Annotated in this window: 105 protein-coding genes and 1 pseudogene (2 of these 106 cut by a window edge); 75 read left to right on the plus strand and 31 right to left on the minus strand. The window is 69.7% G+C overall.

The genetic code is table 11. From position 1 onward, the window contains the following. The 6 genes from BXA03_RS18400 to BXA03_RS18425 form a co-directional block, all read left to right on the plus strand. A protein-coding gene (locus tag BXA03_RS18400; protein WP_076510541.1) for a fumarylacetoacetate hydrolase family protein crosses the window boundary here: on the plus strand, positions 1-53 show its end. The gene continues 652 nt to the left of window position 1, outside the view; 53 of the gene's 705 nt are visible here — the last part of the coding sequence; the start codon falls outside the window, past its left edge; its stop codon occupies positions 51-53. A gap of 25 nt (positions 54-78) precedes the next feature. After that, positions 79-627: an NUDIX hydrolase gene (locus tag BXA03_RS18405; RefSeq protein WP_076510543.1), complete on the plus strand. Its 549-nt coding sequence runs from the start codon at positions 79-81 to the stop codon at positions 625-627. Then, positions 627-1,097, plus strand: a complete 471-nt coding sequence (locus BXA03_RS18410) for a CreA family protein (protein ID WP_076510545.1) — start codon at positions 627-629, stop codon at positions 1,095-1,097. Before BXA03_RS18405 ends, BXA03_RS18410 begins: the two co-directional genes overlap by 1 nt. Before the next feature lie 12 nt (positions 1,098-1,109). Beyond that, complete coding sequence (locus BXA03_RS18415; RefSeq protein ID WP_076510547.1) at positions 1,110-2,858, plus strand: ATP-binding cassette domain-containing protein; 1,749 nt, start codon at positions 1,110-1,112, stop codon at positions 2,856-2,858. 94 nt (positions 2,859-2,952) lie between these two features. Beyond that, on the plus strand, positions 2,953-3,690 hold the full coding sequence (locus BXA03_RS18420; RefSeq protein WP_076510549.1) for a murein hydrolase activator EnvC family protein: 738 nt from the start codon (positions 2,953-2,955) through the stop codon (positions 3,688-3,690). A 103-nt stretch (positions 3,691-3,793) separates the two neighbouring features. Then, positions 3,794-6,964, plus strand: a complete 3,171-nt coding sequence (locus tag BXA03_RS18425) for an EAL domain-containing protein (protein ID WP_076510551.1) — start codon at positions 3,794-3,796, stop codon at positions 6,962-6,964. Positions 6,965-6,993: 29 nt separating this feature from the next. Here the strand turns inward: BXA03_RS18425 and BXA03_RS18430 are convergent, their stop codons facing one another. Genes BXA03_RS18430 through BXA03_RS18445 form a run of 4 tightly spaced genes read right to left on the minus strand, consistent with a single transcriptional unit; the run spans position 6,994 to position 16,623 of the window. Continuing rightward, positions 6,994-8,469, minus strand: a complete 1,476-nt coding sequence (locus BXA03_RS18430) for an efflux transporter outer membrane subunit (protein ID WP_076510553.1) — start codon at positions 8,467-8,469, stop codon at positions 6,994-6,996. Further along, positions 8,466-11,753, minus strand: a complete 3,288-nt coding sequence (locus BXA03_RS18435; RefSeq protein WP_076510555.1) for an efflux RND transporter permease subunit — start codon at positions 11,751-11,753, stop codon at positions 8,466-8,468. Before BXA03_RS18435 ends, BXA03_RS18430 begins: the two co-directional genes overlap by 4 nt. Continuing rightward, positions 11,750-14,920: an efflux RND transporter permease subunit gene (locus BXA03_RS18440; RefSeq protein ID WP_076510557.1), complete on the minus strand. Its 3,171-nt coding sequence runs from the start codon at positions 14,918-14,920 to the stop codon at positions 11,750-11,752. Before BXA03_RS18440 ends, BXA03_RS18435 begins: the two co-directional genes overlap by 4 nt. Beyond that, complete coding sequence (locus BXA03_RS18445) at positions 14,917-16,623, minus strand: efflux RND transporter periplasmic adaptor subunit (protein ID WP_076510558.1); 1,707 nt, start codon at positions 16,621-16,623, stop codon at positions 14,917-14,919. The genes BXA03_RS18440 and BXA03_RS18445 overlap by 4 nt, the downstream gene beginning before the upstream one ends. A gap of 308 nt (positions 16,624-16,931) precedes the next feature. On the opposite strand from BXA03_RS18445, the gene BXA03_RS18450 reads away from it, so the two are divergent. The 6 genes from BXA03_RS18450 to BXA03_RS18475 all read left to right on the plus strand — a co-directional run bounded on the left by BXA03_RS18450 (position 16,932) and on the right by BXA03_RS18475 (position 21,592). Further along, on the plus strand, positions 16,932-17,468 hold the full coding sequence (locus BXA03_RS18450) for a DUF6622 family protein (protein WP_083716172.1): 537 nt from the start codon (positions 16,932-16,934) through the stop codon (positions 17,466-17,468). Between the two features lie 73 nt (positions 17,469-17,541). After that, positions 17,542-17,832 carry a 2TM domain-containing protein gene (locus BXA03_RS18455; RefSeq protein ID WP_076510776.1) on the plus strand — a complete coding sequence of 97 codons (291 nt, stop codon included), beginning with the start codon at positions 17,542-17,544 and terminating at the stop codon, positions 17,830-17,832. Between the two features lie 75 nt (positions 17,833-17,907). Further along, positions 17,908-18,582, plus strand: coding sequence for a glutathione S-transferase family protein (locus BXA03_RS18460; RefSeq protein ID WP_076510560.1), 675 nt, complete (start codon positions 17,908-17,910; stop codon positions 18,580-18,582). A 55-nt stretch (positions 18,583-18,637) separates the two neighbouring features. After that, positions 18,638-19,606: a sterol desaturase family protein gene (locus tag BXA03_RS18465; RefSeq protein ID WP_076510561.1), complete on the plus strand. Its 969-nt coding sequence runs from the start codon at positions 18,638-18,640 to the stop codon at positions 19,604-19,606. Continuing rightward, complete coding sequence (locus tag BXA03_RS18470) at positions 19,603-20,781, plus strand: sensor histidine kinase (protein ID WP_083716173.1); 1,179 nt, start codon at positions 19,603-19,605, stop codon at positions 20,779-20,781. The genes BXA03_RS18465 and BXA03_RS18470 overlap by 4 nt, the downstream gene beginning before the upstream one ends. 13 nt (positions 20,782-20,794) lie before the next feature. After that, positions 20,795-21,592 carry a LytR/AlgR family response regulator transcription factor gene (locus tag BXA03_RS18475; protein WP_076510564.1) on the plus strand — a complete coding sequence of 266 codons (798 nt, stop codon included), beginning with the start codon at positions 20,795-20,797 and terminating at the stop codon, positions 21,590-21,592. Between the two features lie 106 nt (positions 21,593-21,698). Here BXA03_RS18475 and BXA03_RS18480 read toward each other — a convergent pair whose 3' ends face one another. Continuing rightward, positions 21,699-22,022: a hypothetical protein gene (locus BXA03_RS18480; protein ID WP_076510566.1), complete on the minus strand. Its 324-nt coding sequence runs from the start codon at positions 22,020-22,022 to the stop codon at positions 21,699-21,701. Positions 22,023-22,224: 202 nt separating this feature from the next. Here BXA03_RS18480 and BXA03_RS18485 point away from each other — a divergent pair, with 202 nt between their 5' ends. From BXA03_RS18485 to BXA03_RS26605, 6 genes and pseudogenes are all read left to right on the plus strand, one after another. After that, positions 22,225-24,114: a glutamine--tRNA ligase/YqeY domain fusion protein gene (locus tag BXA03_RS18485; RefSeq protein ID WP_076510569.1), complete on the plus strand. Its 1,890-nt coding sequence runs from the start codon at positions 22,225-22,227 to the stop codon at positions 24,112-24,114. Positions 24,115-24,205: 91 nt separating this feature from the next. Continuing rightward, complete coding sequence (locus BXA03_RS18490; RefSeq protein ID WP_076510571.1) at positions 24,206-24,826, plus strand: transcriptional regulator; 621 nt, start codon at positions 24,206-24,208, stop codon at positions 24,824-24,826. Then, on the plus strand, positions 24,819-25,226 hold the full coding sequence (locus BXA03_RS18495; protein WP_076510573.1) for a hypothetical protein: 408 nt from the start codon (positions 24,819-24,821) through the stop codon (positions 25,224-25,226). The genes BXA03_RS18490 and BXA03_RS18495 overlap by 8 nt, the downstream gene beginning before the upstream one ends. Positions 25,227-25,273: 47 nt before the next feature. Continuing rightward, positions 25,274-25,984 carry a uracil-DNA glycosylase family protein gene (locus tag BXA03_RS18500; RefSeq protein WP_076510574.1) on the plus strand — a complete coding sequence of 237 codons (711 nt, stop codon included), beginning with the start codon at positions 25,274-25,276 and terminating at the stop codon, positions 25,982-25,984. A gap of 100 nt (positions 25,985-26,084) precedes the next feature. After that, entirely contained in the window at positions 26,085-26,726 is a 642-nt protein-coding gene (locus BXA03_RS18505) for a pseudouridine synthase (protein ID WP_083716174.1), read from the plus strand. After that, positions 26,699-26,794, plus strand: a pseudogene (locus tag BXA03_RS26605) (CstA-like transporter-associated (seleno)protein); the annotation flags it as partial. The gene BXA03_RS18505 and the pseudogene BXA03_RS26605, both read left to right, overlap by 28 nt. 22 nt (positions 26,795-26,816) lie before the next feature. On the opposite strand, the gene BXA03_RS18515 reads toward BXA03_RS26605, so the two are convergent. Further along, positions 26,817-28,409 (minus strand): tannase/feruloyl esterase family alpha/beta hydrolase, encoded by a 1,593-nt coding sequence (locus tag BXA03_RS18515; RefSeq protein WP_076510576.1) that lies wholly within the window; start codon positions 28,407-28,409, stop codon positions 26,817-26,819. Between the two features lie 103 nt (positions 28,410-28,512). After that, complete coding sequence (pcp, locus tag BXA03_RS18520; protein ID WP_076510578.1) at positions 28,513-29,169, minus strand: pyroglutamyl-peptidase I; 657 nt, start codon at positions 29,167-29,169, stop codon at positions 28,513-28,515. Positions 29,170-29,265: 96 nt separating this feature from the next. Between pcp and BXA03_RS18525 the strand changes: the two genes are divergently transcribed. Both BXA03_RS18525 and BXA03_RS18530 read left to right on the plus strand, forming a co-directional pair. Continuing rightward, positions 29,266-30,189 carry a M23 family metallopeptidase gene (locus BXA03_RS18525; protein WP_083716175.1) on the plus strand — a complete coding sequence of 308 codons (924 nt, stop codon included), beginning with the start codon at positions 29,266-29,268 and terminating at the stop codon, positions 30,187-30,189. A gap of 265 nt (positions 30,190-30,454) precedes the next feature. After that, the gene (locus BXA03_RS18530) at positions 30,455-30,688 is read left to right on the plus strand and encodes a hypothetical protein (protein WP_076510580.1); all 234 of its coding nucleotides are present in this window, start codon (positions 30,455-30,457) and stop codon (positions 30,686-30,688) included. On the opposite strand, the gene BXA03_RS18535 is transcribed toward BXA03_RS18530, so the two are convergent. After that, on the minus strand, positions 30,673-31,668 hold the full coding sequence (locus tag BXA03_RS18535) for a LysR family transcriptional regulator (RefSeq protein WP_076510582.1): 996 nt from the start codon (positions 31,666-31,668) through the stop codon (positions 30,673-30,675). The two genes, BXA03_RS18530 and BXA03_RS18535, sit on opposite strands and share 16 nt — an antisense overlap. Positions 31,669-31,753: 85 nt before the next feature. On the opposite strand from BXA03_RS18535, the gene BXA03_RS18540 reads away from it, so the two are divergent. Both BXA03_RS18540 and BXA03_RS18545 read left to right on the plus strand, forming a co-directional pair. After that, entirely contained in the window at positions 31,754-32,545 is a 792-nt protein-coding gene (locus BXA03_RS18540) for a substrate-binding domain-containing protein (protein WP_076510584.1), read from the plus strand. Between the two features lie 112 nt (positions 32,546-32,657). Further along, the gene (locus BXA03_RS18545; protein WP_076510586.1) at positions 32,658-33,638 is read left to right on the plus strand and encodes a Bug family tripartite tricarboxylate transporter substrate binding protein; all 981 of its coding nucleotides are present in this window, start codon (positions 32,658-32,660) and stop codon (positions 33,636-33,638) included. Between the two features lie 57 nt (positions 33,639-33,695). On the opposite strand, the gene BXA03_RS18550 is transcribed toward BXA03_RS18545, so the two are convergent. Continuing rightward, positions 33,696-34,595: a LysR family transcriptional regulator gene (locus BXA03_RS18550; RefSeq protein WP_076510778.1), complete on the minus strand. Its 900-nt coding sequence runs from the start codon at positions 34,593-34,595 to the stop codon at positions 33,696-33,698. Between the two features lie 227 nt (positions 34,596-34,822). Here BXA03_RS18550 and BXA03_RS18555 point away from each other — a divergent pair, with 227 nt between their 5' ends. Together BXA03_RS18555 and BXA03_RS18560 are read left to right on the plus strand one after the other, a co-directional pair. Next, positions 34,823-36,181 carry an omega-aminotransferase AptA gene (locus BXA03_RS18555; RefSeq protein ID WP_076510588.1) on the plus strand — a complete coding sequence of 453 codons (1,359 nt, stop codon included), beginning with the start codon at positions 34,823-34,825 and terminating at the stop codon, positions 36,179-36,181. A gap of 29 nt (positions 36,182-36,210) precedes the next feature. Next, positions 36,211-36,552: a hypothetical protein gene (locus tag BXA03_RS18560; protein ID WP_076510590.1), complete on the plus strand. Its 342-nt coding sequence runs from the start codon at positions 36,211-36,213 to the stop codon at positions 36,550-36,552. A gap of 45 nt (positions 36,553-36,597) precedes the next feature. Here the strand turns inward: BXA03_RS18560 and BXA03_RS18565 are convergent, their stop codons facing one another. From BXA03_RS18565 to BXA03_RS18575, 3 genes are all read right to left on the minus strand, one after another. Then, positions 36,598-36,828 (minus strand): hypothetical protein, encoded by a 231-nt coding sequence (locus BXA03_RS18565; RefSeq protein ID WP_234983739.1) that lies wholly within the window; start codon positions 36,826-36,828, stop codon positions 36,598-36,600. Positions 36,829-36,969: 141 nt separating this feature from the next. Then, entirely contained in the window at positions 36,970-39,357 is a 2,388-nt protein-coding gene (locus tag BXA03_RS18570; protein ID WP_076510594.1) for a PAS domain S-box protein, read from the minus strand. A gap of 53 nt (positions 39,358-39,410) precedes the next feature. Then, entirely contained in the window at positions 39,411-40,823 is a 1,413-nt protein-coding gene (locus tag BXA03_RS18575; protein ID WP_076510596.1) for a sigma-54-dependent transcriptional regulator, read from the minus strand. A gap of 361 nt (positions 40,824-41,184) precedes the next feature. Between BXA03_RS18575 and BXA03_RS18580 the strand changes: the two genes are divergently transcribed. Continuing rightward, positions 41,185-41,820, plus strand: coding sequence for a response regulator (locus BXA03_RS18580; protein ID WP_076510598.1), 636 nt, complete (start codon positions 41,185-41,187; stop codon positions 41,818-41,820). Positions 41,821-41,834: 14 nt separating this feature from the next. Then, on the plus strand, positions 41,835-42,131 hold the full coding sequence (locus BXA03_RS18585) for a hypothetical protein (protein ID WP_143476364.1): 297 nt from the start codon (positions 41,835-41,837) through the stop codon (positions 42,129-42,131). Between the two features lie 29 nt (positions 42,132-42,160). On the opposite strand, the gene BXA03_RS18590 is transcribed toward BXA03_RS18585, so the two are convergent. Further along, the gene (locus tag BXA03_RS18590) at positions 42,161-42,772 is read right to left on the minus strand and encodes a response regulator (RefSeq protein ID WP_159444731.1); all 612 of its coding nucleotides are present in this window, start codon (positions 42,770-42,772) and stop codon (positions 42,161-42,163) included. 474 nt (positions 42,773-43,246) lie between these two features. Between BXA03_RS18590 and BXA03_RS27040 the strand changes: the two genes are divergently transcribed. The 7 genes from BXA03_RS27040 (at position 43,247) to BXA03_RS18620 (ending at position 49,664) form a co-directional block, all read left to right on the plus strand. Beyond that, the gene (locus BXA03_RS27040; RefSeq protein WP_200803401.1) at positions 43,247-43,420 is read left to right on the plus strand and encodes a hypothetical protein; all 174 of its coding nucleotides are present in this window, start codon (positions 43,247-43,249) and stop codon (positions 43,418-43,420) included. 982 nt (positions 43,421-44,402) lie between these two features. Beyond that, positions 44,403-44,684, plus strand: coding sequence for a hypothetical protein (locus BXA03_RS18595; protein ID WP_076510602.1), 282 nt, complete (start codon positions 44,403-44,405; stop codon positions 44,682-44,684). A gap of 92 nt (positions 44,685-44,776) precedes the next feature. After that, positions 44,777-45,703: a LysR family transcriptional regulator gene (locus BXA03_RS18600; protein ID WP_076510604.1), complete on the plus strand. Its 927-nt coding sequence runs from the start codon at positions 44,777-44,779 to the stop codon at positions 45,701-45,703. A gap of 133 nt (positions 45,704-45,836) precedes the next feature. Further along, positions 45,837-46,799: a Bug family tripartite tricarboxylate transporter substrate binding protein gene (locus BXA03_RS18605; RefSeq protein ID WP_076510605.1), complete on the plus strand. Its 963-nt coding sequence runs from the start codon at positions 45,837-45,839 to the stop codon at positions 46,797-46,799. Between the two features lie 6 nt (positions 46,800-46,805). Continuing rightward, on the plus strand, positions 46,806-47,594 hold the full coding sequence (locus BXA03_RS18610) for an alpha/beta fold hydrolase (protein ID WP_076510607.1): 789 nt from the start codon (positions 46,806-46,808) through the stop codon (positions 47,592-47,594). 46 nt (positions 47,595-47,640) lie between these two features. Then, positions 47,641-49,248: an FAD-dependent monooxygenase gene (locus tag BXA03_RS18615; RefSeq protein ID WP_159444732.1), complete on the plus strand. Its 1,608-nt coding sequence runs from the start codon at positions 47,641-47,643 to the stop codon at positions 49,246-49,248. Continuing rightward, entirely contained in the window at positions 49,245-49,664 is a 420-nt protein-coding gene (locus BXA03_RS18620; protein ID WP_083716178.1) for a VOC family protein, read from the plus strand. The genes BXA03_RS18615 and BXA03_RS18620 overlap by 4 nt, the downstream gene beginning before the upstream one ends. A 24-nt stretch (positions 49,665-49,688) precedes the next feature. Here BXA03_RS18620 and BXA03_RS18625 read toward each other — a convergent pair whose 3' ends face one another. After that, positions 49,689-50,348, minus strand: a complete 660-nt coding sequence (locus tag BXA03_RS18625; RefSeq protein WP_234983740.1) for a ferritin-like domain-containing protein — start codon at positions 50,346-50,348, stop codon at positions 49,689-49,691. A 272-nt stretch (positions 50,349-50,620) separates the two neighbouring features. Between BXA03_RS18625 and BXA03_RS18630 the strand changes: the two genes are divergently transcribed. The 3 genes from BXA03_RS18630 to BXA03_RS18640 are packed head-to-tail and all read left to right on the plus strand — an operon-like array spanning position 50,621 to position 53,002. Next, the gene (locus BXA03_RS18630) at positions 50,621-51,520 is read left to right on the plus strand and encodes a manganese catalase family protein (protein ID WP_076510613.1); all 900 of its coding nucleotides are present in this window, start codon (positions 50,621-50,623) and stop codon (positions 51,518-51,520) included. Next, positions 51,517-52,152 carry a cysteine hydrolase family protein gene (locus tag BXA03_RS18635; RefSeq protein ID WP_076510614.1) on the plus strand — a complete coding sequence of 212 codons (636 nt, stop codon included), beginning with the start codon at positions 51,517-51,519 and terminating at the stop codon, positions 52,150-52,152. Before BXA03_RS18630 ends, BXA03_RS18635 begins: the two co-directional genes overlap by 4 nt. Then, on the plus strand, positions 52,145-53,002 hold the full coding sequence (locus BXA03_RS18640; RefSeq protein WP_076510616.1) for an SDR family oxidoreductase: 858 nt from the start codon (positions 52,145-52,147) through the stop codon (positions 53,000-53,002). Before BXA03_RS18635 ends, BXA03_RS18640 begins: the two co-directional genes overlap by 8 nt. A gap of 59 nt (positions 53,003-53,061) precedes the next feature. Here BXA03_RS18640 and BXA03_RS18645 read toward each other — a convergent pair whose 3' ends face one another. After that, positions 53,062-53,481 carry a BLUF domain-containing protein gene (locus BXA03_RS18645; RefSeq protein ID WP_159444733.1) on the minus strand — a complete coding sequence of 140 codons (420 nt, stop codon included), beginning with the start codon at positions 53,479-53,481 and terminating at the stop codon, positions 53,062-53,064. 169 nt (positions 53,482-53,650) lie between these two features. Between BXA03_RS18645 and BXA03_RS18650 the strand changes: the two genes are divergently transcribed. From BXA03_RS18650 to BXA03_RS18685, 8 genes are read left to right on the plus strand one after another with little or no spacing between them, the layout of a single operon-like run. Further along, positions 53,651-54,322 carry an amino acid ABC transporter permease gene (locus BXA03_RS18650; protein ID WP_076510620.1) on the plus strand — a complete coding sequence of 224 codons (672 nt, stop codon included), beginning with the start codon at positions 53,651-53,653 and terminating at the stop codon, positions 54,320-54,322. 24 nt (positions 54,323-54,346) lie between these two features. Continuing rightward, a complete protein-coding gene (locus BXA03_RS18655; RefSeq protein ID WP_076510621.1) occupies positions 54,347-55,000 on the plus strand; it encodes an amino acid ABC transporter permease in 654 nt (217 codons plus the stop codon). A 56-nt stretch (positions 55,001-55,056) separates the two neighbouring features. Then, positions 55,057-55,854 carry a transporter substrate-binding domain-containing protein gene (locus BXA03_RS18660; RefSeq protein WP_076510623.1) on the plus strand — a complete coding sequence of 266 codons (798 nt, stop codon included), beginning with the start codon at positions 55,057-55,059 and terminating at the stop codon, positions 55,852-55,854. 41 nt (positions 55,855-55,895) lie between these two features. Next, the gene (locus tag BXA03_RS18665) at positions 55,896-56,672 is read left to right on the plus strand and encodes an amino acid ABC transporter ATP-binding protein (RefSeq protein ID WP_076510625.1); all 777 of its coding nucleotides are present in this window, start codon (positions 55,896-55,898) and stop codon (positions 56,670-56,672) included. Positions 56,673-56,676: 4 nt separating this feature from the next. Further along, a complete protein-coding gene (locus BXA03_RS18670) occupies positions 56,677-57,450 on the plus strand; it encodes a sugar phosphate isomerase/epimerase family protein (RefSeq protein WP_076510626.1) in 774 nt (257 codons plus the stop codon). Positions 57,451-57,460: 10 nt separating this feature from the next. Next, entirely contained in the window at positions 57,461-58,414 is a 954-nt protein-coding gene (locus tag BXA03_RS18675) for a sugar kinase (protein ID WP_076510628.1), read from the plus strand. Positions 58,415-58,464: 50 nt separating this feature from the next. Further along, the gene (locus BXA03_RS18680; protein WP_369822452.1) at positions 58,465-59,397 is read left to right on the plus strand and encodes a 2-hydroxyacid dehydrogenase; all 933 of its coding nucleotides are present in this window, start codon (positions 58,465-58,467) and stop codon (positions 59,395-59,397) included. Further along, a complete protein-coding gene (locus BXA03_RS18685) occupies positions 59,394-60,443 on the plus strand; it encodes a LacI family DNA-binding transcriptional regulator (RefSeq protein WP_076510631.1) in 1,050 nt (349 codons plus the stop codon). The genes BXA03_RS18680 and BXA03_RS18685 overlap by 4 nt, the downstream gene beginning before the upstream one ends. A 51-nt stretch (positions 60,444-60,494) precedes the next feature. Here BXA03_RS18685 and BXA03_RS18690 read toward each other — a convergent pair whose 3' ends face one another. Both BXA03_RS18690 and BXA03_RS18695 read right to left on the minus strand, forming a co-directional pair. Continuing rightward, complete coding sequence (locus BXA03_RS18690; protein WP_076510633.1) at positions 60,495-61,469, minus strand: Bug family tripartite tricarboxylate transporter substrate binding protein; 975 nt, start codon at positions 61,467-61,469, stop codon at positions 60,495-60,497. Positions 61,470-61,510: 41 nt separating this feature from the next. Then, on the minus strand, positions 61,511-62,845 hold the full coding sequence (locus tag BXA03_RS18695) for an arylsulfatase (RefSeq protein WP_076510781.1): 1,335 nt from the start codon (positions 62,843-62,845) through the stop codon (positions 61,511-61,513). Positions 62,846-62,936: 91 nt separating this feature from the next. Between BXA03_RS18695 and BXA03_RS18700 the strand changes: the two genes are divergently transcribed. Together BXA03_RS18700 and BXA03_RS26610 are read left to right on the plus strand one after the other, a co-directional pair. Continuing rightward, positions 62,937-63,842, plus strand: coding sequence for a LysR family transcriptional regulator (locus BXA03_RS18700; RefSeq protein WP_076510635.1), 906 nt, complete (start codon positions 62,937-62,939; stop codon positions 63,840-63,842). Between the two features lie 328 nt (positions 63,843-64,170). Next, positions 64,171-65,310: a hypothetical protein gene (locus BXA03_RS26610; protein WP_234983741.1), complete on the plus strand. Its 1,140-nt coding sequence runs from the start codon at positions 64,171-64,173 to the stop codon at positions 65,308-65,310. A gap of 116 nt (positions 65,311-65,426) precedes the next feature. On the opposite strand, the gene lolD is transcribed toward BXA03_RS26610, so the two are convergent. Then, positions 65,427-66,104, minus strand: coding sequence for a lipoprotein-releasing ABC transporter ATP-binding protein LolD (gene lolD, locus BXA03_RS18705; protein ID WP_076510637.1), 678 nt, complete (start codon positions 66,102-66,104; stop codon positions 65,427-65,429). Continuing rightward, positions 66,097-67,353: a lipoprotein-releasing ABC transporter permease subunit gene (locus BXA03_RS18710; protein ID WP_076510639.1), complete on the minus strand. Its 1,257-nt coding sequence runs from the start codon at positions 67,351-67,353 to the stop codon at positions 66,097-66,099. The genes lolD and BXA03_RS18710 overlap by 8 nt, the downstream gene beginning before the upstream one ends. Before the next feature lie 147 nt (positions 67,354-67,500). Here BXA03_RS18710 and BXA03_RS18715 point away from each other — a divergent pair, with 147 nt between their 5' ends. From BXA03_RS18715 to BXA03_RS18740, 6 genes are all read left to right on the plus strand, one after another. Beyond that, positions 67,501-68,436, plus strand: a complete 936-nt coding sequence (locus BXA03_RS18715; RefSeq protein ID WP_234983742.1) for a hypothetical protein — start codon at positions 67,501-67,503, stop codon at positions 68,434-68,436. Next, positions 68,433-70,184 (plus strand): single-stranded-DNA-specific exonuclease RecJ, encoded by a 1,752-nt coding sequence (recJ, locus tag BXA03_RS18720; protein ID WP_076510643.1) that lies wholly within the window; start codon positions 68,433-68,435, stop codon positions 70,182-70,184. Before BXA03_RS18715 ends, recJ begins: the two co-directional genes overlap by 4 nt. After that, the gene (locus BXA03_RS18725; protein WP_143476366.1) at positions 70,181-70,897 is read left to right on the plus strand and encodes a response regulator transcription factor; all 717 of its coding nucleotides are present in this window, start codon (positions 70,181-70,183) and stop codon (positions 70,895-70,897) included. Before recJ ends, BXA03_RS18725 begins: the two co-directional genes overlap by 4 nt. Continuing rightward, a complete protein-coding gene (locus BXA03_RS18730; protein WP_076510645.1) occupies positions 70,897-72,273 on the plus strand; it encodes a sensor histidine kinase in 1,377 nt (458 codons plus the stop codon). Before BXA03_RS18725 ends, BXA03_RS18730 begins: the two co-directional genes overlap by 1 nt. Before the next feature lie 188 nt (positions 72,274-72,461). Next, positions 72,462-72,947: a tripartite tricarboxylate transporter TctB family protein gene (locus BXA03_RS18735; protein ID WP_076510647.1), complete on the plus strand. Its 486-nt coding sequence runs from the start codon at positions 72,462-72,464 to the stop codon at positions 72,945-72,947. 37 nt (positions 72,948-72,984) lie between these two features. Continuing rightward, the gene (locus BXA03_RS18740) at positions 72,985-74,496 is read left to right on the plus strand and encodes a tripartite tricarboxylate transporter permease (RefSeq protein WP_076510649.1); all 1,512 of its coding nucleotides are present in this window, start codon (positions 72,985-72,987) and stop codon (positions 74,494-74,496) included. 92 nt (positions 74,497-74,588) lie between these two features. On the opposite strand, the gene BXA03_RS18745 is transcribed toward BXA03_RS18740, so the two are convergent. The 3 genes from BXA03_RS18745 to BXA03_RS18755 are packed head-to-tail and all read right to left on the minus strand — an operon-like array spanning position 74,589 to position 77,980. After that, positions 74,589-75,479 (minus strand): NAD(P)-dependent oxidoreductase, encoded by an 891-nt coding sequence (locus tag BXA03_RS18745; RefSeq protein ID WP_076510651.1) that lies wholly within the window; start codon positions 75,477-75,479, stop codon positions 74,589-74,591. Between the two features lie 38 nt (positions 75,480-75,517). Further along, positions 75,518-76,984 (minus strand): NAD-dependent succinate-semialdehyde dehydrogenase, encoded by a 1,467-nt coding sequence (locus BXA03_RS18750; protein WP_076510653.1) that lies wholly within the window; start codon positions 76,982-76,984, stop codon positions 75,518-75,520. A gap of 24 nt (positions 76,985-77,008) precedes the next feature. Further along, entirely contained in the window at positions 77,009-77,980 is a 972-nt protein-coding gene (locus BXA03_RS18755; protein WP_076510655.1) for a 2-hydroxyacid dehydrogenase, read from the minus strand. Positions 77,981-78,117: 137 nt separating this feature from the next. Here BXA03_RS18755 and BXA03_RS18760 point away from each other — a divergent pair, with 137 nt between their 5' ends. From BXA03_RS18760 to BXA03_RS26620, 7 genes are all read left to right on the plus strand, one after another. Further along, the gene (locus BXA03_RS18760) at positions 78,118-78,966 is read left to right on the plus strand and encodes a FadR/GntR family transcriptional regulator (protein WP_076510658.1); all 849 of its coding nucleotides are present in this window, start codon (positions 78,118-78,120) and stop codon (positions 78,964-78,966) included. A 126-nt stretch (positions 78,967-79,092) separates the two neighbouring features. Further along, positions 79,093-80,088, plus strand: a complete 996-nt coding sequence (locus tag BXA03_RS18765; protein ID WP_076510659.1) for an NAD(P)-dependent oxidoreductase — start codon at positions 79,093-79,095, stop codon at positions 80,086-80,088. A 39-nt stretch (positions 80,089-80,127) separates the two neighbouring features. Further along, positions 80,128-81,276, plus strand: coding sequence for a mandelate racemase/muconate lactonizing enzyme family protein (locus tag BXA03_RS18770; protein WP_076510661.1), 1,149 nt, complete (start codon positions 80,128-80,130; stop codon positions 81,274-81,276). A gap of 78 nt (positions 81,277-81,354) precedes the next feature. After that, complete coding sequence (locus BXA03_RS18775; RefSeq protein ID WP_076510663.1) at positions 81,355-82,341, plus strand: Bug family tripartite tricarboxylate transporter substrate binding protein; 987 nt, start codon at positions 81,355-81,357, stop codon at positions 82,339-82,341. Between the two features lie 68 nt (positions 82,342-82,409). Beyond that, positions 82,410-83,123: a gamma-glutamylcyclotransferase gene (locus tag BXA03_RS18780; protein ID WP_076510783.1), complete on the plus strand. Its 714-nt coding sequence runs from the start codon at positions 82,410-82,412 to the stop codon at positions 83,121-83,123. A 488-nt stretch (positions 83,124-83,611) separates the two neighbouring features. After that, the gene (locus tag BXA03_RS26615) at positions 83,612-84,433 is read left to right on the plus strand and encodes a DUF7946 domain-containing protein (RefSeq protein ID WP_143476367.1); all 822 of its coding nucleotides are present in this window, start codon (positions 83,612-83,614) and stop codon (positions 84,431-84,433) included. Positions 84,434-84,705: 272 nt separating this feature from the next. After that, complete coding sequence (locus tag BXA03_RS26620; protein ID WP_143476368.1) at positions 84,706-85,005, plus strand: hypothetical protein; 300 nt, start codon at positions 84,706-84,708, stop codon at positions 85,003-85,005. Between the two features lie 34 nt (positions 85,006-85,039). Here the strand turns inward: BXA03_RS26620 and BXA03_RS18790 are convergent, their stop codons facing one another. Together BXA03_RS18790 and BXA03_RS18795 are read right to left on the minus strand one after the other, a co-directional pair. After that, positions 85,040-86,122, minus strand: a complete 1,083-nt coding sequence (locus BXA03_RS18790; protein ID WP_076510668.1) for a response regulator transcription factor — start codon at positions 86,120-86,122, stop codon at positions 85,040-85,042. Between the two features lie 4 nt (positions 86,123-86,126). Beyond that, a complete protein-coding gene (locus tag BXA03_RS18795; protein ID WP_369822450.1) occupies positions 86,127-89,969 on the minus strand; it encodes a hybrid sensor histidine kinase/response regulator in 3,843 nt (1,280 codons plus the stop codon). 72 nt (positions 89,970-90,041) lie between these two features. Here BXA03_RS18795 and BXA03_RS18800 point away from each other — a divergent pair, with 72 nt between their 5' ends. From BXA03_RS18800 to BXA03_RS18820, 5 genes are all read left to right on the plus strand, one after another. Further along, positions 90,042-90,344 carry an urease subunit gamma gene (locus tag BXA03_RS18800; RefSeq protein WP_058644510.1) on the plus strand — a complete coding sequence of 101 codons (303 nt, stop codon included), beginning with the start codon at positions 90,042-90,044 and terminating at the stop codon, positions 90,342-90,344. Positions 90,345-90,412: 68 nt separating this feature from the next. Beyond that, positions 90,413-91,018 carry a HupE/UreJ family protein gene (locus tag BXA03_RS18805; RefSeq protein ID WP_076510670.1) on the plus strand — a complete coding sequence of 202 codons (606 nt, stop codon included), beginning with the start codon at positions 90,413-90,415 and terminating at the stop codon, positions 91,016-91,018. Between the two features lie 16 nt (positions 91,019-91,034). Then, the gene (locus BXA03_RS18810; protein ID WP_076510672.1) at positions 91,035-91,340 is read left to right on the plus strand and encodes an urease subunit beta; all 306 of its coding nucleotides are present in this window, start codon (positions 91,035-91,037) and stop codon (positions 91,338-91,340) included. Further along, the gene (gene ureC / locus BXA03_RS18815; protein ID WP_076510674.1) at positions 91,340-93,058 is read left to right on the plus strand and encodes an urease subunit alpha; all 1,719 of its coding nucleotides are present in this window, start codon (positions 91,340-91,342) and stop codon (positions 93,056-93,058) included. The genes BXA03_RS18810 and ureC overlap by 1 nt, the downstream gene beginning before the upstream one ends. 5 nt (positions 93,059-93,063) lie before the next feature. Further along, a complete protein-coding gene (locus BXA03_RS18820) occupies positions 93,064-93,570 on the plus strand; it encodes a GNAT family N-acetyltransferase (RefSeq protein WP_076510676.1) in 507 nt (168 codons plus the stop codon). A 16-nt stretch (positions 93,571-93,586) separates the two neighbouring features. Here the strand turns inward: BXA03_RS18820 and BXA03_RS18825 are convergent, their stop codons facing one another. Together BXA03_RS18825 and BXA03_RS18830 are read right to left on the minus strand one after the other, a co-directional pair. Then, positions 93,587-93,988 (minus strand): type II toxin-antitoxin system death-on-curing family toxin, encoded by a 402-nt coding sequence (locus tag BXA03_RS18825; protein WP_076510678.1) that lies wholly within the window; start codon positions 93,986-93,988, stop codon positions 93,587-93,589. Further along, entirely contained in the window at positions 93,985-94,212 is a 228-nt protein-coding gene (locus tag BXA03_RS18830) for an AbrB/MazE/SpoVT family DNA-binding domain-containing protein (protein WP_076510680.1), read from the minus strand. The genes BXA03_RS18825 and BXA03_RS18830 overlap by 4 nt, the downstream gene beginning before the upstream one ends. 64 nt (positions 94,213-94,276) lie before the next feature. On the opposite strand from BXA03_RS18830, the gene ureE reads away from it, so the two are divergent. Genes ureE through ureG form a run of 3 tightly spaced genes read left to right on the plus strand, consistent with a single transcriptional unit; the run spans position 94,277 to position 96,300 of the window. Further along, positions 94,277-94,927: an urease accessory protein UreE gene (gene ureE / locus BXA03_RS18835; RefSeq protein WP_076510682.1), complete on the plus strand. Its 651-nt coding sequence runs from the start codon at positions 94,277-94,279 to the stop codon at positions 94,925-94,927. Between the two features lie 12 nt (positions 94,928-94,939). Next, positions 94,940-95,611: an urease accessory protein UreF gene (locus tag BXA03_RS18840; RefSeq protein ID WP_076510684.1), complete on the plus strand. Its 672-nt coding sequence runs from the start codon at positions 94,940-94,942 to the stop codon at positions 95,609-95,611. A gap of 41 nt (positions 95,612-95,652) precedes the next feature. Then, a complete protein-coding gene (gene ureG, locus BXA03_RS18845; RefSeq protein WP_076510686.1) occupies positions 95,653-96,300 on the plus strand; it encodes an urease accessory protein UreG in 648 nt (215 codons plus the stop codon). A 21-nt stretch (positions 96,301-96,321) separates the two neighbouring features. On the opposite strand, the gene BXA03_RS18850 is transcribed toward ureG, so the two are convergent. Next, complete coding sequence (locus BXA03_RS18850; RefSeq protein ID WP_076510688.1) at positions 96,322-98,082, minus strand: hypothetical protein; 1,761 nt, start codon at positions 98,080-98,082, stop codon at positions 96,322-96,324. Positions 98,083-98,098: 16 nt separating this feature from the next. Then, the gene (locus tag BXA03_RS18855; RefSeq protein ID WP_076510690.1) at positions 98,099-98,680 is read right to left on the minus strand and encodes a protein-tyrosine phosphatase family protein; all 582 of its coding nucleotides are present in this window, start codon (positions 98,678-98,680) and stop codon (positions 98,099-98,101) included. A gap of 158 nt (positions 98,681-98,838) precedes the next feature. Here BXA03_RS18855 and BXA03_RS27435 point away from each other — a divergent pair, with 158 nt between their 5' ends. The 7 genes from BXA03_RS27435 to BXA03_RS18890 all read left to right on the plus strand — a co-directional run bounded on the left by BXA03_RS27435 (position 98,839) and on the right by BXA03_RS18890 (position 106,022). Continuing rightward, on the plus strand, positions 98,839-99,135 hold the full coding sequence (locus BXA03_RS27435; RefSeq protein WP_076510692.1) for a hypothetical protein: 297 nt from the start codon (positions 98,839-98,841) through the stop codon (positions 99,133-99,135). Further along, the gene (locus BXA03_RS18865) at positions 99,132-100,196 is read left to right on the plus strand and encodes a Gfo/Idh/MocA family protein (protein WP_234983743.1); all 1,065 of its coding nucleotides are present in this window, start codon (positions 99,132-99,134) and stop codon (positions 100,194-100,196) included. Before BXA03_RS27435 ends, BXA03_RS18865 begins: the two co-directional genes overlap by 4 nt. Further along, on the plus strand, positions 100,183-101,367 hold the full coding sequence (locus BXA03_RS18870) for a glycosyltransferase family 4 protein (RefSeq protein WP_076510694.1): 1,185 nt from the start codon (positions 100,183-100,185) through the stop codon (positions 101,365-101,367). The genes BXA03_RS18865 and BXA03_RS18870 overlap by 14 nt, the downstream gene beginning before the upstream one ends. A 27-nt stretch (positions 101,368-101,394) precedes the next feature. Further along, a complete protein-coding gene (locus BXA03_RS18875) occupies positions 101,395-102,516 on the plus strand; it encodes a CgeB family protein (RefSeq protein WP_076510696.1) in 1,122 nt (373 codons plus the stop codon). After that, positions 102,513-103,622 carry a CgeB family protein gene (locus BXA03_RS18880; RefSeq protein WP_076510698.1) on the plus strand — a complete coding sequence of 370 codons (1,110 nt, stop codon included), beginning with the start codon at positions 102,513-102,515 and terminating at the stop codon, positions 103,620-103,622. The genes BXA03_RS18875 and BXA03_RS18880 overlap by 4 nt, the downstream gene beginning before the upstream one ends. After that, the gene (locus BXA03_RS18885) at positions 103,619-104,758 is read left to right on the plus strand and encodes a CgeB family protein (RefSeq protein ID WP_076510700.1); all 1,140 of its coding nucleotides are present in this window, start codon (positions 103,619-103,621) and stop codon (positions 104,756-104,758) included. Before BXA03_RS18880 ends, BXA03_RS18885 begins: the two co-directional genes overlap by 4 nt. 103 nt (positions 104,759-104,861) lie before the next feature. After that, complete coding sequence (locus tag BXA03_RS18890) at positions 104,862-106,022, plus strand: FAD-binding domain-containing protein (RefSeq protein WP_076510702.1); 1,161 nt, start codon at positions 104,862-104,864, stop codon at positions 106,020-106,022. A gap of 19 nt (positions 106,023-106,041) precedes the next feature. Here BXA03_RS18890 and BXA03_RS18895 read toward each other — a convergent pair whose 3' ends face one another. From BXA03_RS18895 to BXA03_RS18905, 3 genes are read right to left on the minus strand one after another with little or no spacing between them, the layout of a single operon-like run. After that, the gene (locus BXA03_RS18895) at positions 106,042-108,504 is read right to left on the minus strand and encodes a putative bifunctional diguanylate cyclase/phosphodiesterase (RefSeq protein WP_076510704.1); all 2,463 of its coding nucleotides are present in this window, start codon (positions 108,502-108,504) and stop codon (positions 106,042-106,044) included. After that, positions 108,501-109,121, minus strand: coding sequence for a methylamine utilization protein (locus BXA03_RS18900; RefSeq protein ID WP_076510706.1), 621 nt, complete (start codon positions 109,119-109,121; stop codon positions 108,501-108,503). The genes BXA03_RS18895 and BXA03_RS18900 overlap by 4 nt, the downstream gene beginning before the upstream one ends. 19 nt (positions 109,122-109,140) lie before the next feature. Then, entirely contained in the window at positions 109,141-110,103 is a 963-nt protein-coding gene (locus BXA03_RS18905) for a DUF4394 domain-containing protein (RefSeq protein ID WP_234983745.1), read from the minus strand. 237 nt (positions 110,104-110,340) lie between these two features. On the opposite strand from BXA03_RS18905, the gene BXA03_RS18910 reads away from it, so the two are divergent. Further along, positions 110,341-112,259, plus strand: partial view of a putative bifunctional diguanylate cyclase/phosphodiesterase gene (locus BXA03_RS18910; RefSeq protein WP_076510708.1) — the 5' portion only. Its footprint extends 220 nt past the window's final position; the window shows 1,919 of its 2,139 coding nt (coding positions 1-1,919); its start codon is at positions 110,341-110,343; the stop codon falls past the right edge of the window.

The following is a 112,259-nucleotide window of genomic DNA, read 5'->3' on the forward strand; positions in this document are numbered from 1 at the left end:
TGCTCGAAGGCGAGGTGGCCGGCCTGCCGCGCCTGTCCGTGCGCATCGGCTGACCGGCGACCCAGGAGCCGCCACCCCATGTTCGAGCGACCCCGCATCCAGCACTGCAAGGCCTGCGGCACCGCGGTGGTCTACCGCCTGCCCGACGACGGTGACACGCGCGAGCGTGCCGTCTGCCCGGCCTGCGGCACCATCCACTACGAGAACCCGCTGAACGTCGTGGGCACGGTGCCGGTGCTGGGCACGCGCGTGCTGCTGTGCAAGCGCAACATCGAGCCGCGCTGGGGCAAGTGGACGCTGCCGGCCGGCTTCATGGAGCTGGGCGAGACCACCGCCGACGGCGCCGCGCGCGAGACGGTCGAAGAGGCCGGCGCCCAGTTCAAGATGGGCGAGCTCTTCGCCCTCATGAACGTGATGCGCGTCGGGCAGGTCCACCTGTTCTACCTGGCCGAGCTGCAGAGCGACCGCTTCGACCCCGGCCACGAGACCATCGAGGCGCGCCTCTTCGAAGAGGACGAGATCCCCTGGGACGAGATCGCCTTCCGCACCGTGCGCGAGGCGCTGCGCTGCTTCTTCGAGGACCGGCGCGCCGGCCGCTTCCAGTTCCACACCCTGGACATCCAGTGATGCGTCTTCGCCTGATCCTTCCCCTCTTGCTCGCCCTGGTGGCCGGCCTGGCCCACGCGGACAAGGTGGGCGAGGTGAGCACGGCCTTCAAGCTCATCGGCCCGGACCACAAGGTCGTGGTCGAGGCCTATGACGACCCCAAGGTCACGGGCGTGACCTGCTACACCTCGCGCGCCCGCACCGGCGGCTTGTCGGGCGCGGTGGGCCTGGCCGAGGACAAGGCCGAGGCCTCCATCGCCTGCCGCCAGGTCGGCCCCATCGCCATCGCCCAGGCGCTGCCGCAGCAAGAAGAGGTCTACAGCGAGCGGCAGTCGATCCTGTTCAAGCGGCTGCGCGTCGTGCGCATGGTGGATGCCAAGCGCAACACGCTGGTCTACCTCACCTATTCCGACCGGCTGATCGACGGCTCGCCCACCAACGCGGTCACCGCCGTGCCGGTGGACCGGGGCACGCCCATTCCACTCAGGTAAGGCCGCGCGGCGATGGCGACGTCGTCTCCCGCGCGCGCCGTCCGCGAGCTCTACCAGGCGCTCTGGCGCCATGCGGAGGGCGTGCGCACGCATCTGGTGGGCGCGACCACGCTCATCTCGGCCTCGCAGCTCATCCGCCTGACCCTGCCCTGGCTGGCCGGCCGCGCCATCGACACGCTGCAGCGCGGCGACATCGCCGGCTCGGCCCGCTGGATTCTGCTGCTGCTGGGCATCTACCTTGTCTCCTGGATGCTGCACGGGCCCGGCCGCGTGCTGGAGCGCAACGTGGGCCTGCGCGTGCGCGAACGGGTGGCCGACCAGCTCTATGCCCGCATCGCGGCTGCGCCCTTGGTGTGGCGCGACGGCCACCATTCCGGCGAACTGCAGCACCGCGTGCACCAGGCCAGCCGCGCGCTGTCGGACTTCACGCAGAACCAGTTCGTCTACGTGCAGAACGCCTTCAGCTTCATCGGGCCGCTGGTGGCGCTGGCGCTGCTGGCGCCGGCCAGCGGGCTGATCGCGCTGGTGGGCTTCGTCGCCATCGCGTTCGTCATCGTGCGCTTCGACCGCACGCTGATGCAGCTGGCCCGCGCCGAGAACGACGCCGACCGGCGCTATGCCGCGGCCCTGTTCGACTTCATCGGCAATGCCGGCACGGTGATCGGCCTGCGGCTGCAGGCGGCCTCGCGCCGGCTGCTCGGCCGGCGCATGGGCGCGGTGTCGGCGCCGCTCAAGCGGGCGGTGGTGGTGAACGAGGGCAAATGGTTCGCCGTCGACCTGCTGGGCCTTGGCCTGACCTGGGCGCTGGTCATGGAATACGTCTGGCAGAACCGGGTGCCCGGCCAGCCGGTGATGCTGGGCACCGTGTTCATGATCTACCAGTACGCGCAACAGGCCGCGTCGGTGGTGGGCTCGATGGCGGCCAACTTCCAGAGCTTTGCGCGCATGCACACCGACTGGGGCAGCGCCGCGCCGATCTGGGCCGCGCCGGGCGATCCGTCGCAGCCCGTGCCGCCCGTGGACGCCCAGGCCAGCTGGGTCACGCTGGCACTGCAGGACATGCAATGGCGCTATGCGGATGGCAGCCGCGGCCACGGCCTGCAGGGCATCGACCTGCAGTTGCGCCGCGGCAGCCGGGTGGCGCTGGTCGGCCCGAGCGGCGGCGGCAAGAGCACGCTGCTGCGGGTGCTGGCCGGGCTGTACGCGCCCCAGGCCGGCACCCTCCTGCGCGACGGCCGTCCGATCGACTGGGCCGATCTGCGCCAGATGGCCACCCTGATTCCCCAGGAGGCCGAGGTCTTCGAGGCCAGCGTGCGCGAGAACCTGGACTTCGGCGACGCCCGGCCCGAGGCCGAGCTGCACGCCGCTGCCGCGGCCAGCGCCTTCGACGAGGTGCTGGCGCGGCTGCCGCAGGGCCTGGACAGCCCGCTGACCGAGCGCGGCTTCAACCTGTCCGGGGGCCAGCGTCAGCGCCTGGCCCTGGCCCGCGGCGCACTGGCCGCCACAGGCAGTTCGCTGCTGCTATTGGACGAACCGACCAGCGCGCTGGACGGCGCCACCGAGGCCCAGGTGCTCGACCGGCTCTCGGCCGCCTTCCCACAGGCCTGCGTGGTCGCTTCCATCCACCGGCTGGCGCTGCTCGGCCGCTTCGACACCGTCGTGCTGATGGAGGCGGGTCGGGTGGCCGACGCCGGTCCGCGCGAGGTGGTGCTGGCCCGCCATCCAGCGCTGGCGGCCCAGGTGGCCGGCGCGTCGACGTGACGAGCGGGAACGCCGGCGCCGACAGCGGCCCCACTTCGCAAACCCACACAATTCGGCCCTGAACCCTGGCCCTGCCAACTGCTCCAAGCGCCTCATGTTCAATCCCATTTCCCTGCTGCGCCGTCGCCTGCGGCCTGGGCGCCCCGTGTCCGCGGGCTGGGCCGCCTGGGTGGGCGGCAGCCTGATGCTGGCGGCCAGCCTCGCCTTCTCCGCCCCCGCCCACCGGGCGCCGGCCAAGACCAGCAAGCCCACCACGGCCAAGCCGGCCGCCAAACCGGCAGCCACCAAGAACCGGCAGGCCACGCCGACACGCAATGCCTCGCGGGCCCGCCCTGCGCAGGCGGGCCGCCAGGCCAACGTCCGCGGTCGCCAGGCCCCGGCGAAGAAAGGCCGGTCGGTCGCCCGGCATGCGGCGCCCGCGGCCGCCGCTGCAGCCGGCGCGGCGGCCCTCAGCGCCACGCCGGGTGAGATGCCCCGCTTTGCCGCACCGGCGCCGGGCACCGTGCTCCAGGCCTTCGATGGCGAACAGAACAAGGGCATCGACATCGCCGGCCGCGCGGGCGACCCCGTGGCCGCTGCGGCCGATGGCAAGGTGGCCTTCGTCGGGACCGAACTCGCCGGCTATGGGCGGACGGTGATCGTCGAGCATGGCGGCCAGGTCATCAGCGCCTATGCCCACGTGCGCAACATCCGGGTGCGCGAACAGCAGATGGTGCGCAAAGGCGACGTGATCGCCGAGATCGACGAAGGCAATGCCGGAGAGAGCCGTCTGCATTTCGAGATCCGCCGCCAGGGGGTGGCCGTCGATCCCCAGCAGTACATGACTCCGTAGATCCTGCGCGGTGCACTGGTGCGCGAGGACCGCCCGCCCCGCACCAACCTGAGGCGAAGGCTCGGCACGCAATTTGCAAGAAATTGTGTCAAGAGTCTTCTCCATGTCGAATTTCCTCTCGCGCCGCCTCGGCCGCCTCAGCGTCGGCCGCAAGCTGTTGGTCATCTACCTGCTGGACCTCACCGCGGTGATCTTCATCAGCGGCATCCTGATCAACGAGAAGTTCATTGCCATCGACTTCGGCCGCAAGGAGGCAGCCGGCAGTGCCTACATCGCCGGGCTGCGACCCACCCTGATGGCCCTGGCCGGCTGGCAGGGCGCCCGCGCGGCGGACGACGACGCGCTGGCGCAGGTGGAGCGCCAGTGGGGCGACGGGCTGCAGAGCAGCGACGCGAGTGCGCATTTCCGTCGTGACGTCCAGGCCTTCGAGAGTGCTTCCGGACCCGCACGCAATGCAGCCGCGCAGGCCGCACTCGACAGCGGCCGGGCGCTGGTCACGCGCGTGGGCAACCAGTCCAACCTGATCCTCGATCCGGATCTGGACAGCTACTACACCATGTCGCTGCTGCTGCTGCGCTTTCCGGAGCTGATGGAGCTGGGGGCCGCGATGCGCAGCCAGCTCGTGGCCCACCGCGAGACGCTCACCCTGCTGGAGCGCACCGAGTCCAATACGCGCTTCTTCATCCTGGAGGGGCGGCTGGACACCGTCACCGCCGCCATCCGCAGCGACTATGGCGAAGCCTTCGCCGCCGCCCGCGGCCCACTCGCGGGCGCGCTGGACGACTCGCGCCAACGGTTGCTGGCCGCCATCGAGGACTTCCGCCGCGCCGCCCGCGTCGCGCAGGAGCAGGACAACGCCCCGATGGCCGCCTTCGCCGCCGCCCAGCAGACCCTGTTCGCCCGCCTCGATGAAGCCTGGGGCGCCACGACCCAGGAGATGGCCAGCCTGCTGGCCGTGCGCGAGCATGGCTTCTTCACGCGCATGTGGCTGCACCTGGGCACCGCGCTGTTCCTGCTGATGCTGATCCTGACCGCTGTGTTCTACGTGGCGCGCCAGATCTCGCAACCACTGCGCCGCCTCTCGGACGTGGTGGACACGGTGCGCCGCACCGGTGACCACACCCTGCGCGCCAGCTGGGAGAGCGGCGACGAGATCGGCCGGCTGGTGCTCGGCTTCAACGACATGCTGGCCCAGCTCGACCGCGAACGCCGCATTCAGCAGGAGCTGGCGGCCTCGGCGCGGGCGGCCGATGCGCAGCGCGAGCTGGTCGAGGCGATCCCGATCCCGCTGATGGTCACGGCGATTCCCGGCCACGAAGTGCTCAATGCCAATGCGCCGGCCCAGGCCTGGCTGGGCGGCCGCTCGCAGGACCCGTGGGCGCAGGGCCTGGAGCCCAGTGTGCGTGCGCGCTTCTTCCAGCAACTGGCCGACCGCCGCGCGGTGGACGAGTTCGAGGTGCGCTGGCATGGCGGTGGCGCACCGGGCTGGGCCGTGCTGTCGGCCCGGCTCATCCACTACCAGGGCCAGGCGGCGATGCTCACCGCCTTCACGCCCATCAACCAGCTCAAGCACATGGAGCAGCGGCTCAAGCTGTGGGCCAAGGTCTTCGAGGCCTCGTCCGAGGGCATCCTGATCATCAACCCCGAGCACGCCATCATCACGGTGAACAACGCGCTGTGCCGCGGCACGGGGCACGACCTGGCGGACCTGGTGGGTCAGAGCCCCGCCCTGCTGCTGGCCGACGACGGTGCCCAGCTGCGCACGCTCTGGCCGGTGCTGGACAAGCGCGGCGCCTGGCAGGGTGAGGTGCTCATGCGCCGACGTGACGGCCACGCCTATCCGGCGTGGATCGTGGCCAGCGTGGTGCGCGACGGACCGGACCGCATCTCGCACTACATCTTCACCTCCATCGACATCAGCGATCGCAAGCGCAGCGAGGAACGCATCCGCTACCTGGCGCTGCACGACGTGCTCACCGGCCTGCCCAACCGCTCGCTGTGCGCGGAGCGCCTGCGCGAGGCCATCGACCGCGCGCAGGCCGCCGGGCGCGGCGTGGGCGTGCTCTTCATCGATCTGGACCGGTTCAAGAACATCAACGACTCCCTGGGCCACCACGTGGGCGACGCGCTGCTGCGCTCGGTGGCCCAGCGCTTTGCCGACTCGGTGCGGCAGGTGGACACCGTCAGCCGCCTGGGCGGCGACGAGTTCATGGTGATCCTGGACGGCGTGCGTGGCAGCGACGAACTGCAGGCGGTGGTCGAACAGCGCATCCTGCCCGCCGTGCGCGATCCGCACGAGGTGCACGGCTCGCGCCTGTACGTCTCGTGCAGCGTGGGCATGGCCATGTACCCGGAGGACGGCGCCGACATCGACACGCTCATGCGCCATGCGGACATGGCGATGTACGACAGCAAATCCAGCGGCCGTGACACGGCCCGCTTCTTCACGCCGGCCATGAATGCGCGCGCACAGCAGCGCCAGCAGGTCGAGTCCTGCCTTCGCCACGCCATCGAACGCGGCGAGCTGTGGCTGGCCTACCAGCCTCGCATCGAAGCGCAGTCCGGGCGCATCATCGGCGTGGAGGCACTTCTGCGCTGGCACAGCCCCGAGCTGGGCGCCGTGCCGCCGGCCGAGTTCATCCCCATTGCCGAGGAAAGCGGGCAGATCGTGGCGCTGGGCGACTGGGTGATCCAGCAGGCCTGCGCTCAGCACGACGCATGGCGGCGCAGCGGCCTGGGTGAGCTGACGGTCTCGCTCAACATGTCGGCCGTGCAGCTGCGCACCAGCGGCGTGCCCGAGGTGCTGCGCGCCGCACTCGCCGCCCACCAGGTCAATCCGGCGCACCTGGAAGTGGAACTGACCGAATCCACGCTGATGGAGACGGCCGAAGAGACGATGGCCCAGTTGCATGCCCTCAAGGCGCTGGGCCTGACGCTGTCCATCGACGACTTCGGCACGGGCTACTCGAACCTCAACTACCTCAACCGCTTCCCCATCGACAAGCTCAAGATCGACCGCTCCTTCGTGCAGCAGATGCTGGAGGACCCGGCGCAGCTGGCCATCGCGCGGGCCATCATCGGCCTGGGTCACACGCTGGGCCTGCGCGTGGTGGCCGAAGGCGTGGAGCGGCCGGAGCATGTCCAGATGCTTCATGCCGCACGCTGCGACGAACTGCAGGGCTTCCATTTCGGCCGGCCCATGCCGCCGGCGGAACTGGAGCGCTGGCTGCGCAGCCACAAACAACCGTTGGAGTTGGCAGAGGCCTGCGGCTGAGCGCAGCCGCGGCGGTGTCGGCATTGGCCTCAGCTGGTCGAGGGGGGAATCGTGCCCGGAGCTCGCAACCAGTCCGCCTCCCAGCCCCCGCCCAGCGCTTGGATCAGCGCCACGGCCGACGCCTGTCGCGACAGCTGAACGTTCAGCAGACTGCGGCGCGCGCTCAGGGCCGAGGCCTGGGCCGTCACCACCTCGGTGTAGCTCACTTGGCCCGCGCGGTAGCGGTTGAGGATCTGCTGCTCCGTCAGGTCTGCCGCTTCCGAGGCCTGGCGCAGCAGCACCGCCTGTTCGCCCAGCGCCGCGGCGCTGCTGAGCTGGTCTTCCACCGCCTGGAAGGCCGTGAGCACCGACTGTCGGTAGCCGGCCACGGCGCCCTGGTAGGCCGCGCCGGCCGCATCGACCTGGGCGGCGATGGCGCCGCCGTCGAACACCGTCTGGGCGGCCGAGAGGCCCAGCGCCCACAGCAGGTTGGAGGCATTGAACAGGTCCCCCACCCGGCTTGCGCTGCCGGTGACCGAGGCCGTGAGGTTGAGGCTGGGGAAGTACGCGCTGCGGGCGATGCCGATCTGCGCATTGGCCCGCGCCATGGCGCGCTCGGCGGCCGCGATGTCGGGCCGGCGCTGCAGCAGTTCGGCCGGCAGGCTGAGCGGCACGGCGGGCACCACGGGCAGCCAGTCGGCCTGGGGCGCGATGCGGAAGTCGGCCGGCGCCACGCCCACCAGCACGGCGATCGCATGCTCCAGCACGGCCCGGTCGCGCACGAGGCCGGCCCGGTCGGAGCGCGCATTGACCAGTTGCGTTTGGGCCTGCAGCACGTCGGTCTGCGCCGCGATGCCGGCCTGGTAGCGGTTGCGGGTGATGGTGAGCGATCGCTCGTAGCCTTCGAGCGTGCGGTCCAGCAGCGCGATCTCGGCGTCGCTGGCACGCAGTTGCAGGTAGTTGGTGGCCAGCGAGCCCAGGGCTGACAGCCGGGCGGCAGCCAGGTCGGCCTGGCTCACCTGAGCACTGGCGCTGGCACTGTCGACCGACAGGCGCAGCCGGCCCCAGAGGTCCGGCTCCCAGCTGGCCGTGAGGCCCGCCGAGAAGGCGTTGGATGGCCGCGTGCCGTTGTCGCTCTTCACCGGCCCGCTGCGGCGACCGCTGCCGCTGGCGGTGAGCGCCGGCAGCAGCGAGGCCCGCTGCTCGCGCACCAGCGCCTGCGCCTGGCTGTAGGCCGCGACGGCCACCGCGATGTTCTGGTTATTCACCTGCACCCGCTCGGCCAGCGCGTCGAGCTGAGGGTCGTCGAAGCGCTTCCACCAGGGGCCCTTGTCCAACGCGTCGCCGGGCGTGGCGGGCAACCAGCCGGCCGCGGCTGGCGCTTCCTTGAAGGCGGCAGGCATCGCGTCCGTCGGCGGCGCATAGCGCGGCCCCACGGCGCAGCCGGCCAGCAGGACGGCCGCGGGCGCGGCCAGCAGCAGTTGCCGGCGCGCAAGGAAGGCGGAAGGAGCAAGGCGGGTCTTCATCGGGTGGGAACGTGTTCGTGGATGCCGATGCGGGGCACGCGCCCCCCGCCGGGCCGCAGGCGGTCCATCAGCACGTAGATGACGGGCACGGTGAGCAGCGTCAGCAGCTGGCTCGCGACCAGGCCGCCGATGATGGTCACGCCCAGGGGCTGCCGCAGCTCGGAACCCACGCCGAAGCCGATGGCCAGCGGCAGCGCGCCCAGCATGGCGGCCAGCGTGGTCATGAGGATGGGCCGCAGCCGCAGCAGGCTGGCCTCACGCACGGCCTCGGTGGCCGTGAGGCCGCGCTCGCGCTGCGCCTCCAGCGCGAAGTCGATGATCATGATGGCGTTCTTCTTGACGATGCCGATCAGCAGGAAGAGCCCGATCAGCGCCATGATCGACAGGTCCATGCGCAGCATCAGCAGCGCCAGCACCGCGCCCACGCCGGCCGAGGGCAGCGTGGTGAGCACCGTCACCGGATGGATCAGGCTCTCGTACAGGATGCCCAGCACGATGTAGATGACCACGATGGCCGCCACGATCAGCAGCGCTTGCTGGTTGCCGCTCTGCTGCGCCGCACGCGCCGTGCCGCCGAAGCTGCCGCGCACGTTGATCGGCAGGGCCACGTCGTCCTCGGCCTGCTTGATGGCGGCCTGCGCCTGCTGCAGCGTCACGCCTTCGGGCAGGTTGAAGGAGATGGTGCTCGACAGCTCGGTGTCCTCGTGGCTGATGGCACTTGGCACCGCCCGCTCCTTGAGCGTGGCGAAGGCCGACAGCGGCACCAGCGTGGTGTTGCTGGTCGCCAGCGCCTGGCCCGTGGACGCACCGCGCTGCCCCGGGTTGGCCGAGCTGGTGGTCGAGGTGCCGGTGCTGGTGTCGGTGTTGGCCTGAAGCGAGGTGCTGGCCGTGCTGCCATCGGCATTGGTGACGCTATTGAGCGTGGAGGGCACGTACATATCCTTCAGCGCCAGCGGCGAGGTCTGGAAGCGCGGCGCCCATTCCATGATCACCGAGTACTGGTTGAGGTCGTTGTAGATCGTGGCCACCGAACGCTGGCCGTAGGCGTTGTAGAGCGCACTGTTGAGCGCGGTGGTGTTGACCCCCAGGCGCGCAGCGGCGTCGCGGTCCACCGACAGGAAGGTCTCGACGCCGTTGTCGCTCGAGCTTTCTCCATCCACGTCGGCCAGTTGCGGCAGCTCGGCCATGCGCGCGGCCAGCTTGGTCGAGGCGGCACGCAGGTCGGTGATGTTGTCCGCGCGCAGGGTGTACTGATAGGCCGAGTTGCTGGAGCGCCCGCCCATGCGCAGCTCCTGCACCGGTCCGAGGAACACGCGCAGACCCGTGAGCTGGTTGAGCTGTGGCCGCAGCCGGTCGATCACCACCTGCGTCTTCACGCCGCCGCGCTGGGCCAGCGGCTTGAGGTTGACGAACATGAAGCCACCGCCCGCGCGCGTGCCGCCGGTGAAGCCGACCACCGTGTCCACCGCTGGGTCGGCCTTGATGATGTCCACCGCCTGCTTGAGCTTGGCCGACAGCGCCACGGACGAGATGCTCTGATCGGCCCGCAGGCCGGCGTTGATCTGTCCGTTGTCCTGCTGCGGGAAGTAGCCCTTGGGTACGTGGATGAAGAGATACACGTTCAGGCCGATCACGGCCAGCAGCGAGATCACCACGATGGTCTTGCTGGCCAGTGCCCAGTCGAGGCTGCGGGCATAGCCGCGCAGGATGCCGTTCCACAGCCGGTCGCCCTGGCGGCCCAGCCAGGCGCTGATTGGCGCCCAGCGGCGGCCCAGCGGCCCGGGCGGCCGGCGCTGGTACCAGCTCTCCGCCCGCAGCAAGGCTGCGCACATCATGGGCGTGGTGGTGAGCGAGATCACCAGCGAGATCAGCACCGCCACCGACAGCGTCACCGCGAACTCGTGGAACAGCCGGCCGACCTGTCCGCCCATGAACAGCAGGGGGATGAACACCGCCACCAGCGACAGGCTGATGGACAGCACGGTGAAGCCCACCTCGCGCGCGCCCTGCAGCGCCGCCTGCAGGCGACCCATGCCGTTCTCGATGTGGCGCTGCGTGTTCTCCAGCACCACGATGGCATCGTCCACCACGAAGCCGGTGGCCACCGTGAGCGCCATCAGACTCAGGTTGTTGAGCGAGAAGCCCAGCAGGTACATGACGCCGAAGGTGCCCAGCAGCGACACCACCGTGGCGACGGTCGGGATGATGGTGGCCCGCGCCCGGCGCAGGAAGAGCCCCACCACCAGCACCACCAGCGCGACCGAGATCATGAGCGTGAACTCGACCTCGTGCAGCGCCGCGCGGATGGAGGCCGTGCGGTCAGAGGCCACATCCACCTCGATGTCCTGCGGCAACTGCGCCTTGAGCTCGGGAATGAGCGCGCGCACCGAGTCCACCGTCTCGATCACGTTCGCATCGGCCTGGGCGCGCAGAAGCACCACGATGGCGGGCTGGCCGTTGAACAGGCCGAGCGTGCGCGTGTTCTCGACGCTGTCGATGACCTCGGCCACGTCCTTCAGGCGCACCGCCGCGTTGTTGCGCCAGGCGATCACCAGGTCGCGGTAGTCGGCCGCGCGCAACCCGGGGGACGGCGTGTAGATCTGCAGCCGCCGGTCCTCGCTCTCGATCACGCCCTTGGGCCGGTTGGCGTTGTTGGCCTGGATGGCCGCACGAACGTCCTCGGTGCTGATGCCCAGGCGGTTGAGGCTGAAGGGCTCCAGTTCCACCCGCACGGCAGGCAGCGAGCCACCGCCGATTTCCACGTCGCCGATGCCCTCGACCTGCGACAGGCGCTGGCTCACGATGTTGGAGACGGTGTCGTAGATCTGCCCCGGCGTGCGCGTCTTCGAAGTGAGCGCCAGGATGATGACCGGCGCCGAGGCCGGGTTGGCCTTGCGGTAGGTCGGGTTGCTGCGCAGCGTGGACGGCAGGTCGACCCGGGCCGCATTGATGGCGGCCTGCACCTCGCGTGCGGCGGAATCGATGTTGCGGTCCAGGTCGAACTGCAGCGTGATGCGGGTGGAGCCCACCGAACTGGTGGAGGTCAGCTCGTTCACGCCCGGGATCACGCCCAGCCGCCGCTCCAGCGGCGTGGCCACGCTGCTGGCCATGGTGTCAGGGCTGGCCCCCGCGATGCTGGCGCTGACGGTGATGACCGGGAAGTCCACCTTGGGCAGTGGCGACACCGGCAGCTTGAAGAAGGCCAGGATGCCCGCCAGCGCGATGCCGAGCGTGAGCAGCACCGTGGCCACCGGCCGCAGGACGAAAGGCCGGGAAAGGTTCACGCGCGGGCCTCCGTGGGACCGGGCGTAGCGGGGCCGTCCTCGTCATCCTCGCGCCGGCCCTTGCGTGAGAAGCGTCGGCCCAGCCGGTCGAAGGCCAGGTAGATGACCGGCGTGGTGAACAGCGTGAGCAGCTGCGACAGCACCAGCCCGCCGAAGATCGACAGCCCCAGCGGCCGGCGCAGCTCGGCGCCCTCGCCCAGGCCCAGCATCAGCGGCACGGCCGCGAACAGGGCCGCCAGCGTGGTCATCAGGATCGGCCGGAAGCGCAGCAGCGCCGCCTGGCGGATGGCGTCTTCGGGTGCCTTGCCCTCGTTGCGCTCGGCATCGATGGCGAAGTCGATCATCATGATCGCGTTCTTCTTGACGATGCCGATGAGCAGGATGATGCCGATGATGCCGATCACGCCCAGGTCGTGGCCGGTGAGCATCAGCGCCAGCAGCGCGCCCACGCCCGCCGAGGGCAGCGTCGAGAGGATCGTCATCGGGTGCACATAGCTTTCGTACAGCACGCCCAGCACGATGTACACGCACACGACCGCCGCCAGGATCAGCCACAGCTGGCTGGTGAGCGAGTTCTCGTAGGCCCCGGCCGCGCCCAGGAAGCGCAGGTTGATGCCGGCGGGCACGCCGATCTCCTTGGCCGCGGCACGGATCGCCGACACGGACCTGCCCAGCGCCACGCCGTCCGCGGTGTCGAAGCCGACGGTGGCCGACGGGTACTGCGCCACACGCGTGATCTGCAACGGTGCGGGCTGCTCGCGCACGGTGGCGAAGGCGGACAGCGGCGTCGCCGTGCCGCCGCCGGTGCGCAGTTGCAGGCTGCCCAGGCCCTGCGGCGAATCAAGCCCCTCGCGCTGCGCCTCCAGGATCACGCGGTACTGGTTGGTCTCGGTGAAGATGGTGGAGACGATGCGCTGGCCGAAGGCGCTGTAGAGCGCATCGTCCACCGAGCTGGCCGTGACCGACAGGCGCGAGGCCGTGTTGCGGTCGATGTCCACATAGGCGGCCAGGCCCTGCGCGCCGGCGTCGGTGGTGGCATTGCGCACCAGCGGCTCGTTGCCCAGGCGGGCCACCAGCTTCTTCGCCCAGTCGTTGACGGTGGCGGTGTCCGAGCCCTCCAGCGCGACGCGGAATTCGGTCGGGCCGGATTCCGCGTCGATTGTCAGGTCCTGCGTCGGCTGGAGGTAGAGCCGGACGCCTGCCACCTGCGACCGCACGGCCTGTGTCAGGCGGTTCATCACCACGTCCTGCGCGTCGCGGCTGCGGCGCAGGTCGATCAGCATGCTGCCGGTGTTGAGCGCCATGTTGCTGGCGCCGTCCACGCCCACCACCGAGCTCACGCTCTGCACATCGGCATCGGCCAGGATGACGGCGGCCGCCCGCTCCTGGAGCTGGGCCATGCGTTCGTACGACACGTCCTGCGAGGCTTCGATGCGGGCCTTGAGCTGGCCGGTGTCCTGCGTCGGGAAGAGCCCCTTGGGGATCATGATGTACAGCAGCGCCGTGAGGGCCAGCGTGCCCACCGCCACCACCAGCGTCAGACCCTGGTGGCGCAGCACCCAGCCCAGGCCCACGTCGTAGCGGGCGATGACGCGGTCGAAGAAGCGCTGCACCGTGCGGCCCAGCCGGCCGCCACTCTTGGATTCCGTCTCGAGCCAGCGCGCGGCCATCATCGGCACGAGCGTGAGCGAGACCACGGCGGAGATCAGGATGGTGATGGCCAGCGTGACGGCGAACTCGCGGAACAGCCGACCCACCACGTCCTGCATGAACAGCAGCGGGATCAGCACCGCGATCAGCGACACCGTGAGCGAGATGATGGTGAAGCCGATCTGCGAAGCACCCTCGAGCGCGGCCTTGAAGGGCGGCTCGCCCTCCTCCAGCTTGCGGGCGATGTTCTCGATCATCACGATGGCGTCGTCCACCACGAAACCGGTGGCGATGGTCATGGCCATCAGACTCAGGTTGTTCAGCGAATAGCCCAGCAGGTACATCACGCCGGCCGTGCCGATGAGCGAGATGGGCACTGCGATGCTGGCGATGATGGTGGCGCGCAGGCTGTGCAGGAACAGGAAGATGACCAGCACCACCAGCACCACGGCCAGCACCAGTTCCATCTGCACATGCTCGACCGAGGCGCGGATGCCGGAGGTGCGGTCGGACAGCACTTCCACCCGCACGTTGGCCGGCATGGCGGCCTGCAGCTCTGGCAGGCGGGCGCGGATCGCGTCCACGGTCGAGATCACGTTGGCGCCCGGCTGGCGCTGCACGTTGACGATGATCGACTGGCGTAGCGAGCCATCGCCGGCCCCGTTGGCCTGGGGCTTGTCGTCCTTGAGGCCGGCCCAGGCACCCAGCTGCGCGTTCTCGGCGCCGTCGACCACGCGCGCCACATCCGACAGCCGCACCGGCGCGTTGTTCTTCCAGGCGACGATCAGCTTCTTGTAGTCGGCCGCGGTGAGCAGCGCGTCATTGGCGTTGATGGTGTAGGAGCGCTGCGGCCCGTCGAAGCTGCCCTTGGCGCCGTTGGCATTGGCCGCGGCGATGGCGTTGCGCAGCGTGTCCAGCCCGATGCCGGCCGAGGCCAGCGCCTGGGTGTTGGCCTGGATGCGCACGGCCGGCCGCTGGCCGCCCGCGAGCGAGACCAGCCCCACGCCGCTGACCTGGCTGATCTTCTGCGCCAGACGGGTGTTGACGATGTTCTGCACCTCCGTCAGCGGCAGCGTGTCGGCGGTCACGGCCAGCGTCATGATGGGCGCGTCGGCCGGGTTGACCTTGGCATAGACCGGCGGCGCCGGCAGGTCGGTGGGCAGGAAGGAGCCGCCGGCGTTGATGGCGGCCTGCACCTGCTGCTCGGCCACGTCCAGCGTCTGGTCCAGATCGAACTGCAGCGTGACGATGGACACACCCGCCGCGCTGGTTGAGCTCATGCGGTTGAGGCCCGCCATCTGCCCGAACTGCCGCTCGAGCGGCGCGCTGACGGTGCGGCTCATGACCTCCGGACTCGCGCCCGGGTAGAGCGTCTGCACCTGGATGGTCGGGTAGTCCACCTGCGGCAGTGCCGCCAGCGGCAGGAAGCGCAGGCCCACCAGGCCCGCCAGCACGATGGCCAGCATCAGCAGCCCGGTGGCGACCGGCCGCTCGATGAAGGGGCGCGAGGGGTTCATCGGCCTTCACCGCCGCCACCGCCACCGCCTTCGCGGCGCCGCTGCTGCAGGCGCTGCCAGCGCTCGATGGCCTCGGGGTCGCCCTTGTCCAGACCGTCGAGCAGCGCCTTGATCCGCGCCAGGCGTTCCGGGTTGTCGCGCGCCGCGTCGAGCATGCGCTGGCGCTGCTCGGGCGTGGGCAGCGAACGCGCGGCGGCTGCGGGCGACGACGCTGCGCCGCCAGAGGCAGAAGGTGCCCCGCCGGCCGCGGCGCCGGGCTCAGGCGTCGCAGCACCTGGCATCGAAGGAGCGGTCGGCGCTGCCGGTGCACCGGCAGCGGGTGCGGAGGCCGCGCCCTGCGGTGCCGATGCCGCGCCCGCCGGACCGCCCGCGCCCTCGGCGCCGCGGCGGCGCTGGCCACCCTGGCGCGGGCCCGTGGCCGGCCGCTCGCCCTGCAGCTGCACGCGCGAGCCATCATTGAGCCGGTCCCCGCCCTCGGTCACCACCTTCTCGCCGGCCTGCAGGCCGGACGTGATGGCGATCACCTCCGGCGTGGATTCGCCGCGCTTGATGGGTCGCACCTGCACCGTGCGGTCGTCGCGGATGACATAGACGTAAGGGCCGGTCGGCCCGGTGCGGACGGCCGTCACCGGCACCACCAGCGCGTCGACCGTGCGCAGCGTCAGCCGCAGGTTCACGAACTGGTTGGGAAAGAGCTTGGCCTGCGCGTTGTCGAAACGGGCCTTGGCCTTGACGGTGCCGGTGCCCACGTCCACCACGTTGTCGAGCGTCGAGAAGACGCCCTGGTCGAGCACGTCGCTGCGCGTACGGTCGAGTGCCGTGGCCTGGAGTTTGGCGCCGGTGCCCTGCTGTGCCTGGATCTCGGGCACCCGGTCCTGCGGCACCGAGAACTGCACGTCGATCGGGTTCATCTGGGTGATGACGGCCACGCCGGTGGTGGCATTGGCGGCCACGTAATTGCCGGGGTCCACGGTGCGCAGGCCGATGCGGCCTGTCACGGGTGCGGTGATGCGGGTGAAGTCGAGGTTGAGCTGCGCGCCGGCTTCGGCCGCTTTGTCGCTGACCACCGTGCCTTCGAGCTGGCGCACCAGGGCGGCCTGGGTGTCCACGTCCTGGCGGGCGATGGAGTCCTGGGAGAGCAGTGTGCGGTAGCGCTCCAGCGTCACGCGGGCGGCCGCAAGCTGCGCCTCGTCGCGCAGGCGTGTGCCCCTGGCCTGGTCCAGCGCCTGCTGGTAGGGGCGCGGGTCGATCCGTGCGAGCACCTGGCCCTTGCGCACGGTCTGGCCCTCGCTGAACAGCACCTCGGTCAGCACGCCGCCTACCTGGGGCTTCAGGGTGACGGTGGCGAGCGGCGTCACGGTGCCCAGTGCGTCGAGCGCGATGGGAAGCTGCATGCTGCGGACCACGGCATGGCCGACGGTCACGCTGCCGAAGCCACCTCCTCCTCCGCCCGGACCGCCCGGACCGCCGGGTCCTCCGGGCCCGCCCGGACCGCCGCGCCCCGGCGGACCACCGAAGCCGGCACTGGCGTCGGCCGCCGGCCGATGGACCAGGTACCAGCCCAGCCCCACCAGGCCCGCCACCAGCACGAGCACCACCGCGCCACCCAGCCAGCGGCTGCGTCGCCCGGGCGGGCGGGCGGGGGGAACCTCCGGCTCTGCGGCATGTGAAGTCTGGGGCGGGGGGGTGTGGCGAGGGTCCATGGATGCGTAGCGGGCATGCGGCTGAGCGTGCCGCGAGTAGAGCGGGAAATCGTAGCTGCGATGTGGGAGCGACCGTAAAGCGGCGGTAAAGCCTCCGAGCTGTCGGCCGGCGTCCCGTCGCGGCAGGCCGCAGGCCGTCCGCCCCGGCGGTGCACCCACCCGTTCGCGCCGGAATCCTGCGGCTCGCGCAGCCCTGGCGCCGTTCGTCGCAGGCCGGTGGCCGGCGGCGGCACCGGCCTGCACAGTCCACCCCATCGCAGCCCGTCCGGCGGCGGATTCCTCCCACCCACATCGATCAAGGAGTTCCCATGCTCACCGATTCCATGCTCTTCCAGATCATTGCGCACACCCCCCGCTGGGTGTTCGCCCTCTTCGCGCTGCTGGCGTGGCGTGGCGCGCGGCAGCTGCTGACGCGCGAGGTCAGCCTCGTCGGCGTCACCGTGCTGCCTCTGGCCATGATCGGCTTCGCGCTCTACGGCGTGGCCTCGGCTTTCGGGCAGTCGCAGGCCGGCCTGCTGGCGCTGGTGGCCTGGGCCGTCGCTGCCGCGGCCAGCGGCTTCTGGATGCAGGGCCGGCCGCTGTCGCCGCACACCCGCTACGACCCCGACCTGCGCGAGTTCCTGCTGCCCGGCAGCCCCTGGCCACTGGTGCGGATGATGGGCATCTTCCTGACCAAGTACGTGGTGGGCGTGACGCTGGTGCTGCATCCCGCCCTGGCGCACGACAGCGGCTTCGCCCTGGGCGTGAGCGCCCTGTACGGCCTGTTCAGCGGCATCTTCGCCGGCGGCACGCTGCGGCTGTGGCGCCTGGCGATCGGCGCCGACCGCCGCGCCTCCCTTGCCTGAGCGGCTGCCGCCGCCCCGGTGAGCCTGGGGACCCGCCCATCCTTCTTCCTCGTTTCCCTTGCTGGAGATCTTCATGCCCACAGATGCCTACGCCTCCATCGACGCCCTCGCCCGCCGTCGCGCCAAGGCCAAGCTCGGCTGGCTCAGCCATGCCGCCATCTATGCCATCGTCAATCTGGCCCTCATCGCGATGTCGGTGGCCCAGGGGCGCCACTGGGCGGTGTTTCCGCTGCTGGGCTGGGGCCTGGGCCTGTTCTTCCATGGCCTGGGCGTCTGGGTGTTCGCACCGGGCAATGCCTTGATGGAGCGCATGGTGCAGCGCGAACGGGAGCGCCTGTCCGCCGAAGGCCGCGCGGGCCGCTGAACGGCTGCGCGCCCCGCCGCTCGCCCGCCGCTCGCCCGCCGCACGAACGCCCGCACTCAGGCAAGATCGCGCCCCATGATCACCGTCCACCACCTCGAAAACTCCCGGTCGCAGCGCGTTCTGTGGCTGCTGGAAGAACTCCAGCTGCCCTACGACGTCGTGCAGTACAAGCGGGACCCCGCCACCATGCTGGCGCCGCCCGAGCTCAAGCGGGTGCATCCGCTTGGCAAGGCACCCGTGGTCACGCTCGACGACGGCAGCGTGCTGGCCGAGTCGGGCGCCATCCTGGAGACGCTGGCCGAGCGCTATCCGGCCGCCGCCCTGCTGCCCGAGTCGGGCAGCCCCGAGGCCGCGCGATGCCGGTATTGGCTGCACTATGGCGAAGGCTCGGCCATGCCGCCGCTGCTGCTGACGCTGGTCTTCAGCCGCATCAAGGGCGCCAGGATGCCCTTCTTCATCAAGCCCGTCGCCCGCGGCATCGCCGACAAGGCCATGGCCAGCTTCGTGCAGCCGCAACTGCGCCAGCACCTGGACTTCATGGAGTCCGAGTTGGCCCAGCGCGACTGGTTTGCCGGCCCGTATTTCAGCGTGGCCGACATCCAGATGAGCTTTCCGGTCGAGGCGGCCCGCGCCCGCGGCGGCCTGGACGCGAGCCGACCGAAGCTGATGGCCTGGCTCGAACGCATCCACGCGCGCCCGGCCTACCAGCGGGCGCTGGAGCGCGGCGGCCCCTACGCCCTCATGGACTGACCGGCCCCGGCAGCGCCAACCCATCCTTCCTCATACGTCCGGAGCACGCGCCGTCATGCCCGTCCTGCTGCTGATCCTGAAGTTCGCCGTCGTGACGGTGCTGCTGGCCTCGCTGCTGGAGGCGCTGGTGCTGTCCTGGCGCCATGCCCGCGGCCGGGGGCCGGCCTATGACTGGAGGTCCGCCGGGCTGTCGGTGGTCGACTTCCTGGTGCGCGAGTACCCGCTGCGCTGGCTGCTGCCGCTGGCCTTCTGGGTGGGCTGGATGGACTGGCTCTACGCGCACCGGCTGTTCACCCTGCCGCTGGACCACTGGACGGGCTGGGTGGCGGCCTTCCTGCTGCAGGAGTTCTGCTACTACTGGTACCACCGCGCGGCGCATCGGGTGCGCTGGTTCTGGTGCACGCATTCCATCCACCACTCGCCCAACGACCTCAACCTGTCGGCTGCCTACCGCTTCGGCTGGACGGGCAAGCTCACCGGCGTGCTGGCCTTCTTCCTGCTCGCACCCTTGCTGGGTGCGCCGCCGCGGCTGATCCTGCTGCTGTTCACGCTCAACCTGCTCTACCAGTTCTGGATCCACGCGACATGGATTCCGCGGCTGGGTCCGCTGGAATGGGTGCTCAACACGCCCTCGGCGCACCGCGTGCACCACGCGTCGAACCTGGAGTACCTGGACGGCAACTATGGCGGCGTGCTGATCGTGTTCGACCGTCTCTTCGGCACCTACATCGCCGAGCGCGAGGACGTGAAACCGCGTTACGGTCTGGTCAAGCCGCAGACGTCGTACAACCTGCTGGCCATCGAGTTCGACGGCTGGCGCGCACTGTGGCGCGACCTGCGGGGCGCGACGTCGGTGGGCGAGGCGCTGGGCTATCTCTGGCGGCCACCGGGCTGGCACCCAGGCGGCGGGGAGACGACCGAGGAACTGCGTCGCCGTGCGCAATTGGCGGCGCCGGCTGCGGCGCCAGGACCGCTGGGTATGAAGACGGACGTGGCGATCACGCCGCCGCTGTCGACGCCATGAGCGCCCCGGCGGACACAACGTCCACGCGGACGCCGGCGGGCACGGGGTCCTCCTCGATGACCAGCGTGCTGCGCAGCCTGCTGCGCCACTATCTGCACGTGCTGGCGCTGTGCTGCGTGGTGTCGGTGTTCACCACGCTGATGTGGCCGACGCGCAGCTACCTGGTCCAACTCGGCTATGCCACCTGCATCGGCACCCTCTGCTGGATCACCATGGAGGCCGGACGCTACCTGGTCGATCCGCGCAACTGCCATGGCAATCCCGAGGGCGGGCGTGGCTGGCCCAAGGGCTGGCGCGGGCTGGTTCTCACCGTGATCGGCATCCTGGTGGGCTTCTACGTGGGTGACGAGGCCGCCTACTGGCTGATCGGCCCCGGCGACAGCGATGCCGGGCCCGCCAACAAGAACATCATCGGTCTCTACATCACCGTCGCCGCTGGCGCCATCGGCTCCTTCTACTTTCATGCCAAAGGCAGGTCCGCCGCCATGGCCGCCGAAATCGCCGCAACCGCGCGCGACGCCACCGAGGCCCGCCTGAAGCTGCTGGAGACCCAGCTCGAGCCGCACATGCTGTTCAATACGCTCGCCAACCTGCGCGTGCTGATCGCCACCGACCCCGAGCGCGCCGTGGCCATGCTGGACCGGCTCAACGACTACCTGCGCGCCACGCTGGGCGGCTCGCGCAGCACGCTGCATCCGCTGTCGCAGGAGTTCGAGCGGCTGGCCGACTACCTGGCCCTGATGGCCGTGCGCATGGGGCCACGCCTGCGCTGCGCCCTTGACCTGCCGCCGGAACTGCGCGCGGTGCCCGTGCCGCCGCTGCTGCTGCAGCCCCTGGTCGAGAACGCCATCCGCCACGGACTGGAGCCGCAGGTCGAAGGCGGCGAGATCCGCGTGCTGGCCCGGCGGGAGGGCGGCGATCTCGTCATCGATGTCATCGACACCGGCGCGGGCCTGGACGCGGGCCCGGTCAGCACCCTCGAAGAGCAAGAGCCGCGGCGGCCAGTCCACACGTCGCCCGGCAGCGACTCCTCGACCCAGGGCGGGTTTGGCCTCACCCAGGTACGCGAGCGGCTACGAACCCTCTACGGCGAGGACGGCACGCTCGCGTTATCCAGCCCGTCCGGGGGAGGCACCTGCGCCACCGTCACCCTGCCCTTTTCCGCTGCTGCCTGAAACGCGCCCGCCCATGCCCACCGCCTTGATCGCCGAAGACGAACCCCTGCTCGCCCAGTCCCTGCAGGCCGAACTGGCCCGCGCCTGGCCGGCGCTGCAGACCGTGGCTCTGGTTGGCGACGGCATGAGCGCCGTGCGCGATGCGCTGCGGCTGCGGCCCGACGTGCTGTTCATGGACATCCGCATGCCCGGCCAGGACGGCCTGGCCGCCGCCGAGGAGATCGCCGAGCGCTGGCCTGCGGAGGAAGCAGCGATGCCGCAACTGGTGTTCGTCACCGCCTACAACGAATACGCCGCGCGCGCCTTCGAGGCCCAGGCGCTCGACTACCTGATGAAGCCGGTACAGCCGCAGCGCCTGGCGCGGACGGTCGCCCGGCTGCAGGAGCGGCTCGCTGCGCCTGCGGCGATGCCGCAGCAGGCGCTGGCGCAATGGCGCGACCTGCTGGGCGCGGCGTCGTCGCCTCGGGGCGAGGCGGCGCCACTCAAATTCATTGCCGCCAGCAATGCCGGCGGCACCACCGTGCGCATGGTGCCGGTGGACGACGTGCTGTACTTCGAAGCCGCCGACAAATACGTGCGGGTGCTGACGGCGGACGCCGAACACCTGATCCGCACGCCGCTCAGGCAGTTGCTGCCGCAGCTCGATCCGCAGCGCTTCTGGCAGATCCACCGCGCGGTGGTGGTGCGGGCCGATGCGGTGGATGCCGTCCACCGCGACGATGCCGGCCGCATGCAGCTGACGCTGCGTGGCCGTCCCGATGAGCCCCTGCCGGTGAGCCGGCTCTACGCGCCGCTGTTCCGGGCGATGTAGCGGCCACCTCCAACGGCGGGAACCGCCCACGAAAAAGCCGCCTGCCGGCGAGCGGCGGGGCGGCTTGGTTTCGACGGCGGATCAGCCCCATGGGCCGACCGCTGTTTCAGCGCCAGTGGTGATGGTGGCGGTAGTAGGGCGGCGGGCCGTAGTAGACCGGCGCCGGCTCGTACACCACCTGCGGGGCCGGACGGTAGTACACCGGCGGCGGCGGGCGGTAGTAAACGGGCGCCGGCGGCGCCACGTAATAGGCAGGCGGCGGGCCGTAATACGCCGGCGGGGGTGCTGCCACGCCCACCGCCACGCCTGGCACCGACACGCCGACCGACCAGCTCACCTGCGCGCTGGCCGACGATGCGGCGAACAGGGCGCCCGCTGCAACGGCAGCGGCCGCAGCCCACTTGAAGAAGCCCGTGCGAGAGACATTCATCTCGATCTCCTGGAAAAACTGGGGAAGGACGCAGTTCACGAAAACTGCCGTCCACCTGACAGATAGAACGCCGCGCCCCCCGGAAAGGTTCACCCGCGAACGTGACGTTGGTTGCCAGACGTAACCCTTACGGCGTTGCGGGCAGCACTTGCGCTGCAGCGCGGCGAAACCATCGACCCGCGCCGACCCATAAAATTCCCCGATGACTTCTCCCACTGCCCCGCACGGCGACAACAAGAACAACGGCGGCAAGCAGGCTGCCGCGCACGCGGCCCCGGCCGCCCCGAGCAACTTCCTGCGCCACGTCATCGAAGCCGACCTGGAACAGGGTACCTATGCCTCGCGCCGCTGGGGCGGCGGCCCGGGCGACGGCCCCTTCCATCAGGCCGGCATGCCCGATCCGGCGAAGATCCGCACCCGCTTTCCCCCCGAGCCCAACGGTTACCTGCACATCGGCCATGCCAAGAGCATCTGGCTGAACTTCGAGCTGGCCAAGGAATACGGCGGCGTGTGCCACCTGCGCTTCGACGACACCAATCCCGAGAAGGAAGAGCAGGAGTACGTCGACTCCATCCGCGAAGCGATCCGCTGGATGGGCTACTCCACCGCCCTGGCCGACGTGCCCGCGCAGCCCGGCGTCGCACAGGACCATATCTACTACGCCAGCAACTACTTCGACTTCATGTACCGCGCGGCCGAGTACCTGGTGACGGCCGGCCATGCCTACGTGGACGAGCAGACGCCCGAGCAGATGCGCGCCAACCGCGGCGACTTCGGCGCCCCCGGCACCGACAGCCCCTTCCGCAGCCGCGCACCGGAAGAGAACCTGGCCCGCCTGCGCCAGATGAAGAACGGGGAGCTGGCCGACGGCGCCGCCGTGCTGCGCGCCAAGATCGACATGGCGAGCCCCAACATCAACCTGCGCGACCCCACGCTCTACCGCATCCGCCGCGCCACACACCACAACACCGGCGACCAGTGGTGCATCTACCCGATGTACACCTTCGCGCACCCCATCGAGGACGCGCTGGAGCAGATCACCCACAGCATCTGCACGCTGGAGTTCGAGGACCAGCGACCCTTCTACGACTGGCTGATGGTCCGGCTGATCGAAGGTGGCCTGCTGACCGCCCCGCCGCCGCGGCAGTACGAATTCGCGCGCCTCAACGTCACCCACGTCATCACCAGCAAGCGCAAGCTGCGCCAGCTGGTCGAGGAAGGCCATGTGGACGGCTGGGACGACCCGCGCATGCCCACCCTGGCCGGCCTGCGCCGCCGCGGCTACACGCCCGAGGCGCTCCAGCTCTTCTGCGAGCGCAGCGGCACCACCAAGTCCGGCGGCGCCTGGACCGAGTACGCCGCCCTCGAAGCCGCGCTGCGCGATGCGCTGGATCCGGTCGCGCCGCGGGCCATGGCAGTGCTGGACCCGCTGGCCCTGGAGATCACGAACTGGGACGCCACCATGGGCGCCGGTCACCTGGAGCCCTGCCACGCCCCGGTGAACCCGCACGACGAAACCGCCGGGCAGCGCCACTTCACCTTCGGCAAGACGCTGTGGATCGAACGCGAGGACTTCCAGGCCGTGCCCGAGAAGGGCTACCGCCGCCTCTACCCGCCGCACACCAACGCCAGCCAGCAGGCCATCGACGGCAACAAGGTGCGCCTGAAGTACGGCTACGTCGTGCAATGCACGGGCTTCGAGCAGGACGCCGACGGCAAGGTCACCAAGGTGCTGGCCGAGGTGCTGCCCGACACCAAGAGCGGCACGCCCGGCGCCGACAGCGTGAAGGTCAAGGGCGTGATCGGCTGGGTGGGCGCCCATGACGCCGTGCCCACCGAGATCCGTCTGTATGAGCGCCTGTTCAAGACCGAGCAGCCCGGCAGCGCCGACAACATCGCCGACGAGCTGAACGACGCCAGCCTGAGCACCGTCCAGGGCTACGTGGAGGCCGGCCTGGCCAGCGCCGCGGCGGAGACGAACTACCAGTTCGAGCGCCTGGGCTACTTCGTGGTCGACGCCAAGGCCTCGGCCGAGGGGCGGCTGGTGTTCAACCGCACGAGCGGGTTGAAGGACAGCTGGGGGAAAAATTGAAGGCGGAGCCCCCGCTGCCACTGATCGTTACTGACATCCTGGGCCGCGCGATTCGATCATCAATCCCATATTGGGTATGATCAAACCCATTATGGGCATTCCGCACACGACCGTGCCGCCTGCCAGCGTCAGCTTGGCCGACGCCCTGTTTCCCAAGGTCCGCCAACGTGTGCTCGCCGTCCTGTTCGGGAATCCGGCACGCAGCTTCTACGCCAACGAGGTGATCTCGCTGGCCGGATCGGGCAGCGGCGCAGTGCAGCGCGAACTGGCGGACCTGTCGCAAGCGGGCCTGTTGACGGTGACGCGTCAGGGCAACCAGAAGCACTACCAGGCCAATGCCGATTCGCCCGTGTTTGCCGAGTTGCGCGGTCTGGTGCTCAAGACTTCGGGTTTGGTCGAGGTCCTGCGCACCGCATTGCTGCCGCTCGCGTCCCAAATTCGGGCAGCTTTCGTGTTCGGCTCCGTGGCCAACCAGCAGGACACGACTCACAGCGACATCGACGTGTTGGTGGTGAGCGCGAGCCTCGGGTATGGGGAGTTGTTCGGCGCGTTGGAAAGCGCCACGGCCACGCTCGGCCGCACCGTGAACCCCACGCTCTACACACCCGGTGATCTTGCGCGGCGGCGCGCGCAGGACAACGCCTTCGTGACCCGCGTACTCGGTCAGCCCAAGCTCTGGCTGATCGGCAGCGACGAGGCGCTCGATGGCTGACCCGCTCGACAACCTCGCCGGGCCGGGCAAGGCGCTGCGTGCAGAAGCGCCAGACGCAGCGGAAACCGCCGGTTTGCTGCGCAGCGGAATGGCCCGGCTGAAGGACGCGGGCAACACGGCGCTGTCGATCGAGAGCCGCTTCGATCTGGCCTACAACGCGGCACATGCCTTGTGTCTCGCAGCGCTGCGCCGCAAGGGGTATCGCGCAAGCCATCGCTACATCGTGTTCCAGGTGCTGCCGCACACGCTCGGCTTGGGTCCCGAGGTTTGGCGCGTGCTCGACAAGTGCCACAACACCCGCAACCTTGGCGAATACGAGGGACTGCTCGACGTCGATGCAAATTTGGTCGAGGCCCTGGTGCAGGCGACCCGCGCAGTGGCAGACGCGCTGGGTGAATGAACCCACTGCGGCATGGAACACGCCTTCGTCCGATTCACGTCGAACCCATGAAGCACGAGCCATCCAGGCTTTCGGGCCTTTCAGCCGCCCAGCACGCCGCCTTCCGCCGCTTGGCGCAGGACCTGCCCGGCATCGACCGCGAGGCCTATGAATCCGCCGGCCGCGACTGGCGCGATCCGGTCATCGGGCTGGGGCCGCGGGACGCGGCGCTGTGCATCTTCGGCCGCGACCCGGGGCGCACGGAGGCGCAGCAGGGGCAGCCCTTCCTGGGCAAGGGCGGGCAACTGGTACGGGCGGCGCTGCACCGCCAACGGCACGGGCCGGACGCACCGGCGCCGGACTTTGCGGAATCCATCGAGGCCGGATCGGGCGTGTTCTGGCTCAACACCGCGCCCTACAAGCCGGTGGGCAACAAAGCCTGGTCGATGGCGGTCAAGCGGCGCTTCCGTCCGCTGATGGCCGAGCTGCTCATCGACCTGTGGCAGGGCCGCGATGGCCGGCGCACCGTGATCGCGCTGGGCCGCGAGGCCTTCTTCTGGTTCGGCATCGGGCAACCAGCCGAGGTGAATGCGGCCCTCGACGACTTCTGGGCGCTGGGCGACGAACGCTATGGCCGCACGCTGGAAGTCGGCTACGCGCACGGCGGCGTCACGCACCCCGTCACGCTCGCGCCGCTGCCGCATCCATCGCCGGCCAATGCGGTGTGGTTCGCGCGCTTTTCGGCGCTGATGGATGCACGCCTGCGGCACTTGAGCTGACGCCCCCGCGCCTCAATGCGCTTCGCCGCGAGGAAGGCTGCGGACGATTGCGCCATGGCGGCGACCGGACTTCAGGGCGGGGCTATGCTCGACGCCGTCCATGACTGCGCCGTCCCCCCGCCTCATCCGCTTCCACAAACCCTACGGCGTGCTGAGCCAGTTCACACCCGAGGGGCGCTGGCGCGGGCTCAAGGACTTTATCGACCTGCCCGGCGTGCATGCCGCCGGCCGGCTCGATGCCGACAGCGAGGGCCTGTTGCTGCTGACCCGCGACGGCCCGCTGCAGGCCCGCATCGCCGACCCGCGGCACAAGATGGAGAAGACCTACTGGGTGCAGGTGGAGGGCCTGTGCACCGACGAGGCGCTGGCGCAGCTGCGCCACGGTGTCGTGCTCAACGATGGGCCCACGCTGCCAGCGCGCGCGCGCCGGCTCGATCCGCCGCCGCAGTTGTCACCGCGCGAGCCCCCGATCCGCGAGCGCAAGAACATTCCCACCGACTGGATCGAGCTAGCCATCCGCGAGGGCCGCAACCGGCAGGTGCGGCGGATGACGGCGGCGGTGGGCCTGCCGACGCTGCGGCTGATCCGCGTCGCCATCGGCCCCTTCGTGCTCGAGGGGCTGGCGACCGGCACCTGGGAGGCGCTGGAGGTGCCGCCGGTGCTCGATGCGCCGGTGCCCCGACCGCCCCGAACTGCTGCACCCACGCCAGGGAGCAGACCCATCCGGACCGGGCGCCGATGAGCTACGAGGAATTCTCCCGCGAGCGGCTGGAGGCGCGCTACGGCGCAGGCAAGGGGCGCTGCTGCTGAGCAGCGGCGCCCTGGCCAGCGCTCACCGGCAGGCGAAGCTGGCCGCCTTGTCGGCATCGCCGCCCAGGTACTGCGCCACCTTTGGATAGGCGCACACGGGCCGGCTGCGTTCGCTGCCGTCGGCGCGGCGCTGGGTGGCCAGCAGCGCGGCGGGCGCGCGGCCCGTCTCGGTCCAGTCGATCACGGCCGTCACCGCATCGAGCACGTTCGGCGAGTCGCCGCCGTTGCAGTGCTGCATGCCGGGCACCATGAACACGCGGTAGCTGTCGTCCAGCTTGGGCATGGCGCGCGCCGCCTCCTCGTGGTAGCCCACGCTCATCATCGGATTGAGGGCCGGGTCGGCCCAGCCGTGGTAGGTGATCATCTTGCCGCCACGGGCCGCGAAGGCGCTCAGGTCAGGGTTGCGCGCATCCACCAGCGTGCTGATGAAGCTGGTGGCGCGGAAGCCCTGGTCCAGGTCGAAGGTGCGCCAGTCGGCATCGGGCCGGCTGGCGGGCTGGTCGGCGAAGTAGCGCAGGAAGGTCTGGGCATAGGCGCTCTGGCGGGTCTCGCCAGGCGGCAGGGCCTGCGCGCCAGCAGTGGCGGCCGGGGCGCGCGGCATCGAGACGAACCATTCCGCCCAGCCGCTGATGCCGCTGGCGTCGGGCGCCTCCGAACCCCAGGGCCAGGCCGGGAACACGCTCTTGCCCTTGTGCTGCATGTCCCGGTGCACCGCCTCCAGCGCGGCGACCTGCGCCTCGCTCAGGTCCGGGAAGTCCGCCCTCGGATCGATGACGCAGCGGCGCGGATCGGCGATCACACCATCCTTCAGGCCGTCCACCGCATCGCACTTGGCGACGATGGCGCGGCCGATCTGCGACAGCTGCGCGCCGGTGAAGCCGGCCTTGGCGATCAGCGGCGCGTACGACACATAGTCGTACATCGTGCCGGTGAAGTTGAGCACCGGCGCGCCCGCGGCGATGCCGTCGAAGTCGGCCGGATAGCGCTGGGCCGACATCAGGCCCTGCCGCCCACCGGTGGAGCAGCCATCGAAGTACGACTTGGCCGGCTTGCGGCCGTAGAAGGCGGCGGCCAGGTCCTTGGAGGCCTGTGCCGTCAGGTGCACGGCGCGGAAGCTGTAGTCGACCAACTTGGCCAGGTCGTTCTGCGCGAAGCTGCCGAGCGGCTGCGCCACGGCATCGTGGCCGGTGTTGGTCTGGGCGGCGACGAAGCCGCGCTTGAGCGCCTCGTCGCGCAGTGCCACGCGGCTGGGTGCGTCGATGCGCTCGCCGGCATAGCCGCCGTTGCCACGCATGTACAGCCGGCCGTTCCAGCGCATGGGCAACGCCACCTCGACCAGCACCTCGGGGTCGAGCATGGCGACGATGCGGCAGAAGTCCGGTACGCCGTTGGCCGCGGGCGTGGCGGTCGCGCTGAGCACGGTCAGCCGCGTGCCCTCGACCGAGCTCACCTGCTGGCCGAGCCGCGCACAGTCGCCGGTGGCCGGAAGGCTGGCTTCGGCATAGCGCGACGCAGACTGGGCGGAATCGCGGAAGCTGCCGACGTTCTGCGCGTGAGCACCGGCGCCGAGGGCCGCCAGACACAGGGCAGTGGTGCGAAGGGTGAGCGGATGCATGCGTGTCTCCTCGTTGTTCAGGGTGGCGGGAGTATGGGGTGCCGCCGCGGGCCCGGGACCACGGGGCTGTTCCGGGCACGACGGGCCACCACGCCAGCCGGGTTCAGTGGAGCGCGCCGCCGGCTTCCACGATGTCCCGCTCCACCGCCAGCGCCGTGCGCAGCAGCAGGCGCATGGCCTGTACCTGCGTTTCCAGCGGCAGGCAGGGCATGCCCGGCGCGCGTGCGGCCTGTTCCGGCAGCGCGGGCACATGCACGAAGCCGCCACGCGTGCGGGCCAGTACGGGCTGCGTGGCCAGTCGGTGCATCAACCCGTAGAAGGCATGGTTGCAGACGAAGGTGCCCGCGCTGTTGGAGACCGAGGCCGGCAGGCCCGCAGACCGCAGCCCATGCACGATGGCCTTGATGGGCAGGCTGGAGAAGTAGGCCGCCGGCCCGCCCGCAGCCACCGGCGCATCGACCGGCTGGCGGCCGGCGTTGTCGGGGATGCGCGCGTCGTCCACATTGATGGCGACGCGCTCGGGCGTGATCTCGGCGCGGCCACTGGCCAGCCCCAGGCCGACCACCAGGCGTGGCACCGCGCCCTGCGCCAGCGCCTCGTCCAGGCGGGCCAGCGCGGCACCGAACACGCAGGGCAGCTGGACCGCCTGCACCGTGGCGCCGCCGCACGCCCAGCCATCGAGCGCGCGGGCCACCTCCCACGACGGATTGACCGTGTCGCGATCGAAGGCTTCGAAGCCGGTGAGGAGGATGCGGGACATGACGGGATTCCTTCAGCGCTGCGGCGAAAGGATAGCCACGCAGGGCAGATCGCACCGGGGCTGCGAACATTGCGGTTCGAAGATGATCCATCACCGATGCCTGAATCTCCCTCTCCTTTCCTTCTCCGCAGCACGCCGGCCTCTGACGGCCTAGCCGACCGGCGCGGCTTTCTTGCCGCGCTGGCGGCGGGCGCCCTGCTTCCCTCCGCGGTTCACGCAGCACCTCGGCAGCCCTCCCCGACGCCTTCTCCCACCGCACCCGGCGTGTGGCCTCGTGCCCTCCAGGTCCCGGGCGGCGTGGCGCGCCTGGCGCTCGGGCCGGCCAACCGGCGGCCCGCGGTCCGCACCGCGGCAGGCCTGCCGGTGCTGGTGGTGGGCGACCCCATCGAATGGACGGCCGTGGTCGGCATCCCCCTGGCCGCCAGCCCCGGCGAAGCCGAGGTGCAGGTCGGCACCGCGGGCGAGGCGCACCGCATCGCCTATGCGATCGCGCCGAAGCGATATGCCGAGCAGCGGCTCACCGTGGCGCCCAAGACGGTGGACCTTTCCGCCGCGGACCAGGCTCGCTACGAACGCGAGCGCGACCATCAGGCCGGTGTGATGGCCACCTTCAGCGACCCCGTGCCCGCCGAACTGGCAATGGCGGTGCCCGTGCCCGGCCGCCGCTCCAGTTCATTCGGGCTGCGCCGCGTGTTCAATGGCCAGGCGCGCAATCCACACAGCGGCATGGACATCGCCGCGGCCACCGGCACGCCCGTTCGGGCGCCTGTGCCGGGCACCGTGATCGACACGGGCGACTACTTCTTCAACGGCGGCACCGTGTGGCTCGACCATGGCGGCGGGCTGCTGAGCATGTACTGCCACCTCAGCCGCATCGACGCGAAGGTGGGCGACCGTCTGGCCACGGGCGACGCCTTCTGCGCCGTCGGCGCCACCGGCCGCGTGACCGGGCCGCATCTGCACTGGGGCGTGATGCTGAACCGCACGATGGTGGATCCCGCCCTGTTCATCGAGGCCTGACGCGAGTTGGCCGAAGCAGTAGGCGTGGTTGGCATCGGCCAGGGCAACGAACTGCGCCCTCCCCTCGGCCAGGCGAGGTGTCGCGCGAATGATCTGCGCGGGTGGCAGCGGAGGGCCGCCCCGGGCCGACAGCTCGAATTCGCCCGTGCCGCGCCGCAGCATGCGCCGCCGTCCGACACGCCGGTCGGCCTTGCCGCTGGTGCAATCCTCAGCGAGGCGGGTCGCAGTGGAAGGCCCGTCCGAACCATCGTTTGAGGAGAAACGAATGCCCCGATTTGCCACCATCCAAGGCCATGTCACCTACACGCCCGGCGACGGCGCGCCCATCGAGATTCCGGAAGGCCGGGTCGAAATCGTGGAGGCCGAAGACAGCGTCACGATGTCCTGGGAGGCCGAGCCCGGCACCGTGGGCACCACGGCCATGCCGCGCCTGCAGTACGACCAGTATGTCGAAGCCGGAAAGATCCGTCCGGACGCGGAGGGTCAGTCGTCAGCCTGAAACTTAGAGGCGCGGGGACGGGGGCGACGTGCCGCTTGCCCCGACCCAGCGCCGTCTGGGCGCACCTGGTCAGGCTGCACCGCGGGAGCGACCCAGGCCTCGCGCAAATGGTCCAGGAACCGCTGGGCCAATGGCGTCGGCGTCGCGCCCGCCAACGTCAGGATCCCCATCTGCCGCGTCAAGGCCACATCGGCCAATTGCAGCCCCTTGAGCACCGCGTCGCGGGGGTCGAGGGCCAATTCCGGCACCAAGCCCACCCCCAGGCCCGCCTCGACCATGGCGAGCAGGGCGCTCACATGGCCCACTTCCAGCCAGGCCCGCGGTGGGCGTTGATCCGCACCCAGCCCTGCATCCAGCAGGCGTCGATTGCCGCTGGTGCGTGCCACCGTCACCCACCGCTCCGCCGCGAACATCGCCAGTGCCAATGACCGCTTGCGTGCAAGCGGATGGTCCCGCCGCACGGCCAGCACATAGCGCTCTTCCAGCAGGGGTTCGAAGCCCAGCGCCGCGTCCGTCACGCCGCTGAAGCCCACGCCGAAATCGGCTTCGCCGGTGCGCACGGCCGCGGCGACCTCGTCCATGCCACCGTCCATCAGCCTGACCCGCACCTGCGGCATGCGGCGACTGAAGCCATCGATCAGCTCAGGCATCCGCGCCGTTGCCACGGTGGGCACACAGGCGATGGAAATGCGGCCCGCATGGCGCGCCGCGATCTCATGCACGCCCAGCACCGCGGCCTCCAGGTCGTCCAGAGCGAATCGGGCGCGCGACAGGAAGGACTCTCCCACCCGGGTCAGCCTCACCTCGCGCGTCGTCCGCTCGAACAGACGCGCGCCCAGCAGTTGCTCCAGCCGGTCTACACGGCGGCTGAGCGCGGCGGGCGAAAGGTGCAGGTCTTCGGCAGCGGCCCGGAACCCGCTGCGGTCGGCCACCGCAACGAAGGCCTGCAACTGTTGGAGATCGAAATTGATGCGTGGCATGCAACAAGTGTATTGAACGTTGCACTTGTCGTAACAACGCGGGGCGCGGAGGATTCGGCCCGGTTTCAACACATCCTCCAAGAACATGACCGAGACAAGCCTGAAGCGAGGCTTCGCCTGCGCCGCCCTTTTCCTCGCCTTCACCGCCAACGCCCTGGCCCAGCCCCTGACCATCGTGTCCTCGGGCGGCTTCGCTGCGGCCTACAAGAAGCTGGTGGCCGAGTGGCAGAAGCAGCCCGACCATGAGGTCGACTCGCAGTGGGGCCCGTCGATGGGCGCCACCAAGAACGCCATTCCCCAGCGTCTGGACCGCAAGGAACCCATCGACGTGGTCATCATGGTCGGCGATGCGCTCGACAAGCTGATGGCCACCGGCCAGCTGGTGCCGGGCTCCAAGGTCGTGCTGGCCGATTCCACCATCGCCTGCGCCGTGCCGCAGGGGGCGCCGCGCCCCGACATCAGCACCGTCGACAAGCTGCGCCAGACGCTGCTGAATGCCCGCTCGGTGGCCTGGTCCGACAGCGCCAGCGGCGAATACATCGAGCGCGAGATGCTGCCCAAGCTGGGCATCGCCGAGCAGATGCGCGGCAAGGGCCGCAAGATCCCGGCCACGCCGGTGGGCGAGATCATCGCGTCCAAGGAAGCCGACTTCGGCTGCCAGCAGCGCAGCGAACTGCTGCCGGTGCATGGCATCGACATCGTGGGCGACCTGCCGGCCGACGTGCAGTACGTGACCGAGTTCTCCGCCGCCGTCGTCGCCAGCAGCCCGCGCCGCGACGAAGCCACGCGCTTCCTGCGTTTCCTGGCCACGCCCGAGAACGCGGAAGTGATCCGCTCGACCGGCCTGGTGCCGATGACCAAGGGCGGCACGCGCTGAGCGAGCGCCCCCTGTGGCCGGCCGCCGCTCCCGGCGGTCGGGCCCGCGCCGCGCGCACCTGCGCCGGCGCTTTTTTCTTTCCTCTCTCCTTTCTTTTCCGGACCCGCCGACCATGCGATCGATCTCCCGCCGCGCCGTGCTGAGCGCCCTGGCCTTTTCCACCCTCACCGGCGCTGCCGGCATCGCCGCGGCGGCCGACTGGCCTTCCAAGCCGATCACCCTGATCGTGCCTTTCGCGGCCGGCGGCACCAACGACATCCTGGCCCGCATCGTGGGCCAGAAGCTGTCGACCCAGCTCGGCGTGCCGGTGGTGGTGGACAACCGCGGGGGCGCCGGCGGCACCCTGGGCGCCGGCATCGCCGCCCGCGCCACGCCGGACGGCAACACCTTCCTGATGGCCGCCATCGCCCATGCCGTGGCACCGGCGCTCTACAAGAGCCTGCCCTACGACTTCGGCCGCGATTTCGACCCCATCGGCCTGATCGGCACCACGCCCAACGTGCTGATCGTCAACCCGTCGGTGCCGGCCAAGACCGTACCCGAGCTGATCGCCTATGCCAAGGCCAACCCGGGCAAGCTCAACTACGGTTCGGCCGGCCCCGGCAGCACCGAGCACCTGGCCGGCGAGCTGTTCCGCGCCATCACCAAGACCGACATCACGCACGTGCCCTACAAGGGCGGCGCGCCGATGATGGCCGACCTGCTGGCCGGCAACATCCAGATGGCGCTGGAGACCAGCCCCTCGGCCTCGCCGCACATCAAGGCCGACAAGGTGCGGGCCCTGGCCGTGACCTCGGCCACCCGCTCGCCCATCTTCCCCAATCTGCCGCCCCTGGCCGAAGCCGGCGTGCCGGGCTACGAGATGACGACCTGGTTCGCGCTCATGGCCCCGCACAACACGCCCGCCGCCGTGCAGGAGCGCATGCAGAAGGAACTGCGCACCGCGCTGGCCAACCCCGAGGTCAAGACCCGCTTCGCCGAGCAGGGCGTGACGGCCGGCAACATGACGCCCGCCGAAGTGCGCAGCTTCGTGCAGCGCGAGACCCAGCGCTGGGGCGACAGCCTGCGCAGCGCGGGCGTCAAGCCCGAATAAGCGACTGCCCGGACCCGCCCCGGACCCCACGCAAGCCGGCCCTGTTGCCGGCTTTTTTCATTGGGTCAAGGCCGCTGCCGCGTGCGCTTCCTGCAGGCACTGCGCGAACAGCGCCGTGGCCCGCGCCGGCTGCGGCGAGCGGCGCCACACGCCGACGAAGCGGCAGTCGTAGACCAGGCGCTGCGGCGCCAGCGCCCGCAGCCGGCCTTCGCGCTCGAAGCCGGCCGCGTAGTGGTCGGGCAGGAAGCCCAGATAGCGCCCCGACAGCAGCAGCAGCGCGATGGCCTCCTGGTCGTAGCCGGTGGCGCGCCGGGTCAGACGTGCGCGGTGGCTCAGCTCCATGTTGGGCGAGTGGTAGCCCAGGCCGGCAAAGGCATGGCGGCGCAGGTCGGCCCAGTCCAGCGCGTCGGTGTCGGCCTCGAAGAGTGGATGGCCACGGCCGGCGTAGAGCTGCATGGTTTCGCCAAACAGGTCGGCATAGGCCAGGCTCTGCGAAGCCCGGTGCGCCGGCACCACGCCCACATGGAAGCGGCCGTCGATCACGCCGCGCTCGATGGCGTTGAGCGAGGCCACATGCACGTTCAGCGACACACTGGGCGCGCGCTCGGCAAAGCGCGCCATCGCCTCCCCGATTCGGGCCTGCGGGTTGCTGGCCGTCTTATCGAACAGCGCCACCTCCAGCTCGCCGCCCATGCGGCCGTGGATCTCGTCGATGCCGCCACGGAAGGTGTCCACCGCCGCCAGCAGGCCCAGCGTCTGCTCGTAGACCTTCTGCCCCTCGGGCGTGAGGGCGAAGCCGGTGCGCCCGCGCCGGCACAGCGTCAGGCCCAGGCGCGTTTCCAGGTCCTTCACGTGGCGGCTGACGGTGGAGGTGCCGATGTTCAGCTCCAGCTCCGCCGCCGTCATGCCACCACAGTCGACCACCGCCTTGAACACCCGCAGCAGGCGCAGGTCCATGTCGCTGACCTGGCCGAGCACGGCGCGGCCTCGCGGGCGGGCCTCTTCCGCGGCCGCGGCCGGCTTCGCCTTGCCCCTCGTCACAGGCGGCACCGCTGCAGCGGGAGCGGCGGCACGCGGCTTTCTTGCTTGCATGGATCGTCAAGTGAACAGTGATGAATGTCCATTTTCGCCAGTATCGGCATCGCCACAATCATGACCATCCCCGGACTTTTCCCACCGCCGCCATGAGCTCCATCCTCGAATCCCACGTCTCGGCCCCCGCCGTGCGCACCGACGCCGCCTGGCTCGAAGCCCACTGGATGCCTTTCACGGGCAACCGGCAGTTCAAGGCCGACCCGCGCATCATCGTGAGCGGCAAGGGCGCCTACTTCACCGACGCCGACGGCCGCAGGATCTTCGACGGTCTGTCGGGCCTGTGGTGCACGGGCCTCGGCCACTGCCGCAACGAGATCAGCGAGGCCGTGGCCCGCCAGGTGGCCACGCTGGACTATTCGCCGGCCTTCCAGTTCGGACACCCGCTGTCGTTCGAACTGGCCAACAAGGTCAAGGACCTGATGCCAAAGGGCCTGGACTATGTCTTCTTCACCGACTCCGGCTCCGAGTCGGCCGACACCTCGCTCAAGCTGGCCCGCGCCTACTGGCGCGCCAAGGGCCAAGCCAGCAAGACCCGCCTGATCGGCCGCGAGAAGGGCTACCACGGCGTCAACTTCGGCGGCATCTCCGTGGGCGGCATCGGCGGCAACCGCAAGACCTTCGGCCAGGGCGTCGAGGCCGACCACCTGCCCCACACCCAGCCCGCCATGGGTACCTTCGCCAAGGGCATGCCCGAAGTCGGCGGCGTGGAACTCGCCAACCGCCTGCTGGACGTGATCGCCCTGCACGACGCGTCGAACATCGCCGCAGTGATCGTCGAGCCCTTCTCCGGGTCGGCCGGCGTGGTGATCCCGCCGGTGGGCTACCTGCAGCGTCTGCGCGAGATCTGCACGCAGAACAACATCCTGCTGATCTTCGACGAGGTCATCACCGGCTTCGGCCGTGCCGGTGCCATGACCGGCGCCGAGGCCTTCGGCGTGACGCCGGACATCCTGAACTTCGCCAAGCAGGTGACCAACGGCGTGCAGCCGCTGGGCGGCGTGGTGGCCACCAAGGAGATCTACGACACCTTCATGGCCGCCGGCGGCCCGGACTACCTGGTCGAGTTCCCGCACGGCTACACCTACTCGGCCCACCCGGTGGCCTGCGCCGCCGGCATCGCCGCACTGGACCTGCTGATCGCCGAGGACGGCCCCGGCCGCGTGAAGGCGCTGGCACCCTACTTCGAGACCGCGGTGCACAGCCTCAAGGGCGCCAAGCATGTGGCCGACATCCGCAACTTCGGTCTGGCCGCCGGCATCACCATCGCCCCGGTGCCCGGCGAGCCGGCCAAGCGGCCCTACGAAATCGCCATGGCCTGCTGGAAGAAAGGCTTCTACGTGCGCTACGGCGCCGACACCATCCAGCTGGCGCCGCCCTTCATCACCGAACGTGCCGAGATCGACCGCCTGATCAACGCCGTGGGCGAGGCGTTGCAGGAAGTCGCCTGACGTTCAGCCGCTCGTGCTTCAATACGGGGATGGACGCCCGAAGCACTGACGCCGCCACCCGCCCCGCCGTGATGATGCAGGTCCTCGTGCCCGATGGCACGCTGGCCCAGCACAGCACGGCGCTGGAGGCCGCACATGATGTCTTTCGTGTGACACGGGTGGCGCCGCAATTCGCCTGGCAGGCCATGGAAAAGCTGGCCGACTGGGAGCAGTCCGGTGCCGACGGCGACGCGCCTCTGAGCGAAGCCGAGGACCTGGCCATCGACGTGCTGCTCTGCGCCCGCGAAGCCGCCAACCAGTCGCTCGGCGTACGCCAAGGCGAGCCGGCGGTCGAACTGCAGTTCATCGAAGCTTCCGCCCCACCCCGCTGAAGGTCGCAGCTGTCGAGAGGGGGCCCGCCGCAGCCCCTTTTTTTTTCAGCCCTTGTTGCCGTTCGTCTCGGTCTTGCGCAGCCCGCGCACGTTCATCACGGCCAAGCAGACCTGCAGCGAGATCAGCGCCCAGGCCTGCGTGTGCAGACCCCAGGCCGCCCACATCACGTTGCTGGCCAGGAAGATCCCGAAGCCGGTGTTGCGTCGCCGCTTGTTGTTCGAGGCCACGAGCCAGGCAGAGAGCACCGACGCCGCGAACGCGGGCCACTGAAGCATTCCGATCCAATCCATCCAGCAGTTCCTTGCAGCGCGCAGCACCGGCGGCCGATGGCAGCATCGTGCGTGGCGGGACGGGGTCTGTGCGTGGGAACGGGACGGCCTGCCGTGTCGGCGCCCGGCCAGGGCCCGGCAGCCGGGTCAGGGGACAGGGCACAGGCGCCGCAGCGCCGCCACCAGTTCGTCGAGGTCCAGCGGCTTGACCAGATGGGCGTCGAAGCCCGCGCGCCGTGTGCGCTCGACGTCGTCCGGCTGGCCCCAGCCCGTGGCGGCGATCAGTCGCACGGCCTGTGCATCGGGCATGGCCTTGACCGCACGCGCCACTTCGTAGCCGTCGGGCGACGGCATGCCGATGTCCAGCACCAGCACATCCGGTGGCGCATGGACCACCTGCGTCAGCGCCTCGCTGCCCGACAGCGCGACCTGCGTGTCGAAGCCCCGCAGCCCGAGCAGCCGGGCGATGGGCCAGACCGCGTCGGCGTTGTCGTCCACCAGCAGCACCCGCAACGGGCGCGCCGCTTGAGCGGCGTCGTCGGCAGGCGTTGCGGCAAGCTGCGGATCGGGACGCACCTCGCCAGGCAGCCCGCCGATGGGCACGGCCACGATGAAGCGCGAGCCCTTGCCCGGCCCGCGGCTGTCGCCGCTGACCCGCCCGCCGTGCAGCTCGACGATGCTGCGCACCAGCGCGAGGCCGATGCCCAGGCCGCCCGCGCCGGGCCGCAGTTCCGACGGCCGCTGCGCGAACATCTCGAACATCGATTCGACCACCCCGGCCTCCATGCCGATGCCGTTGTCGCTGACGCCGAAGACGATCTCCGCGCCCTGCTGCGAGACATCGAGCGCGATGCGTCCGCCGTCGGGCGTGTACTTGACGGCGTTGGTCAGCAGGTTCGACAGCACCTGGCTCATGCGCACGGGGTCGACGAAGACCTGCAACTCCGGCTCCGGCACCGCGACGGCGAGCGCATGCGCCGCCTCGTCCACGCCGTGACGCGTGGCCTCCACCGCGGCCTCGACCAGCACACGAACCGGCACCCAGCGCTTGCGCAGGTTCATGCGGCCCAGGCGCAGGCTGGAGACGTCCAGGAGGTCGTCGAGCAGCACCTTCATCGTCTGGGTCTGCCTCCGCACGATGTCGATGACACGGCCGCGTTCGGGCGCGGGCAGGTCCGGCTCGGCCAACGCGGTGCCCGCGGCGTGAATCGATGCCAGCGGATTGCGCAGTTCGTGGGACAGCACGGCCAGGAAGCGGTCCTTGCTGCGGTTGGCGGCCTCCAGCGCCTGCTGCGCGGCGCGCTGCTGGCTCTGGTCGCGCAGGATCTTGACGAAGCCCACCAGGCCGTCGGGCCCGCGCATGGGCATGAGCGCGCCGCTGGCCCAGAAGCGCGAGCCGTCCTTGCGGACATGCCAGCGGTCGTCCATGGCGTGGCCTTCGCGCAGCGCTGCCTGCAGCTCCAGCCGCGGCGCGCCCGCGGCGCGGTCCTCATCGGTGAAGACCAGGTCGGCGAAGCGGCCGACCACCTCGGGCTCCGAGTAGCCCAGCAGGCGCTCGGCGCCGGTGTTCCATCCGGTGATGCGCGCCTGCAGGTCGGTCGAGAAGATGGCGTACTCGACGGCGTTCTCCACGATCAGGCGCAGCCGCTCCTCGCTTGCACGCAGCGCATCCTCGGCGCGGCGCCGCTCGCCGATGTCGGTGCTGACGACGACCAGCGATGGCCGCTCGTCGCCGGCGGCATCGAGCAGGCCGACGCTGTTGTGCATCCACAGCACCGAGCCGTCCTTGCGCAGGCAGCGCTTCTCGATCTGGAAGGGCTGGCGATCGCGCAGCAGCCGCTCGGTGCGCTCCATGCTGGGGGCGCGATCGCCGGGATGGATCAGGTCCATCATCAGGGTGCCCACGAGTTCGCCCTCGTCGTAGCCCAGCATGCGCGCGTAGTGGCGGTTGACGAAGAAGATGCGGCCCGACTCGTCGGCCTGCAGCACGCCCACCGACGCATGGTTGACGATGGCGCCGAAGCGGGCCTCGGACTCGCGCAGCGCCCGTTGCGCCAGACGCAGCTCACTGATGTCCACGAAGGTCAGCACCACGCCGGCCACCTCGCCTTCGCCGGTACGGTGCGGCAACACACGCGCCAGGTACCACGTGCTGGCACCGGCCTCCACCTCGCGCTCCACCGCACCCAGGTGCCGCAGCACGTGCGCGGCGTCGTCCATGAGGCCGGCATAGCGCAGCGGCGTGGCCAGGTCGGACAGCGGCCGCCCCAGATCGCCAGGGATGAAGCGGAACAGGGCGCAGGCGGCGGGTGTGTAGCGCACCACCCGCAGATCGCGGTCCAGGAAAACGGTCGCGATGGCCGTGGCGTCGAGCAGGTTGAGCAGTTGACCGTTGCTCTGCCGCAGCGCCTCGATTTCGCGCTCCAGCGCGCTCACGCGGCCCGCCGCCACTCCGGCCGCCGCAGCGGCATGGGCGTCGCCGCCCGCGGTTGGCGGGGCGGGCGGACGGGCGTCGGAGCGGGCGTGATCGTCCATGCGGATCCTCTCGGTGGATGGGTCGGTCCGACCGAGCCTGCCCCCATGCAGGCTCAGAGGCTGTAAGCCTTGAGGCGGTTGTAGAGCGTCTTGAGGCTGATCCCGAGCACCGCGGCCGCGCGCTCCTTGTGGCGCTCGCAGTGCAGGTAGGTGGCCATGATGGCCTGCCGCTCGATCTCGGCCAGCGTGGTGCCCACCGGCACCGAGATCCAGCCCGGCGTCAGGGCGGCCTGGGCAGCCGGCGCAGGCGCAAGCGGCTCCAGCGGCATGGGCGCAGAGGCCGCGGCCAGCTCCGCCGAGGAATCGGCCGCGCCGGGTGGCATCCATTCGTCGGACATCCAGCCGTCCACGCTCATCACCCAGGCGCGCTGGACGGCATTGCGCAGTTGCCGCACGTTGCCGGGCCAGTGGTAGGCGCGCAGCTTGCGCAGCGCCTCGGGCGTGAAGCGACGGGTCAGGCCCTCCTGCACTCGCAACTGCTGGGCGAAGTGCAGGGCCAGCAGTTCCACGTCGTCGCCGCGCGCGCGCAGCGGCGGCAGGACGATCGGAAAGACGTTGAGTCGGTACAGCAGGTCCTCGCGCAGCACGCCTGCACGCACCGCTGCATGCGGGTCGCGGTTGGTGGCCGCGATGATGCGCACGTCGGTCTGCTGGACTTCGGTGGAGCCCACCCGCATGAAGGTGCCCGACTCCAGCACCCGCAGCAGCTTGACCTGCAGTTCGGCCGGCATTTCGGTGACTTCGTCGAGGAACAGCGTGCCGCCATGGGCCCGCTCGAAGAAGCCGCGATGCTGGCGCTCGGCGCCGGTGAAGGCGCCGCGCTCGTGGCCGAAGATCTCGCTCTCGATCAGATGCGGCGACAGTGCACCGCAGTTGACCGCAAGGAAGGGCTGCTCGCGACGGCGGCTGAGGTCATGGACGGCGCGGGCGACCAGTTCCTTGCCGGTGCCGCTCTCGCCCTGGATGAACACCGTGGCCGCCGAGCCCGCGACGCGGGCGATCTGCAGGTACACGCTCTGCATCGGCTCGGAGCGGCCGATCAACGCGCCGAAGCGGCCCGTCTCGCGCCAGGCCTCGGTCAGTTCGGCCACTTCGGCGCGCAGACGCGAGGGCCGCATCAGCCGCGACAGCAGATGCCGCAGCTGCTGCGGCTGTACAGGCTTGACCAGGTAGTCGGCGGCGCCCAGGCGCAGCGCGCGGATCGAAGTCTCGAGGCTGGCCTGCCCGGTGATCAGCACCACCTCGATGTCGTGGCTGCTGGCCTGGGCCGCCTCGAGCAGTTCGAAGCCGCTGCCGTCGGGCAGATGGACGTCGAGCATCATCAGGTCGGGTGGCGAAACGGCCAGGGCGCGATGGGCATCCGCCAGGGTGCCGCAGGTGGAGACGCGATGGCCCTCCCGCGCCACCAGCGCGGCCAGCATGCGTGCCACGTCCTCATCGTCCTCGACGATCAGTGCTCGTCCCATTCCACTCCTCGGGTGTTCTGTTCTGCAGCCGGCCGTCCGGCCTCCTGTGCGAGGCGCACATGCCCACGCCGGGCTCGACGCTATCCCAGCTGGACGGGTAGTGCTGTCGGACGAGAGCAGAAATTACGGCAATGCATACCTGTCGGTGCGGCGCGCGAGCGTCTTTGGAGTACTAAAGTTCTAGCTCTGCACGAGTTTGGCCGTGGCACGTCCGTTGCGCTGTAGGGAAGGTGAGACTTTCAAGATCGACCGCCAGCGGCATGGCCCGCGCTTCCCGGGCCGCAAGTGCCCTTCACCCCCTTCTCCTCGATGGCGAGTCCCCTGCCGGGCTGCGCCGCACCGTGCGCCAGGGGGCGTGCGCATGATCCGGGTCGGCATCGCCGACGACCATCCGGTGGTGCGCTCTGGCCTGCGTGCATTGCTGTCCACCTGCGACGACATGACGGTGGTCGGCGAAGCCCGCGACGGCCGGGAGACGCGCGCCCTCGCGCTGGACGTGCGGCCCCACGTCCTCATCATGGATCTGATGATGCCGGGCTACAGCGCGCTCGACCTCATGACCAGCCTGCGCGAGCGTGCCTCGGGCGTGGCCGTGCTGGTCTACACCGGCTACCCGGCGGAGCACTACGGTCCCGCACTGCTGCGCGACGGCGCCCGGGCCTACCTGGGCAAGGACTGCGACCCGGACGAGGTGCTGGCCGCCGTGCGTGCGCTGCATGCCGGCCGGCGCTACATCACGTCGGACATGGCGGGCGTGCTCGCCCAGCGCTCGAGCACGCAGACCAGCGAGGCGGCGCCACACCACTCTCTCACGCCGCGCGAGTTCCAGATCTTCCTGAAACTGGCGCAGGGTGACAGTCCGGCCCATATCGCCGACGCCCTGTGCGTGTCCGCCAAGACCATCAGCACGCACAAGGCGCGCATCATGGCCAAGATGGACCTCCACTCGAACAGCGAGTTGACCTACTACGCCACCAAGCGTCGCCTGCTGCGATGACGGAAGACGACGCCATGGACAAACCGATCCCGCCCCCTGCTTCGCACCGCGCCCCGCCGGCGCCGGGGGGAGCGAACGCGCCGGATTCGCCGCAGCAGGCCCTGCTGCGCGAGTTCGACCACGACGCGCGTTCGCCCCTGAGCGCGCTTGCGGCAGCCACCGAGTTGCTGGGCGCCACGGACGACCCGGCCCTTCAGGAAGAGGCCCGCGGCGTGATCGGCCGCCAGGTGCGCAAGCTCAATGACCTTTTCGCGGCCTTTCGTGCCCGACTCGCCCTCCTCGCGCACGGGCGTTCGGACCCGCCAGGCTGAAGTGGCCCGATGAGGCGCGCAGGCGCCCCTCACTCCATCAACTGGTGCCGCACGGCGTAGAGCGTCATCTCGCCGTTGGAGCGCAGGCCGAGCTTCTCCAGGATGCGCGTGCGATAGCCACCCACCGTCTTCACCGACAGGCACAGCGACTGCGCGGCCTGCTGCAGGTCGCAACCCTGGGCCAGCTTGAGCAGCACCTGCAGTTCGCGCCGCGTGAGCGGCTCTTCGCGGCATCCGTCGGCAGGCACGCAATGCTCCAGCAGCAGGTTGGCCATGGTGGGCGACATGTAACGCTCGCCGCGCGACACGGCCCTCACGGCATGCAGCAGCTCCGTGGGGTCGCTTTCCTTGTCGACCAGCGCGCGCACGCCCTCACGCACCAGCGTGCAGGCGTACTGCTCCGCGGCAAAGCCGGTGTAGACCACCAGGCCCACGTCCGGCGCCTGCATGCGCAGACGAACCACCTCGTCGAGCACGTTGGAGCCGGGGATCACCAGATCCAGGATCAGCACGTCCAGCTGCTGCGCGATCAGCTCGCGCGCCAGTCCTCGGGCCCGGTCGCATTCCCAGACCATCTGTAGGTCGTCCTCCGCCGCGAACAGGGCCCGCAGGCCACTGCGCACGACGGGGTGATCGTCCACCACCCCGAGACGGACCGGCGCCGGGAAGCGAATGGAACGGGCTGTCGGGGAAAAGCCGGAGACAGGCGCGGAGGCCGAAGGAATGGAACTCTGCATGAACATTGATGAAGGCAACTCCCGTGCCGCCGAGACGGACCCGACTGTTCGTCCAGAAGCGCGAAGTTGAGAGCAGAAACCGCCATCTGGATGGGGATGCACGACAAGCCCGGCCGGAGGTTTCCGTAACTGTTGCGGCAAGCCTTGCCGGGCGGCGAGTCGAGATAGGCCTCGAACACAACGAGGAGTTGGTCATGCGCGCCATCGCGCGTGCATTTGGGTTCGCGCGCTGGCCGCGCCTTCCGACGGCAGCACGGTCCTCGTCCGACATGGCGCTGCCGATGCGCTTCTAGGCTGAAGCCGTCGGTGCCGCAACTGGCCTGCCCCATTCCGGGGAGTCGGAGCGCCGGCTTGTCCCACGAACACAAGGAGCAACGCATGTCGAATTCACAGAATGGCCGTCCGGGCCATACCGAGCACAACGCACAGGGCAGGCAGCCGCCGACGCCGCGCAACGAAGCCCGTCGCACACCGGAAAGCCGACATGATCGCGAGGACCATGTCGGTGGCAGCAATCAAAAGCAACAGCGCCAGAGCCGTGGTGTCCATTGACCGATGGACCGCCGTCGCGGTCTTCACAAGCGCGCTGGCAATCGGTCTTCCCGCCGCTGCGCAGGGCTCCGGCAATCCCCGTGGCAATCCGCAGGGCAGCGAGTCTCCCGGCACCACCGGTCGGGCCATAGCCCCACCGGCCAGCCGTCCGCCGCAAAGCGCGGCTCCCACGACACGTGAGGAGGGCCGACGCACCAACCCTGACCAACCGGACTCAAGCAGTGGTCATGGGCGCGAGATCGGGGTGGGACAGCCCGGTGGCCTTGGGGGCCCGAAGGGAGCAGAGAGCGGCAATCGGACGACCGAGACCAATCAGGCACCCCGGCCTGCCAAGAAACCCTGAGGCAACTGCCGCCGGGCGACTGGGGCGCCCCGCGATGCGGCGCCGCTCCCGTGCTCAGTCGGGCCGGCCGTTGCGGGACGACGGCTCCGCAGCCGGCTGCGTCAGTGGGCTGTGGGGTTCGCCTGATGGCGTCCTGTCGCCGCCAGGAACGCCGCTCACCTGCCGCAGATCTTCCGCGTGTCGATGGGCACCCTCCCCGCGATCTCCCGCTGGCGATGCTTCCTGGTCGAGCTGGGTGGTGGGCGGGTGGCGCGGGTCGCCCACGACAGGCGGGGTCGGCATCGGGATCTGTTGGGGTGGCGTGTCGCTGTCGGGCCGCTGACCGCCCTCGAGCGTCCTTGCCGGGTCCTCACCGACACCCTGAGGCGGCGCACGGCGACGGTCTTCATTGGGTTGCATGGTCATGTCCTGAAAGAGTGGATGAGTCGGTCCGCCCTCAAGAGCGGTGATCGTCCACAGAAGACCTCGAATCGACGCTCCTGGGTGTGGTCCGCTGCTTTGCACGGAAGTAGGAATCCCCGCAACGCGTCCCGCAAACCCGGCACGTTGCAAGTGCGCACGACGGCCTGCTCCCTGGCCTACAGGCGAATGCCGGGAAGCGCGCCAAGGTGGCGGCTCATCCATCAACAGGAGAGCACCATGAGCACCACCCGCATCACCGACAGCGGCGAAGGCACCCGCCCCACGACCGATGGCGCCGCCAGCAACCTCGGCGCCGCCAAGGGCTACCCCGATGGCGACACCGTGAAACCCGGACCGCATGAGCGGATGATGGACAAGCGCCAGAACGCCGAGGCGGCCGAACACGACGGCGCGGCCCCGTGGGGCGTGCGCGAATCGATGCGCCCCAACCCCAACACCGAGCCCCCGCCCTGGCCCGGCAAGACGCGCACGGGCCGCCAGGCGCCTCCGGGACGTTGACACTGGCATCACCGCGAGGCCGGGCGTTCCCAGGTTGCGCGTCCCGGGTTGCTCCTGTGGAGCGACGGCCTGACGCGCACTAGCATGCGGCGATGGACCTCCGGCAGCTGCGCTACTTCGTCGCCCTGGCCACGCAGAAGAACTACGGCAAGGCCGCCGGGGTGCTGCATGTCACCCAGCCTGCATTGAGCCGTCAGATTCAGTTGCTTGAAGAAGAGCTGGGCGTGCGGCTCTTCGAGCGCCACGCCCGGGGCGCCGCCCCCACGGAGGAGGCCGAGCTTCTGCTCGAGCGCTCGCTCTTCCTTCTGCGCTACGCCGAGCAGATGAAGGTCGACCTGCTGGCACGCCAGCGCGATCCCCGAGGGCCGGTGGCCGTCGGTCTGTCGCCCGGGTTGGCCCAGCAACTCGGGGTGCTGCTCACGACCGCGGTGCTGGCCCAGTATCCCGAGGTGCGGCTTCGCATCGTCGAAGGCTTTGCGCCCTCGCTGCAGGCGATGCTGGCCGAGGGGGACGTGGACATCGCTCTGCTGATCGAGCCCGTCGAGCGCCGCAACGTCAACATGGTGGCGCTGCTCAAGGAAAAGATCTGCCTCATCGGCAAGGCCGACGACCCGCGGCTCAAGCGCTCACGTGTGCGCATACGGGACCTCGCGGGCGTGCCGCTCGTGCTCACCGGCCTCGTGAAGTCGGGCGTGCGCCTCGAGCTCGAAGCGGCAGCCGCCAGAGCACGCATCGAACTGGCGCATCAGGTCGAGGTCGAGACGGCCGAGGTGGCGCGCCGCCTAGTGCTGGCCGGTGTCGGCGTGACGGCGCACTTCGCCGCGGCGGTGAAAGAGGACATCGCCGAAGGGCGGCTGCGTGCGGTGCCCATCGAGGGGCTCTATCTGCACCGCGTCATCGCCCGTGCCGCAGACCGTCCGACCTCCCGCGCCACGGCGTGCGTGATGCAGGTGGTGCGCACCGTGATCGAAGCGCACGTAGGCGAAGGCCACTGGCCCAACGCCGAACTCGTCGGCTGAACGCCCGCGCCGCGATGCCGGCGCCTTATGGCTCCAATCAGAAGATGCATTTGGACGAACAGCAGCGGCCCGCCTAGTCTTCGCTCGTGCCGGCACCTCGTACGTGCCGGTCGCCAACGACAGGAGACAACCCATGCCCATCGACCGTCGCGCGCTGCTGCGCGCGCTAGCCGCCGCCTCGCTCGCCCCGCCCCTGGCCAGGGCACAGGATTCCGCGCCCTTGCGCATCGTCGTGCCCTTCAGCGCCGGCAGCGGCACCGACATCACGGCCCGCAGCCTGGCCGACACCATCAACCGCAGCAGTGGCCGGACCGTCATCGTGGACAACAAGGGCGGCGCCGGGGGCGTGCTGGGCGCACTGGAGGTGGCGCGGGCAAAGCCGGACGGCAACACGGTGCTCTACACCACGGGCGGCTTCACCACCAACGCGGTGCTGGTCAAAAAGCTGCCGTTCGATCCCATCGCCGACTTCACGCCCGTCACCCGGCTGCTGCGCTCTTCCGGCTTCGCGCTGATCGTCCCGAGCAACTCGCCCTACCGGCAACTGGAGGACTTCGTCGCGGCAGCGCGCGCCCGCCCGGGGCGGTTGAGCTTCGGCTCATCGGGCGTCGGCAACACCACCCATGTGATGGGCGTGCTGTTCTGCCGCGGGGTGGGCGTGGACCTGCTGCATGTGCCCTTCAAGGGCACGCCGACGACCGACCTGATCGCCGGCACCGTGGACTGCGCCTTCCTGTCGCCCACGGTGGCGGCGGCCCAGCTCAAGGCCGGCCAGCTGCGGGCACTGGGCATCTCGGGGCCCACCCGCGCCCCGACCCTGCCCGACGTGCGCACCTTCGAGGAGGCGGGCCTGACGGTGCAGGACATTCCCGCGTGGACCGGCGTCTGGGCGCCGGCGCACCTGCCGCCGCCCTTGCTCGAGGGGCTGCACCGCACCTTCACCCAGGCGCTGGCCGTGCCTGCCTTCGCTGCCTTCCTGCGCGAGAACGGTGGCGAGCCCGACGGCCAGCGACCGGATGCCTTCAAGGCCTACAGCGACGGCGAGATCGCCCGCTACCGGCGCCTGCTGCCGCCGCTGGGCATCGAGATGGGCTGAACCACGATGCCCGAGTCCATGGCCCTGCGCGGCACCCGCACCGCCTTCGAGCTGGCCGGCCACGGCCCTGCCCTGCTGATGCTGCATGGCGCGGAAGGCAGCCGCCGGCAGTTCGCCACCATCCGTGCTCACCTGCAGTCGCACTTCACGGTACTGACCTACGACCAGCGCGACTGCGGCGACACCCACAACCCCGAGGTCCCCGCGACCCTGGCCGACCTGGCCGACGACGCGCAGGCGCTTATGGCTGCGCTGGGCATCCCGAGGGCCCATGTGTTCGGCACCTCCCTGGGCGGCCGCGTGGCCCAGACATTGGCACTTCGGCATCCGGCAGCGATCGACCATCTGGTGCTGTCCAGCACATGGCCCTTGCCCGTGGATCTGGCGGCCGAGAACCCGGAGGCGGTCGCCGCCACCGCGCAGCTGCGTGCCGGCCTGCCCGCGACGGCCGAGCAGCTCGCCGGCTATTTCTATCCCGCGCACCATCTCGCTGCCCATCCGCAGGCGCGGCAACACTTCGCGGCGGCACCGCCGCGCTCGGCGCGGTCGGAGCGCCGCTTCCTCACCGCCCGCGACATGCCGGCGCTCGATCCCTCGCACATTGCAGCACCGACGCTGGTGATCGCCGGCGCGCTGGATGCGCTGGTTCCGGCGCAGTTGAGCCTCGCGCTGTCGCGGTCCATCCCCGGTGCACGCACAGCCATCCTGCCCGAGGTGGGGCATCTGGGCGTCGCCCAGGCCCCGGAGGCGGTGGCCCGGCTGGTGATCGACTTCGCCACGGGTGCGCCGGCATGAATCCATCCACCCGCTTCGCGCCCGCTGGCGCATGGAGTTCCTCTCGATGATCGATGTCCCTGTTCTCATCGTCGGTGGCGGCCCTGTGGGACTGACCGCCTCGATCTACCTGTCGCACTTCGGCATCCCGTCGCTGCTGGTCGAGCGCCATCCGGGCACGGCCGTGCTGCCCAAGGCCCGCGCCCTCAATGCCCGCACCATGGAGATGTACCGCCAGATCGGCCTGGAACGCGCGATCCGCGGCGCGGGCATGCCGGAGCGCTTCGGCCACATGGTGATGTGGGCTGAAAGCCTGGCCGGTGCCGAGATCAAACGCCTGGAGCCGGCGCGCGGTGCTGCGAGCCAGGCCCTGTCCGTCACCAGCAACTGCGGTTGCTCGCAGGACATGCTGGAGCCGGTACTGCGCGAGCGGGCCGAGGCGGCAGGCGCGGGCCGCGTGCGCTTCGGCACCCAGCTCGTCGAACTGCAATGCCACGACACGGGCGTCGTCGCGCGCATCCGCGATGGCGCAGGGCAGGAGGAAGAGGTGTCGGCGCGCTACCTCATCGCTGCAGATGGCGCGCAGAGCCCGATCCGCCAGCAGTTGGGCATCGAACGCGACGGGCAACGCGACGTCTACGACAGCGTCAACATCCACTGCCGGGTCGATCTCACCCGCTGGATCGACGACCGTCCGGCCGGGCTGTACCTGATCGAGCAGCCCGAACTGCGCGGCACGTTCATGACCATCAACGGCACGGACCGCTGGGGCTTTCTGGTGACCTCGCTGTCGCACTATGGCTACACGCCGGAGCAGTTCACACCCGGCTTCTGCACCGAGGTGATCCGGCGCGCCGTGGGATGCCAGGACCTGGCGGTCGAGGTGCTGGGCGTCGGCGCATGGAAAGCCTCGGCCCTCGTGGCCCGCCAGTACCGGCAGGGGGCCGTGTTCCTGGCAGGCGATGCGGCCCACGAGATGCCGCCCACGGGCGGCTTCGGTCTCAACACCGGGGTGCAGGACACCCAGAACCTGGCGTGGAAGCTGGCCGCCGTGCTCAAGGGCGACGCGGGCGAGGCGCTGCTGGACACCTACGACGCCGAGCGCCGGCCAGTCGGCCAGGCGGTCACCCACTCCAGCCTGCTCAATGCCCTGTCCATGGGCCGTACGGCCCGGCAGCAGGAAGCGGTGCTGCCGCGCAAGGAGTTCCTCAACGAGGTGGGACTGATCTTCGGCGCCCATTACCGGTCGGCGGCGATGGTCGACGATGGGAGCCGGCCGGCGGTGGACGACGCCGTGCTCCAGTACGTGCCCAGCGCCACGCCAGGTTGCCGCGCTCCGCATGTGCCGTTGACACGCGACGGTCGATCGCTGTCGACGCTGGACCTGTTCGGCCGCGAGTTCGTCCTGCTCACCGGCCCGCACGGCATGCCGTGGCACGAGGCGGCGGCACGCTTGCGGCCTTCGCTCGTCGGCTTCGTCATCGGCCAGCATCTGCAGGACGAGAACGGCCGGTTTCTGCGCAGCTATGGCCTCGCACCCGGCGGCGCGGTGCTGGTGCGGCCCGACGGCTATGTGGGCTGGCGCGCGGCCGACGCGGTGGACGACCCTGCGGCCGAGTTGGCGGAGGCCCTGGATCGGGCGCTGTGCCGTGAGAGCTTTGGGGGCGGGGCGTGAACGCCGCAATCTCGGCCCTCCACCACTTCACAGTGGGATGCGCACCTGGCGACCTGCCCGTGCTGCTCGACTTCTACACGCGGGTGCTGGGCCTGAAAGAGGGCTTCCGGCCCGGCCTGCGCCACCCGGGTCACTGGCTCTACGTGGGCGACCAGGCCATCATCCACCTCAACGCGCTGCGCTCCAGCACGCCGGCCCGCAGCGGCGGCGCGCTCGACCACGTCGCGCTCAAGGCCGAAGGCCTGGACGGCACGCGACGGGCGTTGAAGGCAGCGCAGGTGCCGTTCACCGAAGCGCCCTTGTACGGCACCCACCTTCACCAGGTGTTCGTGGAAGACCCACTGGGCCTGAAGGTCGAACTGAACTTCGATCTCACCCAGGAAGAGGCGCACGGCGGACAGCCCGACGCGCCCTGAGACACGGGCCGCGCGCGGTGGGCTTCACCGCTTGGCGTCGGCGCCCGCGCCCTGCGACAGCACCAGGAACTCCTGCGTCAGCACGCCCAGGCGCTCGCCCAGCCAGGCAGCCGTGGCCTCTTCCTGACGGAGGATGTCCTCGCAGACCTGGCGGGTCTGCGTGTCCTGCGCCATGTCGGCCGCAGCCACCAGGATGCGGTACGTGGCCACCTCGAAGTGCTCGAAGGCATAGCAACTCATGGCCACCTTCATCACCTCGTCGTCGGCCATCCGGGCGCCCAGACCCTGCACCATGGCACCCATCTTGGCGGCCATGTCCTTCATGCTGGAGGTGTCGCCGCCGCGGCGCTGGATGCACTCGCGCAGCATTCGCGCCTGCTCGCGCGTCTCCTGCAGATGCGCCTGCATCTTGGCCTTGAGTTCGGGATAGTTCTGCAGCCGGTCGCTGGCGGTCTGCAGCATGGTCTCTGCCTGCTCTTCCATCGCATGGGCGTCGCGCAGCCAGTCCAACAGATGGTCGGCGGGTTGGGTCATCGAAAAGCTCCTGGTAGGGGATGAAGAAAGAGATTCAGCCAGCGCGCCGCCGGCTTCGAGTCCGTCGAGCGAGGCACCCGGGTCCTCCTCACCAACGGCCGACTCGCGCGCCAGGTCCGTGCCGAACGCCTTGCCAGAGTGGGAGTTCATGGGATGCGTCCTGTGGGAAGTCGAAACGCCCACCCTGCGGTGCAGCGGCCCCACGGCTGTAGGAAGAGTCCCGGCACCCGGCCGGCGAGACACGCGGGCGCCTATGGCGAAGACCGCCGACGGAGAGCCCTGCCGCCGCGCGGCTGTGCGCTCCCACTCCCGCCTGGGCCTCCACCTACACCTTCGCCGACAGGGGCTGCGAACGCTGAGCGCTGGCGTCCTCGCATCGACGGGGGCCCTCCAACCCCAACCACCCCACAGGAGTCTTCTTCATGTTCTCGCACAACAAGCGACTGCAGTACACCGTGCACGTCAGCATGCCCAACCCTGGCCTCGCCAACCTCATGCTGGAGCAGTTCGGCGGCCCGCAGGGCGAACTCGCCGCAGCCTGCCGCTACTTCACCCAGGCCATCGCAGAAGACGATCCCGGTCGCAAGGACATGCTGTTCGACATCGCCACCGAAGAGCTGAGCCACCTGGAGGTGATCGGCAACCTCGTGTGCATGCTCAACAAGGGCGCCAAAGGCCGGCTGGCCGAGGGCGTGGACGAGCAGGGCGACCTCTATCGCTCGATCACCGGCGCCGGCAATGACAGCCACCTCACGCAGGTGCTCTACGGCGGCGGCGCGCCACTGGTCAACTCGGCAGGCGTGCCCTGGACGGCCGCCTACGTCGACACCATCGGCGAGCCCACCGCCGACCTGCGCTCCAACATCGCAGCCGAGGCCCGCGCCAAGATCGTCTACGAGCGTCTCATCAACCTCACCGAGGACCCGGGCGTGAAGGACGCCCTCACCTTCCTGATGACGCGCGAAGTGGCGCACCAGAAGTCCTTCGAGAAGGCGCTCTACAGCATCGAGCCGAACTTCCCCCCGGGCAAGCTGCCGGGCGACCCGCGCTTCACGAGCGTGTACTTCCGCATGTCCAAGGGCGAGGCCGACCTCAAGGGCCCGTGGAACGAAGGCCCAGACTGGGACTTCGTGCCGATGACGCAGGACTCGGCTCCCGTGGATGGACGCACGGGCTGGGCCTCCGTCGAACTCCCCGAAGGCGATGCGGAGCTGGTGCGTGCGATGGCCACGCGTACCCAGTCGCGCACCGACATCGATCCCACCACCGGTGCCGAGCTGGGCGCCGGCGTCACCCCGCCCCCGGCGGCCAAGAAGAAGTGAGCGCAGGGCGCGAAGCGGACGCGCCGGCACCGGGAGGCCTGGCGCTGGTCATCATCGACATGATCAGCGGCTGGGACTTTCCGGATGCCGAGCACCTGCTGCCGCATGCCCAGCGTGTGGCCACCGAGATCGCCGGCCTGGCCCAGGCCTGCCGCGATCGAGGTGTGCCTGTCATCTATGCCAACGACAACCGTGGCCGCTGGCGTTCGGACTTCAGGACGCTGGTCGAGCATGCACTGGGCCAGGACGGGCCGGGTGCCGAGATCGCCCGTCTGATGCGTCCGCAGGAGCACGACTACTTCGTGCTCAAGCCCAAGCATTCCATCTTCCATGGCACGCCCATGCCCTTCCTGCTGCAGCACCTGAAGGTTCAACGCCTGGTGCTCGCCGGTGTCTCCAGCGACCAGTGCGTGCTGATGTCCGTGTCCGACGCGCGCATGCGCGAGCTGGACCCCATCGTGCCCGCCGACTGCTCCGCATCGCAGGGCGATGCCCGGCATCAGGTGCTGCTGCAGCAGTTGCGCGAGACCTGGAAGGTCGAGGCGCCGGACACCTGGCGCGCGATCTTCGAGGACGCGGCGCCTTCCTCCTCCCCTGAACCACCACCCCGCCAGGAGCCCTCCAATGACTGAACCCAAACCGCAGGCCTCCACGCCGCCCCAGCAGCCGCCCGGCCTCGAATCGCGCATGACACCGCAGCCGGATTTCGGCGCCGACAGCTACCGCGGCAGCGGCAGGCTGCAGGGCAAGGTGGCGTTGATCACCGGTGGCGACAGCGGCATCGGCCGCGCTGTCGCCCTGGCCTTTGCGCGCGAAGGCGCCGACCTGCTCATCGCCTACCTGCCGGAAGAGGAAAGCGACGCCCGCGTCACCCGCGAATGGGTGCAGCGCGAAGGTCGCCAGTGCCTGGCCATTGCGGGCGACATCCGCAGCGAAGCGCATTGCCGGTCGCTGGTCGATGCCGTGGTACGTCAGTTCGGGCGGATCGACGTGCTCGTGAACAACGCAGCCTTCCAGATGAGCCACAAGTCGCTTCAGGAGCTGACCGAGGAAGAGATCGACCGCACCTTCCGCACCAACGTCTTCGCGATGTTCTTCCTCGCCAAGGCGGCTGTGCCGCACATGAAGCCCGGTGCCTCGATCATCAACACGGCGTCGATCAACGCCGACAAGCCCAACGCCACGCTGGTGGCCTATGCGGCCACCAAGGGTGCGATCCAGAACCTCACCGGCGGCCTGGCCCAGTTGCTGGCCGAGCAGGGCATCCGCGTCAACTGCGTGGCGCCGGGGCCGGTATGGACACCGCTGATCCCCTCGACGATGCCGCCCGAGCAGGTCGCCAAATTCGGGCAGCAGACGCCGATGAAGCGCCCCGCCCAGCCCAAGGAGCTGCAGGCGGCCTACGTGATGCTGGCGTCGGATGAGGCGAGCTACATCTCGGGCGCCACGATCGCCGTCACCGGCGGCGTGCCGATGATCTAGAGCGCATCCCTCGTTGGCAGGAGCAAGGTGACGAGCTGCGTCCGGACGACGAAGCCGCCCTAGAGCGGCACCCAGCTGGGCGTGCGCGCCAGCGCGGCGAACAGCTCGGCCGCCTGGTCCGACGGCGTGGCGTAGAGGTCCAGCGGCAGCGGCATGCCGTGGCGCACGAAGACGGCGCGGATGCGTTCGTCCCAGTCCAGCAGGGCCATCGACCAGTCCGGGAACACCCGGCTCGGGACGGGGCCCCGGTCGAGCAGCTGCAGCTTGCCGTGGCGTTCGTCGTCCAGGAGGCGGGCAAACAGATGCTCCACCGCCGCCTGCGGTCCTTCGAGGTACTGCATATACACGCCATCCAGCAGGCACAGGGCGCCCGTGACGCCCGCGGCCGGGTTGTTCTCATGCGACTGACGCAGGATGCCCGCCACGTCCTCCGAGCGGAAGGGCCGTGCACGACTGGCGTAGATGAGTCGGTAGATCACGCGATGCATCCTAGTCCCCCTCCCGCCAAACCCGATGGTCCGTTGCAGAGATCTGGAGGCAAAAGGAGCCGCATCTGGATTTCAGGGCAAACCCTGATCGCAATCCCTGAAACCGGTTTCATAATTTCCGTCATCGGAGACACACCGGCGCGTCCATGCGTCCCATGCCGTGAATTACCAGTTCCAGTTCGATGCCGTGCTCGCCGCCTGGCCCCTGCTGCTCAAGGGCACATGGATCACGGTGCAGCTCTCGCTCACCGCCACGCTGCTGGGCCTTGCCGTGGCCGTGGTGTGCGCCTGGGGCAAGACCAGCGGCCCGGCCCCGCTGCGCTTCCTGATCAATGCCTACATCGAGGTGATCCGGAACACGCCCTTCCTGGTGCAGCTGTTCTTCTTTTTCTTCGCGCTGCCGGTCATCGGCGTGCGCTGGTCGCCCTACATGGCCGCGCTCACGGCCATGGTGGTCAACCTGGGTGCCTATGCCACCGAGATCATCCGGGCCGGCATCGAGTCCATTCCCAAGGGCCAGATCGAGGCGGGCCGCGCGCTCAACCTCAAGAGCTGGGAGATCTTCCGCTTCATCATCATCAAGCCCGCGCTCAAGGCCATCTACCCGGCCCTGACCAGCCAGTTCATCCTGCTGATGCTGAGCTCGGCCGTGGTGTCGGTGATCTCGGCCGATGACCTCACCTCCGTGGCCGCCACGCTGCAGTCGCAGACCTTCCGCAGCTTCGAGATCTACATCGTCGTGGCCGCCATCTACCTGGGCCTGGCCCTGCTCTTCTCGCTGCTGTTCAAGCTGATCTACCAGCGCGTGCTGCACTACCCCGACCGCCGCTGAAGGCAGCACCAGGAGACGACCACCATGCGTACCTTCGGCTTTCCCGAATTCCTGTTCATCCTCGAAGCGGCCCAGTGGACGCTGGCCCTGTCGGCCATCGCCTTCGTGGGCGGCGCCATCCTGGGACTCATCGTCGCGCTGGCCCGCACCATTGAGAACCGCGCGGCGCTCTTCGCCTCGGGCGTGTTCATCCAGGTGTTCCAGGGCACGCCGCTGCTGCTGCAGCTCTTCTTGATCTTCTTCGGCGCGCCGGTGCTGGGGCTGGACATCAACCCCTGGGTCGCCGCGGGCGCGGCGCTCATCCTCAACAGCGCCGCCTTCCTGGGCGAAATCTGGCGCGGCTGCATCCAGGCCATCCCGCGCGGCCAGTGGGAAGCGGCCATGGCACTCAACCTGTCGTACACCGCCCGCCTGCGCGACGTGGTGCTGCCCCAGGCCTTCAAGATCGCGCTGCCGCCCACGGTGGGCTACGTGGTGCAGATCATCAAGGGCACGTCGCTGGCGGCCATCATCGGCTTCACCGAGATCACCCGCGCCGGGCAGATCATCAACAACGCCACCTTCCAGCCGCTGGAGGTGTTCAGCACCGTGGCCGCGCTGTATTTCGTGATCTGCTGGCCGCTGTCGCTGCTGGCCGCGCACATGGAACGCCGCCGTGCGCGGGCCCTGGCGCGCTGACCGCTGCCCTTCTTCTCTTCATTCATCCCGTCCCGTCCAACCCCAAGGAGACCTCCATGAACCTCAGCCTGCATCGCCGCGCCGCCCTGGCACTGGGCCTGGCCGCCTGCGCCACCGCCTTCGCACCCCTGGCCTCGGCCCAGTCCGTGGCCGACATCAAGAAGAAGGGCGAGATCACCATCGGCATGCTGGTGGACTTTCCGCCCTACGGCACCACCGACGCCAGGAACCAACCCGACGGCTACGACGCCGACGTGGCCAAGCTGCTGGCCAAGGACCTGGGCGTGAAGGCCAACATCGTGCCCGTCACCGGCCCCAACCGCATTCCCTTCCTGCTGACCAACAAGGTCGACCTGCTGATCGCCTCGCTGGCCGTCACGCCCGAGCGCGCCAAGCAGGTGGACTTCTCGGTGCCCTACGCCGCCGCCACCATCGTGCTGTACGGCAGCAGCAGGGTCGAGATGAAGTCGCCCGCCGACCTCAAGGGCAAGCGCGTGGGCGTGGCCCGCGCCAGCACGCAGGACGTGTCGCTGACCGCCGTGGCACCCGAGGGCACGGAGATCCGCCGCTTCGACGACGACGCCTCCGCCATGCAGGCGCTGATGTCGGGCCAGGTCGATGCCATCGGCTGCTCCACCACCGTGGCCGCCCAGATCGCCAAGCGCGCCGGCAGCAACTTCGAGAACAAGTTCAACCTGCGCCAGCAGGTCATGGGCATCGCCATGCGCCCGGGCCAGCCCGAGCTGAAGAAGACGCTGGACGAGTTCGTCGAGCGCAACAAGAAGAACGGCGAGCTGAACAAGCTCTACCAGAAGTGGCTGGGCACCGACTTCCCGGCCATGCCCAACTCCTGATTGGCTTCTTCCCACTCCCGAACGCACAAGGCAGCCGAACGATGAACAGCAGCGTGGCCGCGCCCCATGAACTGGGCGACCCCATCATCCGCATGGAAGGGGTGAGCAAGTGGTATGGCGAGTTCCAGGTGCTCACCGATGTGGACCTGTCGGTGCGCACCGGCGAGCGCATCGTCATCTGCGGGCCCTCGGGCTCGGGCAAGTCCACGCTGATCCGCTGCATCAACCGGCTGGAGACGGTGCAGAAGGGCCGCATCGCGGTCGACGGCATCGAGCTGACGGCCGGCGGCAAGAACGTGGACGCCGTGCGCGCGGAAGTGGGCATGGTGTTCCAGCAGTTCAACCTGTTCCCGCACCTCACGATCCTGCAGAACTGCACGCTGGCGCCGATGCGCTCGCGCGGCATGTCGCGCGAAGAGGCCGAGGCCGTGGCCATGAAGTACCTCACGCGGGTGCGCATTCCCGAGCAGGCCCACAAGTACCCCAGCCAGCTCTCCGGCGGCCAGCAGCAGCGCGTGGCCATTGCCCGGGCGCTGTGCATGGCGCCCAAGATCATGCTGTTCGACGAGCCGACCTCGGCGCTCGACCCCGAGATGGTCAAGGAAGTGCTGGACACTATGATCGGCCTGGCCGACGACGGCATGACCATGCTGTGCGTCACGCACGAAATGGGCTTCGCCCGCAGCGTGGCCGACCGCGTGATCTTCATGGCCAGCGGCCAGATCCTCGAACAGGGCACGCCGGAAGCCTTCTTCGGCAATCCGCAGCACGAGAAGACGCGGCAGTTCCTGGGCCAGATCCTCACCTCGGGCCACTGACGCGATGTTCTCCGTCCTGATCTCTCTTTCCTCCTTCGGCGCGGCAGAGGTGGGCCGCCATGGCCAGGCCTGGGCCACGGGCCTGGCCTACGAAGCCGGCGTGGACAGCGTCGAAGTGCGCGGCGAGCTGCTGCGCAATCCCGTGTCCGAACTGGCCGCGCTCAAGGGCCATGCCGCCGTCTACTCCAGCCCCGAGGGTCTGTGGACGGCCGCGGGCGAACTCGACAGCGCCGCGCTCCAGGCCGGCCTGGCCCGCGCCGTGGCCCTGGACGCGCCCCGCCTCAAGATGGCCATCGGCGGCTTCCATGCCACGCGCAGCCGCGACTCCCTCGACGCGCTGCGCGAGGCCCTGGCCCGCACGCCGGTGGAGCTGGTGATCGAGAACGACCAGACGCCCACCGCCGGCACCCTCGACGCGCTCGTTTCCTTTTTCGACGCCCAGCAGGCCGCCGGCCTGGACCTGGGCATGACCTTCGACATGGGCAACTGGCACTGGCTGGGCGAATGCCCGCTGGAAGCCGCCCGCGCCCTCGCCCACCGCGTGCGCTACGTGCATGCCAAGGGCGTGCAGCGCCGGCCCGACAAGTGGGTCGCCGTGCCGCTGGCCGAATCGGCCGCACCCTGGCGCGCCGTGCTGCGCGCCCTGCCGGCCGATGTGCCGCATGCCATCGAATACCCGCTGATCGGCGACGACCTCACGGCCGTCACCCGTGCCGAGATCGCCGCCCTGCGCCAGTTGCGCGCAGCCGCCTGTACACCACGACAGAGTCTTCGCTGAACCGTCCCGCATGACCACCGCTCCCACCTTCGACGTCGCCACCTTCGGCGAGGCCATGCTGCTGCTGGTGGCCGACGAGCCCGGCCCCATCGAGAACGCCACGCTCTTCCACAAGCGCAGCGCGGGCGCCGAGACCAACGTGGCCATCGGCCTCTCGCGCCTGGGCCTCCAGGTGGGCTGGGCCAGCCGGCTGGGCACCGATTCCATGGGCCGCGCGCTGCTGGCCACCATGCAGGCCGAGGGCATCGACTGCTCGCACGTGGTGTGCGACGCCAGCCAGCGCACGGGCTTCCAGTTCAAGGGCCGCGTCACCGATGGCAGCGATCCGCCCATCGAATACCACCGCAAGGGCTCGGCCGCGAGCCAGATGCGGCCCGAGGACATCGACGAGGCCTGGCTCTGCGCAGCGCGCCACCTGCATGCCACCGGCGTCTTCGCGGCGGTCTCCGAGACCACACTGCCGACCGCCCACCGCACGCTCGACCTGATGCGCGCGGCCGGCCGCAGCATCTCCTTCGATCCCAACCTGCGGCCCACCTTGTGGGGCAGCACCGAGCGCATGCGCGAGTGCATCAACGCGCTGGCGGCCAAGGCCGACTGGGTGCTGCCCGGCCTGGAGGAAGGCCGCCTGCTCACCGGCGAGGCCACGCCCGAAGGCATCGCGCGCTTCTACCGTGCGGCCGGTGCCTCGCTGGTGGTCGTGAAGCTAGGTCCCGAGGGCGCCTACTACGACAGCGCCACGGCTGGCTGCGGCCAGGTGCCCGGCTTCCCGGTCGAACAGGTGATCGACACCGTGGGCGCCGGCGATGGCTTCGCGGCCGGCGTGGTCAGCGCCCTGCTCGAAGGCCGCAGCGTGCCCGACGCCGTGCGCCGCGGCGCCTGGATCGGCGCCCGCGCAGTGCAGGTTCTGGGCGACACCGAAGGCCTGCCCACGCGGGCCCAGCTGCAGGAGGCCGGCCTGTGAGCGGCGCACGCAAGAAGGTCCTGGTCTTCCGCGCCCTGCCGCCCGACCAGATGGCGCGTCTGCAGGCCGCGCACGACGTCAGCTTCGCCGACCCCAAGAAGGACCGCGCCGCCTTCGACGCCGCCCTGCCCGAGGCGCAGGGCCTGATCGGCTCCAGCTTTCCGATCGACGCCGGCGTGATCGCCGCGGCGCCGAAGCTGGAGGTGGTTTCCAGCGTGTCGGTGGGCGTGGACAACTACGACCTGGCCGCGCTGCATGCCCGCCACATCGTGCTGGCCCACACGCCCGGCGTGCTGGACGAGACCGTAGCCGACACCGTCTTCGCCCTGCTGATGGCCACCAGCCGCCGCGTGGTCGAACTCGCCACGCTGGTGCGCGAAGGCCGCTGGGATCGGAACATCGGTGAAGACCTCTTCGGCTTCGACGTGCATGGCAAGACCCTGGGCCTGCTCGGCTTCGGCCGCATCGGCCAGGCCATCGCGCGGCGCGCGGCCCTGGGCTTCGGCATGCCGGTGCTGTATCACGCGCGCCGGCCGGTCGACCTGGCCACGCAGGCGCCCGAGCTGCAAGGCCATGCCGATCACACGCCGCTGCCCCAGTTGCTGGCACGCGCCGACTTCGTGGTCGCCATGCTGCCACTCACGCCGCAGACCCGCGGCATGGTCGATGCCGACCTGCTCGCGCAGATGAAGCCGGGCGCCATCTTCATCAATGGTGGCCGCGGTGCCACCGTGGACGAGACGGCCCTGCTGGCCGCGCTGGACAGCGGCCAACTGCGCGCCGCCGGCCTGGACGTGTTCGCGCGCGAGCCGCTGCCGCTCGATTCGCCGCTGCGCACCCACCCCAAGGTGACGCCGCTGCCGCACATCGGCTCGGCCACGCACGAGACGCGCCATGGCATGGCCGAACTTGCGGTGAGCAACCTGCTCGACGCGCTGGCGGGCCGCCGACCGGCCGCGGTGTACGACACGTCGGCTTCATGAACCAGCTCCCGCCGGCCGTGCGGGCGGGCCGCCCCACCATCTCGGACGTCGCGCGGGTGGCGGGCGTGTCCAAGGCCACGGTGTCGCGCTTCTTCAACCACCGCGAACGCCTGCTCAGCCCCGACATCGCGGCCCGCGTGGAGGCCGCCATCGCCGAGCTGGGCTATGTGCCCAGCCCCATGGCCCAGGCGCTCAGCCATGGCCGCTCGCGGCTCATCGGGCTGATCGTGGCCGACATCACCAACCCCTTCTCGGTGGCCGTGCTGCGCGGTGCCGAGAAGGCGTGCAAGGACGCGGGCTACCTGGTGATGCTGTTCAACATCGGCAACGAAGCCGGCCGCGAGCGCGAAGCCATCGACGCCCTGGCCGGCTACCAGGTGGACGGCTTCATCCTCAACACCCTGGGCCGCGGCGCGGGCGTGGTCGAGGCCATCGCTGCACATGGCAAGCCGGCTGTGCTGGTGGACCGCCGGCACGACGGGCTGGAGGCCGACTTCGTCTCCATCGACAACCGCGGCGCCATGGCCGAAGCGTGCGGCCACCTGATCGACGGCGGCTGGCGCGAGCTGCTGTACGTGACCGAGCCGCAGCAGGGTGTGAGCACGCGGCGGGAGCGGACCGCCGCCTTCCATGACTGCGTGCGGGCCCATGCCCCGGCTTCGCCCAAGGTGCGCGGCGACGTCTTCGAGATGGCCGAGGGCGGCGACGAGGCCCTTCGCGATGCGCTGCGCGCGCTGCGCAAGCGGGCCCGCGCGCCGCGCCGCGCCGCCGTCGTGGCGGGCAACTCGGTGGTCACGCTGCGTGTCGCACAGGCCGTGCGCCAGCTGGGCTGGGAGTTCGGCGAAGACCTCGGCTTCATCGGCTTCGACGAGCCCGAATGGGCCTCGCTGGTGGGCCCGGGCCTCAGCACCCTGGCGCAACCCACCGACGAACTCGGCCGCGCCGCCGCCGCCTGCCTGATCGAGCGCATGCAGGGTCTGGAAGGCCCGGCGCGGGAGCTGCTGCTGCCGGGGACGCTGGTGGTGCGCGGTTCTTCCGCGGCCTGACCCGCGACACGCCGGCCCTGCGCTGCGCGCGAAGGCCCGGCGCGGGCTGGCTCAGTTCAGCACGATGTGGGCCTTGGTGGCCACGTCGCCGAACTTGCGCAGGCTGTCCTGCACGAACTTCTGCGCCTCGGCCGGCGACATGCGGCCGGGCAGTTGGCCGCCCGCCTCCAGCGCCGCCTGCACCTGCGGGCTCTCGGCCGCCTTGGCGATGGCGGCATTGAGCCGCGCCACCACCGGATCGGGCAGGCCCTTGGCCCCCGCGACGGCGAAGTACTGAGTCGCCTCGTAGCCCTTGAGGCCGGCCTCGCTCATGGTCGGCACGTTGGGCAGGCTGGGAATGCGGTAGGGCGTGGTCACGGCATAGGCGCGCAGCTGGCCGGCCTTGATCTGCGACAGCACGGGCGTGACGCCCAGCATGCCCAGCTTGACCTGCCCGCCCACGACGTCCACCACGGCCTGGCCGCCGCCCTTGTATGGCACATGCAGCATCTGCGTGCCGGCCAACTGGTTGAACAGCTCGCCGGCCAGATGCTGGCCGGTGCCGATGCCCGAGCTGGCGTAGTCCCACTGCTGCGGGTTCTTCTTCATGGCGGCGATGAGCGCGCCGAGGTCGGTCGGCGCCAGCGAAGCGCCGCCCACCAGCACGATGGGGCCCTGTGACATCAGGCCCACCGCCTGCAGCTCACGGCCCACCTCCGGCTGCTGCTGGCCGAAGAGCACCGGCCCCGGCACCGTCACCAGCGTGTAGCCGTCGGGCTTGGCCCGCGCCGCCTGCTTGAGCGCCAGCGCACCGGAGGCACCCGGCACGTTGTCGATCACGATGGTCTGGCCGATCTGGTCGGACACGGCCTTGGCGAAGGCGCGCGTGAGCACGTCCACCGTGCCGCCGGGCACGAAGCCCACGATCCAGGTGATGGGCTTGGCCTCGGGCCAGGGCTGCTCGGCATGGGCGCCTAGCGCGATAGTCGCGGTGGCGGCGAGCGCCGCAAGGCGCAGGAGACGGCGGCGGCTGTGAAAGGAGGTCATGGGCTTGCTTCCGGGGAGTGATGCGGGGCGGGACGTGCGGCTCAGCGGTCGGGCTGGCCAGGCGGGGTGTGCGGATGCGCGGCCGCACTGGCGTTGAAGTCGCGGATCATGCGCAGCACCGGGCCCATGACCCAGGTGTTGAAGACCAGCACATCGGTCTCTTCCTTGGGGTCACGCGTGATGTTGAACAGGTAGGGCGACTCCAGCTTGCCCTGGCCCTGGTTCACCTCGGGCTCCCAGTAGAAGTGCAGCTTCCAGTCGCGCCACTTGGCGGCGCGCAACTCCTGCTTGATGTAGAAGAGGAAGCCTTCGCGCGCCGACTTGGACTGCTCGCCGAAGAAAAAGGCGCGCTGGTCCACGCCGTCGATGGGCCGGTCCTGCGGCAGCGGCGCGTCGGCCACGGCCGCGAGGGTGGTGAATAGGTCGGTCACGTGCACGATCTCGTTGCTCACACGGCCGGGCTCGATGCGGCCGGGCCAACGGGCGATGAAGGGCACGCGCAGGCTGCCCTCCATGGCCGTGTGATACGTACCGCGCCAGGGGCCGGCCGTGCCGCGGTAGGGCGCGCGGAACTCGGGGCCGTTGTCGCTGCAGAAGATGAACAGCGTGTCGTCCGCAATGCCCAGGCGTTCGACCTCGTCGACGATCTGGCCTACGCGGTGGTCCATCTCGGCCATCGAATCGGCGAAATCCCCATTCCCGGTGCTGCCCGCGAAGTCCGGATGCGGTAGCGTCGGAAAGTGCAGGTGCACCAGCGGCAGGTACAGAAAGAAGGGCCGCTTCGCCGCCACGTTGCGCTGCATGAAGGCGCAGGAGCGCTCCACCAGGTCGGCGTCGATGCCGCGGCGTGCCTCCAGGTCGTAGAGCCTCACCTCGCGCGAAGGCTCGCCGACGCGGCCTTCCATGATGTAGGGCAGGTCGACCACGCTGGGGTCGAAGCCCACGGAGGACGTGAACTGGCTTTCGTCCGTGGTGCGCGGAATGCCGTACCACTCGTCGAAGCCGCGGTCCGAGGGAAAGCGCCCCGCCACGTCGCCCAGGTGCCATTTGCCGAAATGGGCGGTGGCATAGCCGACCTGCGACAGCAGTTGCGGCAGCGTCACCTCCCAGCGCGTGAGGCCCTGCGGCAGGCCCGGCGGCACGGACTGCAGGCAGCCGGTGCGGATCGGATGGCGGCCCGACATGAGGGCCGAGCGCGTGGGCACGCAGTCGCTCTCGACATTGAAGTTCTGCAGCAGCAGGCCCTGGCGGGCCAGGGCGTCGATGCGCGGCGTTGGCGCGCCCCGCAGGGCGCCGCCGCCGTAGCAGCCGAGTTCGCCCCAGCCGAGGTTGTCGGCCACGATGAGGACGATGTGGGGAGAAGCGTGGGAGGCCATCGGGAACGGAAGGGATTCGATGGCCTGCAATCTAAGACGCCTCGGCGTCTTCTAGCATTCCTGCTCCCGTGTGATGCCATGAGCGCCAGGAATGAATCTCTCGATCCAGGACATCCAGTACTTCCTCGCCGTGGCCCGCGAGGGGCAGCTGTCATCCGCCGCCGACGAGCTGGGCGTGACCCAGTCGGCGCTCACCAAGGCCATGCAGCGCGTGGAACGCGAGTTCGGCCTGCAACTGCTGGAGCGCAGCGTGCGCGGCATGCGTCCGACCTCGGCTGGCCTGCGGGTGGCCGAGCAACTGCGCAGGTTGCAGGCCGAATACGCCGACACCGTGCTGCTGGCCGACGAGATGCGCGCCCGCCAGGCCGGCCTGCTGCGCCTGGGCGTGACCGACACCCCCGGCGGCAACCGCATGGCGGCGGTGCTCGGCCCCATGCTGGCGATGCGGCCGGGCTTGCGGGTGAAGCTGCGCGTGGACCGCTCCGACGCGCTGGCCGCGCAGGTGCAGGAAGGCTCGCTGGACCTGGCTCTGGTGCCGGCCTATGAAGGCCAGCCGCTGCCCACCGAGCGCACCAAGGTCGACAGCGACCCGCTGCTGCCGCTGGTGCGCGTGGGCCATCCGCTCACGCGCCTGGCCCGGCCGGGCTTGAAGGATGTGGCGGGTTACGGCTGGATGCTGGGGCCCGAACATTCGGCCGCCTTCCAGGCCGTTTCGGCGGTGTTCGCGCGCCAGGGGTTGTCAGCCCCGCAGATCGTGGTCGAGGTGCCCTTCTCGTCGGAGATGAACCTCACGGTGCTGGCCGCCACCGACCTGGTGACGCTGCTGCCCCGCTCGCTGATGCCGCTGGCGCCGGCCGAACGCTTCGTGCAGTTGCCGGTGGCGGCACTGCGCATTCCGCGCGCGGTGGTGCTGCTGTCGCGGCCGGGGTCGGCCTGGTCGCCGTTGATGGAGACGCTGCGGGGGTTGTTGCTCGAGCGGGCGAGGGCGGGTGGGTGAAAAGCCCACCGGGAAAATTAGACCTCCCGTCGGGCTTGAGCGGCAGTGCGGACGTCAACAGAGGACACGCGGGCCCAACTCACGCTCTACGGCAGATAGCCGAAGATAAGGTTCTCCATGTAGCCACCATGGCTCCACGGGACCAGCTGCTGCACCTACAAACTTCGCCACTAGGAAGTCCGCGTGCATCTTCAAGGGCCTGGCACTTGACGGCCATCTAAGTCATGCGACCATATTGATAGGCCGTTGCTGGTCGCTTTTTGAACACGCCATGTTTGAATCTGTCGTTCTCCGGAAAAATGAACTAGGTGCTCCTATATCCGCGGGCATGCTCGCCGAAGCAATGCTCTTCTATAAAAAAACGCACATAGTGTTTGATCGTCTTACCGCTACCCAGCTAGCATTAAAGTTGGGACCGATTTTGATCACACTTTTGAAACGTCCAGATGTTTCTGCCGTCTATCTTGAAGAGCTCCTCGGCACTGTCACTCGCAAGGCTGCCGGAATTGAGTTTCATGACTTTGGAGCAATGCTGCTTACGAGTACGCAGGAGGCAGGTCCAATAAAAAGTTCCGAGGAACGCTTATCACTAGACTTGGCGCGTGCCGGGATGACTGCTATAGAAGCACGAAATTTTGCCCAGCACTTCTTGAGATGGGTGCCGGTGAGGCGGCTTGAAAGTGACCACTTTGTTCGCGGCGGCATGGCTAAAATGTCGCGGAGTTATTTTGCAGATGAAGCTTTCTTGTCAGCTAGTCTGCGCTCGATTGTCAATATCATGCCTGGCGGCCACGATTTGGCTAGCGATTTTAAAGTTCAAGTTTTTCCAGGTGAATTTGGACACCATGTCTTTCATCAAATTGATCTAAACCGGATAAATTATGAACTGCGAGCAATTTCTCCTTCACCCCAAGATGTGACAACTGCACATCTTTTGACAGCCTTTTTAGAGGCCGTAACGGACATGACCCTTGCTGCACATTACGGGAGTGACTTTACGACGTCCGGAATTTCTTCTGCGGTAATTCTGTTGAGGTATCAGGAAATACTAAACCGTTTACGCAAGAACCAAGATGAAATTGACTCGTTTCGCGAGATTGTGCACACCGGAATGCCTACAATTGCCGAAGTAATCGACAGTGGTCAACAGTCATTTGAATCATTCCTGAGTTTACTTGATAAGTCAAAAAAGTTCCGAGAGTGGATCCACTCTGCCAATCCAGACGAAGGACTAGTTCAAGAGTATTTCAAATCGATATCGACTGAACATTGGATCCAGACGGGTAAAGCCAAAGTGATCAGATACTTAATAGGCCAAGCGGCCGATGCATTCGATTCCCAACTAGGCTTGGCCGTTGGGTTTGCCGATGCATTTATCGTTGAAAAAGTTCTGAAAGGGTGGAGACCGAGTCACTTCATCGATAACAAACTGGCTCCATTTCTGAACAAAAATCCTAATTCGGATTAGTCCATCGATGCCCACGGTATCAGGTAACAACTGAACCGCTCCGCCCGGTGCGGGGCCAGCGTAAAGCTCTGCGGCAAGACCCCTGCGACGGCGCCGCATTCCCGCGCTGGCCGCCCTCAGTCCGCCAACCGCCCCTGCACCAGCCGCAGCACGCGGTCACACCGCGCCGCCAGCGTTTCGTCATGCGTCACCATCACGAACGCCGTGCCGCGCTCGCGGGCCAGTTCGAGCATCAGCGCGAACACGGTGTCGGCCGTGCTGCGGTCCAGGTTGCCGGTGGGCTCGTCGGCCAGCACGCAGGCGGGCTGGGTGACCAGGGCGCGGGCGATGGCCACGCGCTGGCGTTCGCCGCCGGACAGCTCGGCCGGCCGGTGCGACAGGCGCTGGCCCAGGCCCACCGCGGTCAGCGTGGCCTGTGCGGCCGCTGCGGCCTTCTCCGGCGTTTCGCGGCGGATCTTGAGCGGCATGGCCACGTTGTCCAGCGCGCTGAACTCGGGCAGCAGGTGGTGGAACTGGTAGACGAAGCCCAGGTACTGGTTGCGCAGCCGGCCTTGCGCCGCGGCGTCCAGGCGGCCCATGGGCTGACCCTTGAGCTCCACCGTGCCGCTGCTGGGCGAATCCAGCCCGCCCAGCAGGTGCAGCAGCGTGCTCTTGCCAGAGCCGGAGGCGCCGACGATGGCCATGGTCTCGCCGGCCCGCACGTCCAGGTCCACGCCGTGCAGCACGGTGAGGTCGATACGGCCTTCGTGGAAGCGCTTGGTCAGGCCGCGCGCCTTGAGCACGACGTCATTCATAGCGCAGTGCCTCCGCGGGGTTCACGCGGCTGGCGCGCCAGCTGGGGTAGAGCGTGGCCACGAAGGCCAGCACCAGCGAGATGATGGCGATGGGCATGATGTCGCTGCGCTGCGGGTCGCTTGGCATGCGGCTGATGAGGTAGATGTCCTGCGGCAAAAAGTGCGTGTGCAGCAGCCGCTCGATGGCCGGCACGATGATGTCGATGTTGTAGGCCACCAGCAGGCCCAGCCCCAGGCCGGCGAAGGTGCCGATCACGCCCACCATGGCGCCCTGCACCACGAAGATGCCCATGATGCTTTTCGGGCTCGCGCCCAGCGTGCGCAGGATGGCGATGTCGGCGCGCTTGTCGGTCACGGTCATCACCAGTGTGCTCACCAGGTTGAAGGCGGCCACGGCCACGATCAGCGTGAGGATGATGAACATCATGCGTTTCTCGACCTGCACGGCCGAGAACCAGGTCTTGTTCTGGCGCGTCCAGTCGCGGATGAGGAACTGCCCCGGCAGCGTCTTGGCCAGTTCGTCGGCCACGTCGCGGGCCTGGTTCAGGTCCTTGAGCTTGAGGCGGATGCCCGTGGGTCCTTCGAGGCGGAAGACCCTGGCGGCGTCCTGCTCGTGGATCATGGCCAGCGCCGAGTCGTACTCGTAGTGGCCCGAATCGAAGGTGCCCACCACCGTGAACTGCTTGAGTCGCGGCACCACGCCGGCCGGCGTGACCTGGCCGCCGGGGGCGATCAACGTGACCTGGTCGCCGTCGCGCACATAGAGCTGGCGCGCCAGCTCGGCGCCCAGCACGATGCCGAACTGCCCCGGCACCAGCCGGTCGAGCGCGCCCTTCTGCGCGGTGCTGGAGAAGTCGGTCACCTCGGGCTCAAGCTTGGGCTCGATGCCGCGCACGAGTGCGCCCTTCATGTCCTCGCCGCGGGCGACCAGCGCCTGGCTGGCGATGAAGGGGGCGGCGCCGATCACTTCGGGGTTCTTGCGGGCGGCGTCCATGATGGGCTGCAGATCCTGCAGCGCCTGGCCGTCGCGCGAGAAGATCTCGATGTGCGAGACCACGCCCAGCATGCGGTCGCGCACCTCCTTCTGGAAGCCGTTCATCACCGACAGCACGATGATCAGCGCGGCCACGCCCAGCGCGATGCCCGCCATCGAAACGCCCGAGATGAAGGAGATGAAGCCGTTGCGGCGGGTCGCCCGGCCAGCGCGTGTGTAGCGCCAGCCCAGCTGCAGTTCGTAGGGAAGAGCCATGGATGCGTAGACAGCGCCGCATGGCGCCGGAAGCCCCCGGGAAGCCGGGCCGGGCATTGTGGCACCCTGCCACGAGCCCCCGCGTCGGACGCGACAATACGGCGCATGTCGCCTTCCGCCGACGCGCATCCCGCTTCCTCCTTCCCCTTGCACCTCATCGTCCCCTTCGCCGGCCGCAGCACGCCTGCCTGCCAGGCCGCCCTGCCCGGCCTGAAGCTGCCCAACCTGGCGGCCTTGCTGGCCCGCCTGCCCGAGGCCGCGGCCGATGTGCAGGACGAGCACAGCCTCACCCCCCCGCACGAACGCGCCCGGGCCGCCGCGCTGGGCCTGCCCCCCGCCGACGACGGCGCGCTGCCCTGGGCCGCGCTGTCCGCCCGTCGGGCCGGCCTGCCGGGCGCCGCCGATCAGGCCTGGGCCTGGGTCACGCTGTGCCACTGGCAGGCCGGCATGAGCGAGGTGGTGCTGATCGATCCGTCGCACCTGGGCGTGCAGCCTGCCGAGTCGCAGGCCTTGCTGGCTGCCGTGCGGCCCTTTTTCGAAGAGGACGAGATCCATCTCTTCGCCACCGACGCACCGGGCACCTGGCTGGCCAGCGGCCCGGTCTTCGACGCGCTCCCCACGGCCTCGCTGGACCGCGCCATCGGCCAGCCGCTGGACGCCTGGCTGCCCATGGCCGATGGCGCCCGCACGCTGCGGCGGCTGCAGAACGAGATGCAGATGCTGCTCTACAACCACCCGGTGAACGACGCGCGTGGCGACCGGCGGCAGCTGCTGATCAACTCGCTGTGGTTCAGCGGCACCGGCCGCGCGCCGGCCGTGCACCCGCAGGCGGCCGAGCCCGCCGTGGACGAGCGCCTCCGCCCCGCCGCGCTGGACGACCATGGCGAGGCCTGGGCCGCCGCCTGGGCCGCGCTCGACGCCGGCCCCATCGCGCAATGGCTGGCACGCAGCCGGGCCGGCGAGCCCGTGACGCTGACCCTGTGCGGCGACCGCACGGCGCGCCGCTACCAGGGCCAGCGCGGCCTGCTGCAGCGCTGGCTGCAGCGCACGCCCGACATCACCGCCGTGCTGGAGTCGCTGTGAAGATCATTCCCCGCGACGTGCCGCCCCGCACCGCCTGGGCGCTGCAACAGGCCGGCCTGCATCCGCTGCTGGCGCGCCTGTATGCCGCCCGCGGCGTGGCCTCGGCCGACGAGCTGGACGACGGCCTGGCCCGCCTGCTGCCCCCAGCCGGCCTGCGCGGCGCCGATGCCGCCGCCCGGCTGCTGGCCGATGCCATCTCTGCCGACCACCGCATCTGCGTGGTGGCCGACTACGACTGCGACGGCGCCACCGCCTGCGCCGTGGCCCTGCGCGGCCTGCGTCTGCTGGGCGCCCGCCACGTGCAGTACCTGGTACCCGACCGCGTGACCGACGGCTATGGCCTGACGCCGCCCATCGCCGAGCGCGTGGCCGCCACCGGCGCCGAGCTGCTGCTGACGGTGGACAACGGCATCGCCAGCGTCGAAGGCGTGGCCCGTGCGCGCGAGCTGGGCCTCGCGGTGCTGGTGACCGACCACCACCTGCCCGGCGCCGAGTTGCCGACCGCCGACGTGCTGGTCAATCCCAACCAGCCGGGCTGCGACTTCGCCAGCAAGAGCATCGCCGGCGTGGGCGTCATGTTCTATGTGCTGCTGGCCCTGCGCGCCGAGCTGCGTGCGCGCGGCGCCTGGAACGCCCCGGGTGCCCATCAGCCCAAGCTCGATGCCTTGCTGCCGCTGGTGGCGCTGGGCACCGTGGCCGACGTGGTGCGGCTGGACGCCAACAACCGCCGCCTGGTGGCGCAGGGCCTGCGCCGCATCCGCGCCGGTGCCATGCCGCCGGGCATGGCCGCCCTCTTTCGCGCCGCCGGCCGCAAGCCCGAGGTGGCGACCACCTTCGACTTCGGCTTTGCCCTGGGCCCGCGCATCAACGCCGCCGGCCGACTGGCCGACATGACGCTGGGCATCGAATGCCTGCTGACCGACGACCCCGGCCGCGCCGACGAGCTGGCCAAGCTGCTCGACGGCATCAACCGCGAGCGCCGCGACATCGAAGGCGGCATGCGCGAGCAGGCCATCCGCCTCGCCGAATCGCTGTTCGGCATGCAGCAGGCCGTGGAGGGCCAGGACCGGCCCGCGGCCGGCATGCCCGCGGCCATCAGCGTGTTCGACCCCGAGTTCCATGAAGGCGTGGTGGGCATCGTGGCCTCGCGCCTGAAGGACCGCCACCACCGGCCGGTGTTCGTCTTCGCGGCCAGCGGCGCCGAGGGCAAGTCGCACGAGCTCAAGGGCTCGGGCCGCTCGATTCCCGGCTTCCACCTGCGCGATGCGCTCGACCTGGTGGCCAAGCGCCACCCGGGCGTGCTGCTGCGCTTCGGCGGCCATGCCATGGCGGCCGGCTGCACCATCGCGCGCGAGCAGTTCGCGGTGTTCGAGCGGGCGCTGGCCCAGGTCGCGGCCGAATGGCTGGACGCCGCCACCCTCACGCGCCGGCTGGAGACCGACGGCCCCATCGACCGCGAATACCTGCGCGTGGAGCTGGTCGACACGCTGCACCGCGAGGTGTGGGGCCAGGGCTTTGCGCCGCCCACCTTCAGCGACGAGGTCGAGGTGGTCTCGCAGCGGCTGGTGGGCGAGAAGCATCTGTCGCTCAAGCTGCGCCTGGCCGGCCAGCCGGTGGACGGCATCTGGTTCGGCCAGACCGAGCCGCTGCCGCCCCGCGTGCGCCTGGCCTTCCGGCTCGATGCCGATGAATGGCAGGGCGTGCGCCGGCTGCGGCTGATGGTCGAAGGCGCCGAGTTGCCGGGATGAGCGAGACCCTGCCCTGGCGCTGCCTGCTCGTCGAGGACGACGAGGCCAACGCCCGCTACATCGCCGACGGCCTGCGCCGCATGGGCCACACGGTCGCCATCAGCCGCGACGGCGCCGATGCACTGGCCCGCGCCACGGGCGAGGCCTGGGACCTCGTCATCCTCGACCGCATGCTGCCCAACGGCATCGATGGGTTGGCCATCCTGGGCACGCTGCGCAACCTGGGCCTGCGCACGCCGGTGCTGGTGCTCAGTGCCCTGAGCGCGCTCGACGAACGGGTGCGCGGCCTCAAGGCCGGCGGCGACGACTACCTGGCCAAGCCCTTCGCCTTCTCCGAGCTGGCGGCGCGCGCCGAGGCGCTGGTGCGGCGCGCCCGGCCCGGCCCCGAGCAGCGCGTGCTGCAGGTCGCCGACCTGCGGCTGGACCTGGGCACGCGCAAGGCCGAGCGCGGTGGCAAGCCGGTGGCGCTGCAGCCGCGCGAGTTCCGGCTGCTGGCCTGCCTGATGCTCAACGCCGGCCAGGTCATGACCCGCACCATGCTGCTCGAAGCCGTGTGGGACTACCAGTTCGATCCGCAGACCAATGTGATCGACGTGCAGATCAGCCGCCTGCGCACCAAGCTCGACGGTGCCGGCGGTCCGCCCTTGATCCACACCGAGCGCGGCGTGGGCTATCGACTGGCCGCGCCGGAGCCCGGCGAGGCGCCGGCCTGATGGGCGCCTGGCGCCGCCTGTGGGCCTCGGTCGGCTTCCGGCTCGCCTTCCAGTACGCCGTGCTCGTGGCCATCACCATGATGGCGGCGCTGGCCATCGTCTACCTGCAGACCGTGGGCGTGCTGCACCAGCGCATCGCGCGGCAGGTGGGTGTCACCACCACGCAGATGCAGGCACGCGCCGAGCAGCAGGGCCTGGAGGCCGTGGCCGCCGCCATCGGCCGCGCGCTGGACGACGGCCGGCAATCCGACACCGAGCTCTTCGGCGTGTGGCAGCCAGACGGCACACGCCTGGCCGGCAACCTGGATGCGCCGCCGGCCGACGCCACCGGTGGCCGCGATGGGCAGCAGCGCGCGCAGCGGGGCGGCACCGCCAACACCGGCTACCTGGCCGTGCGCCGGCTGCCCGGCGACGCGCTGCTGGTCGTCGGGCACGACCTGAGCGACCAGGACGCGCTCGAATCGCTGGTCGTCAGCGCCAGTGCCGCGGCCGGCCTGATCGCGCTGCTGCTGCTGGTGGGTGGCGTCTTCGTGTTCCGCCAGGAACTGGAGCAGGCCGTGGGCCGAGTGCGCCGCACGGCGGGCCGCATCGCCGAGGAAGGCCATCTGGCCGAGCGGGTGGACATGACCACGGGCGACGACGAATTCGCGCGCCTGGGCCAGGACATCAACGCCATGCTCGACCGCATCGAGTCGCTGATGGAAGGCGTGCGCCATGTCTCCAACACCATCGCCCACGAGCTGCGCACGCCGCTCACCCGCGCGTTGCTCGGCCTGCAGGCCGCGCAGGCCCCAGGCGTGGACGATGCCGCGCGTCGCGAGGCCATCGACCGCGCCGTGCACGAGCTGCAGGACCTGGGCACCGTCTTCCAGAAGCTGCTGCAGATCGCCGAGGCCGAGGCCGGTGCGCGCCGCCGCGCCTTCGCGCCCGTGGCCCTGCACACCATCGCCGACGACGTGCTGGAGCTGTACGAAGCCGTCGCCGAGAACCAGGGCGCGCACCTCGTGCGCGAGCCCGCGGACGAAGCCAGGGTGGACGGCGACCGCGACCTGCTGGCCGGTGCCATCGCCAACCTGGTGGACAACGCGCTGAAGTACGGCGGCCCCGGCTGCACCGTGCGCATCGGCACGACGATGGCCGCCGGCCAGGCCATCGTCGAGGTGCAGGACGACGGCCCCGGCGTGTCTGAGGCCGACCTGGCCCGCCTCGGCGAGCGATTCACCCGCCTCACGCCAGAGCTGCCCGGCCACGGCCTGGGCCTGGCCAACGTGCGCGCCGTCGCCGCCCTGCATGGCGGCCGGCTGGTGGCCGAAGGGGCGGAGCCGGGATTGCGGATGCGGATGGTGCTGCCAATCGGATCGCCGTCACACAACTGATCCGCATCTGACGCGCAAGCGGCCCAGCAAGCCGCCCTTGTTCCCGCGCCCACATTGCCGAATGGCAATGTTTCCGTAACCCACGGCGCACGCCCCCTTTCCTACGATCGCCCGCGCTTTCCCGCCCTTCTGTGGCGGGCCCTCCGCCGCGCGCGGATTGCTCATCAACGATCAAGGAGACCTGCAGGGTGAAGATCAAGAGTCAGAGAGATTTCTTTTCGGGCGCGCTGTTCTGCGCCTTCGGCGTGGCGTTCGCCTGGGGCGCCACCTCGTACACGGTGGGCGACGGCGCCCGCATGGGCCCAGGCTACTTTCCGCTCATCGTCGGCGTGCTCATCGCCATCATGGGCACGCTGATCACGCTCAAGGCGATGACGGTGGACACGGAAGACGGCGAGCCCATCGGCCGCATCGCCTGGCGGCCGCTCATCTTCATCATCAGTGCCAACCTGGCCTTCGGCGTGCTGCTGGGCGGCCTGCCCAGCATCGGGCTGCCACCCATGGGGCTGATCGTGGCCATCTATGCGCTCACCTTCATCGCCAACCTGGCGGGCGACCACTTCAGCGTGAAGTCCTCGCTGGTGCTGGCCACCATCCTGGCGGTGGGCAGCTACCTCGCCTTCGTGGTCGCACTCAAGCTGCAGTTCCCGGTCTGGCCCACGTTCATCGCCTGATCCCCTTTCTCCAGAGACATACAAGAACACGGGCCTCATGGATCTCTTCAATAACCTGGCGATCGGCTTCGGCGTCGCCTTCACCTTCCAGAACCTCGTCTACGCCTTCGTCGGCTGCCTGCTGGGCACGCTGATCGGGGTGCTGCCGGGCATCGGCCCCGTCGCCACCATCGCCATGCTGCTGCCGGCCACCTATGCGCTGCCACCGGTGTCGGCGCTGATCATGCTGGCGGGCATCTACTACGGCGCGCAATACGGCGGCTCCACCACGGCCATCCTGGTCAACCTGCCCGGCGAGTCCTCGTCGGTGGTCACGGTGATCGACGGCTACCAGATGGCCAGGCAGGGACGGGCCGGACCGGCGCTCGCCGCTGCGGGCCTGGGCTCCTTCTTTGCGGGCTGCGTGGGCACCATCATCCTGGCCGCCTTCGCGCCGCCGCTGACCGAGCTGGCCTTCAAGTTCGGACCGGCCGAGTACTTCAGCCTGATGGTGCTGGGCCTGATCGGCGCCGTGGTGCTGGCCTCGGGCTCGCTGCTCAAGGCCATCACCATGATCCTGCTGGGCCTGGCCCTGGGCCTCGTGGGCACGGACGTGAACTCGGGCGTGGCCCGCTACAGCTTCGACATTCCGGAACTGACCGACGGCATCGGCTTCATCGCCATCGCCATGGGCGTGTTCGGCTACGGCGAAATCATCGGCAACCTGTCGCAGCCGGCCGAGCAGCGAGAGGTGTTCACGGCCAAGGTCAAGGGCCTGTGGCCCACGGCCGCCGACTTCAAGCGCATGACGCCGGCGGTGCTGCGCGGCACGGCGCTGGGCTCTGCACTGGGCATCCTGCCCGGCGGTGGCGCGCTGCTGTCGTCCTTCGCGTCGTACACGCTGGAGAAGAAGATCCGCCGCGCCCCTGGCGAGGTGCCTTTCGGCAAGGGCAACATCCGCGGCGTGGCCGGTCCCGAATCGGCCAACAACGCCGGTGCGCAGACCTCCTTCATCCCGCTGCTGACCCTGGGCATTCCGCCCAACCCGGTGATGGCGCTGATGGTGGGCGCGATGACCATCCACAACATCCAGCCGGGCCCGCAGGTGATGACCAGCAACCCCGAGCTGTTCTGGGGCCTGATCGCCTCGATGTGGATCGGCAACCTGATGCTGATCATCCTGAACCTGCCGCTGATCGGCGTGTGGATCAAGCTGCTGACCATCCCGTACAAATGGCTCTTCCCGGCCATCGTGCTGTTCTGCGCGGTGGGCGTGTACTCGGAGAACAACAACACCTTCGACGTGTGGATGGTGGCGATCTTCGGCATCGTGGGCTACGCCTTCCTCAAGCTCAAGTGCGAGCCCGCGCCGCTGCTGCTGGGCTTCATCCTGGGGCCGATGATGGAAGAGAACCTCCGACGCGCGCTGCTGCTGTCGCGAGGCGAATGGAGCGTGCTCGTCACGCGGCCCATCTCGGCCTTCCTGCTCGTGGCCGCGGCCCTGCTGCTGGTGATCGTGCTGCTGCCGTCGGTGAAGGCCAAGCGGGAAGAGGCGTTCGTCGAGGAATGACGCAGCGCCACCGTGCGGCCAAGCCGCACGGTGGATGCGCAACGAAGAAGGACGCCCTGCGGCGCCCTTTCTGCTTTGGGAGCCCGCCCCGCTCAGCCGGCCGCGCCCTGCTGCGCCAGCCATGCCACCAGTTGCGGCAGCAGGGCCTGCGGATCGCCCTCTTCCACCGCCGTCGCCAGCGTCTGGCGAACGCCTTCGGCGATGGTGCCGGCCGCCCCGCTGTCGCGGGCCATGGTGGTGTAGTAGCCCAGGTCCTTGAACGCGTTGGCCATGCTGAAGCGCAGCCCGCTCGGGTCATGCGCCAGCAGGAAGGGCCGCAGCCGCTCCAGCGCCGTGCCGCCGCCGCCGCCCTTGGCGAGCACATCGACGAACACCTCTGCCGCCACACCCGCACGTTGCGCGCATGCCGCGGCCTCGGCGATCAGCGCCACCGAGCCCAGCGACACGTAGTTGTGCAGCAGCTTCATGCGGTGGCCGGCGCCCACGGGACCGCAGTGCGTGATGTTCTCGGCAAAGCACGCCAGCAGCGGGCGGCATTCTTCGAACAGCGCGGTCTCCGCACCCACCAGCAGGTTGAGCCGGCCTTCGGCGGCCTCCTTCGGTGTGCGGGTCATGGCAGCGTCCATGAAGCGCCCGCCGGCTTCGGCCACCACGCCGGCCAGACGCTCGGTGGAAGACGGGATGGCGGTGGAACAGTCGATGACGATGCCGCCGGGCCGCAGGCCCTGCAGCACGCCGCCCTCGCCGAGCAGCACGGCCTCCACCTGTGGCGAACCGGTGACGCACAACAGCAGCACGTCGACCTCGGCCGCGAGCGCCTGTGCGCTGCCGAAGGTGCGCACGCCTGCTGCCTTCAGGGAGTCCAGCGGCTGGTTGCCCGGATGCTCCAGCACGGCCAGCGAATGGCCATGACGCACGATGTTGGTGGCGATGCCGTGGCCCATCAGGCCCACACCGATCAGGCCGATCTTCTGGTTGCTCATCGGATGTCTCCTTCGTCTTTCGGTGGAATGTGTCGCGCTCAGCGCAGGGGCCGGCCCAGGCCGCCGGCGCACACGTACTTGATCTCGACGTAGTCATCCACGCCGTACTTGGAGCCTTCTCGGCCCACGCCCGATTCCTTGATGCCGCCGAAAGGCGCCAGCTCGGTGGAGATCAGGCCTTCGTTCAGGCCGACGATGCCCACCTCCAGCGCCTCGGCGACGCGCCAGGCGCGGGCGTAGTCCTGTGTGTAGAAGTAGGCCGCGAGGCCGAAGGGCGTGTCGTTGGCCATGGTCACGGCCTCGTCCTCGGTCTCGAAGCGGATCAGCGGCGCCACCGGACCGAAGGTCTCTTCCTGCATCAGCCGGGACTTCGGCGACACCTCGGCCAGGATGGTGGGCGTGAAGAAGCGCCCGCCCAGTGGATGCGGCTTGCCGCCCGTGACGATGCTCGCGCCCAGGGTCACCGCATCGTCGATGTGCTCACGCACCTTGGCCACCGCCGCGTCGTCGATCAGCGGGCCCAGCTGGACGCCGGGCGTCAGGCCATTGCCGACCACCTGCGCCTCCACCGTCTTGCGCAGCAGCGCGGTGAAACGCTCATAGATGCCCGACTGCACGAAGATGCGGTTGGCGCACACGCAGGTCTGCCCCGCGTTGCGGAACTTGGAGGCCATCACGCCAGCCACCGCGGCGTCCAGGTCCGCGTCGTCGAAGACGATGAAGGGCGCATTGCCGCCCAGCTCCATCGATACCTTCTTGACGGTGCCCGCGCACTGCGCCATCAAGGTCTTGCCCACCTCGGTGGAGCCGGTGAAGGAGAGCTTGCGCACCACCGGGTTGGCCGTGAGCTCGCCGCCCACGGTCGAGGCCGAGCCGGTGACCACGTTGAGCACGCCGGCCGGAATGCCCGCCTCCAGGGCCAGTTGCGCCAGGGCCAGCGCCGAATACGGCGTGGCCGACGCAGGCTTGATGACGATGGTGCAGCCGGCCGCCAGCGCGGCGCCGGCCTTGCGCGTGATCATCGCGTTGGGAAAGTTCCACGGCGTGATGGCCGCCACCACGCCCACGGGCTGCTTGAGCACCACGATGCGCCGATCCATGCTGGCGGCCGGTATCACGTCGCCATAGACGCGCTTGGCCTCTTCGGCAAACCATTCGATGAAGCTGGAGCCGTAGGCGATCTCGCCCTTGGCCTCGGCCAGCGGTTTGCCCTGCTCCAGCGTGAGGATCATCGCCAGGTCGTCCTGGTGCGCCATGCACAGGTCGAACCAGCGCCGCATCAGGCGCGAGCGCTCCTTGGCACTGGTCTCGCGCCACGCCGGCAGCGCCTGGTTGGCGGCATCGATGGCCGCGCGAACGTCGGCGGCGCCGAGTCGCGGCACCGTGCCAAGCACGCTGTCATCCGCGGGGTTGGTGACCGTCAGCGTGGCGCCGTCGGTGGCGTCGACCCAGCGGCCGCCGACGAAGCATTGCTGGCGAAAGAGTTCGGTGTGTTGGAGCTTCATGGTGCGTGCTTGGAATGAAAGGTGTCAGCGCAGAAGGTTGTCGGGCGTACGGCCGGCACGCAGTGCCTCGATGCCGTCGATGAGCAGCCAGCCCATGGCATCGCGCGTCTCGTATGTGGCGCTGCCGATGTGCGGCGAAAGGAAGACGTTGTCGAGGCCGCGGTAGCCGGGGTGGACGTGGGGCTCGTTGGCGAACACGTCGAGCCCGGCGCCACGGATGTGGCCGCGGCGCAGTGCATCGATCAGCGCCTCGTCATCGACCAGATCGCCGCGGGAGATGTTGACCACCACCGAGCCCGCCGGCAGGCGTGCCAGCCGTTCGGCATCGAAGACGCCCTTGAGCGCCGGCGAACCCGGGGCGGCGATCATGAGGATGTCGATGTCCCGGAGCATGCCTTCCAGCGTCGGGTGATAGGTGGCGCCCGCCTCCAGCTCAGGCGCGAGACGCGAGCGGTTGTGATAGTGGATGGCCAGGCCGAAGGCCCGCGCGCGTTCGGCGATGGCGCGGCCGATGCGGCCCATGCCGAAGATTCCCAGCCGCCGCCCGACCAGCCCCATGCCCAGCAGCTGGGTGGGCGCCCAGCCCTGCCAGGCGCCGCTGCGCACCAGCCGGTCGGCCTCGAAGCCGCGGCGGCAGGCATTGAGCAGCAGCATCAGCGCGATCTCGGCGCAGGCATCGCTGAGCACGTCCGGCGTGTGCAGCACCTGCACGCCGTGGGCGCGGGCGGCGGCCAGGTCGATGTGGTCGTGGCCCACCGACAGCGTGGCCACCGCGGCGAGCGAGGGCACCAGCGCGGCGATGACCTCGGCCGTCACCGGCTCGGTGGCCGTGACGAAGAGCAGGTGGCAGCCCTGCGCACGCGCCGCGATCTGTGCGGCGGACAGGATCGAATCGTCCTCGTTGACGACCAGCTCGAAGCGCTCGGCCAGTGCCGCCTCGACGGCGGGGGTGAAGCGTCGGCAAAGAAAGGCCCGGGGCCGATCGGGAAGGTTCATGACTGTCTCTCTGGGTTCTTCGTTGAGCCGGCCGTCGCCGTTTCACGCTCAAGTTGTATTACAAATACGTCACATCACTTCTGTCAAGCACGAAGCGCCGGTGCTATTCTTCGGCCCCCGACCTGCCCGCCCTCATCATGGCCTTCCCGATCCAAGACGATGCGACCTCCCGCGCTGCCGAAGGCACGCTGGCCGACCGGGTGACCGGCCTGATCGCAGCCGACATCCGCGCCCGCATCTACCCCGCCAACACGCGCCTGCCCACCGAGCTGGCCATGACCCAGCAGTACGGCGTGAGCCGCACGGTGATCCGCGAAGCCATCTCGCGCCTCAAGTCCGAAGGGCTGGTGGAAACGCGCCAGGGCAGCGGCACGGTGGTGCGCGACCCCAAGGCCGCCGATGCCTTCCGCCTGGGCCAGGGCAGCGGCAACGACGCCGAGTCGCCCGCGCATGGCGTGCTGCGCATCCTGGAGCTGCGCCGCGGCATCGAGGCCGAGATGGCAGCCCTGGCCGCCGAGCGCCGCACCGGCGCCGAGATGACGCAGATCCAGCAGGCGCTGCGCGCCATCGCCCGGGCCGAGAAGGAAGGCCGCGACGGCGTGGAGGAAGACCTGGCCTTCCACATCGCGATCTCGCGCGCGGCCCACAACACCCACTACACCGAACTGCTGGGCATGCTCACGCGGGCGTTGCATGACGCGATCCGCCTCACGCGCTCCAACGAGGCGCGGCGCACCGACCTGGCCGCACAGGTGCAGGCCGAGCACGAAGCCATCTGCGCCGCCATCAAGGCACGCGACGCCGCGGCGGCCCGCACCGCCGCCTTCATGCACATGCACAACACGGCGGGTCGCATCGAGCAGGCGGGCCAGGACTTCTGGACCGGCGACAGCCGGGCCGCCGCACGCCGCGTGGCGCGTGCCAAGCTGGGCGAGGCGGCAACACCCTCGCAAGCCAGGGCCGGCATGCCGGCAAAACCAAGGTAAACACCGTTTCCCCGAACAAAGTTGTCTGATAGATTCATCACACAACTTTGGCGCGCAGCCTGATCCTGGTCGACTCCACGGACCCTGCAGGCACTCGGCCCGCACCGCAACCCCCACCTCATCGCCATGAGCCCACCCCGCGTCCTGCTGACCGATCCGCTCCATCCCGATGCCCTCGCGGCTGTGTCGCAATGGGCGCAAACCGAGCAGATCCCCGACGGCGTGGTGCGCGACGCCAGCGACGCCTGGCTGCGCGATTCCATCGGCCGCTTCGACGGCATCGTCGTGCGTCGGCTGCTGCCGGCCGACCTGTTCGACGGCGCCGACCGCCTGCGCTGCGTGATGCGCCAGGGCGTGGGGCTGGACTTCATTCCCGTCGAGCGGGCCACGGCACGCGGCATTCCTGTCGGCAATACGCCGGCCGTCAATGCCAATGCCGTGGCCGAGTACGTGTTCGCCGCCCTGCTCGCGCACGCCCGGCAACTGGCCGACTTCGACGCCAGCGTGCGCGCGGGCGACTGGGCGGTGCGGGCCCAGGCCGGCGCCCGCACCTTTGAACTGCGAGGCCGCACGCTGGGCCTGATCGGCTTCGGCGCCATCGGCCAGCGCATCGCCGCCATCGCGCAGCAGGGCTTCGGCATGGCCGTGGCGGTGTGCACCGGCACGCCCGCCAAGGTGCCGGCAGGCATGACCGCCTTGCAACTGCCGGCGCTCTTTGCCGCCAGCGACTTCGTGGTCGTCGCCTGCCCACTCACGCCGCAGACGCGCGGCATGGTCGATGCCGAAGTGCTGTCGCACGCCAGGCCCGGCGCCGTGCTGGTCAACGTCGGCCGCGGCCCTGTCGTGCGCGAGGAAGACCTGGTGCAGGCGCTGGCCCACGGGCCCCTCGGCGGCGCCGTGCTCGACGTCTTCGAGACCCAGCCACTGCCCGCCGAGAGCGGCCTGCGCCAGCACCCGCGCGTGATGCTCACGCCGCACCTGGCCGGCATCACGCAGGAGGCCGAGCGGGCCATGGGCCTCATGGCCGTGGACACGCTGGCCGCCGTGCTGCTGCGTGGCGAGCAGCCGCCCAACATCGTCAACCCCGAGGTCTTCGGCACCGGGCCCCAGGCCGACCGCTGAAGCGCATCCACCCACACCCCCAAGAACAGGAGACACGCCATGAAGATCACCCGCATCACCGCCATTCCACTGTCGTACCGGCTGCCCGAGGGCAAGACCGTGACGATGGGCATCGGCAGCACGCTCAAGCGCGACTGCATCATCGTGCGCGTGGAGACCTCGGAAGGCATCACCGGCTATGGCGAGGCGCATCCGGGCCGCAGCCCAGGCGCCATCGTGAGCCTGATCCACAACACGCTGCAGCCGCTGCTGGTGGGCATGAACGCCACCGACGTGGTGGGCGCCTGGCAGCGGGTGCACCGCATGCAGCTGTCCAGCCACGGCCTGGGCGCCGGCACTTGCCTCGCGCTGTCGGGCATCGACATGGCGCTGTGGGACATCCGCGGCAAGGCCGCCAAGATGCCGCTGTACGAGTTGCTGGGCGGCTCGCACCGCCGCATTCCCGCCTACGCGGGCGGCATCGCGCTGGGCTACCAGAGCCCGGAATCGCTGGCCGAAGAAGCCCAGTCCTATGTGGCGCAGGGCTACAAGGCCGTCAAGCTGCGCATCGGCGACACCGTCAAGAACGACGTCGCGCGCCTGCGCAAGGTGCGAGCGGTGCTCGGCGACGACATCGACATCCTCACCGATGCCAACACCGCCTACACCATTGCCGACGTGCGTCGCGTGATGCCCGTGCTGGCCGAGATCCAGGCGGGCTGGCTGGAGGAGCCTTTCGCCTGCAACGACTTCGCCTCGTACCGCGAAGCCGCCAAGATCTCGCCGCTGGTGCCCATTGCGGCCGGCGAGAACCACTTCACCCGCTTCGAGTTCGGCCAGATGCTCGACGCGCGCGCCGTGCAGGTGTGGCAGCCCGACCTGTCGAAGAGCGGCGGCATCACCGAGGGCGTGCGCATCGCGGCCATGGCCTCGGCCTACCGCATTCCGCTGCATGCCCACAGCTCGGCCACCGGGCTCAACCATGCGGCCACGCTGCACTTCCTGGCAGCCACCGAGAACGCCGGCTACTTCGAGGCCTGCGTGTCGCACTTCAACCCCTTCCGCGACATGTTCGGCAGCACCTTCCAGATCGGCGACGACGGCTGCGTCGAGCCGCCGCGTGGCCACGGCATCGGCATCGAGGTGGACGAGTCGATCTTCGACAAGTACCCCATGGTCGATGGCCCGGGCTATGTCGTGAAGTTCTGACCCCCACCGCAGCCATCACCACGCCCGCCGGTGCACAACCGGCACCACGACAACGACGACGAACAACGGAGACAAGCCATGCAATTCGACAAGCGCCAACTGCTGCGGGCCATGGCCGCGGCCCCCCTGACCCTGGCCGTGGGCCGCGCCTGGGCCAATGACGACTACCCGAGCAAGCCCACGCGGATCATCGTGCCGTACACGCCGGGCGGCTTCAACGACACGCTCGCGCGCACCGTGAGCGACCGCCTCAACCGCACCTGGAAGCAGTCGGTGATGGTGGACAACCGCCCCGGCGGCAACACCGTGCTGGGCAACAACCTGGCCGCCAAGTCGCCGGCCGACGGCTACACCATCCTCATCACGCCCCTGCCCTTCTCGGCCCTGCCCGCGCTGTATGGCAACAAGCTGCCCTACAACGCCACGGCCGACTTCCAGCCGCTGGTGTGGGCCGGCTTCACGCAGAACGCGCTGGTCGTGCGGCCCGACCTGCAGGGCGTGACCAACGTGCGCGAACTCATCGCCTCCGCCAAGAAGAACCCCGGCAAGCTCAACTACGGCTCCACCGGCTCGGGCTCGTCCAACCATCTGTCGATGGAGCTCTTCATGAGCATGACGGGCACCAAGATGACCCACGTGCCCTACAAGGGCAGCGCGCCGGCCGTGATGGCCATGCTGGGCGGCGAGATCGACGTGCTGTTCGACAACATGCCCAACCTGATGCAGCAGATCAAGGCCGGCAAGCTCAAGCCCATCGGCGTGACCGGCGCCAGCCGCGCGGCGCTGCTGCCCGAGGTGCCCACGGTGCAGGAGGCCGGCGTGCCCGGCTACGAGGTGATCGTGTGGTTCGGCATGCAGATGCCGGCGGGCGTGCCCAAACCCATCGTCGAGCGCGCCAACCGCGACATCGTGGCCGTCCTGAAGGACCCGGAAGTGGTCAAGCTGTTCCGCGACCAGGGCGTCGAGGTGGTCGCCAGCACGCCCGAGGCCTTCGGCGAGCTGCTGGCCAAGGAGATTCCCAAGTGGACCAAGGTGGTGACTGACGCCGGCGTCAAGCTGGAGTGAGCACACGGGCGGGCAGGCGTGCACGAAACGTGCTGGCGGTCAGCCTGCCCGTCACACAATCGCACGCCATGCCCGCCAGCCTCAGCCCGCTGCCCCCGGCGCCTGCCGGTCAACCCTTCACCCGCGAGAGCCTGTTCGACGGCTCCGTGATGGCCGCCCTGAAGGCCTGCGCCCCACCCGACGTGCGGCTGCGCACCCAGGAAGAGCTGGACGCCTGCCTGGACGCCACCCTGGCGAGCCACGACCCGGCCGACGACCTCTACCTTTTCGGCTACGGCTCGCTGATGTGGAACCCCGCCATCCACCACATCGACGCCGCGCCCGCCCTGGTGCGCGGCTGGGGCCGGCGCTTCTGCCTGTGGCTGTACATGGCCCGCGGCTCCGTCGAACACCCCGGCCTGATGCTGGCCCTGGACCGCGGCGGCGCCTGCCGCGGCATCGCCCTGCGCATCGCGGCCGAGCAGGTGCGCAGCGAGCTGCAACTGGTCTGGCGGCGGGAGATGCTGTCGGGGGCCTATGCGGCGCGCTGGGTGATGGCCGAATGCCAGGGGGAGCGGCGGCGGATGCTGACCTTCGTCGCGAACCGTAAGCATCCGCGGTATGCGGGGCGGATGGAGCCGGGCGAGGTGGCGCGGTATATCGCCAGTGGGCGGGGGACGCTGGGGACTTGCCGGGATTACTTTCAGCGCACGATCTACGCGCTTAAAAGCCTGGAGGTAGACGATCCGGAGATGCGTCGCCTTGTACAAGCGCTTGATAGTGAACCCCGGAGCATCACTTAGTTGTTGCCCATAGGTCGGGATACGCAGTCTCTGCGGTGGAGGGTCGTACAGCAAGCCCGCAGCCTTTTCCGGAGACCGCTTGCAAGACCCCGCTCCTCGAAACCTTGCTCTTACGAAATCAGTGGCGTCCGAAGCTTTTTAGTTTGGGCAGAGGGATTTTTTAGACCCTTTCCCGGGTACATCCCCATACTGTCCAAAATAGACTCTTCCTGTTGACAAACGCTCTTTGTACGTTATGTAGCGTACTCAATAAGCGATGAGTGCTCGTCATTACCATTGAAATCGACGTGTAGGACGCTATTAGCTAATTTTCCTGCCACTTGGGTAAGCGCACAGGAGCGTATAACCTACTAATTCAATCCAGGAAAATTCCTCGGCAAAACGGATGAGCACAAATGATGTGTGGCAGCTAAAATGACGCAGTAGCGCGCCCTACGGATTAAATTCATTATTAACAATGATTTTCAATATTGAAGTTTGGAGAATTAATGTCTGTTCCAGAAAAACAAGTCTCTGCGCTTTTTTCAGTTAATGGAGGCATTGCCGATGAGGCAGTGCTACCCGCCTATGACGTCGGGCATCTTCTAATTGGTATCGCGAGAGCCTCAAATATCATCGCTCACGCATTTTCGAGTAACGACGAAATTAGAAAAAGGGCAGACTCTGCACATTCGGTTCAAACGCTGGTGACACCCTCGAGAAAGGGATGCTTTGAAGAGGAAATAATTTTCAGATTCAGCACCAAACTGGCTGAAGAGATCGGATTGAGCGTGATAGCTAACGCATTCTGGGACTATTATGCATTTAGCTGGTCCTCAGCAATAGGCGAGGATTACCGTCCAAAAACGCCTTTTTTAAGGCGCCGAATCTTGGCAAACGATGTTCTCGGGCCGGAAATGGCAGAAGCTCTCGAATCAGCTCTTCAGGATGTGCATCGCCCCATTGTTACCGACCGTGATTTAAACATAGAGATTATCCGCCCAAGGGTTGGAACTGTATTGAACCTAGACTCAAAAACATTGGATTACACAGCCACACAAGAGGATCCGTCTCAAAAAATAACCATAGTCGCCAATGTAACGAGATTCAATATCATAAGTGGCTTTGGGCGATTTTTTGTTCAATCTCTACAAAGAGTAGTACCATTTAAAGTAGCAGACAGCCGGGATAGCGAACTCATGAAGAAGGCGGGCGAATCAATGACGGATTCACAAATAAACTTTGGCAAAGGAAAGAGAAAATTCAGGGTTCATTTGATGTCAAGTGCGCAAGGTCAATTGAAGCGATATGTAGTACATCAAATATCATGAACAATTCCCTAGCTGACCAGTATTGTTCATATTTATGGTCGTACTTTTGTCTAACTAGAGACGAGTGGAAATTTTATTTAGACAGCGTATCCTCGATACTCGTAATTTTAGCCGGCCCGTTCGCGTTATACAAAATATTTCTTGAGTTACGTAGAATCAGAGAACAAAGTTTAAGTGACTCAAGCACCAAGACCTCGTCGGCGCAACTTAAGAGGACCGAATTCTTCTTGGCGCAGCATAGGCGCCTATTTGATGACAAAGAACTAAGAGAAGTGCTTTTGTACCTTGATGAAGATACAGATGAATTGGCTAACGTAAAACTATGGGAAAATAAGAGGAAATTTTTAACTTTTATTGAAGAAATGGCATTGCTTGTGGAGGCTGAAAAAATTGACAAAAACGTGGCGTATTACATGTTTGGGCACTACGCAATTTGCGCATCAAAGGGAAAAAATTTCTCTGAGGGCATCATGATGGAAGAGGAGCATTGGATGCTATTTTTTAAATTCGTGAAAGATGCAGAAGAATACAAAAGATCGGGTAAGCCAGATCTTTCTAAGCTTAGGCTATAAATTTCCTAAGTCCCGTTAAGCAGCAGGTTGGTATCTAAACCTCAAAATGCGGCTGAATCTCCCGAATCCGCTTGATCGCCACTCCCGCCGCCGCGGTCCGCGTCTCCACGCCTAACTTCACATACACCCGCTCCAGGTGCTTCTTGGCGGTGGCGGGGCTGGCGCCCAGGATCTCGCCGATGTCCTTGTTGGTCTTGCCCTTGACCACCCAGTACAGCACCTCGGCCTCGCGGGCGGTGAGTTTCAGGGCCAGGCTCATGGCCTCAATGACGGCGGTGTCCGAGAGCTCCCGGATGATGATGAGCCAGTCGCCTGCGCCGGGCACCGTCGCGCTGGGGGTGCCGTCGGCGTCACCGGTCTGGCGGTGCACGCGCAGCTGCAGGCGGCTCGCGGCCTGTTGGCCGATCTCCAGCGGCGGGGGTTCGGCGCCGGCCTGCTGGGCCTGGGGCAGGTGGCGCTCCAGCCAGGCCACGATGGCGGCGGGCGTGGCGGGCGCCTCGGTGCCGCAGTAGCGCATCAGAAGCTCGCGCGCCAGCGAGGTTTGCCAGATCAGCCGGCCCTCGGGCATGCGCACGGTGATGCTGGCGTAGCCGAAGGCGTCCAGGGCATTGCGGGCCTGGCCCGCTTGCTGGGCCTGCTGGCGTGCGCGGCGGGCGCCTTGCAGGTGCACGTTCATGCGGGCCAGCACTTCCTTGGGCTTGATGGGCTTGGTGACGTAGTCCACGCCGCCCGATTCCAGTGCCGCGACCAGGTGCTCGGTCTCGGTCAGGCCGGTCATGAAGACGATGGGGATGTCGGCCGTGGCGGCGTCGGCCTTGAGGCGGCGCGCCACCTCGAAGCCGTCCATGCCCGGCATCATGGCGTCGAGCAGCACGATGTCTGGATGGGCCTGCGCGGCGCGGGCCAGCGCGGTGGGGCCGTCGGTGGCGACGAGCACGGTGTAGCCCGATTCGTCCAGCGCGTCGTGCAGCACGGCCAGGTTGTCGGGCACGTCGTCGACCACCAGCACGAGGTCGCCGCGCGCGGTGTTCTCGCGCAGGCTGGCGGCCAGGGGCGAGATGGCGGGCGCGAAGGCGCTACCGCCGTCGGAGGGGTCGTCGATGCCAATGCCGTTCATGTTCTCAGGAAGCTTCCAGCGCTTCGGCCAGGGCGCGGCCCATGTCGTCGAAGCGGAACTGCCGCGCCAGCGTGCGCTGCTGCGCCGTCCAGCCCGCGCATTCGGGCTGGGTGGCGTCGATGTCGTCGAGCTTGGTCATGATCCCGCGAAGGTAGCCGAGTTGGACGGCCTCCTCCAGCGCGCGCAGGCGCTCGGCGGCCGGGGCGACGATGGCGGCGGGAACGGCGGGGGGCGGCGCCTTGGCTGCGGCGGGGTCGGCCGTCCAGCGCAGGTCGAGCCGGCGGCCGATCCAGTCGAGCAGCTCGCTGTGGCGCACCGGCTTGACGAAGAAATCCTCGGGCGTGATGCCCACGTCGTTCTCCAGCCGCTTGTCGAAGGCGTTGGCCGAGACGATGGCGAACCGGGTGTCGTGACCACTCCCCCTCGCGGCCGACAGCAGCGCCCGCGCGCGGCGGATCGTCTCCCAGCCGTCGATGCCCGGCATGGCCAGGTCCACGAAGACGGCATGCGGCCGGTAGCCGGCGGCCAGCAGGTCCAGCGCATCGTGCCCGCTGGCGGCGGTGCGCAGCTCGAAGCCCAGGGGCTGCAGCAGGTGCACCAGCAGGTCACGGTCGGCCTCTTCGTTGTCGATCACCAGCAGCTGTTGGCGCGGGCCTTCGTAGCCACGGCGGGGCGTGGGCACCTCGGCGGAGGGCACCGACACCGTGCCGGGACTGCCGCCGCTGGAGGCACCATGGACCTGCGTGCCGGCCGTGGCCTCGTGCACCCGCGGCAGGAACAGCCGCACCCGGAATACTGCGCCCTGCCCCGGCGTGCTGCTGACCTTCATCTCGCCGCCCATCAGGTCGGTGAGCATCTTGGCCATGGTCAGGCCCAGGCCCGCGCCGGGGGCGCTGCCGCGCGAATCGCCACGGGCGAAGGGCTCGAAGATGCGGGCCAGCTCGTCGGCGGTCAGACCGGGGCCGGTGTCCTCCACCTCCAGCGTGGCGAACTCGCGGGCATAGGCCGCGCGCAGCGTGACCTGGCCGCGGGCGGTGAACTTGATGGCATTGCCCAGCAGGTTGATGAGGATCTGCCGCACCCGCTTCTCGTCGGCGCGCACCACGGCCGGCAGCTGCGCGGCGGGCTCGAAGACGAAGCGCAGGCCCTTGTCCGAGGCCTGCAGCTCGAACATGTCGGCCAGCGACTGCAGCATGTCGCCGAAGGCCATGGGCTTGGCCTGCAGCGTGAGCTTGCCCGCCTCGATGTGGGCCAGGTCCAGCGTGCCCTCGATGAGCGAGAGCAGGTGCTCGCCGCCGCGCTTGATGACGGCCACGGCCTGCTGGCGGTGCGGCGGCACCGAGGGGTCCTGCCCCATCAGCTGCGCATAGCCCAGGATGCTGTTGAGCGGCGTGCGCAGCTCGTGGCTGATGGCGCTGATGTAGCGGCTCTTGGCCTGGTTGGCGGCCTCGGCGGTCTGGCGGGCCTCGTCGGCGGCCTGGCGCGAGGCCTGCAGGGCGCGGTCAGTCTGACGGTGCAGCTCGATCTCGCGCACCAGCAGATGGGTCTGGCGGTTGGATTCTTCCTGCGCCACCTTGCGGCTCTGGTGCGCCAGCACCAGCCACCAGGCCACGATGCCGGCGATGAGCAGCAGCGCCATGTAGGCCTTGAGAAAGCCCGAGCCCAGGGCCTGCGCCGCCTCGCTGCCGGCGGCGCGCCCGGCCGCCACCGAGGGCGCGCCGCCGCTGTCGATCCAGTCGCCGATGCCGCGCAGCTCCTGTTGATAGAGCACGCCGAAGACGGCGGCCAGCAGCGGCACCACGATGAGCATCAGCATCAGGAAGTGGCCCAGGCCCGTGTCGAGGTAGGGCCACACGCGCCGGGGCAGCAGCCACCGCAGCACGGCCGACCACTGCGCCGACAGGCCCGCATGCGGCTTGCACAGGTCGCCGCAGCGGGCGTCGAGGGTGCAGCACAGCGAGCAGATGTCGCCCTGGTAGGCCGGGCAGTGGGCCATGTCGGGGCCTTCGTACTCGCGCTCGCAGATGACGCAGCGGCGGGGGGCCAGGCGCTGGTAGGAGGCTTCGGGGGCGACCCAGTGGATGCGATGGGCCCGCTGCCGCGATGCGGATGGCTGTTGCGCCTTCCCCCCCTGGGGGAAGGCGGGGATGGGGGCCACGACGCCCAGTGATGAGCGCTGCGCCTGAGCTGGCCCCCACCCCTGCCCTCCCCCAGGGGGGGAGGGGGGAACAGCCTGGGCGCCGCTGGAGGGAGCGGGCGCAGCGGCAGCAGGCGGCCCCGGCTGGCGCGCCAGGTAGAAGCGCCCGCGCGTGACCCAGGCGATCAGCGGCGAGGCCGCCAGCGCCGTGCCCAGCGCGATGACGGCCGAGAAGGCCTGCGCCAGGGGCCCGAAGACGCCCAGGTGCGCCGTGATCGATACGCCCGAGGCCAGCGCCATGGCGCCCACGCCCACGGGGTTGATGTCCCAAAGGTAGGCCCGCTTGAACTCGATGCCCGGCGGCGACAGGCCCAGGGGCTTGTTGATGACCAGGTCGGCCACCACGGCCATCATCCAGGCGATGGCGATGTTGGCGTACAGGCCCAGCACGTCGCCCAGCGCCTCGAAGACGTTCATCTCCATCAGCATGAAGGCGATCAAGGCGTTGAACACCACCCACACCACGCGGCCGGGATGGCTGTGCGTCACGCGCGAGAAGAAGTTGCTCCAGGCCAGCGAGCCGGCATAGGCGTTGGTGACATTGATCTTGAGCTGAGAGATGACCACGAACAGCGCCGTGGCCGCCACCGCCCAGCCGTACTGTGGAAAGACGTACTCGTAGGCGGCCAGGTACATCTGGTTCGGGTCCACCGCCCGCTCGGTGGGCACCATGTGGGTGATGGCCAGGTAGGCCAGCAGGGCGCCGCCCAGCATCTTGGCCACGCCCAGCACCACCCAGCCCGGGCCGCCCGCCACCACGGCCGCCCACCACCGCCCCCGGTTGGCGGCGGTGCGCGCCGGCATGAAGCGCAGGTAGTCGGCCTGTTCCCCCATCTGGGTGATGAGCGCAATGCCGACCGTCAGGGCGGCACCAAATCCGTGCAAACCGAAGCTGGAGGTGCCACCGCGATCACCACCGTAGTGCGTGATGCCCGCAAATGCACCAGGATCGCGCGCCAGCACGAAGGCAAAGGGCACCACCAGCATCAGCAGCCAGATGGCCTGCGTCCAGACCTGCAGCCGGCTGATGGCCGAGACGCCGTGCGTCACCAGCGGAATCACCACCAGCGCGCAGACCAGGTAGCCCCAGGCGGGGGGGATGCCCAGCGCCAGCTCCAGCGCATAGGCCATCACGGCGGCTTCGAGCGCGAAGAAGATGAAGGTGAAGCTCGCGTAGATCAGCGAGGTGATGGTCGAGCCGATGTAGCCGAAGCCGGCGCCGCGCGTCAGCAGGTCCATGTCCACGCCGTAGCGGGCCGCATAGGCGCTGATCGGCAGTCCGGCCAGGAAGATGATGAGCCCCGTCGCCACGATGGCCCAGAAGGCATTGGCAAAGCCGAACTGCACCAGCAGCGTGGCGCCCACGGCCTCCAGGATCAGGAAGGACGCAGCGCCGAAGGCCGTGTTGGCCACCCGCCATTCGGACCACTTGCGAAAGCGCTGCGGCGTGAAGCGCAGGGCGTAGTCCTCCAGCGTCTCGCTGCCGACCCAGCTGTTGTAGTCGCGGCGGACCTTGACGATGCGCTGGGGCGCGTCGTCGGCGGCGGACACGGCGGAGGTGGGCGGAGCGTCGGCGTTCACAGGCGGCAGAGTGCAGCTTTCATGCCGAGCAAGGCACGACTGTTGCAAAGCGTTGACGCTGCCTATCATGCGGCGCGCCGCCCCCCCTGCGGAGGCCCGCGGCCGATCCGGGCCGCCCGGACACCCTGAGCAAAGCGAACCATGGAACTCACGCCCCGAGAAAAAGACAAGCTGCTGATCTTCACCGCCGCCCTGCTGGCGGAGCGGCGCAAGGGCCGCGGCCTGAAGCTCAACTACCCCGAGGCCGTCGCGCTGATCTCGGCTGCCGTGATGGAGGGCGCCCGCGACGGCAAGACCGTCGCGCAGTTGATGAGCGAAGGCCGCGAGGTGCTGACCCGCGACGACGTGATGGAGGGCGTGCCCGAGATGATCCCGGACATCCAGGTCGAGGCCACCTTTCCCGACGGCACCAAGCTCGTGACGGTGCACCAGCCCATCGAATGAGCGCCCGGTCCGCCCTGCACTGTCCGGCCCGACCCGCTCCTCCTCCCCGATTCCTCCGAAAGACGCCCATGCGCATGTCCCGCCCCCTGCTGCTTCGCATCGCCACCGCCCTGGCCGCCACGGCCGCCCTGCCCGCCCTGGCCCACACCGGCGCCGATGCCGGGATGCACCACGGCTTCGTCGCCGGCTTCATGCACCCGCTGACCGGCCTGGACCACCTGGCCGCCATGGTGGCGGTGGGCCTGTGGAGCGCCCTGGCCGCCAAAGGCCGCCGCGAGCTGCTGGCCGCGCCCATCGGCTTCGCCGGCATGCTGCTGGCCGGCGCGCTGGCGGGCCTGGCCGGCCTGTCGCTGCCGGCGGTGGAACCCATGATCGCCGCCTCGCTGCTGGTGCTGGGCCTGCTGGTGGCCACGCAGCGCCGCCTGCCGGCACTGGCCGCCGCCGCGCTGGTGGGCGTGTTCGCCGTGTTCCACGGCATCGCCCACGGCCGCGAACTGGCCGAGCACGGCGGCGCCGTCGCCACGCTGGCGGGCATGCTGGTCGCCACCGTCGGCCTGCACGCCGCGGGCATCGGCCTGGGCCTGGCGCTGCGTCATGCCAACCGCTGGCTGCCGCGCATCGCCGGTGCCGCCGTCGGCCTGTTCGGCCTGGCCCTGCTGGGCGGCATCGCCTGATCGAAAGGCGACGCACATGATCCCGGGCGAACTGCTCATCGACGCGGGCGACCACGACCTCAACCCCGGCCGCCGCACGCTCACCGTCGTCGTCAAGAACGGCTCGGACCGGCCGATCCAGGTCGGCTCCCACTACCACTTCGCCGAAACCAACGGCGCCCTCGACTTCGACCGCGAGGCCGCGCGCGGCATGCGGCTGAACATCGCCTCGGGCACCGCCGTGCGCTTCGAGCCCGGCCAGCAGCGCACCGTCGAGCTGGTCGACTTCGCGGGCGACCGCATCGTCCACGGCTTCCGCGGCCTGGTGCAAGGAAAACTCTGATGGCCTCCATTTCGCGCCGCGCCTACGCGGAAATCTTCGGCCCCACCGTCGGCGACCGCGTGCGCCTGGCCGACACCGGCCTCGTGATCGAGGTCGAGCAGGACTACACGCTGCGTGCCGGCGGCTACGGCGAAGAGGTGAAGTTCGGCGGCGGCAAGACCATCCGCGACGGCATGGCCCAGAGCCAGCGCACGCGGGCCGAAGGCGCTGTCGACACGGTGCTGACCAACGCGCTCATCCTCGACCACTGGGGCATCGTCAAGGCCGACATCGGCCTCAAGGACGGGCGCATCGCCGCCATCGGCAAGGCCGGCAACCCCGACACCCAGCCGGGCGTGGACATCGTCATCGGCCCGGGCACCGAAGTCATCAGCTGCGAGGGCAACATCGTCACCGCGGGCGGCATCGACAGCCACATCCACTTCATCTGCCCGCAGCAGATCGAGGAGGCCCTGGCCAGCGGCGTGACCACCATGCTCGGCGGCGGCACCGGCCCGGCCACCGGCACCTTCGCCACCACCTGCACGCCCGGCCCCTGGCACATCGAGCGCATGCTGCAGGCGGCCGATGCCTTTCCGATGAACCTGGGCTTCCTGGGCAAGGGCAACGCCAGCCGCACGGCGCCGCTGCACGAGCAGATCGAGGCCGGCGTCATCGGGCTGAAGCTGCACGAGGACTGGGGCACCACGCCCTCGGCCATCGACCACTGCCTGGAAGTGGCCGAGGCCACCGACACGCAGGTGGCCATCCACTCGGACACGCTCAACGAATCGGGCTTCGTTGAGGACACCATCGCCGCCACCAAGGGCCGCGCGCTGTGCGCCTTCCACACCGAAGGTGCGGGCGGCGGCCATGCGCCGGACATCCTGCGCGTGGTGGGCGAGGCCAACTTCCTGCCCTCGTCCACCAACCCCACCATGCCGTACACGCACAACACGCTGGACGAGCATGTGGACATGCTGATGGTGTGCCACCACCTGGACGCCGCCATCGCCGAGGACCTGGCCTTCGCCGAATCGCGCATCCGCAAGGAGACCATCGCGGCCGAGGACATCCTGCACGACATGGGCGCCATCAGCATGATGAGCAGCGACTCGCAGGCCATGGGCCGCGTGGGCGAGGTCATCATCCGCACCTGGCAGACGGCGCACAAGATGAAGGCGCAGCGGGGCACCCTGCCCGAGGACAGCGCGCGCAACGACAACTTCCGCGCCAAGCGCTACGTCGCCAAGTACACGATCAACCCGGCCATCTCGCACGGCATCAGCCACGAGGTGGGCAGCCTCGAAGTGGGCAAGTGGGCCGACATCGTGATCTGGAAGCCGGCCTTCTTCGGCGTGAAGCCCTTCTGCATCGTCAAGGGCGGCAGCATCGCCATGGCGGCCATGGGCGACCCCAACGCCAGCATCCCGACGCCGCAACCGGTGCACTACCGGCCCATGTTCGGCGCCTTTGGCGGCAACCTGGCAAAAAGCAGCCTGACCTTCGTGTCGCAGGCCGCGCATGCTGCCGACGTGGGCCGCCGCTACGGCCTGTCCAAGACGCTGGGCGTGGCCCGGAACATCCGCAACGTGCGCAAGAAGGACCTCATTCACAACGGCCTGACGCCGGTGATGGAGATCGACCACCAGACCTACGCCGTGCGTGCCGATGGCGTGCTGCTGACCTGCGAACCGGCCAAGGTGCTGCCGATGGCGCAGCGCTATTTCCTGTTCTGAAGAGGATGCCGGGCGGGGTTTCGACAGGCAGCGAGGTGCCGGCGCTGCGCATCCGGCTGGACGACCTGCGCGATGCGCGCATCGCACGTTTCCTCGAAGAGCATCTGGCCGACATGCGCCGCGTCTCGCCGCCGGAGAGCGTGCATGCGCTGGACCTGGAAGGCCTGTGCCGCCCGGAGATCCGCTTCTGGAGCGCCTGGACGCACGATGACCAAGGCGAGGCGCTGGCCGGCACGGTGGCGCTCAAGCGGCTGGATGACGGCCATGCAGAGCTGAAGTCAATGCGCACCGCCACCCACCTGCGCGGCCGCGGGGTCGCCGTGCAGCTGCTGGCCCATGCCCTGGCCGAAGCCCGCACCGCCGGTCACACGCGCGTGAGCCTGGAGACCGGCACCCAGCCCTTCTTCGCGCCGGCGCGGGCGCTCTATGCGCGCCACGGCTTCGCGCCCTGCCCGCCCTTCGGGGACTATGGGCCGGATCCGGCCAGCTGCTTCATGACCCGCACGCTGTGAGGTGTACCTCAGACGGTCAGCTCTGCTGCTCCATGCGATCACGGACCCAGGCACCCAGCTCATCCTCTCCCAGCTCGCCCGCGGCCAGACGGACGATGGCAGACACACACTCTTCATCGGTCGCCGTCAGCGTCCAGCCGTTCAGTTCGAGGAACACTTCAAGCGCCACGAATGCCACCCGCTTGTTGCCGTCCACGAAGGGATGATTGCGTGCCAGACCGAACGCATAGCTGGCTGCAGGATCGGCCACATCGGGAGATTCGTACAGCGCACGGTGCCGAGGCCGTGCCAACGCGGACTCCAGGCCGCCCTCGTCGCGCAGGCCCGCAGGACCGCCGTGCTCCGCCAGTTGCTCCTCGTGCACCGCACGCAAGAGCCCAGCACCGAGCCAGACCCAAGCCGCATTTGCAGCGCTCATTTGGCCAGCTCGCGCAGGACGTTGCGACGCTTCTTCATGACCTTGCGCGCGGCCTCCATCTGGCGCGCGAACTCTTCGTCATAGGGAGAGATGTGATACCCGCCGATGGCGGATTCGGACAGGAAGAGGTTGTCGCCCTTCTCGACATTCATCTTGGCGAGCATCTCCTTGGGAAAGATGACACCCACCGAATTGCCGATTTGCGTAAGCTTGACGATGGCCATCGCGCCTCCTAGAAGTTATAACAATCGTTATATTATCGACCTCTCCTCGCAGAGGCAATCCACCATGCTCACCGCCAACAAACTCATGCCCCAGGGCCGCGGCCTTGCGCCCGTGCTCGTCAAGCGCGCCGCCACGATCGAACTCGACTGGGATGTGCGCCAGAAGAGCCGCTTCGACACCACCGATTCGCAGGGCCGGCGCATCGGCGTCTTCCTGCCGCGCGGCACGGCGGTGCGCGGCGGCGACATCCTGGTGGTGGAAGACGGCTCGCTGGTGCGCGTGATCGCCGCGCCCCAGACGGTGCTGCGCATCACCCACTGCACGGCCCACGGCACGCCCTTCGACCTGGTGCGCGCCGCCTATCACCTGGGCAACCGCCACGTGCCCATCGAGCTGCAGCCCGACCACCTCAAGATCGAACCCGACCATGTGCTGGCCGACATGCTGCGCGCCATGCACCTGATCGTGAACGAGGTGCAGGAAGGCTTCGAGCCCGAGGGCGGCGCCTATGGCGGGCATGTGACCAACGACGGGCATTCGCACCATCACCATGGGCATGCGCATGGGGGTGGGCACGACCACGACCACGACCACGGTCACAAACACGACCACGACCATGAGCACGCACCCGCCGCCGCGAAGACGGCCCACGTGCATGGACCAGGCTGCGGCCATGACCACGGCCACGGCCACGGCCACGGCCATTCCCACTGACGCAAGAGATCGATGCTCGCCCCGCACAGCCTTCTGCAGCTCATCTGGCTCGCCTCGCCCGCGCTGCCCGTGGGCGGCTTCTCGTATTCCGAAGCGCTCGAGGCCGCCATCGAATGGGCCGGCGTCAAGGACGAGGCCGCCGCGGCCGAGTGGCTGGCCGGCCAGCTGCACCTGAGCCTGGCGCGGGGCGACCTGTCGGTGGTGGCGCAGGCCATCGCCGCCTGGTCGGCCGGCGACCTCGCCCGCGTGCAATCGCTCAACGACTGGGTGCGCCAGACACGCGAGTCCGCCGAGTTCCTGCTGCAGACCGAGCAGATGGGCCGCTCCTTCGTCGAATGGCTCAAGCTGCACCATGCCGACGCCGCCGCCTGCTTCGCGGAGCTGCCCCCCACCTACCCCGTGGCCTTCGCCTTCGCCGCCGCGCGGGCCGGTGCCACGGCGCAGGACGGCTGCCTGGCGTTCGCCTTCGGCTGGGCCGAGAACATGAGCGCCGCCGCCATCAAGGCCGTGCCGCTGGGCCAGAGTGCCGGCCAGCGCATCCTGGCGCGGCTGGCGCGGGAGATCCCCGCGGCGGTGGAGGCCGCCATGGCCTTGCCCGACGACCGGCGCCAATCCTTCTCGCCCATGCTGGCCATCCTGTCGGCGCGGCACGAGACCCAGTACTCGCGGCTGTTCCGCAGCTAGGCCCCGACCCGCCCCGCCTCCACCTTCCATCGCACACGACCATGACCGCCCTGCACCACGTTCCGAACCGCACCAAGAAACTGCCGCCCCTGCGCGTGGGCATCGGCGGGCCCGTCGGCTCGGGCAAGACCACCCTGCTGGAGATGCTCTGCAAGGCGATGCGCGCGCAGTACGACCTGATCGCCATCACCAACGACATCTACACCAAGGAAGACCAGCGCCTGCTCACCGTGGCCGGCGCGCTGCCCGCCGAGCGCATCCTGGGCGTGGAGACGGGCGGCTGCCCGCACACCGCCATCCGCGAGGACGCCTCCATCAACCTCGAGGCCATCGACCGCATGCTGGGCGACTTTCCCGATGCCGACGTGGTGTTCGTGGAAAGCGGCGGCGACAACCTGGCCGCCACCTTCAGCCCCGAGCTGTCGGACCTGACCATCTACGTGATCGACGTGGCCGCCGGCGAGAAGATCCCGCGCAAGGGTGGCCCCGGCATCACCAAGAGCGACCTGTTCGTCATCAACAAGACCGACCTGGCGCCCCACGTGGGTGCGGACCTGGGCGTGATGGAAGCCGACACGGTGCGCATGCGCCGCGGCAAGCCCTTCGTGATGACCAACCTCAAGACCCAGGACGGCCTGGCCCAGGTGGTGCGCTTCATCGAAGAGCGCGGCATGCTCGCCGCGGGCTGAGCCGGCTCGGCCGGAGCCGCATCAGCCGAGCACGCGCCGCACCCACAGCCCGTAGCGGCGCACCTCGCGCGAGAGCGTGGCCTTCTCGGCGTCGGGCGCCGCCTGCAGGGCCATGGTGAACGAGCCCAGCTGGAAGGCGGCGTACAGCGGCAGGTAGAGCGCCAGCAGCGACGACTGCACGGGCACGCCCGCTTCGCGAAGGCGCCCCATGAGCCAGTGCCGCTCGCCGGCATCGAGCCCGAACTCCACCGTGGCGCCGGCCACGTCCCACTCCAGCGGCTGACAGCCCACCAGGTCATGGGCCACGGCATGGTCCACCGCGTCGGCCTTGAGCAGCGTGCGGCCGTCCCACAGCCACTCCCAGGCATGCAGGCGGTTGTCGGTGAGCACGCGGCGCAGCGGCATGACCAGCGCCGCGGTGGGCAGCGCTGCGCGCCAGTCCTGCCAGGCGCGTGCCGCGTCCTCGCCCAGGCCCTTGCCGATGTTGTGGCCGGCCATGTCGAGCAGCACCTCGCGCGTGGCGCCGGCCGCAGCGGGCGCGGGCAGCCGCGTGCCGCGGAAGGCCAGGTAGTCGGCGAGCCGCTCCAGCAGCAGGCCCCGCGTGGGCTGCTGCGCCGCAGGCCACAGCGGCAGCGGCCGTGCATGGGCCAGCCAGCGCTCGGCGGTGAAGCCGTGCCACAGGCCCTGCACCGGCGGACAGAAGCCATGCCCTGCCAGCAGATGTCGCCGCGCGCAGGCCAGACGGCCGCCCCGGCCCAGGCCCGCGAAGCGCATCAGCCAGTCGCCGCCCTCGGCGGGCAGCAGGAACTTGAGCCGTTCCATGTGCACCTGCGCGGGCAGCGTCTGTGCGCCCTCGCCGTGCCAGGCACGCCATGCGCCGCCCGAGAGGCTCTGCATCTCGCCATGCACGCCCGGCAGCCGGTCGCGCACCCAGTCCGTCAGTGCATGGGGCGGCAGGGCGTCAGGCCCGGCCACCTCCTCGAAGCCGAGGTAATGCACGGGCTGCTCGCGCCATAGCAGGCGGGCCTCCACGCCCGCTGCGGGCCCCGGGCCATGGCCATGCGAAGGAAAGAGGTGCACGCGCGGCTGCGGCACGCCCGCGAGGCGCAGTGCCTCCACGCCGGCCATGAAGCTGCTGCCCGACAGGCCGGGGCCTTCGTCCACCACGGCCGCATCGGGCGCCCAGCCACCCGGCGGCAGACGACCCGCGCGCCGATCGAAAGGATGGCCCTGCGGGCGCAGCGTGTCGAAGCCAGGGGCCCGCAGGCCTGCCGCCACCATGGCCGCCAGGCTGGTGCCGATGCTGCGCAGGCCCACCACGCGCGTGCGTTCGCCCGACAGCGCGCCGGACTCGCGCACCTGCAGCGCGGCCATGCCATGCCCCTCGGGATAGAGCGCATAGAAGGCATAGCCCTCGCAGCGATGCACCGTGATCCAGGCGGGCAGGGACTGCCCGGCACAGGCGCGCACTGCTTCTTCCACCGCCTCGTCGTGGGCCAGCGCGAAGCCATAGCACCAGCTGTGCAGGCAGCAGCGCGCCAGCGCCAGCGTGAGATGGGTGACGCTGGCGACACCCGGCGTGACGCCATAGGAGAGCACTTCGTCGCCCACCGCATCCGCCACGCCCTGGAGCAGTTCGCCAGCCTCGATCAGCGCCTCCACCAGCCGCGCATGCCGCACGATGCCCGGCGGCAGGGCCCGCGCGCGGCGCAGTCCGATGCACACGCGCGCCAGCTTGGCGCGCGAGCGCTCCTGCCGCCGCCCATCGCCGTAGACGATCATGGCGCGTCCGCGTGCCTCATGACCCTGCGTTATCGCGAGGGGCGTCGGCCGTGCCGGTCCCCGTGCCGCCCATCAGGTGCGCATACGCGATGCGTTGGCACTGCGCCATGGTGGGCACGGCGAACTCGGCACGCGCCTCGTGCCGATGCCGCGCCATCCAGGCGATCCAACACCCCAGCTGCGCCGGCGAAGGCGAGACCACCGCGCGGCGCGACTTCATGTCCGCCAGCGCCTGCAGGGGCGGCACGCCCCGCGCCACCAGCACGCACAGCGCCAGGGTGGCCGAACGGCCGATGCCCCACTGGCAGTGGATCAACAGACGCTCGCCTGCATCCAGGCTGGCCTGCGCGAAGCGGATGCCGTGGTCCAGATGCGCGTCGCCCACGCTGCACATGTCGGGCGTGGGCAGGTGCAGCAGCCGCACGCCGTGCCGCGTGAGTTGCGCCTCGTCGTCGCGATCCTCCTCGCGCAGGTCGATCACGGCACGCACGCCATGGGTGCCGGCCAGCTCCGCATAGAAGCCGGGCGGCACATGGCCACCGACCGCCAGCCGGGGCGTGATCCAGTCGAAGTACGGAGAAGAGCGCAGCGAAGCCATGCTGCATCTTGGCCGGCGCCATGCCGCCGACGCAAGCACCGGCGACTCACAGAGCGGTCAGCTTTGTCCCACAGCCGCGGCACGGCCCGGTCCTAGCGTGGCCGGCGTACCGCGCCGCGGTGCAGTCTCTTCTCTGCTCCTCACGGACACATCACAACATGAACATCACGGTCCTGGGTACGGGCTATGTGGGACTGGTCACGGCCACCTGCCTGGCCGAAGCCGGCCATCAGTTGCTGTGCTTCGACGTCGACGTCGACAAGATCAAGAGACTGGCGCGCGGCGAGTCCTTCGGTGCCGAGGAGGCGCTCGACGTCGCCGATCTGCATGCCGACCTGGCCAGCGCCCTCGAAGCCGAGGGTGGGCGGCTGGTGATCGCCGGCTACCACGAGGACGACCTGCGAACGGCGGACGGCTTCCTCAAGGCACTGGTGGTGCCGGAGGGCACGGCGTGAACGTGCCCATCCCGGCCGGCCATTCGCTCGACGCCGTCCGCCCCATGCCTGTCGGCGGCGGCCCTTCGTCGCCCAGTGCACGCCTGGGCTTCCTCGGCGTGGGCTGGATCAGCCGCCACCGACTGCAGGCCCTGCTGGAGGACGGCGCCGCCGAGGCGCTGCTGCTGTGCGACAGCGATCCCGCCAGTCTGGAAGCCGCCGCCGCCCTGGCGCCCGGGGCCCGCACCCTGCCCACGGCCGCCGACCTGCCCGCCGGCCTGCCGCTGGACGGGCTGGTCATCGCCACCCCCAGTGCCCTTCACGCCGCCCAGGCCCGCGCCGCACTGGAGGCCGGCCTGGCCGTGTTCTGCCAGAAGCCCCTGGCGCGCACGGCCGCGGAGACGCGTGCCGTCATCGAGGCCGCACAGCGCGCCGACCGGCGGCTGGGCGTGGACCTGTGCTACCGGCACACCGCCGCCGCACGCGCGGTGGCAGCCCAGGTGCGCAGCGGCGAACTGGGCGCGGTCTATGCCATCGACCTGGTCTTCCACAACGCGTACGGCCCCGACAAGGCCTGGTTCCGCGACCCGGCCCTCGCGGGCGGGGGCTGCCTGATCGACCTGGGCACGCACCTGATGGACCTGGCGCTGTGGGTCATGGACTTTCCCGTGGCCGACGAGGCCTCGGCCCGGCTGTATGCGCAGGGGCGCCGGCTGGGCCCGGCGCCGGACGAGGTCGAGGACCATGCCCTGGCCCAGTTCACCCTGGCGCCGGGCACCAGCGTGCGGCTGGCCTGCTCGTGGAACCTGTCGGCCGGCTGCGATGCGGTCATCGAGGCGCACTTCCATGGCACCCGCGGCAGCGCCCGCCTGCGCAACGTGGACGGCTCCTTCTACGACTTCGTCGCAGAGCGCTGCCACGGCACCCGGGCGCAGCGCCTGAGCGAACCGCCGGACGACTGGGGTGGCCGCGCCGCCGTGCAGTGGGCCCGCGCCGTCGCCGCAGGCGGTCGCTTCGATGCCGAGGCCTGGCAGGCCCTGCGCGTGGCCGAACTGCTGGACCAGCTCTATGGACGCGCCTGAAGCGCAGCCCCTGCGCGTGCTGATGACCACCGACACCGTCGGCGGCGTATGGCAGCACAGCGTCGAGCTGTCGCGCGCACTCTCCGACTGGGGTCATCGCGTGGTCCTGGTCGCGTTGGGGCCGCCGCCCACGCCACGCCAGCGCGCCGAGGCGCATGCGGTGCGCGGCCTGGTGCTGCAGGTCCACAGTGGCGCGCTGGAATGGATGCACGAACCGTGGGACGAGGTGCGACGCACGGGCGACTGGCTGCTGGCCCAGGCCACCCGGCTGCGGCCGGATGTGGTGCACCTGAACCAGTTCGCCTTCGGCGCGCTGCCCTTCGACGCGCCCACGCTGGTGGTCGCGCACTCGTGCGTGCTGTCGTGGTGGCAGGGGGTGCATGGCGAGGCGGCGCCACCGCAGTGGGACCGCTACCGCGCCGCCGTGCGGGCCGGGCTGGAAGGCGCCGGTGCCATCGCCGCGCCCACGCGGGCCATGCTGGCCGCCGTGGGACGCCACCACGGCGTGCATCGCCACGGCCATGTGCTGCCCAACGGCCGCGACCCGCGACGCTTCGTCGTCGGCACCAAGCGGCCCCACGTGCTCAGTGCCGGCCGGCTGTGGGACCCGGCCAAGAACCTCGACGCGCTGCGCGCCGCCGCCCCCGCCCTGCCGGCCCCCTGGCAGGTGCGCGTGGCCGGTCCGGTGTGCGGGCCGGACGGCCAGTCGGTCGACGCCGGCCCGCTGGAGGTCCTGGGCCCCCTGCCGCCCAACAGCATGGCGCGCGCCTACGCGGCTGCGGCCATCTATGCCCTCCCCGCGCGCTACGAGCCCTTCGGCCAGACTGCGCTGGAGGCCGCCCTCAGCGGCTGCGCCCTGGTGCTGGGCGACATCGACAGCCTGCGCGAACTGTGGGAGGGCGCGGCCCTGTTCGTGCCACCCGATGACGCGTCCGCACTCGGGCGCGCACTGGCCGGCCTGGCCGATGACGAGCCGCAGCGCCGGGCCCTGGCCCTGGCGGCCCGCGCGCGTGCGCTGCGCTTCACGCCCCATGCCATGGCCAGCGCCTATCTCTCGCTCTACCGCACGCTGCTGCGGGACAGGGCGCGCCATCCACCGAGGGTGCCGCCCGTTGGCGGCCCTGCGCCCCTGCCGCCCGGTGCCGCGCAGACCCCCGCGTCCTCCTTCTGACCCCACCCCGAGCCACCTCGCGCACCGATGCACATCGTCCTCTTCTGCCATTCGCTCGTCTCCTGCTGGAACCACGGCAACGCGCATTTCCTGCGCGGCGTCTGCCAGGAACTGCTGCTGCGCGGTCACAGCCTGCAGGTCTACGAGCCGCAGGACAGCTGGAGCCGCACCCAGATGGTGGCCGAGCAGGGTCCCTCGTCCCTCGAAGGCTTCCGCCAGGCCTATCCGCGGCTGCGCAGCCATCTCTACGAGCCCGCCCGCCTCGACCTGGACCGCGCCCTGGCCGGTGCCGACCTGGTGCTGGTCCATGAATGGAGCGACCCGGCCCTGGTCAAGCGGATCGGCCGCCACCGGCGCGACCGCCGCTATCGCCTGTTCTTCCACGACACGCATCACCGCAGCCGGACCGACCCGAAGGCGATGAGCGCCTACGCCCTGGAGGACTACGACGGCGTGCTGGCCTTCGGCGAAGTGATCCGCGAGCTCTACCTGGCCCAGGGCTGGGCCCACCGCGCCTGGACCTGGCACGAGGCCGCCGATGCGCGCCGGTTCCATCCCATCGCCGGCCTGCCGCGCGCGGGCGACCTGATCTGGATCGGCAACTGGGGCGACGAGGAGCGCACCGCCGAGCTGGAGGAGTTCCTGCTCCAGCCGGTGGCCGACCTGCACCTCTCGGCCCGCGTGCATGGCGTGCGCTATCCGCCCGAGGCCGTGGGGCGGCTGCGCGCCTGCGGCATCGACTACCGCGGCTGGCTGCCGAACCATGCGGTGCCCCGGGCATTCGCCCGCTTCGGCTGTACGGTGCATGTGCCGCGGCGGCCCTATGCGCGACAGCTGCCGGGCATTCCCACGATCCGCATGTTCGAGGCGCTGGCCTGCGGCATCCCGCTGGTCAGCGCGCCGTGGAGCGACAGCGAGCATCTGTTCCACCCCGGCAGCGACTACCTGGTCGCCCGCGATGGCGCGCAGATGCGCCAGTATCTGCGGGCGCTGAAGAACGACCCCGCCATGGCCCGGGAGATGGCGGCCCGCGGCCGCGCCACCGTGCTCGCCCGCCACACCTGCGCCCACCGCGTGGACCAGTTGCTGGCCATCCACCAGGCCCTGTCCGCCCCGCCCCCGAATCCCCCTGTCCGGAGCCCTGCATGACACGACCGATGGACATCGCCTTCTTCGGCTCGAGCCTGGTCTCGGCCTATTGGAACGGTGCCGCCACCTACTACCGCGGCATGCTGCGGGCGCTGGCCCAGCGCGGCCACCGGGTGCACTTCTACGAACCCGATGCCTACGAGCGCCAGCAGCACCGCGACATTCCGGACCCACCCTGGGCACGCGTGACCGTGTATCCCGGCGACGACGCGGCCGCCGCACTGCGCTGCGTGGAAGAGGCACGCGGCGCCGACCTGATCGTCAAGGCCAGTGGCGTGGGCGTGTTCGACTCCCTGCTGGAGTCGGCCGTGCTGGCCCTGCGCGCGCCCACCGCACAGGTGGTGTTCTGGGACGTGGACGCGCCGGCCACCCTGGCGCGCATGCAGGCCGACGGGACGGACCCGCTGCGCGCGCTGGTGCCGGACTTCGACCTCGTGCTGACCTATGGCGGCGGCGAGCCGGTGGTCGCGGCCTACCTCGCGCTGGGCGCGCGCGGCTGCGTGCCGGTCTACAACGCGCTGGACCCCGAGACGCACTTCCCGGTGGCGGCCAACCCGCGCTTCGAGGCCGACCTGGGCTTCCTGGGCAACCGCCTGCCCGACCGCGAAGCGCGCGTGGAGGCCTTCTTCCTCGATGCCGCCGAACGGCTGCCGCGCCGCAGCTTCCTGCTGGGCGGCAGCGGCTGGCAGGACCGCGCGCTGCCGGCCAACGTGCGCCACCTGGGCCATGTCTACACGGCGGACCACAACGCCTTCAACTGCAGCACGCGGGCCGTGCTCAACATCAGCCGCGAGAGCATGGCGCGCTGCGGCTTCTCGCCCGCCACCCGGGTGTTCGAGGCGGCGGGCGCCGCGGCCTGCCTGATCACCGACGCCTGGCCGGGCATCGAGCATTTCCTGGAGCCGGACACCGAGGTGCTCGTGGCCGAGGACGGTGCCGCCGTGGCCGCCCACCTGGACACGCTGGATCCGGCCCGCGCCCGCGCCATCGGCCACGCCGCCCTGCGCCGGGTGCTGGCCCACCACACCTATGCCCATCGCGCCGCGCAGGTGGAGGCGCTGTTCGAGGGCACCGATGTGCGGCCCGGCGGGCTGGAGGCCGTATGAACGCGGGCGCATCAGCCGACCCCGCCGCAGCGCCGGCCGAGCGCCCGCTGCGCATCGTCATCCTCGGCCTGTCCATCACGTCCTCCTGGGGCAATGGCCATGCGACCACCTGGCGCGCACTGGTCCGCGCGCTGGCGGGGCGCGGGCACGAGGTGCTCTTCCTCGAACGCGACGTGCCTTGGTACGCCAGCCACCGCGACCTGCCCGAGCCGCCCTGGTGCCGCACCGCGCTGTACCCGGATCTGGACACCCTGCGCTCGCAATGGGCCGGGGCGGTGGCGGAGGCCGACCTGGTGATTGTCGGCTCCTTCGTGCCCGACGGCATCGAGGTGGGCGACTGGGTGCACAGGCAGGCGCGCGGACTCACCGCCTTCTACGACATCGACACGCCCGTCACGCTCACCGCGCTGGCCCAGCACGCGTGCACCTACCTTTCGGCGGCGCAACTGCCGAGCTACGACCTGTACCTCTCGTTCACCGGCGGGCCAACTCTGGAGCGCCTCGAGCGGCAGTTCGGTGCCCGGGCGGCGCGGGTGCTGTACTGCGCGGTCGACCCGCAACTGCACGCGGCGCAGAACGTGGAATGCAGCCTGGACCTGGGCTACATGGGCACCGACAGCACCGATCGCCGTGCCGGCCTGGAGACCTTGCTGCTGGCGCCGGCCCGCCGGTGGCCACAGGGCCGCTTCGCCGTGGCGGGCGCCAACCATCCTGCCACCGAGGGCTGGCCGGCCAACGTGCGGTATCTGCCGCACCTGCCACCGCCGGAGCACCGGGCCTTCTACGGCAGCCAGCGCTTCACCCTCAACCTCACGCGGGCCGACATGCGGGCGGCCGGCTGGTCACCCAGCGTGCGCTTGTTCGAGGCCGCGGCCTGTGCCACGCCCATCATCAGCGACCGCTGGGCGGGCATCGAGGACGTGCTGGTGCCGGGACGCGAGATCTTCCTGGCCGACAGTGCCGACGAGGTGCTGGCCCTGCTCCACGACCTGCCCGAGGACCAGCGCCGCGCGGTCGGCGAAGCCGCGCGCCAGCGCGTGCTGGGCGCCCACACAGCAGAACACCGGGCGCGCGAACTGGAGGCCTACGTGGCCGAGGCGACGGGTGCGGCCGTGTCGCCGGCGGCCTCGCCATGACCAGCGCGCCTCCAGACGCTCACGCTCCCTGGCGATGCGGTGGACGGCGCGGCCGACTGCGGCCGCATGCCTGAGGGCTCCATGGCGCGACCACAATCGCGCCATGCCCCCCCCCGACAACGTGTTCCCACCCACGCGCGAGGCCGCCCTTGCCCTCGTGGCCGCGGTGCAGCCCGAGGCCTACGCCCGCACCCGCAACGCGCTCGAAGGCGCCGTCAGCCGGCTCTCCCCCTACTTCACGCACGGCCTGCTGACCCTGCCGGAGGTGCTGGCCGGCGTGGCGGCGCGGCATCCGCTGCACCGCGGGCACCGCTTCGTCATGGAGCTGGGCTGGCGCGAGTACTTCCGCCATGTCTGGCAGCACCGCGGCGACGGCATCCTGCAGAGCCTGCATCCGGGACCGCTGCCCGACGGGGCCTATGCCGGCGCGATCCCGGCCGACCTGCGTGAGGCCCGCACGGGCGTGCCGGCCATCGACCGGGCCGTGCGCCAGCTGTATGCGCAGGGCTGGCTCCACAACCACGCCAGGCTCTGGCTCGCCAGCTACACCGTGCACCTGCGCAAGGTGCACTGGCGTGCCGGTGCCGACTGGATGCTGGCCCATCTGCTGGATGGGGACCTGGCCAGCAACCACCTGAGCTGGCAGTGGGTGGCGGGCACCGCGAGCACCAAGCCCTATCTCTTCAATGCCGAGAACGTGGCCCGCTTCGCGCCCGCGGACTGGCACAGCCCGGGCAGCGCCATCGATTGCAGCTACGAGGCGCTCGACGCCCTGGCCCGCAGCACGGCGGTGCCGCCCCCGGCCCACGAACGCCCAGGCCTGCCCGAACCGGCGCCCGCCCTTCCCCCTCGTCCCGCCACGCCGCCGCCTGCCCGCGCGCGCACGGGCGTCGTCTGGCTGGTCCACCCCTGGGCCTTGCGTGCCCCGCCGGCCGACATGGCGCCGGGTGTCGAATGCCTGGGATGGTGGCCTCTGGAAGCGCCCGGCGTGCGCAGCTGGCGGGCCGCGCGCACGGCCTTCGTGCAGGCTGCGATGCGGCCCCTGGTCGACGACTGCGTCGTCGGCAGTGCGGCCGAACGGGCCGAGGCGCTGGCGGGTGCGCACGCGGTGCATGCGTGGGACGAGCCGCACCTCGCCGGTCTGTGGCCCGAGGGCGTGCACCTGCATGCCGTGCCCGCGCTCTTCGGCCCGGTGACGCGACGCTGCGACTCCTTTTCGGCCTGGTGGAAGCGGGCGCAGCCGGCGGCCGGCATCGCCCTGTGAGCACCCGGCGGCTGGCGGCTCAGGCCGGCGCCGTGCCCTGAGGTGTGGTGCCCTGGACGGCCGTGCCCTGTGCCGCCGCCCGGGCCACGGCCTGCTCCGCGGCGCGCGCCGCGATCCAGCCGCCGAAGGCTTCCCAGGGCATGGGCCGCGCGATATGGAAGCCCTGCGCCTTCTCGCAGCCCATGTGCACCAGCGCGTCCAGCGCCTCGGGGCTTTCCACGCCTTCGGCCACGACCTCGAGCGCCAGGTTGTGGGCCAGGTCGACGATGGCCCGCACGATGTTGGCGTCGCTCTGGTCGTCGGCCATCTTCAGCACGAAGGACTTGTCGACCTTGAGCTGGTGCACCGGCAGGTGCTTGAGGTAGGCCAGCGACGAATAGCCGGTGCCGAAGTCGTCGATGGACAGCCGGAAGCCCATGTCGCCCAGCCGCACCAGCGTGGCCCGCGCGCGCTGCGGGTCGTCCATGATCGCGCTCTCGGTGATCTCCAGGCAGAAGGCGCTGGCCGGCACCCGGTGGCGGTCCAGGCTGGCCTGCAGACGCCCGATGAGCTGGGTGTCGACCAGGTCCCGGGTCGAGAGGTTGACCGACACCATCTCCAACCCCTGCGCAGACAGCGTGAGCCAGCAGCGGCAGGCCTCGTCGAAGACCCACTGCGTGAGCCGCCGCACGAAGCCCGTCTGCTCGGCGAAGGGGATGAAGTGCACCGGCGGCAGCAGCCCCCGCTCCGGATGCTGCCAGCGCAGCAGCGCCTCGGCGGTGCACACCTGGCCGCTGTCCAGGCTCAGCTTGGGCTGCAGGAACAGCCGCAGCTCGTTGCGCGTGACCGCGCCGCGCAGCTCCGACAGCAGCGACACGGCCACGGCCGTGCTGACCGACTGCGCGGGCTCGTAGGCCAGCCACTCGCGGCCCTGGCGCTTGGCGGCCTGCAGCGCGGCCTCGGCCCGGCCCACGAGTTCGTCGCCGGTGGCGGCGTCCTCAGGCCAGCAGGCATAGCCGGCGCTCACCTGCACGTCGATGCGCTGGCCCGCCACCAGCAGCTGCTCGTCGAACAGCCGCACCAGCGACTGGGCCCACACCTCCGCCTCGTCCCGGTCCAGGCCCGTGCGAACCGCGGCGAAGGTGTTGCTGCCGATGCGGGCCACGCCGTCGCCCGCCAGCTGCACGCGGGCGTCGAGCCGCGCGGCCACGGCCTGCAGCACGCCGTCGCCGAAGGCGAAGCCCAGCACGTCGTTGACCAGCTTGAAGCGGTGGATGTCGAGCAGCAGCACGACCAGCGAGGGCGGCGCCTGCATCTCGTCATCTGCCTCCTCGTGATGGCCCTCGGGCTCGCGGTCCGCGGCCGCACCCGCCCTCGCGAGGGCCCGGGCCAGCGTGCGCTTGAAGGCCTCGCGGTTGGGCAGGCTGGTCAGGCTGTCATGGAAGGCCAGCCGCGTCACCTCGCTGCGATGCGCGCGCAGGTTCACCCGCATGTCGTCGAAGTCGCGCGCCAGCATGCCGACCTCGTCCTCGCGCTCGCGCTGGTGGATGGGCACGTCGAAGTTGCCGGCGCCGATGGCCCGGGTGCTGGCAGACAGTTCGGCCAGCGGCTGCACCGCCTGGCGCACGGCGATGCGGCCGCTGATGGCGAACAGCAGCAGGCCGAGCACCGAGATGAGACCCAGCTGGAACGCCATGCCGCGCGTGGCGCCCGTGGCGGGCGCCAGCGAGGCGGCCAGCACCGCCTCCATCCGGCCGTCGAGCATGGACTGCGGCGCGCGGCGCAGCAGCCAGTCCTGGCCGCCGCGGCGCCATTCGAGGAGGTCTTCGTCCTTCAGGCGGCCCACCGGCGGCGGCTCGCCCTCGGGCAGGCTGTCGATGAGCGGCCTCAGCGGCCCTGGGCCGTCGCTGGCCAGCAGCATCAGCTGCAGTTGCGCCAGCTCGGTGAAGTCGTGCGCCACGTCGGCGGTGAGTTCGAAGCTCATCAGCACCCAGCCCACGACCAGGGGCGCGCGGATGGGCACCAGCACGAGCTGATAGACCTTGCCGCGCGACGCGTAGAGCTGGGCGCCGTCGGTGGCCGGATGGGCCGCCAGCAGGCGCAGTTGCGCCGCGCTCAGGCGCAGCGACACATCGCCGGGGCTCTCGGCCAGCCAGCGGAACTGGGCGTCGAGCGAGGCCGCGGTGCTGGCGCCGATGCGGGCGATGCCGTTGCCCAGGGCCGAGGCCAGCGTGTCTGCATCGCCGGCCGCCAGCGCTTCCCGGAAGCCATAGTCCGAAGCCAGCACCGAGGCCGCCTCGTGCAGCCGCTGCTGGCGCTGGGCCAGCAGGTTGCGCCAGATGCCTTCGCCCACCATCAGGCGCTGCTGCACGTCGGTGCGCGCCTGCTGCCACAGCGACTGCCGGGCGGCCCAGAAGGTGCCGGCCTGGATGAACAGCAGCAGCACCAGCATCACCATCGCGATCCGGTTGACCAGCGATGCGCGATAAAAGGCACGGATCATGGCGGGGCCGTCTGCACCGGCAGGCGGGCGCTCACCTTGGCTGCGTCGCGCCCCACCTCCAGTGCCACGGTGGCGGGCACGTCGCCCACGGGCAACGCGGCATGCCAGGCGCGCAGCTGGTAGCCGCCCGGCGGCACGTCCTTGAGCACCAGCCGTCCCTGGGCATCGGTGCGGCCGTAGAAGGGCGTGTCCAGCACCAGCACCCAGCCCACCATCTCGTCGTGGATGTTGCAGCCCAGCACCACCACACCGGGCATGTCGAACAGCACCGGATTGGCGGGGCGGCCGATGTAGAGCTTGAGCTCGAAGCGCTTGGCGGGCGAAAAGGAATAGACGTGGTGGCGGACTTCGTCCCGGTTCGGGAAGTCCACCGACGTGCCGCGCGTGACCACCAGCACCTCGGGCATGAAGCGCCGTTGGGCCTGGGCCAGCTCCATGCCCTTCAAGGGCCGCACCAGCGCTGCGGCCGCGGGCGATTCGAGGAACACCACCGCCTGCGCCAGCGGCCGCCCGGCGGCATCGACCACGCCCACGTCGACCGTTGCGGCGCGGCAGCCCAGCGACAACAGGGCCGCGACCAGCGCGCCGGCGGCGCGCAGGGCAGAAATCGCCGGCATCGGCTTGGCGCGGTCCGGATCAGGGCTCGATGGCGAAGCCCAGCACCGGTGCGCCCTGGCCCAGCGTGCCCAGCAGCGTGCTGCTGCCGGATTCGAGGCGGATGCGGTAGAGCTGCGTGGGCGAGGTGGGCGTGAGGCGGATGGCCGCCAGGGCGTCGTTGTCGCGGTCGGCGATGTCGAACTGCACGGCCTCGATGCGGCCCATGCCGAGCGAGCCCACGGTCGTGAGCTGGCCAGTGTGGGGCAGCACCACCGGCGTGACGCCCTCCAGGCTGCCCTGCAGCAGCAGCCAGCCCTGCGAGGCTTCGATGGCGTAGTTGCTGGTGAGCTTCGGATCGCGCTTGTTGTAGGTGTAGGCCACGGCCTTGACGCAGGCGCCCTTGCCGGCGCCCGAATCGCTGGCCGCATAGACCAGGCGGCCATCGAGTTGCAGGCCGGGGGTGTCGGGCTCGTTGTCGACCACCTCGTTCGTGAGCGGATGCAGGCGGAAGTTCTGGCCGGCGCAATTGACCACCCGCAGGCGGTCGACCACGGGATTGAAGTTCATCCCGTAGGTCTCGCGGGCATCCATCGGCACCGAGGTGGCAGCCGCCGCCACGGGCTTGGCCTCGCCGGTGTCGGTGGCCAGCAGGTACAGGCGGCCACTGCGCGTGAGGGCGTAGAGCTGGCCGTAGGCGACGCGGAAATCGATCCCCACCACCGGGTCCCCGGACGGCAGCCCCGTGACCGGACGGCTGGCCTGCTCGACGCCGGGCTGCGCAGCCGAGTAGCGGTGCAGCACGCCGTCGGCCGTGAGCGTCCACAGCGTGTGCGATGCCGCGGCGCGTGCCACCGGCGCCGGCTGCCCGGGCCGGGGGGCCGCCATCGGCTGCGCGGCCTGGGCGGCGGCCATGCCGGGCGCCAGGAGGAAGGCGAGCAGGCTGCCAGTGGCAGCCAGGCCCGCGGCGGAGCGCGCACGGCGCATGCAGATGGACTGGGTCATTGCGTAATTTTCGACACTTTCTTCTACAACTTGAGTACGGGACCACCACAAAAAGCGCCCCTTTGGCGCCGGCGCGACACGCCCCGCGATAGCCCCACGGCCGTACGGGCGTGCGAAAAACCGTCCAATCCGCGCCGGACCCGACTCAAGTACGCCGCCCGCCGGCCGAAATGGAGGATTGGGAATGTTCCCCCTTCTGGGCGGCGCACGGTGGGAACCGGCGGGCCGCGCTCTGCCGTGAACCTGCTGTTGCCCCGTTACGACGCCTGGATCGTCGCCGCCTCGATCCTGATCGCCACCTTCGCGTCCTACGTGGCGCTGGACCTGGCCAAGCGGGTGCACACCCGCGACGTGATCGTCTCGCGCACCTGGTGCGCCGCCGGCTCGCTGGTGATGGGCACCGGCATCTGGTCGATGCACTTCGTGGGCATGCTGGCCTACTCCCTGCCCATCGAGCTGGGCTACACCTACGCGCTCACGGCCATGTCCTGGCTGGCCGCCGTGGCGGTGTCGGCCCTGGCACTGCAGCTCGCGGCCAAGCGCTCGCTCAGCGCGCAATCGCTGCTGTACGGCTCGGCCGCCATGGCGCTGGGCATCTGCGCCATGCACTACCTGGGCATGGCCGCCATCGACGTGGTGCCGGGCATCCGCTGGAACTGGTCGATGGTCGCCGTCTCGGCGCTGATCGCCTGGGGCGCCTCGGCCGCAGCCCTGTTGCTGTTCTTCCTGGTGCGCGACAGCGAAGGGGGCAGGGCACGGCTGCTGCAGCTGGGCGCGGCCGTGGTCATGGGCCTGGCCATCAGCGGCATGCACTATGCGGGCATGGCCGCGGCGAGCTTCCAGGTGGGCAGCGTCTGCCTGAGCGCCGGCGAGCTCGGCGGCAAGAGCCTGGGCCTGACGGTCATGGCGGCCACACTGCTGATGCTGATGCTCACGCTGTTCACCTCGGTGCTGGACGCCCGGCTGCGCGGCCGCACCATGCAGCTGGCGCGATCGCTGAAGGAGGCCAACCACCAGCTCCAGGAGGCGAACGAGGAACTGCACCGCCGCGCCTTCCTCGACCCGCTCACCGACCTGCCCAACCGCGTGCTGTTCGACGATCGCCTGGCCCATGCGCTGACGCGCCTGGATGGCGGCAAGGAGAAGCTGGCGGTGCTGTTCGTGGACCTGGACGGCTTCAAGCCGGTCAACGATTCCTTCGGCCACTCGCTGGGCGATGCCGTGCTGCGCGAAGCCGCCCAACGGCTGAGCGGGGTGGCCCGCAGCACCGACACCGTGGCGCGCATCGGCGGCGACGAGTTCGTCGTGCTGATGGAGAACGTGGCCTATGCGGCCGACTGCACCGAACTGGCCTGCCGGATCGTGGAGGCCATCCGCGCGCCCTTCCCGGTCGGTCAGCGGCCGGTGCAGATCTCGGCCTCGGTGGGCATCGTCGTCTATCCCGACCATGGCGAGCGGCACAAGTTGGTGGCCTGCGCCGACGCTGCCATGTATGCGGCCAAGCGCGCCGGCGGCGGCAACTATGCGCTGTTCGAGTCGCGCATGGGCACCAATGCCGAGGAGCAGCTGGGCCTGCAGTCGGATCTGCGTGAGGCCATCCAGCGCGGCCAGCTGGCGCTGCACTACCAGCCCAAGATCGACGGCAAGCGCAACCAGATCCGCGGGGTGGAGGCCCTGCTGCGCTGGACCCATCCGCGCCTGGGGCCCCTGAGCCCCCTGGTGTTCATCCCGCTGGCCGAGCGCTTCGGCCTGATCAATTCCCTGGGCCATTGGGTGATCGAGGAGGCCTGCCGCCAGATTGCGCAATGGGAGACCGAAGGCTTGCACATGCGGGTGGCCATCAACCTGTCGGCCCACCAGTTGCGCGAGCCCGACCTGGTGGTGCGCATTGCCGATGCCCTGGGCCGCAACCGCGTTTCGGCCGAACAGCTGCTGTGCGAGATCACCGAGACCGTGGCCATGGAGGACGTGGCCGCCACGCAGCGCGTGTTCGAAGGCCTGTCGCGCATCGGCGTGTACCTGGCCATCGACGACTTCGGCACCGGCTACTCCAGCCTGAGCTACCTGCGCCAGCTGCCGGCTCGCCAGCTCAAGATCGACCGCAGCTTCGTGAGCGACCTGGAGACGAGCGCCGACGCGCGGGCCGTGGTCGATGC

It is taken from the genome of Pseudacidovorax sp. RU35E, from assembly GCF_900156165.1.
Taxonomy (GTDB): Bacteria; Pseudomonadota; Gammaproteobacteria; order Burkholderiales; family Burkholderiaceae_C; genus Xenophilus.

Bases quoted from the DNA above. Each gene is read 5' to 3' on its own strand.
- BXA03_RS18420 (WP_076510549.1), top strand. From the start codon at position 2,953: ATGTTCAATCCCATTTCCCTGCTGCGCCGTCGCCTGCGGCCTGGGCGC.
- BXA03_RS18875 (WP_076510696.1), top strand. From the start codon at position 101,395: ATGCACATCGTCCTCTTCTGCCATTCGCTCGTCTCCTGCTGGAACCAC.
- BXA03_RS18890 (WP_076510702.1), top strand. From the start codon at position 104,862: ATGCCCCCCCCCGACAACGTGTTCCCACCCACGCGCGAGGCCGCCCTT.
- BXA03_RS18535 (WP_076510582.1), bottom strand. From the start codon at position 31,668: ATGCCACGCATCAATTTCGATCTCCAACAGTTGCAGGCCTTCGTTGCG.
- BXA03_RS18780 (WP_076510783.1), top strand. From the start codon at position 82,410: ATGCCCGCCAGCCTCAGCCCGCTGCCCCCGGCGCCTGCCGGTCAACCC.
- BXA03_RS18655 (WP_076510621.1), top strand. From the start codon at position 54,347: ATGCGTACCTTCGGCTTTCCCGAATTCCTGTTCATCCTCGAAGCGGCC.
- BXA03_RS26610 (WP_234983741.1), top strand. From the start codon at position 64,171: ATGCTCGCCGAAGCAATGCTCTTCTATAAAAAAACGCACATAGTGTTT.
- BXA03_RS18810 (WP_076510672.1), top strand. From the start codon at position 91,035: ATGATCCCGGGCGAACTGCTCATCGACGCGGGCGACCACGACCTCAAC.
- BXA03_RS18905 (WP_234983745.1), bottom strand. From the start codon at position 110,103: ATGACCCAGTCCATCTGCATGCGCCGTGCGCGCTCCGCCGCGGGCCTG.
- BXA03_RS18405 (WP_076510543.1), top strand. From the start codon at position 79: ATGTTCGAGCGACCCCGCATCCAGCACTGCAAGGCCTGCGGCACCGCG.
- BXA03_RS18700 (WP_076510635.1), top strand. From the start codon at position 62,937: ATGAATCTCTCGATCCAGGACATCCAGTACTTCCTCGCCGTGGCCCGC.
- BXA03_RS18795 (WP_369822450.1), bottom strand. From the start codon at position 89,969: ATGATAGGCAGCGTCAACGCTTTGCAACAGTCGTGCCTTGCTCGGCAT.
- BXA03_RS18870 (WP_076510694.1), top strand. From the start codon at position 100,183: ATGGACGCGCCTGAAGCGCAGCCCCTGCGCGTGCTGATGACCACCGAC.
- BXA03_RS18560 (WP_076510590.1), top strand. From the start codon at position 36,211: ATGGACGCCCGAAGCACTGACGCCGCCACCCGCCCCGCCGTGATGATG.
- BXA03_RS18840 (WP_076510684.1), top strand. From the start codon at position 94,940: ATGCTCGCCCCGCACAGCCTTCTGCAGCTCATCTGGCTCGCCTCGCCC.
- BXA03_RS18455 (WP_076510776.1), top strand. From the start codon at position 17,542: ATGCCCACAGATGCCTACGCCTCCATCGACGCCCTCGCCCGCCGTCGC.
- BXA03_RS18605 (WP_076510605.1), top strand. From the start codon at position 45,837: ATGCCCATCGACCGTCGCGCGCTGCTGCGCGCGCTAGCCGCCGCCTCG.
- BXA03_RS18900 (WP_076510706.1), bottom strand. From the start codon at position 109,121: ATGCCGGCGATTTCTGCCCTGCGCGCCGCCGGCGCGCTGGTCGCGGCC.
- ureC (WP_076510674.1), top strand. From the start codon at position 91,340: ATGGCCTCCATTTCGCGCCGCGCCTACGCGGAAATCTTCGGCCCCACC.
- BXA03_RS18820 (WP_076510676.1), top strand. From the start codon at position 93,064: ATGCCGGGCGGGGTTTCGACAGGCAGCGAGGTGCCGGCGCTGCGCATC.
- BXA03_RS18760 (WP_076510658.1), top strand. From the start codon at position 78,118: ATGGCCTTCCCGATCCAAGACGATGCGACCTCCCGCGCTGCCGAAGGC.
- BXA03_RS18445 (WP_076510558.1), bottom strand. From the start codon at position 16,623: ATGGACCCTCGCCACACCCCCCCGCCCCAGACTTCACATGCCGCAGAG.
- BXA03_RS18475 (WP_076510564.1), top strand. From the start codon at position 20,795: ATGCCCACCGCCTTGATCGCCGAAGACGAACCCCTGCTCGCCCAGTCC.
- BXA03_RS27435 (WP_076510692.1), top strand. From the start codon at position 98,839: ATGAACATCACGGTCCTGGGTACGGGCTATGTGGGACTGGTCACGGCC.
- BXA03_RS18680 (WP_369822452.1), top strand. From the start codon at position 58,465: ATGGCGCGTCTGCAGGCCGCGCACGACGTCAGCTTCGCCGACCCCAAG.
- BXA03_RS18555 (WP_076510588.1), top strand. From the start codon at position 34,823: ATGAGCTCCATCCTCGAATCCCACGTCTCGGCCCCCGCCGTGCGCACC.
- BXA03_RS18745 (WP_076510651.1), bottom strand. From the start codon at position 75,479: ATGAGCAACCAGAAGATCGGCCTGATCGGTGTGGGCCTGATGGGCCAC.
- BXA03_RS18755 (WP_076510655.1), bottom strand. From the start codon at position 77,980: ATGAACCTTCCCGATCGGCCCCGGGCCTTTCTTTGCCGACGCTTCACC.
- BXA03_RS18430 (WP_076510553.1), bottom strand. From the start codon at position 8,469: ATGAAGACCCGCCTTGCTCCTTCCGCCTTCCTTGCGCGCCGGCAACTG.
- BXA03_RS18775 (WP_076510663.1), top strand. From the start codon at position 81,355: ATGCAATTCGACAAGCGCCAACTGCTGCGGGCCATGGCCGCGGCCCCC.
- BXA03_RS18480 (WP_076510566.1), bottom strand. From the start codon at position 22,022: ATGAATGTCTCTCGCACGGGCTTCTTCAAGTGGGCTGCGGCCGCTGCC.
- BXA03_RS18545 (WP_076510586.1), top strand. From the start codon at position 32,658: ATGCGATCGATCTCCCGCCGCGCCGTGCTGAGCGCCCTGGCCTTTTCC.
- BXA03_RS18595 (WP_076510602.1), top strand. From the start codon at position 44,403: ATGAGCACCACCCGCATCACCGACAGCGGCGAAGGCACCCGCCCCACG.
- BXA03_RS18880 (WP_076510698.1), top strand. From the start codon at position 102,513: ATGACACGACCGATGGACATCGCCTTCTTCGGCTCGAGCCTGGTCTCG.
- BXA03_RS18665 (WP_076510625.1), top strand. From the start codon at position 55,896: ATGAACAGCAGCGTGGCCGCGCCCCATGAACTGGGCGACCCCATCATC.
- ureG (WP_076510686.1), top strand. From the start codon at position 95,653: ATGACCGCCCTGCACCACGTTCCGAACCGCACCAAGAAACTGCCGCCC.
- BXA03_RS18550 (WP_076510778.1), bottom strand. From the start codon at position 34,595: ATGGACCTGCGCCTGCTGCGGGTGTTCAAGGCGGTGGTCGACTGTGGT.
- BXA03_RS18610 (WP_076510607.1), top strand. From the start codon at position 46,806: ATGCCCGAGTCCATGGCCCTGCGCGGCACCCGCACCGCCTTCGAGCTG.
- BXA03_RS18585 (WP_143476364.1), top strand. From the start codon at position 41,835: ATGGACAAACCGATCCCGCCCCCTGCTTCGCACCGCGCCCCGCCGGCG.
- BXA03_RS18790 (WP_076510668.1), bottom strand. From the start codon at position 86,122: ATGAACGGCATTGGCATCGACGACCCCTCCGACGGCGGTAGCGCCTTC.
- BXA03_RS18685 (WP_076510631.1), top strand. From the start codon at position 59,394: ATGAACCAGCTCCCGCCGGCCGTGCGGGCGGGCCGCCCCACCATCTCG.
- BXA03_RS18530 (WP_076510580.1), top strand. From the start codon at position 30,455: ATGCCCCGATTTGCCACCATCCAAGGCCATGTCACCTACACGCCCGGC.
- BXA03_RS18805 (WP_076510670.1), top strand. From the start codon at position 90,413: ATGCGCATGTCCCGCCCCCTGCTGCTTCGCATCGCCACCGCCCTGGCC.
- BXA03_RS18500 (WP_076510574.1), top strand. From the start codon at position 25,274: ATGAAGCACGAGCCATCCAGGCTTTCGGGCCTTTCAGCCGCCCAGCAC.
- lolD (WP_076510637.1), bottom strand. From the start codon at position 66,104: ATGAATGACGTCGTGCTCAAGGCGCGCGGCCTGACCAAGCGCTTCCAC.
- BXA03_RS18710 (WP_076510639.1), bottom strand. From the start codon at position 67,353: ATGGCTCTTCCCTACGAACTGCAGCTGGGCTGGCGCTACACACGCGCT.
- BXA03_RS18625 (WP_234983740.1), bottom strand. From the start codon at position 50,348: ATGAACTCCCACTCTGGCAAGGCGTTCGGCACGGACCTGGCGCGCGAG.
- BXA03_RS18450 (WP_083716172.1), top strand. From the start codon at position 16,932: ATGCTCACCGATTCCATGCTCTTCCAGATCATTGCGCACACCCCCCGC.
- BXA03_RS18730 (WP_076510645.1), top strand. From the start codon at position 70,897: ATGGGCGCCTGGCGCCGCCTGTGGGCCTCGGTCGGCTTCCGGCTCGCC.
- BXA03_RS18725 (WP_143476366.1), top strand. From the start codon at position 70,181: ATGAGCGAGACCCTGCCCTGGCGCTGCCTGCTCGTCGAGGACGACGAG.
- BXA03_RS18440 (WP_076510557.1), bottom strand. From the start codon at position 14,920: ATGAACCCCTCGCGCCCCTTCATCGAGCGGCCGGTCGCCACCGGGCTG.
- BXA03_RS27040 (WP_200803401.1), top strand. From the start codon at position 43,247: ATGTCGAATTCACAGAATGGCCGTCCGGGCCATACCGAGCACAACGCA.
- BXA03_RS18575 (WP_076510596.1), bottom strand. From the start codon at position 40,823: ATGGGACGAGCACTGATCGTCGAGGACGATGAGGACGTGGCACGCATG.
- BXA03_RS18615 (WP_159444732.1), top strand. From the start codon at position 47,641: ATGATCGATGTCCCTGTTCTCATCGTCGGTGGCGGCCCTGTGGGACTG.
- BXA03_RS18470 (WP_083716173.1), top strand. From the start codon at position 19,603: ATGAGCGCCCCGGCGGACACAACGTCCACGCGGACGCCGGCGGGCACG.
- BXA03_RS26615 (WP_143476367.1), top strand. From the start codon at position 83,612: ATGTCTGTTCCAGAAAAACAAGTCTCTGCGCTTTTTTCAGTTAATGGA.
- BXA03_RS18540 (WP_076510584.1), top strand. From the start codon at position 31,754: ATGACCGAGACAAGCCTGAAGCGAGGCTTCGCCTGCGCCGCCCTTTTC.
- BXA03_RS18580 (WP_076510598.1), top strand. From the start codon at position 41,185: ATGATCCGGGTCGGCATCGCCGACGACCATCCGGTGGTGCGCTCTGGC.
- BXA03_RS18640 (WP_076510616.1), top strand. From the start codon at position 52,145: ATGACTGAACCCAAACCGCAGGCCTCCACGCCGCCCCAGCAGCCGCCC.
- BXA03_RS18740 (WP_076510649.1), top strand. From the start codon at position 72,985: ATGGATCTCTTCAATAACCTGGCGATCGGCTTCGGCGTCGCCTTCACC.
- ureE (WP_076510682.1), top strand. From the start codon at position 94,277: ATGCTCACCGCCAACAAACTCATGCCCCAGGGCCGCGGCCTTGCGCCC.
- BXA03_RS18885 (WP_076510700.1), top strand. From the start codon at position 103,619: ATGAACGCGGGCGCATCAGCCGACCCCGCCGCAGCGCCGGCCGAGCGC.
- BXA03_RS18800 (WP_058644510.1), top strand. From the start codon at position 90,042: ATGGAACTCACGCCCCGAGAAAAAGACAAGCTGCTGATCTTCACCGCC.
- BXA03_RS18600 (WP_076510604.1), top strand. From the start codon at position 44,777: ATGGACCTCCGGCAGCTGCGCTACTTCGTCGCCCTGGCCACGCAGAAG.
- BXA03_RS18565 (WP_234983739.1), bottom strand. From the start codon at position 36,828: ATGCTTCAGTGGCCCGCGTTCGCGGCGTCGGTGCTCTCTGCCTGGCTC.
- BXA03_RS18690 (WP_076510633.1), bottom strand. From the start codon at position 61,469: ATGACCTCCTTTCACAGCCGCCGCCGTCTCCTGCGCCTTGCGGCGCTC.
- BXA03_RS18410 (WP_076510545.1), top strand. From the start codon at position 627: ATGCGTCTTCGCCTGATCCTTCCCCTCTTGCTCGCCCTGGTGGCCGGC.
- BXA03_RS18570 (WP_076510594.1), bottom strand. From the start codon at position 39,357: ATGGACGATCACGCCCGCTCCGACGCCCGTCCGCCCGCCCCGCCAACC.
- BXA03_RS18770 (WP_076510661.1), top strand. From the start codon at position 80,128: ATGAAGATCACCCGCATCACCGCCATTCCACTGTCGTACCGGCTGCCC.
- pcp (WP_076510578.1), bottom strand. From the start codon at position 29,169: ATGTCCCGCATCCTCCTCACCGGCTTCGAAGCCTTCGATCGCGACACG.
- BXA03_RS18695 (WP_076510781.1), bottom strand. From the start codon at position 62,845: ATGGCCTCCCACGCTTCTCCCCACATCGTCCTCATCGTGGCCGACAAC.
- BXA03_RS18490 (WP_076510571.1), top strand. From the start codon at position 24,206: ATGGGCATTCCGCACACGACCGTGCCGCCTGCCAGCGTCAGCTTGGCC.
- BXA03_RS18850 (WP_076510688.1), bottom strand. From the start codon at position 98,082: ATGATCGTCTACGGCGATGGGCGGCGGCAGGAGCGCTCGCGCGCCAAG.
- BXA03_RS18515 (WP_076510576.1), bottom strand. From the start codon at position 28,409: ATGCATCCGCTCACCCTTCGCACCACTGCCCTGTGTCTGGCGGCCCTC.
- BXA03_RS18830 (WP_076510680.1), bottom strand. From the start codon at position 94,212: ATGGCCATCGTCAAGCTTACGCAAATCGGCAATTCGGTGGGTGTCATC.
- BXA03_RS18895 (WP_076510704.1), bottom strand. From the start codon at position 108,504: ATGATCCGTGCCTTTTATCGCGCATCGCTGGTCAACCGGATCGCGATG.
- BXA03_RS18425 (WP_076510551.1), top strand. From the start codon at position 3,794: ATGTCGAATTTCCTCTCGCGCCGCCTCGGCCGCCTCAGCGTCGGCCGC.
- BXA03_RS18660 (WP_076510623.1), top strand. From the start codon at position 55,057: ATGAACCTCAGCCTGCATCGCCGCGCCGCCCTGGCACTGGGCCTGGCC.
- BXA03_RS18855 (WP_076510690.1), bottom strand. From the start codon at position 98,680: ATGGCTTCGCTGCGCTCTTCTCCGTACTTCGACTGGATCACGCCCCGG.
- BXA03_RS18485 (WP_076510569.1), top strand. From the start codon at position 22,225: ATGACTTCTCCCACTGCCCCGCACGGCGACAACAAGAACAACGGCGGC.
- BXA03_RS18825 (WP_076510678.1), bottom strand. From the start codon at position 93,988: ATGAGCGCTGCAAATGCGGCTTGGGTCTGGCTCGGTGCTGGGCTCTTG.
- BXA03_RS18670 (WP_076510626.1), top strand. From the start codon at position 56,677: ATGTTCTCCGTCCTGATCTCTCTTTCCTCCTTCGGCGCGGCAGAGGTG.
- BXA03_RS18460 (WP_076510560.1), top strand. From the start codon at position 17,908: ATGATCACCGTCCACCACCTCGAAAACTCCCGGTCGCAGCGCGTTCTG.
- BXA03_RS18630 (WP_076510613.1), top strand. From the start codon at position 50,621: ATGTTCTCGCACAACAAGCGACTGCAGTACACCGTGCACGTCAGCATG.
- BXA03_RS18505 (WP_083716174.1), top strand. From the start codon at position 26,085: ATGACTGCGCCGTCCCCCCGCCTCATCCGCTTCCACAAACCCTACGGC.
- BXA03_RS18415 (WP_076510547.1), top strand. From the start codon at position 1,110: ATGGCGACGTCGTCTCCCGCGCGCGCCGTCCGCGAGCTCTACCAGGCG.
- BXA03_RS18525 (WP_083716175.1), top strand. From the start codon at position 29,266: ATGCCTGAATCTCCCTCTCCTTTCCTTCTCCGCAGCACGCCGGCCTCT.
- BXA03_RS18675 (WP_076510628.1), top strand. From the start codon at position 57,461: ATGACCACCGCTCCCACCTTCGACGTCGCCACCTTCGGCGAGGCCATG.
- BXA03_RS18465 (WP_076510561.1), top strand. From the start codon at position 18,638: ATGCCCGTCCTGCTGCTGATCCTGAAGTTCGCCGTCGTGACGGTGCTG.
- BXA03_RS18765 (WP_076510659.1), top strand. From the start codon at position 79,093: ATGAGCCCACCCCGCGTCCTGCTGACCGATCCGCTCCATCCCGATGCC.
- BXA03_RS18495 (WP_076510573.1), top strand. From the start codon at position 24,819: ATGGCTGACCCGCTCGACAACCTCGCCGGGCCGGGCAAGGCGCTGCGT.
- BXA03_RS18750 (WP_076510653.1), bottom strand. From the start codon at position 76,984: ATGAAGCTCCAACACACCGAACTCTTTCGCCAGCAATGCTTCGTCGGC.